This is a genomic window from Kitasatospora sp. NPDC058170 (genome assembly GCF_042883905.1).
Lineage (GTDB): Bacteria > Actinomycetota > Actinomycetes > Streptomycetales > Streptomycetaceae > Kitasatospora.
In genome coordinates this window covers 115,344-230,686 of record NZ_JBHVUV010000007.1, presented here as the reverse complement: position 1 = coordinate 230,686, position 115,343 = coordinate 115,344, and the positions used below count along the sequence as shown (strand labels likewise).

Below are 115,343 nucleotides of genomic sequence, written 5' to 3'. Positions count from 1 at the left end.
CACCGGGGTCGGCGGGGGCGGGTACCGCGACCCGGCCGGCCAGCAGCACGCCGACCAGCGCCGCGACCAGCTCCGGGCCGGTCGGCAGCGCGAGCAGGACCCGGTCGCCGGGCGCCGTGCGGCCGCGGACCTGCCGCGCCACACTGCCGGCCCGGTCGATCAGTTGACGGCGGGTCAGGGTGAGCGGTCCGGCGTCCGGCGACAGGAAGGTGGCCGCAGGCGCGTCCGGTTCCTGCTCGGCCAGGGCGACAGCCCGGTGGAGGAACGTCACGAGAGTCTCCCAAGACAGGTGCGGGTGATCCGGTCGGCGACGGCCGGCACGTCGAGGACGGCCATGTGCCCGCCCGGATGGCGGTGGAAGGTGGTGGCACCGCGGGTGTGGGCGGCCCAGCCGCGCCAGCCGTCCTCGTCGAGCGGGTCGTCCGCTCCCACGAACACGTCGAACGGGATGTCCAGCGGCGGACCGGTCGGCGCCCGCACGCTCGCCGCCAGGGCGAGGTCCCCGCGCAGCGCGGGCAGGAAGAGCGCGAGCGCGTCCGGGTGGTCCAGGATCTCCGGCGGGACGCCGCCCCAGAGCCGGTCGGCGGTCCGGGCCAGCTCCCGGTCCCCCAGCCCCAGCAGCTCGTCGTGGCCGCGCGGGGTGCCGGGCGCCGTCTCCCCCGAGAGGACGAGCGCCCGCGCGGCGCCGGGCACCGCGGCGCACAGCCCGTGCGCCAGCGCGGCCCCCAGGCTGTGCCCCAGCACCACCAGCGGCATCCCGGGCAGCGACCGCAGGGCCCGGGCCAGGGCGTCGACCGCCTCGGCCGCGGAGGCCGGCGCGGGCTCGGCCAGCCGGTTCTCCCGCCCCGGCAGCCTGGCCACCCGCACCTCCACGTCGGCGGGCAGGCCGGCGGCCCAGCGGAACCACGCGGCCGTGCCGCTGCCCGCGTGCGGGAGGATCACCAGCCGCCGGGACGCCCCGGGCCGGGGCGCGGCGGGCAGCCAGAAGTCCGGGTTCATCCGGCCGCTCGGATCGTCCGCCGTCCGTCCAGCGGCCAGCCCGCCCGCGGGTGGCTCGCCTCCAGCACGTCCCGGGCGACCAGCCGCCAGGCCTCGGCGCGCGGCACCCGGGCGATCGCCAGCCGCTCGCGCATCCGCTCGGTCTCGAAGTCCAGGACGTCCTGCGGCAGCGGCACCCCGCCGGGGTCGATGACCCGGACGGCGCCGTTCGTGTCCCGGCCGGTCAGCAGCCGGCCCGCGTTGAACCTGCTCGGCGAGAACGGCACGTCCAGCACCCCGGTGGCGAAGGCCTCCTCGACGCAGCCCCCGACGTCCCCCGGTCGCAGCGCGAGCACCGCCTCCAGCAGGTGCCGCACGGTCCGCTCGATCCGGTGCGCCTCCATCCCGTCGACGGCGCCCGGGTCGGCGGCGGCCAGCTCCAACCCGGCGGCCGCCAGGGCCAGTCCGCGCGCGTTGTCGCGGACGTCCGGGATCCGCAGCGCCTCGGCGGGCGTCTTCACCACCACCCGGTCCGCCCGCGCGAGCGCCGCCGTCCGGGCCGACTCCCGGATCAGCAGCTCGGCCGCGTCCCGGTCGGCCGGGAAGGCCCCCATGAACTGGTGGAAGACGGTGGCGACCCGTACCCGGCCGCCGCGTCCCAGGTACTCCCGCCCGAGCCGTCCCATCACCTCGACGGCCGCCACGTCCTGGGCCCGGCTGCCCTGCTCCGCGTAGGCCAGCGACACCGAGCGCACCCCGGCCCCGACCGCGAGCAGCCCCTCCAGGATGTTGGTGCAGATCGCGAGCGCCGGGGGGATCAGGGTCGCGGTCAGGGTGCCGAAGAACTCCCGGTCGAGCACCACCCCGAGCTCCGCGTACCGGGCGGTGAGCTCGTCCACGTAGCGCCAGCGCGCCAGCGACACCGCGAGCGGCAACTCCGCGTAGTACGGGATGTTGTAGCAGATCGGACCGCCCTCGAAGGCCGTCACGCCGCCCGCGTAGCTGACCTCCGCCAGCAGCCGCGGATCGCGCGCGCTGTGGCGGGTCTGCAACGGCACCGGGCAGGCCGCGCTGATCCTGCGCAGCGTGTCCACCCCGTGGTTGACGACCGGGAACCCGTTGAGCGCGCCGCCGTCCCGGGCGACCTGCGCCACCTCGGCGTACCGCCCGTCCCGGGTCAGCGAGTCGACCTGGAAGGACAGCACCTGCGCGCCCGCCGCGTGCAGGTCCGCGAAGAGCTGCTGCTGGTCGCCGCTGGCGCGCACCCCCGACCGCGGGTGCAGCAGGGTCCGGGCGCCGCCGCCCTGCAGCAGGGCGAGCGAGGGCCGCGCCGCGAGCACCTCGGCGTTGGCCTCGATGTCGCGGGCACCGGCGCCCGTCGGCCACTGGGCGAGGACCTCCGCCCGGCCCGCCGGATCCGGATCCGCACCGCGCCCCGACCGGGGCGGGGGGACCGGGAGGACCGGCGGGCGCACGGTACATCGGGCGCGGCCGGCGAGGTCCTCGGCCAGTGCGGCGACCACCTCGTCGGTGTCGACGAAGCCGCCGTACACCCGCGTGAACCCGCGGGCGAGGAGCTCCGGTGTCCGCCCGGCGACCGCCGGGAGCCCGCCCAGGTACCAGAGACACCCTCCCGGCAGGGCCTCGACCTCGCGCAGGTAGTACTCGGCGTGCCCGTCCATGTTGGAGATCAGCACCGCGTCGCAGCTGTCCGCCATCGCGGCGAAGCGGGCGAAGTCGTTCTGTATACCGAGGCCGACCACCCGGAAGCCGGCCGCCTCCAGTGCGTTCCGGAGCACGAAGAGGCCCACCGAGTGGGAGTCCGCGCCCAACCCGCCGAGCACCAGCGTCGCGCCCTGGGCGGCGCCCTGAAGGGTGCCTTGAAGGCTGCCTTGAAGGGTGCTGCGTACCGCGTCCTGAACCGTGCCTTGAACCGTGTTCTGTCGAGCCACTTCGGACACTCGCCTCTCATCGACAAGACTCGCTGCTGTCCGTGCACGGCGCGCTTCGCACCGTTCTGCTCTGTTCCTGGGATGCGGCGCCGGAATGCGCAGCCGAATTCCCGCGCACCGAAATTCGGAGTCGGGCACGCGGGAACGGCGAATTCGACATCGGCGGACTTACTGCGGACCTGCTGCGGACCTGCGGTGGAAGTGCGGTGGAACTGCGTCGAATCCGCGGCGGAATCACACGAGAACACGTTCCGACCCGGCGGGGAATCCGCCGGCCGCACGGGTGGGAACGTGTTGCGACAGCGCCGCCGTGGCCGTCCGGGCCGGCGGCGGGCCGAGAACGTCGGCGACAGGATGCCCCCGCATCTGTCGGGAAGGGGTGGCTTGGAGAGTCCGAGTCCCCGAGCAGCGGTGCCGGGCGCGCCGGGTGCCGGGCGCTTCCGGTTCCGGCGCATCCGTTCCGGCGCGTCCGGTTCCGGGCCGGCCGAGGAGGGCCCGGGCGCCGGCCGGGGGCGCCTCACCGAGCGGCCGGCGCCGGGTCCGGGTCGCGAGTCGCGGGTCCGGGGCCTGTGCCGGGGCCGGACCCGCGCCCCGGTCAGGCCGCGGCGGCGTCGGCCAGCGAGACCAGGCCTCCCGTCGGCACCTGCACCACGACGGTGCCCCGGCCCAGTTCGAGCGGCCCCTCCCAGAGCACGTGCCCCCGCGCGTTCCGGACGGTCGCCGAAACGTTTCGGCACGGGCCGCCGGAGAGCGTCACCCGGTCGTCGGCGTCGGCGTTGGCCAGCAGGAACTCCGACCAGCCCGCCACCGGCACGTCCACGACCACCGGCGAGTAGCGGGCGACCACCACCGTCCGGCCGTCCCCGGCCCGGACCACCGGGTAGCCGAGTTCGGGGCGGCACGGCACGAACTCGCCCAGCTGGAGGACGTCCGCGTACCTCCGGAAGAAGCCCAGCCAGAAGGAGAGCGCCTCGATCTGCTCCGGCGTCTGCTCCGCCAGGTCGACGGAGACCTGCGGCACCGAGAACAGGATGCTGATCAGCTGCGCGGCGATCTGCTCGGCGCTCTCCTGCGGGTGCCACATGACCATGTCCGCGTGTACGGCGATCGGACCGGCCGTCAGCCGCAGGTCGATGGTGCGCCGGCGGTTCTGGGCCGTGGACAGCGGGCAGTCGACGGCCCGCACCATGGTGGCGTACGGCCAGAAGCCGTGTCCGACGTAGGGCTGGCGGCTTTCCAGCAGCACGGACGGCCGGACGTCGGACGCCTGCGCCACGATCTCCCGGAGCAGTTCGGCCACCGCCTCGCCGACGTCGGCGAAGTCCGCCTCGGGGCCCGCGGGCGGGGCGCCGACGGACGTGAACCGCTCCAGGAAGTCGAACTTGAACCCGTCCATCCCCCACTCGGCGATCGCCCGGACGGTCGTCGCCACCAGGTGGTCGCGGACCAGCGGGTAACGCGGGTCGACCACGATCGCGCGCAAGGGCTCGACCCGCTGCAGCGCGTAGGGCTGGAACTTCTCCCAGACCGCGCTCTCCTGCCCGACCAGCGGCAGGCCGTACCAGAGCAGGTACGCCATGCCCAGCGAGCGGACCCGCGCGACGTGCTCGGCGGTCTCCGGCAGGGACAGCGGCTCCCAGTCACCGCAGTGCCCGAAGGCGCGGGCGCGGTCGGTGGTCATCCACCCGTCGTCGACGATGATGCTGTCGCAGCCGATCCTCTTGGCGAGGGCCGCCTGCCGCTCGATCCGCTCGGGTGAGACGTCCTGCATCAACGCGTACCAGGTCGAGTAGACCGGCATCCGGGCGACGTCCGGTACCCGTCGGTCGCTCCCCGGCCACCAGCCCACCAGGTCCTGGAGGCAGCGGGCGAAGTGCCGGCCGGAGCGGTCGATCCGCAGCCGCAGCACCCTGTCGGACTTGACCCAGAAGCGGAAGTCCCCGGTCGCCTCGACCACTCCGCTGCCGATCACGGCCTCGTCCTGCAGCGCCGCGAACGCGCACAGGGCCCGGTCGTCCTGCCCGATCAGGGCCGCGATCGGCGCACCCCGGACGAAGGACACCGGTGTCGGCGCCGCCCAGGCCGTGGGCAGCCAGTAGGCGTCGTTGTTCGTCGGCGTCCAGTAGGCGGTGGCCCCGGTGCAGGGGATCCGCCACTCGACCCGGACCTCCCCCTCGCCGCGGACCTCCAGTTCGAGCACGCCGTTCCCCAGGTCCGTGGGCCCGGACTCGGTTCCGATGATCCGCAGGTCCAGATCCCCCACCCGGATCTCGTGCGGCACGTCGGCGACAGCTGGGGCGTACGGTTCCCACACCTCGGCCATGCGGCTCCAATCCCTCGTCCCGTGAGCGCTCACGTGAGCTGTCACGGGTCATGCTCGTCGATCACCGCGAGCAAAGTCAAGGCTCTATTTCACGCCGGTAAACCCACCGGTGAGGGCACGGATAAACTGTCCGACGCTGCGGCAATCGCGGCGAAACCGACCTCCCGGAGGAGAGCTCGAATGTCCCCGTCGCCCGCCAAACGACCCACCATCGAGGACGTCGCGCGGGTCGCGGGAGTCTCCCGGCAGACGGTCTCCCGCGCCATCAACGGCAAGGGCGAAATCGACCCCCGGACCAGGGAACGCGTCCTGGAGGCCGCCCGCGCGCTCGACTACCGGCCGAACCGCTTCGCCCGCGGCATGATGCGCCGCGACACGCTCACGCTGGGCATGATCCTTCCCAACCTCACCAACCCGTTCTTCCCCGAGGTCGCCGACGGCGTCATGCACTCGGCCGAGGCGGCGGGCGCGCACGTCGTCATGGTCGCGAGCCGGGCGACCGAGGACGGCGAGCTCGCCGCCCTCGACCTCATCGACCGGCAGACCGACGGCTTCGTCGGCTACCTCCACCACCCCGCCGCCCTCGCCAAGGCCCAGCAGCTGGGCATACCGTTCTCCGTCTTCGGCTGGGAGGCCGAACTGCCCCCGGGGACCGGGCCCTTCAACCGCGTCGACATCGACTTCCGGGACGGCGCCGCGCAGACCCTGGCGCACCTCACCGCCCGCGGACACACCCGGATCGGCATGCTCGACCTGGGCAAGGACAGGCCCCGGAGTCCGCGCGGCCTCCTCTTCGGCGAGCTCGCGGCGCCCCTCGCCCCCGGGGACCGGGCCACCCGGATCGTCGGCGCGGGCAACTCGATCCCGGGCGGGCAGGAGGCCATGGGCCGCCTGCTCGACGCCCACCCCGACACCACCGCCGTCATCACCTACAACGACGTCATGGCCGTCGGCGCGCTCCTCGAACTCGAACGCCGGAACCTGACCGCCCCGCAGGACTGCGCCGTCGTCGGCTGCGACGGCCTCACCATCTCCGAGATCACCAGTCCGCCGCTGACCACGCTCCACATCGACAAGAACCTCCTGGGCGCCCGCTCGGTGGAACAGGTCGTCGCCCAACTCGCCGACCCGGCCCGGCCGGCGGCCCACGCCCTCGTCCGCCCCGAGCTCGTCGTCCGGGCCTCCACCTGACCGACGACACCCCGCCGTCGCACGCCCGCGCCGCGCCCCCGGTCAGCCGTCTCCGGTCCGGGGGCGCGGCACGGGCGGTGCAACGGCGGGCGAGTCCGGCCCGGCACCGGGGAGGTCCGTCCAGCTCCAGCCGTTCCGGGTGGCGAGCCGTCGCAACCGCCCCTCGTTCACCGGAGTGCGGGGCACCAGCCAGGTGCCGTCGGCCCGCTCGCCCATGCGGTTGAGCTCCACGTAGACCGGGGTGGTCAGCTCGTCCGGGGCGGCGGTCCGGACCCGGAGCCATTCGTCCCAGCGCGACACCTCCACGGGCGTGCCGACGCGATCGTCGACCTCGCCCTCGGTGTACAGCACGCCCTCCCGCTCCGCCGCCGGGGAGATGCCGTACTCGTTGGGGACGAGGTGCAGCGGCGTGTCCTCACCCGTGGCGATCCGGTAGCCGCGGCCCCGGACCCCGAGCATCCGCCGCACCTCGTCCAGTTCGGGCTCCAGGGCGCCGACCCGCGCGGGGCAGACCGCGTAGTGGATCACCCTGCACCGGCCCGCCCTCCGACCCGGCCTCACCAGGCCCGCATCGTCCTCGTGCCAGGCGACCCTGGCCGGCACGCGGTGACCGGGCAGGTCCTTGGGCTGCAACGGGATCCACCGGCCCCCGGTGGACATCCTCCACTCGACCGCGGTCAGGCACTCCCTGCACCGCGAGTACGGAGAATAGCCCTCCCCCACCGGCCGGCCGATCGCACCGGCCCAGACCTCCAGGCTCCGCCTACGGTCCTCACCACCGCCATCGCCGCCTGCCATTCCGACGCCCCCTTGTTTTGACGGCTCGTCAAATGTCCGGTATCACGCCAGGCTAAGCACCCCCACTGACAACCGGGCGGCCCTTCCGGAGGCTCGTGAACAGCGGCCGGGCAGCAGGAACCACCGCCCCGAATGTCGGGAGCGCGACCGGCGCCCGGGGGCCGCCGCAGGTGCGCCCCTTTCCGGCCGGTGAGCCGGAAAGGGGCGGCGGACCCCGGCCCCGTCAGCTCCGTCAGGAGACCGCGACGGACTCCGGCCGCTCGATGACCACGAGGTGGCTGAAGACCCAGTGGTCGACGTTGGCACAGGAGTGCACGAAGAACCCCTCGATCGTCTGCACCGTGCGATCGGGCTGCTTCGCACCGCTGTTGACCGCGTAGGTGAGGAGGTTGATGGCCGCCGCCAGGACGTTGGTGGCGAAGTTCACCACCGTCGCGGCCCAGGAGAGGATGTAGTCGCCCCACTTGGGGTTGTCGCGGGCGAGCTTCTGCGCGGCGCCGCAGGAGTCGCCGATCGTGCGGTCGGCCCGTTCCGCCAGTTCTCGCTTCAGGTCACCCATCGACCTCCGCCAGGCGGTCTGGTCGCCGTCCTTGCCGAATTGCCTGGTGGTCTCCTGGGCGTTGTCGGAGGTCTTCCGCTGCAGGACGTTGAGTTGTTCCAGCAGTTCTCCCCAGATCCTCCGCATCCTGTCCGGGGCATCGGGGAACTGGCGGTTCAGGCCGATGACGGGGGCGTTGGAGTTCGGGAGCGGGTAGATCACGGAGTGGTTGACGAACGCGCCGACCGCGGTGGGACCGGTGTCGCTGATGAGGGTGGCGTGGGTCATGAACGCCCTGTGGTGGGCGAGGATGGCGTCCAGGGACGCCGTGAAGGCCGACTCCTGTGCTCTGGCGATATCGGTGGTCATCGGGGATTCCTTCCGGGGGTGGGGGGTTCGACTGGTCGTGTCGGTACGGTCGGGCGCGTCAGCCTGCTTTGGCGAAGCTCTCGGAGTTCTTGCGCAGGATGTCCACGCAGGCCTGGATCTGTGCGGCGGTGGTGCCCTCCCGAGCTGCGTCGATCCACCAGGCGACGAAGGCCGGGCCGGTGTCGTCCGGGTGGTTGCGCCGCCACTTCTGCCACTGCATGCGCACCTCGGCGTAGAGCCCGTACTGGCGCAGGCCCCGGCGGACGACCCGAACGGTCTCGGTGATCCGGGTCGGGTCGGGATCGGCTTGCGGAACCGGCGGGTCGAGCGGGCCGAACACGCCCGCGAGTGCGGTCAGGATGCTGTTGACGCGCCGCTGGGCGTCACGGGTCGCGGCGTAGGTCTGGTTGTACTTGGCCGTGACCACCCGGGAGTACGTCGTCAGCTTGTCGATGTTCGACTGGTAGGCGTCGATGGCCTTCTGGAGGCGTTCGGCGTCCTTCTCCGCACTGGCCCAGCCCAGGCCGATCTCCACTCCGGCGGTGATGAGGAAGCCCACGCCGGCCGCCGCGACACTGGCTCCGGACAGGGCCTCCATCGCTCCTTCGCCGAACGCGGCCGCGACGTCGCCGACGGCCTCCTCGGCGGTGGGTTCGGCCAGCGCGACCCCGAGGTCCTCCAGGGCCGCGGGCAGTTCCTCCAGGGCCTCGGGGGCGAGCCTGCGGGCGAACCCGAGCAGGCCCGCCTTGGTCAGCTGCCCCAGTTTGATCACCAGTTGGCCGAGGATCATGCCCCCGCCGTAGCCGTTGAGCGCCTGGGTGATGTCCAGCGGAAGGGTGCCCTTCGGGCGGCCTTCCGGGTCCGGGTACTCGGCGTTCGCGGCGGCGAGCAGGGTGACGAGGTCCTGGTCGGAGTCGTTGGCGACCTCGGCGATGACGGCGAGCGTGGCGACGGCCGCGGCGAGCGTGCGGTAGTCGGCCCGCTGTGCGCGCAGGGCGTCGACCTGGGTGGCGATCCGGTTGTTCAGCAGCACCGCGGAGGAGTGCAGGGCGACCGCGCGGGCGTGCAACTCGCTGACGTGGTAGACGCCTTCGGCGATCGCCGACTCCACCGTCTGGCGCTTCACCTCGGCGTCGCCGGGGAAGTGGAAGCTGGGCATTCCCGACATGGACTCACCTTCTTTCGCAGGGGGTTCAGGAGCCGGCCGAGCCGAGGACGCGGGCCAGGCAGGCCGTGGTCCACTCGCGCGAGAAGCCCTCGACGGCGGCCCTGGTCTTCCAGTCCTCGATGGCGGCCGTGTCTCCGCGCGGGTGGGTGGTCAGCTCATCGCGGATGCGGACCGGGAGGGCGAGGACGGGCGCCGCGACCATGAGGAGCCCGAGCACCTTCGGGAGGCCCGCCAGGTCCTCGGCCGGCGGGGTGTGGTCGATCGCCTGCGCCAGGGCGGGGAGCATGGCCCTGTGCGGGCCCAGCACCCGGATCATCGCCTCGTGGCAGGCCCGTTGGCGGCGGAGGGCGGCGTCGTCGACCCCGGGCAGCGCAGCCTCCATCGCGGCGAGCAACCGCTCGGCGGTGGCGGCCTGACGATCCATCAGCCCAGAGAGGTCCGGCCACTGCCCCGGGTCGCGGTGCCAACGGCGACGCAGCTCGGGCAGGCCGAGGACTCCCGGGAGCAGCGCGGCGGTCCGGGCCAGTGTCGAGGCGCCGGCCTTGCGCAGACGGGCCTCGATCTCCTCAGGGGCGACCTCCGGACCGAGGTCCGCGGCCCGCAGCGGCACCGGCGGCCCTTCCGCGGTCCAGGACAGCCCTTCCTGCCTGGCGGCGGCGAGCAGGTCGGCGCAGGACTCCTCGCCGCCGAGGAGGTCCTGGGCGATGGCGCCGAACCACCAGGGGGTCGCGGTGTACACCGCGGGCAGGCGCGCGTGCAGGTAGAGCGCGGAGGCCGACGCGGGCAGCGATCCGGGCCGTGGGCCGCCGGCGGCGGCCGCGTAGCGGCCCGAGTGGAGTTTGTCGTGGAAGGACCGGTAGGGCTTCGGTCCGGCGGTCAGTGCCGCTTCGCCGAGGCGGGCCAGCATCTCGACGGCGATCAGGTACCGCAGCGTGTCCAGCGCGCCGATCAGGGGTGCGGCGCGGGCCGCCAGGACCCGTTCGAGGTAGGTCAGCCGGGTGGCGACCTCGTCCGGGCGGACCGTCGGGGCGGGTCGTGCGGGAAGCGGGCTCGTGGTGGTGGTCATCGGCGTTCTCACCCTCTCAGCGGCCGAGGGCGGCGACGGGCTTCTGCGGGTCCGTGGAGTAGGCCCGCTTCGACACCTCGACGAGCAGCTTGGCGTACGCGTCCAGCTTCTCCTGCGTGATCTGGGTCGATGCGCCCTGGAGGTACCAGTCGAGGAACTGCTGCTGGGTGGCCTTGGGATTGCGGAGCATGTAGTTGTGGCGCTTGGCCTTCATGTCACTGAAGATCAGGTAGTGGTTGGTGGTGGCCAGGCCGTAGGCGTACCACTCCGGTTGGTAGCCGTAGCCGACCCGCGGCGGCTGGGGGTAGTCCGGCCTGGTTCCGAAGATCTCCACCATGCCGTTCACGAAATCGCGCAGGCGCTTCTGCTCGACCACGATCTGCCCCTCGGCCTGCGCGATCTTCGTGGTCAGGGTCGTGGTGCCCTGCGTCATCTTGTCGGTGGCCTTCTGGAGGGCGTCGATCTCCTTGTCCAGCTGGTCCCGCTCCGTGGCGCCGGAGATCGCTCCGCAGATGACGTCGATGCCCACCGCGACGGCGAGGCCGATACCGATGCCGACCCACTCGCTGATGCTGGCCCGGCCCATGGCCTCGACGGCGGCCTTGCCCTCGACCTCGCGGCCGACCGAGGCCTCGGTGATCTCCGCGGTCTCCTCGCCGATCGGCGGCGCGCTCTCGCCCTCGGGAAGCCTGGTGGTGCCGCCCGGGCTCTCCGGGTCGATGCGGGTGCCGGAGTCCTCGGAGGTCGAGACGCCCGAGCGGCCCGCGGCATCGAGCATGGTCGCCTCCGGCTTGACGATCCCCTTCGCCACCCGGGCGATCCCCTTGCGGACTCCCGGGGGAAGCGCCTCGACGAAGGCCGTCCCGGCCCGGCCCATCGCCTTGAGTGCGTAGTTCCCGATACCGAGCTCGGCGAGGTAGGAGATGATCTCGGCGGGCAGTGCCCCGTTGGCCGGCTCCTCCAGCGCCTTGACGGTCTCGCGGTACTTCAGGTAGTCCTCCTCGTTCAGGTGCGCCTCGGTGATGGTCATCATCAGCAGCAGGTTGACGGACACCATCCGCTTGTAGTTCGTGACCCGGACGTCGGCGGTGATGCCGTCCTTCAGGATCGTCTCCTGCGCGTCGAGTGCCGCCCGGTGCAGCCGGTTGACCTCGTCGCGGCGGTGGGGGAGGTGGTAGATCCAGTCACCCCAGGGAATCGCGCCCATGCGGCCCACTCCTTCGTCATTCGTATGCGGATCTGTTGTCCACCGCCAGTCATCGGCAGGCCTCGGCGGCGACTTGAGCCGTCCTCCGCGCCCTGTCCCTGCACTCTGTCCTGCACGCTGTCCTGCACTCTGTCCCTGTCCCCGCGCCTTGTCCCGCGTCCTGTCCCCGCGCGCCGGGCCGACACACCTCGCCGACCGGCGGATCCCGGCCCCGGGAACCACCCCGTCCTTGACCGAGAAGCATGCTCTGGCCAGGGGCGATGGGTCGGTATCATGCGCCCGGGGGTTTTTGCGGGCGGAGGGGGACGGCCGGTGGGTGGGTTGCGGTTCGCGGTACTGGGACCGGTACGGGGGTGGCGGGACGGCGGCGAGCTCGCGCTCGGGTCACCGCAGCAGCGGAGCCTTCTGGTCTCGCTGCTGCTGCGCGCCAACCACCCCGTGTCGGCCGGTCAACTCGTCGACGACCTGTGGGGCGAGGAACCGCCCGCCAAGGCCACGGCCGCGATCCGGACGTACGTCCACCGCCTGCGCCGCGTCCTCGGGCCCGCCGCGCTGGCCTCGGTCGGCGGGGGCTACCTGCTCACCGTGGATCCCGGGGGGCTGGACATCCACCGCTGCGAGGAGCTCGTCGGTACGGCGAAGGAGCTCCGCGGCGGCGGGGACAGCGCCGGCGCCGCCGCCGCCCTCCGCTCGGCGCTGGCCCTCTGGCAGGGCGAGCCGGTGGCCGGGCTCTCCGGCCCCTACGTGGAGCGGCAGCGCGGCGAGTGGACCGAACGCCGGGTGACCGTCCTGGAGTCGTGCCTGGAGGCCGAGGTCGAGGCCGGGCCGTCCGGCGAGGCCGTCGCCGAACTGACCGCGGTCACCGCCGAACACCCGCACCGGGAACGGTTCTCCGAGCTGCTGATGCTCGCCCTCTACCGGACCGGCCGGCAGGCCGAGGCCCTCAGCGTGTACCGCGCGACCGACCGGCGGCTGCGGGCCCAGCTCGGCGTCGCCGCCGGGCCGGGTCTGCGCGAGCTGCAGCGCCGGATCCTGGTGGCCGACGCCGCCCTCGTGGCGACCGCACCGCCCCGGCCCGCCACCGCCGCGGCCCGCCTGCCGCACCAGGCACCGGTGCGGCCGACCCAGGTCCCGGCCGACCTCGCCGACTTCACCGGCCGCGAGGCACAGACCGAGGCGCTGCGGACCGTCCTGCTCGCCCCCGACGCCGTGCCCGTGGCGACCGTGTCGGGCCTGGGCGGCGTGGGCAAGACGGCCCTGGTCGTCCATGTCGCGCACGGGCTGGCCGCCGACTTCCCCGACGGCCAGCTCTACGCCGACCTGCACGGCGCCGACGGCCGCCCGACCCTGCCCGAGGAGGTGCTGAGCGCCTTCCTCCGCGCCCTCGGCGTGCCGGCGGACGCGCTGCCCGCCGGGCTCGCCGAACGCTCCGCCCAGTTCCGCTCGCTGCTCTCCGGCCGACGCGTGCTGGTGGTCCTCGACAACGCCCGGGACGCCGAACAGATCAGGCCGCTGCTGCCCGGCCGGCCCGGCTGCGCCGTGCTCGTCACCAGCCGGGCCACCCTCGGTTCGCTTCCCAACGCGCACGTCGTCGTGCTGCCGGCCTTCGCCCCGGAGGAGGCCCTCGGCCTGCTCGGCCAGGTGGTCGGCGGGCAGCGGCTGCGGGCCGAGGAGGACGCGGCCGGGGAGCTCGTCCGGCTGTGCGGCCACCTCCCGCTGGCCGTGCGCATCCTCGCCGCCCGCCTGGCCTGCCGGCCGGGGTGGACGATGGCCCGGCTGCTCGACAAGCTGTCCGAGAATCGTCGCCGACTGGACGTGCTGCGCACCGGGGACCTCGCCGTCGAGTCGGCGTTCCGCTTCGGCTACGACCAGCTGACGCCCGACCAGGCCCGGGCCTTCCGCCTGTTGGCGGTGCCGGACGTGCCGGACCTGTCGCCGGGTGCGGTCGCGGCGGTGCTGGCCCTGCCCGAGCACGAGGCCGAGGAACTGGCCGAGTCGCTGGTCGACTGCTCGATGCTGGAGACCGCGCCACCGGACGGCTACCGGTACCACGACCTGCTGCGTGCCTTCGCCCAACGACTCACCCCGGACTCGGACTCGGACTCGGGCACGGGCCCGAGCACGGAAACCGAGGCAGGCACCGAGGCGGGCACCGAGGCAGGCACGAACACCGAGGCCGAGGCGGACCACCCGGCCGCCGTCCTCACCCGCCTGCTGGTCCTGCGACACGCCGAGACCGTCGCGGCCCTCGGCCCGTCCGCCACCCGCGCGGCCCTGCCCGGCGCCGGTGCGCCGCACGCTCCCGACTCCCGCACGGTGGCCCGCGGCCGCGGCGAGTACCAGGGCACCGGCGCCCTGGTCGGCCAGTACGCCGGGCTCCCCACGCCGACCCGGCTCGACCTGGCGGCCGAACTGCTGCTCGGGTGCAGCCTGTTGTGCGAGACCGGCCAGGCCACCCGGCCGCTGGGGCACGCCGCCAAGGTCCTGCTCCAGGCCGCCGTCCGGCAGGACGACCGCACGGCCGAGGCCCGGGCCCGGCTGGTGCTCGGACGGCTGCTGACCGAGGTCGGCTCCGAACCCGCGGCCCTCGGCGAGCTGCTCAGGGCCCGCGACCTGTGCACCGCCCACGACCTGCCGGGGCCGCTGCTCGCCCTGGCCCACGCCTCGCTGGCCGCCCTGTTCCGCCAGGTCGGCCGGCCGGGCGACGCGGTCGACGGCTTCACGGCGGCGATCTCGGTCTGGGAACGGCTCGGCGACCGGCGCTCGGTGGCAGGCGAACTGCTCAACCTGGCCGGCGCGTTGATCGAGCTCGACCGGTTCGAGGCGGCGGTCCGCGTCGTCGACCAGTCCCTGCTGATCTGCCACCAGCTCGCCGACCACGAGCTCCAGGCGCTCGCCCTCGACTCCTTGGGGACGATCGCCCACGACCGCGGCGAGTTCGAGCAGGCCCTGCGCCACCACCGCGGCGCCCTCGCCCTGCTGCGGCCGGACGACCGGCGCCGGACGGGCCGGACGCTCCTGCGGCTCACCGAGTCGCTGCGCGCCCTCGGCCGCGGCGAGGAGGCGGTGGAGGCGGCCGACCGGGCGGTCGAGGTGCTGACGCTCGACGGCGACCGCCGGGGACGGGGACTGGCCCTGGCGGCGCTCGGTGACGCGCTCGCCGACCGCGACGCCACCCAGGACGCGGCCCGGGCCTGCCGGTCGGAGGCCTACGACATCCTGGCGTCCATCGGCTCCCCCGAAGCCGACCGGCTGCCCGCCCTGATCGGCCTCGGCCGGCCCGCCGACCGGCCCCGCCGCCAGTGGCCGTCCTGGCTGCCGGGGTGAGCCGGACAGCCGGGGTGACCGGCGTGACCCGGGCAGCCGGGGTGACCGGGGCAGCCGGCCCGACGGCTCAGGACACCGTCCACACCTGGTTCTCCGCGGTCGAGCAGGCCGACACCCTGGCCCACCGGGCGATTCCGTCGGACGTCAGGCACTCCCTGGTGTAGGAGTTGACGATCTGGTAGCCGCCCGGGACCGGCACGAAGGACCAGACCTGGTTCTCGACGACCGGCGGGTTCGTCCAGATCTGCACGCTCCCGCTGCGCCAGTCCAGATCCAGCACCTTGGTGAAGTTGCTGGAGCCGTTGCGCAGGTAGTACTTCCCCTCGGCGACCTTGTCCAGCCGCCACGTCTGCGCCAGCGTGCCGTTGATGAGGTAGGTGCCGACCAGGTTGCCGTCCTTGTCGGTGGAGTTGGAGTTGTCCAGCGCGCCTCCGGTGCCGATGATCTGCACCATGGCGGGCAGCTGCGGCTTCGGCTGCTGCGTGGGCTGCGGCGGCGTCGCGGACGCCGTCGGCGGCACCGGTTCACGGGTGGTGGGCTGGGTCGGGGCGGTGGAGGTCGGCGCGGGCGCGGCGGGGTTCTGGCCGCCGGCGGTCGCGATGGACGAAGGATCGGCCGGACCCGGCCCGACCGGCGGGGCCGGGGTCGGCCCGGGTCCGGCGGGGTTCTGACCGCCGGTGGGCACGACGGAGACCGGATCGGCCGCAGCCGGGGTCGACGCGGACGCGGCGGGGTTCTGACCTCCGGGGGTCGCGACGGAGGAGGCATCGGCCGCACCCGGCCGGACGGTCGCGGCGGAGGTCAGGTCGGCGACCGGCTCGGGCCCGGCACCGGCTGCGGGACTCTCGCCCGCTCCCGGTCCGGCCGGCGGCGCCGGAACCGCCGCCTGGGCGGGCTGCTCTCCGGCGAGCGGGCGGTCGGCTGCCACCGGCACGGGAGCGCCCGGCCCCGCGAGGTCGGCCGTCGGCGGCCCCGCGGCGACGACGACGCCGTCCGGCGTGCCGCCCTGGTCGGAGGGGATCACCGTCGCTCCGGCGGCCCCGCCCACGCAGAGCAGCGACAGCACCGTCACCCCGACCAGCCCGCGCAGGCGGAACCCGGCCCGCGCTGCGCGTCCGGCGGCCCGCGGTGCGCGTCCGGCGGTCGGCCGGGGCCGGACCGGAGCCGGCGGCGCCTCCTCCCCCACCTGCACGAGGGCCTCCCGCACCGCCGCGGCCATCGCCGCCGCGTCGGACCAGCGCCCGCCGGGTTCCTTGGCCATCGCCCGCTCGACCAGCGCCCACACCGGTGCGGGCACGCCCTCGGGAAGCGGCGGCACGGGCTCCGTCAGGTGCTTGAGGATCACCTCCAGGGCGGTCTCCCCGTCGAAGGGCAGCCGCCCGGCGAGGCATTCGTAGAGGACGACGCCGAGTGCGTAGAGGTCCGCCGAGGCGGTGACGGTCCCGGTGGAGGCCTGTTCCGGCGCCTGGTAGGCGGCGGTGCCGAGCACCATCCCCGGGACGGTCAGCCGGGCGTCGCACCCGGGCCGGGCGATGCCGAAGTCCGCGATCACCGTCCGGTCGGCGCGGACCATCAGGTTGGCCGGCTTGATGTCCCGGTGGACCACCCCCGACGCGTGCGCGGCCTCCAACGCCTCCAGCACCTGGAGCGCCGTCCGGAGGGTCTCCGCCACCGGCAGGGCGCCGCGGCGTTCCAGCACCGCGCTCAGCGGCTCCCCGTCGATCAGCTCCATCACCAGGTAGCCGACCGAGCGCCGCCCGTCCGCGGGGCTGTGCCCGTAGTCGTAGACGCCGACGATGCCCGGGTGCCGCAGCTGCGCCATGACGCGGGCCTCGGCGTGGAAGCGCTCGGCGAAGCCGGCCTCGTCCAGCAGGGCCGGCTTCACCACCTTGACCGCCACCCGGCGGCCCAGGACCTCGTCCTCGGCGAGCCACACGTCGCCCATCGACCCGCCGCCCAGCCAGTCGACCAGCCGGTAGCGGTCGGCGAGCACGGTGCCACGCATTGTTCTCCCTGAATCAAGCCCGAGGACCGGAGCGAATCCGCGGACCGGCCCGGTTTCCTGGGCACGCCCTGGTCCGGGGCGCGCTCCGAAGATCATGGCACCGACAAATAACTACTGACTTGCCATCATATGAATCGCGCCAGAACCGGGCCATTCCCGCCCCTCACACGGCTCCCTCGGCTCCCACGGCTCCCACGGCTCCTCCCGGTTCCGGAAAAGGGCCGGGTGGTCCGACGAGTACGTCGGACCACCCGGCCCTGGGTCGTGCGGTCACTCCTCGGGGAGGTGGCCTCCCGAGGGGATCAGGTCCTGTCCACCGGTCAGGACCTCAGGTGCAGTGGATCTTCTGGCAGTTCGGCGTCGGGGTCCGGTGCTGGACTCCCTGCTGCCACTGGAGCCGCGGGATGGAATTGATCAGGGCCAGGACGAAGTCGAGCGTGGCCTGCGCGAGGTTGACCGGTATGCCGGCCGCCGCCAGGGTACTGTCGTCGACCCACCAGATCGTCAGGGTGCCGGACTGGTTGACCTCCAGCCAGGCTCCGGTGCGGCCCAGGGTGCCGGTGGCCCAGCAGACCCTGTTGCCGTCGCCGTAGACGACGAAGTTGCCGTCGGTCTGCATGGTGGCCCGCCGTCCGCACCCGGTGCTGTTCGGTGCCGTCCACTCCACGACCGAACTCGTCTGGCCGGTCCAGTCGCTGGCCCAGCTGTAGACCAGTTCCAGCGTGCCGTCGTCCTTCATCCGCAGGGTGGTCGACTGGTCGGCGCTGCCGCTGGTGATCGCGTTGCCGCGGCAGAGGTTCCAGCCCTTCCACATCCAGCCGCCCCGCTGCTCGGCGCCCGGTGGCTGGCTCCCGCAGGTGTCCGGCTGCGGGCCGCCGCCACCACCGGTGTTGCCACCGCCGGAGCCGGAGCCGGAGCCGGAGCCGGCGCCCGGGGTCGGGCCGGCCTGGACGTTGTCCAGCCGCCAGCGCTGCTTGTCGGAGCCGTCGCAGCGCCAGACACCGAGCTGCTCACCGGCGTTGTTCGCGGTCAGGCAGCCGCCGTCGGTGTCGCTGACCAGCCGGTACCAGCCGTTCCCGGCGTCGTTGAACGTCCACCGCTGGTTGGCGTTGCCCCCCTGGTTCTGGATCAGGTGGGTGCGGTGACTGCCGGGGTCGTGGTCCATGACCATGCCCTGGCCCGGGGCGGCCTTGCCGTCCGTGAGCAGGGTCTCGACGATCCAGTGACCGTTGCCGGCGTCCCAGAACGCCCACCGCTGGGCGGGGTTGCCGTTGCCGCCCAGCGCCTTGATCGAGGTGCCCGAGGCGGTGCTGCCGGTGTCGAGGTCGGCGACCAGGCCGTTGTTGTTCGACCGCAGGGTCGCGACCTGGCTGTTGCCGACGTTCGGCCGGACGATCGGGCCGGTGGTCGTGCCCGGCTGGGGTTGCGGCTGGGGCTGGGGTTGGGGCTGCTGCGGTGCGGTCGGGCCGTTCGCGACGTTGCCCAGCCGCCACTTCTGCCGGTTGCTGCCGTCGCAGGGGCTGACGGCGAGGGCTTCACCGGGGTTGTTGGCGGTCAGGCAGTTGTTGTCGGTGTCGCTGGTGATCCAGAACCAGCCGCCTCCCGCGTCCCGGAACGCCCAGTGCTGGTTGGCGTTGCCGTCCATGGTGCGGATCAGATGGGTGCGGTGGTTGCCCGGGTCGTGGTCCATGACCATGCCCTGACCGGCCGCCGCCTTCCCGTCGGTCAACAGCGTCTCCAGGATCCACCGGCCGTTCGCGGTGCTCCAGAAAGCCCACCGCTGGGCGTCACTGCCGTTCGGACCGAGGGCCTTGATCGACGTGCCGGAGTTCGCCACCCCGCCGTCGAGGTCCGCGACCATCCCGTTGTTCGCGGACAGCAGGGTGGCGACGCGGTTGTCCGCGACCCCGGGGTTGAGCACCGCTCCCGTGGCCGGGTTGGGCGGGTTCGGGCCCTGGGCGAGCCCGTCGAGCCGCCACCGCTGCCGGTCGCTGCCGTCGCACGGGCCCACCGCGAGCGCCTCGCCCGGGTTGGTGGCGGTGAGGCAGTTGTTGTCGGTGTCGCTGGTGATCCAGAACCAGCCGTTGCTCGCGTCGTGGAACGCCCAGTGCTGGTTGGCGTTGCCGTCCATGGTGCGGATCAGATGGGTGCGGTGGTTGCCCGGGTCGTGGTCCATGACCATGCCCTGACCGGCCGCCGTCCTCCCGTCGGTCAACAGCGTCTCCAGGATCCACCGGCCGTTGCCCGCGTCCCAGAAGGCCCAGCGCTGGGCGTCGCTGCCGTTCGGAGCGAGCGCCTTGATCGACGTGCCCGAGCCGGTGTTCGAGCGGTCCAGGTCCGCCACCATCCCGTTGTTCGCCGAACGGAGCGTCGCCACCTGGTTGTTGCGGACTCCTGGGTTGACGACGGGCGCGGCGCCCGGGTTCGGCCGGTCGGGCTGACCCGGCTGGCCGGGCGGGTTGGGACCGTCGGAGACGTCACCGAGGCGCCACTTCTGGCGGTCGGAGCCGTCGCAGGGGCTGACGGCGAGGGCTTCACCGGGGTTGGTGGCGGTCAGGCAGTTGTTGTCGGTGTCGCTGGTGATCCAGAACCAGCCGCCTCCCGCGTCCCGGAACGCCCAGTGCTGGTTGGCGTTGCCGTCCATGGTGCGGATCAGATGGGTGCGGTGGTTGCCCGGGTCGTGGTCCATGACCATGCCCTGACCGGCCGCCGCCTTCCCGTCGGTCAACAGCGTCTCCAGGATCCACCGGCCGTTCGCGGTGCTCCAGAAGGCCCAGCGCTGGGCGTCACTGCCGTTCGGGCCGAGCGCCTTGACCGACGTGCCCGAGCCGGTGTTCGCGCCGTCCAGGTCCACCACCATCCCGTTGTTCCCGGAGACGAGGGTGGAGACCTGCCCGGTGCCGATCCCGGGGTTGACCACCGTTCCGGTGCCCGGCTTCGTCACCGGCGGCTGCGGCGGCACCGCGCGGGCCGGGACCGCGCCCAGGCCCCAGCGCTGCGAGTCGCTGGCGTTGCAGTCCCAGATCTGCAGGGCGGTGCCGTTCACGGCGTTGCCGCCGGTCACGTCCAGGCACTTGCCCGAGGCCGGGTTGACCAGCGAACTGTCCTTGCCCTGCTGCCAGTTCTGCGCGGCGGTGCCGTTGCAGTCGTACAGGCCCACCCGGGTACCGCGCCCGGTGGCGCCCCCGGCCACGTCCAGGCACTTGCCGAACGTCTTCAGGACGAACACGCCGCTGCTCGCGGACGGGGTCCACTGCTGGGCGGCGGTGCCGTTGCAGTCGTACAGCTGGACCGGGGTGCTGTTGGCGGTGTTCCCGCCGGTGACGTCCAGGCACTTGCCGGGGAACGCCGAGTGGACGGGAACCGCGCCCTTGTCACCGCCACCACCGCCACCGTCACTGCCGCTACCGGTCGGGCCGGTGAGCCGCCACTTCTGGCGGTCGGAGCCGTCACAGGTGCCGACGGTCAGCGGCTGCCCCTCGGCCGCGGAGGTCAGGCAGCCGCCGCCGTCGCCGTTGACGACGGTCGACCAGCCGTTGTCGGCGTCGGCGAACTTCCACTGGAGGCCCGGCCGGCCGGACGCCGCGGTCTGGAGCGCGGTCCGGTGGGTGCCGGCGTCGTGCCCGAGAACCATCCGCTCCTCCGGACGGCTGCCGCCGTAGGTGAGCCTGGTCTCGATCAGCCAGTTCCCGTTGCCGCGGTCCCAGAACGCCCACCGCTGGGCGTCGGTCCCGTTGGGCTGCCACGCCTGCACGGGCGTGCCCACGGCGGGCACGCTGCCGCGCACGTCGGGCACCAGCTGGGCGTCGGCCGCCGAGGCGATGCCGATGCCCGCCGCAGGATCCGGCCGCGGCCCGCTGCCCGGACCTGAGCCCGGGCCTGAGCCCGGGCCGCTACCCGGACCGGTGCCCCACACCGGCAGGGCGGGGAACCAGGGGAAGCTCGGCAGCCCGATGCCGGGAAGCGAGGGGACGGGGCCGCCGGGGGTCCCGGTGCTGGGGTCGGGGTTGCCACCGGTGCTGGGATCGGGGGTGTTGGGGTCGGGGGTGGTCCCGCCGGGGTCGGGGTCGGGCGTACCGGTACCGGGGTCAACCGGGTTGTCGCACCGCCCGGGTGCCGGATCCTGCGGGATCGGCTTGGTCGGCAGGTTGGGGAAGCCCGAGACCGCGGGCCACGGCGTGGACGGCAGGCCGGGGAGGGCCGGCCACGGCACACCGGGGAAGCCCGGGACGGACGGCCAGGTCCAGGACGGGAAGCCGGGCAGCGACGGCCAACTGCCCGCCGGCAGGTTCGGCGCACCCGGCCAGGAGATGGCGGGCATGTCCGGGTGACCCGGCCACGGGACGTCCGGAGAGCCGGGCACCGCAGGCCACTTCACGTCCGGGTACCCGGGAACGGTCGGCCACTTCAGCTCGGGATGACCGGCGACACCCGGTGTGGCGGGCCGGTGCCCCCCGGGGACGACCACGTCGCTTCCGGTGTCGGCTCCCGGAGCGGACGGCGAGGGCAGGATCGGCCAGGGCACGTCCTTGGTGCCGGGCATCACCGGCCAGGGCAGGTTCGGGAAGCCGTGGACGGCCGGCCACTCGCCGCCTCCCGGCCGCTCCGGCCAGGGCGACGGGGGCAGCTTGGGTGCTCCCGGCCAGGCCACCGCCGGCAGATCGGGCCGCCCCGGCATCGGCACGTCCGGGTAGCCCGGCACCGACGGCCACGGGATTCCCGGCGCACCGGGAAGCGCGGGCCAGGTCAGCTCGGGGTGGCCCTTGACGGTCGGCCACGGCAGTCCCTGGTAACCGGGCACGGTGCGAGCCGCGCCCGGAACGACCGGGTCCGCGGGGACGCAGGGCACCGACAGCTTCCAGGTCTGCGCGCTGCCGCCGTCGCACGGCCTGACGCCCAGTCCGGCGGACTCCTGCCCCGCCGTGGTCAGGCACTGCTGGTCGGCCGCACTGACGAGGCTGAACGCGCCGTCGCCGGCCGCCTTGAACGTCCACTGCTGGTCGGCGCTGCCGTTCGGCCTGCCCGCGGCGTCGTTCTGCACGGACGACACCGAGGTGTTGTGGCTGGAGGGGTCCTGCCGCAGGACGAGGCCCTGGGCGAGCGCGCTCTCCAGCACGAACCGATCGGTCGACACCTCGCGCAGCCGCCAGTTCTGCGAGGCGGTGCAGTTGCGCGGGTAGGCCTGGACCGCCGTGCCGTTCGACGCCACGCCGCCGCGCACGTCCAGGTCGAAGACCGGGCTGTAGGCCGAGGCCGAGGCGGTCAGCCGGTACGTCGCGCCGTCCAACGGCCGCGGGCCGCCGCCGGGGGTGCCGGGCGCGGCGCCGGGAGCCGTGCCGTCACCGGGCACCGGTTCCGCCGAGGCCGTCCGCGGCGCCGTGCCGGTGGCACCGGCCAGCGCGAGCGACCGCAGGCCGGCCGGCACGACCGCCGCCGCCGTGGTGGTGGTGGGATTCACCGGACAGCGCGGTTCCTCGGTCGGGGGCCTTCTGAGGCACGCCTCCCGGTCCGCCGCCTGGGGTGCGATGACCACGACCCCCGCCTGCGGGCCCCAGCCGTACTGCAGCAGGTCCGGCATGGAGTCCCGGGGCGGATCGGCCGCGTTCCTGTTCGGAACGGTCTCCAGCAGCCGCATCTCCCCAGATGCCTCCATACCGTTGGCCGCACGAACGAACTTCTGGGTCACCTTCGTCGCGGACACGATGAAACTGCCCGGTATCCGTCCGACCGCGGCCCATTCGAACTCCCCCACAGCATTCTGGGGAAGGTTCTGGTACTGCGAGGAAATGTCGAAGAAGCGCTTGTCAGGGCGTATGACGTAGACCCAGCCCGTCTTCTCCGCCACGCCGGGCCCCTCGTCGGTGCCGACCCGGGAGAATCCGCTGTGCACGGCGGCGAAACGCCTCGCCACCCTCATGTCGGACGTCGTGCTCACATAGCCGGACTTGGCGGTGCTGTGCCCGGTTGCCGCGTCGCCGCCGATGTGGCGGGGCACCGAGAAGTCCGGCGCGCCCTCCGCCGCCACGCCCTTCGCGGTGAACCCGTCACGGAACACCGTCTCCGGGTCGACCCCTTCGGCCGGCCAGCCTTCGTCAGGACCGTCACCCCTGTCGCTCCGCAGGTTCAGCCCCACCCCGCGGTAGACGAACTGGGGCAGCTTCGTGCTCGTGTCGAAGCACGGATGCAGGAACGGCGGCGCCTGGGTCGCCGCCTGCGCGGCCGGTGCGACGGCGCCCAGCAGAGGGAGCGTCATCACCCCCGCGATCGTCACGGCCACCAGGGACCGGAGTCTGGAACCGAAGAAATCCCGGCGCATGGGCGTCGGAAACCTCACCTTCACATCAACGTTCTGACCAGCCCGGGGCCGAGACGGCCGCGGGCTCGCACGAACGTAGGCAGAGGTGATCAACAACGCGTATACGCCCTGTCAACAGGGCCGGCGCCGCACCCCGGTCCAGCCCGGGCGCCGGGCCGCCACATCAGGACGCCAGGGCACGGAGCAGGGCCAGGCCCTCCGCGGACCCGGGGTCGGGGGCGGCCTGGTACACCACCAGCTGCTGCTCCGGGGCGCTGTTGACGGTGAACGTCTCGTAGCGCAGATCGAGGTCGCCGATCTGCGGGTGGCGGAACTTCTTCGAACCACCCGACTTGCCGTGCACCTCGTGCCGGGCCCACAGCACTCTGAACTCGGGGCTCCTGAGGGAGAGTTCGCCGACGAGTTCGGTCAGCCCCCGGTCCTCGCGGTCCCGGCCCGCGGCACTGCGCAGAGCGGCGACCGAGGCGCGGGCCGCCTCGTCCCAGTCGCGGTGGAACGACCGTGCGGCCGGGTCGAGGAACGTCATCCGCAGCAGGTTGTCCGTCCGTGTGAACGCCGCGTAGAGGGCATCGGCCAACGGGTTGAGCGCCAGGACGTCCAGCGAGCGGCCGAGCACCAGGCCGGGCGTGGCCAGGGCTCCCAGCAGCTCCCGAACCGCGGGCGGGACCCGCTCCGGGCCCTTCCTGCGACGGCGGGGACCGGGCGGAGCAGTCAGGTGGACCAGGTGCACCACCGCCTCCTCGTCCAGCTGGAGCGCGCGGGCGACGGCGTGCACCATCTGCCGGGAGGGATTGCGCTCGCGCCCCTGCTCCAGGCGCGTGTAGTAGTCGGTGCTCACCCCGGCGAGCAGGGCGACCTCCTCCCGGCGAAGACCGGGGACCCTCCGGTAGCCGGCGGCGGTGACACCCGCGAGCTCGGGTGGCAGCTGTTCACGGCGGGCACGCAGGTACTCCCCGAGGGGATTGCCACGCGACAGGGACTCGTCAGTGCGCATGCTCCTGAGCCTAGGGTCCGTGAGCCGCCGGACCGTAGCCCTGATCCACGGTGCAACACACCCAGGAACAGCGCGGCCTGGAACCCTCCCCGGGCAGGTGCCAGGTTGGGTCGTCATGAGCAGCGATCAGTTCCACCCGTACGTCGGACAGTCCGCCACGCACGCCGTCCACCGCCCCACCGACACCGCACGCCGCCCCCTCCTGGAGCAGCTGCTCCGAACCGCCGGCGACCCTGGGCGCCGCATCCTGTTCACCGGCGCCACCGTCCTCACCATGGACCCCGCCCTGGGCACCCTCGACGTCGGCGACCTGCTCGTGACCGGCAGCACCGTCACCGCCGTCGGCCCCGACCTCCGCGCCCACGGGGCCGCGACGGACGCGATCGTGGTCGACGCCGCCGGGACCATCCTCACCCCCGGCTTCGTGGACACCCACCGGCACGCCTGGCAGGCCCAGTTGCGCCGGACCATGCCCGACGTGAACGACCTGGCCGGCTACGTCTCCACCACGCTCGCCGAGTACGCCCCGGCCTACCGGCCCCGCGACATGTACATCGGCACCAGGCTGGCCGCACTGGCGGCCGTCGACGCAGGCATCACCACGATGCTGGACTTCTCCCACAACTCACGCAGCGCCGAACACTCCGATGCCGCCGTCCGGGCGCTGGTCGACAGCGGCATCCGAGGTGTCCACGCCGCGATGGGCCCGCACTTCGGCGCCTGGGACGGGCAGTGGCCCGCCGACCTGACCCGCCTGCACGCGCAGTACACCGACCGCCTGACGACCGTGCGCCTCGCCGCCCTCGCCACCGACCGGATAGCGGGACCGGCCCTCGCCTACGGGCCTGAACTCGCCCGCACCGCACAGGAGCTGGGCATCGGCGTGAGCGTGGACGCGGTCTTCGGCGAAGCGTCCTCGGCGGCGATCCTCGACTGGGAACGGCAGGGGCTGCTCGGCGAGCACCTGACCCTGATCCACGCCACCGCGCTGAGCCCCGACGCGTGGCGCGCCATCGCGGGCAGCGGCACCACGGTATCCCTCGCACCCACCTCGGACGCCCAGATCGGGCTGGAGAGCGCCGTACCCGCCATCGACGAGGCACTGGCGGTCGGTGTGCGTCCGGGCCTGGGCATCGACGTCGAAGTCGCCCTGGCCGGAGACATGTTCACCCAGATGCGGGCCCTGCACACCGTCCAGCGGATGCGGGCGGTCAACGGGGCCTACGGCACCGACCGCGAGCCGGCCCGGATCGACACCCACGACGTCCTGGGCTTCGCCACCCTGCACGGCGCGCAGGCCTGCGGCCTGGCCGGGGTCACCGGATCACTGGCGCCGGGCAAGCAGGCCGACCTGCTGGTGATCACCACCGACGAGATCAACAACCTGCCGCTCAACGACGCCACCGGCACCGTCGTCCTGGGCAGCGACGCCCGCAACATCGACACCGTCCTCATCGGCGGTCAGGTCCGCAAATGGGCGGGCCGCGTTCTCGACGTCGACCTGCCCACGCTGCGCGCCGAGGCCGCCGCCTCCCGCGACCGCATCCTCCGCGCGGCCCGGCGCCCGGCGGCACGCCACCCCCGCACCGGCTGACGCCGAACGGCCCCGGCCCCAGCGCCGCGGGCGGGACGCGCACCGCGCGTGTCCTGCACCGCGCGTGTCCTGCGCGCGGTGTCAGCCCAGGACGTATCAGTCCAGGAGCGTGTCAGCCCAGGACGTATCAGCCCAGGAACCCCACGACAGTCGACACGAACCCGTCGGCGTCGTCCAGCCAGGGGTAGTGGCCCGCGCCCGGTTGGACGACGAACTCGGCACGCGGGAACAGCGCGGCCAAGCGGGCCACCACCTGCGGGGGCGAGGCCAGGTCGAACTCCCCGGCGAGCACCAGGACGGGCGTGTCGAGCACGGCGAGCGCCGCCCGGGTGGCGCCCGGATCGAAGGCTCCCTCCGATCCGAAGACCTCCGCCGCCGCCGCGTTCCACTGGGCCTCCTCGGCCGCCCGGTGGGACTGCGCCGTCCCGTCCCAACGGCCGTAGAGGAACGGCGCGATGGTCACCCAGTCGGCGTCCGCGGCCTCGCCGGCGTCGATCGCGTCGAATGCGGCCGACGCCGCCGGGAACCAGGGCTCTCCCCTGCGGAGCCCCGCGACCTCGCGGCGGTCGTCGCCGTCGATCTCCAGGCCGACCGCGCCGGTGCCGGGCGTGACGAGGACGAGCCGGCCGACGCGGTGCGGGTACTGCTCCGCGTACCGCACGGCGAGGTTGGCGGCGGCGGAGTGCGCGAGCAGGTCCATCCGGTCGAGGCCGAGGTGTTCGCGCAGCGCCTCGACATCCCCGAGCAGGCGGTCGCAGCGGTAGGAGCCGGGGTCCTCCGGTGTCGCGGACAGCCCGGCGCCCCGCTGGTCGGCCACGATCAGCCGCCGGTGCGCGGGGAGGCCCCCGAGGTCGCCGAGGTAGGCGGAGTCCCGCATCGGCCCGCCCGGCAGGCAGACCAGGGGGGCGCCGGCGCCGTCCCCGAGGACCCGGTAGGCGAGCTCGGTGCCGTCGGGCGCAGTGAGAGTAGGCATGGTGATCCCAGCAGGTGAGCGGTGTCATCGTGGAGTTGGAGCAGTGTCGAGCACGCCGGGGAGGCCGCCGGAGGCGGGCGTTCGCCGGTGGGACGACGACGCCTGCCGGCGGCGACGGCGTCAACCGCGCAGGGCGGCGGCCTCGGATTCGGGGGCCAGCCCCAGGACCGGGCGGTCGGGACGCTGCGGCGAGACTCCGCCCAGCCCCTTCAGCCACTCCCACGTGTCGGCGACGGTCTCGGCGACCGGCCGGCAGCGCAGCCCGTCCGCGAACGCCTTGGAAGTCTCGGCGCCGTACAGGAACTCGTGCAGCTCGCCCGGCGGTGCCCAGATCGGCAGCTCCGTCCACGGTGCGATCCCGGCGGCGGCGATCCGCTCGGGGTCGGTCCAGCGCAGCTCCGCATCCGATCCGGTCGCGGCCACGCACGACTCCAGGAGCTCCCCCATGGTGGCGTGACCGGGCCTGCTCACCAGGTTGTACGGGCCCGACAGCCCGCGCACGGCGGCGTCCAGGGCCCAGACGGCGAGGTCGCGCGTGTCGACGTACTGGAGCGGCAGGTCGCGCGGGCCGGGGGCGAGCACCGGTCCGCCACGGGCGATCCGGTCCAGCCACCAGGTCAGCCGCCCGACGTCCTCGCCCGGACCGAGGATGAGGCCGGCGCGCAGCAGCAGCGACCGGTCCTCGCCGAACGCACCGGTGACGGCGAGCTCCCCGCCGCGCTTGGCCTGCGGATAGGGGACGTCGCCGTCGTCGGGCGAACCGTCCAGCAGGACGCCGTTCTCGGCGGCACTGTGGTCGACCGGGTCGGCGTACACGGAGCCGCTGGAGACGTACACGTACCGACCGGCGCGCTTCGCGAGCGCGTCCGCCGCGTCCCGGACCGCCGAGGGCCGCGCGGACCAGGTGTCCACGACCAGGTCCCACTCCCCGGCCCCGAGCGCGGCCAGCCCGTCGGGCGCGGTCCGGTCGCCCCGGAGGACGGCGGCTCCCGCCGGCGGCCGACGGTTGCCGCGGTGGAGCAGGGTCACATCCCAGTCGCGGGACAGGGCCTCGTTGACAATGGCGCGTCCGACGAAACCGGAACCGCCGAGCATGAGAAGTCGCATGCCACCCACTGTCCGCACCGGGCCACCGATCGGTCCACCCCCATCCGCCATCAGCAGAATCGCCGTCAGCTGAATCCGAACCGGCAGTGTCCGGCGGACCGTTCTCCACCCCCGGGTTCGGGTCGTTCCGCAGCAGCAGATCCCGGCTCACGCCGTCGGCCAACGGACTCGGCCCCTGCCAGAGGTACGTCATCCGCGCCATCGAGGGCCTCACACCGCAGCCCGCGGTCGTCAAGGCAACTCCCACTCGGCCGGTGGCCGAAGGAGAACTGCCGCCCGACAAGGCACTGGGGCCCTGGGTGGCGCTAAAACCATTCGACCACGCTCAGTCAGCGCCACTACCGTCTGTGTGAGTTGGCGGCGGATCGAGAGTCCGCGCCGGAGAGGGATTTCCCGTGACTGAGGTACTTGCGGCGATGGGCCTTGCGGAGAACGCCGTGTCGGGGGCCATGGCCCGCGTCCTGCCGCGCGAGCTGTCCGAGCGAGACCCCCTCGTCCGACCCTCCGAGCACGCCGACTTCCAGTCGAACGTCGCCCTGTTCCTGGCGAAGTCGGCCGGGAGGCCGCCTCGGGAGCTGGCCGAGGACCTTCAGCGGGAGCTGGCGGGCGGCGTGGTGTCCTCGACGCTCTCGGGGCCGGGCTTCCTCAACCTGTCGGTGGACGACGCACAGCTGTGGCGGCAGGTGGAGGCCCGGCTGGCCGATCACCGGCTCGGGGTGGGCGAGCCGCTGGCAGGTACCCGTGCGGTGATCGACTACTCGGGCCCGAACATCGCCAAGGAGATGCACGTCGGGCATCTGCGCACCACGGTGATCGGGGACTCCCTGGTGCGGGTGCTGTCCTTCCTGGGCGGTGACGTCGTACGGCAGAACCATCTGGGCGACTGGGGCACGCAGTTCGGGATGCTGATCCAGTACATCGACGAGCACCCCGAGGTGCGGTGGCAGGGCGCCGACGCGGGCGAGCAGGTCTCCGTGTTGGACGGGCTGTACCGGGCGGCGCGGCAGGTGTTCGAGGCCGATCCCGCGTTCGTCGAGCGGGCCCGGCGCCGGGTGGTGGCCCTGCAGGCGGGCGACGAGGCGACACTGTCGGTGTGGCGTGAGCTGGTCGCGGTATCCACCCGGGCGTTCCAACAGCTGTACGACCGGCTGTGTGTGCTGCTCACGGAGGAGGACTCCGCGGGCGAGTCGATGTACAACCCGTACCTGGAGGAGGTCGTACAGGAGCTGGTCGACGCCGGCATCGCAGTGGACAGCGACGGGGCGCTGTGCGTGTTCTTCGACGACGTCACCGGCCCTGACGGAGGGCCTGCGCCGCTGATCGTCCGGAAGAAGGACGGCGGGTACGGGTACGCCGCCACCGACCTGGCCACCATCCGGCACCGGATCCGGACGCTGGAGGCGGACCGGGTCCTGTACGTGGTCGACGCCCGGCAGGCGCTGCACTTCCAGATGGTATTCGCCACCGCCCGCCGGGCCGGCTGGCTGACCGACGCGGTCGAGGCGGTCCACGTCCCCTTCGGCACCGTGATGGGCCCGGGCGGCACCCCGTTCAAGACCCGCTCCGGCGGCACGGTGAGGCTCTCGGAGCTGCTGGACGCGGCAGTTGAGGGGGCGCGCCACGCGATGGCCGACAAGCCGCACGACCTGGGCGGCGAGGCTCTGGAGCAGGTGATCCAGGCGGCCGGGATCGGCGCGGTGAAGTACGCCGACCTCTCCACCTCACGCGCGAAGAACTACGTCTTCGACATCGCCCAGATGGTCGCGCTCCAGGGCAACACCGGCGTCTACATGCAGTACGCGCACGCCCGGGTCCGGACGATCCTGAGCAAGGCCCCGAGGGAGGCACTGAAGGTGCCGCTGGACACCTCGCTGGCGCTGCACCCGGCCGAACGGGCCCTGGTCCTGGCACTCGACGGCTTCGACGCGACACTGCGCGAGGTGGCCCGGGAGCTGGAGCCGCACCGGCTGTGCGGCTTTCTCTTCTCGTTGGCGAAGGCGTTGACCGACTTCTACGGGGCGTGCCCGGTTCTGAAGGCCGAGACGCCTGGGATCCGGGCGAACCGGCTCGCGCTGTGCCGCCTGACGGCTCTGACACTGGCCCGGGGCCTGGACCTCCTGGGTCTGCAGGCCCCGGACCGGATGTAACCGCCGCTCTGACGGTGGATGCGGCTACCCGCCCACCGCGGGCGACACCAGTTCCCGCAGCAATGCCCGCCTGCGGTCGGCGTACTGGCGGATCAGCACGCCGTCGCAGGTGCTGATGACGCCTTCGCGCTCCAGCGCTCCCAGGGCGCGCTGGAGCGCAGAAAAGAGGGCCGGTGCCCGACCGGCTCGCTCGGTATGGCCGAGGAAGTCCTCGCCGTGCGGCCCGGCGGGGTCGCCCCGCAGGACGGCCACGGCGTCGCCGACGGTGGTCTCCTCCCGGTCGCCCAGCAGGGCGAGTGCGAGGAGGGCAGTGGCGCGTTCGGCCCGGGTGCGGTGGTGCTCGTAGAGGGCCACGTCGCCGCCGAGGAAGACGTGCGGGACAGTCAGGGCGTTGAGGATGAGCCGGAGCTTGAACGCCGGGGATTCGAGGAACCAGGGCTCGGCGACCACCGGCTCCACGGCGATGTCGCCGTCCGCGGTGAGGGTGAAGCCTCTGAGCCAGGTCGCCTGGTCAACCTGGCCGGTGGTGGCATGGAGCTTGCTGTCGTAGGACACCTCCCTGTCGAGGCCGAGACCGTGGCGGCGGTGGAGGCTGATCACGTCGTCGGCCAGGGTGCGCATCCGCTCCGGGAGCAGCGGTTCGGTGCCGACCAGGAGCAGGTCCAGGTCGGAGGTGGGTCCAGCGCTGCCGTCAGTGTGCGAGCCGTAGGCCACCCCGTACCCACCGGTGCCGAGGTGGGCGGCGCGCAGGGCGACGGCTTCGGCCAGAACCTCGCACGACGCGACACTTCGCGGGCGCGACACCCAGCCGTCGCCGCTCATAGGGCGTCCGCGGTTCGCAGAGGCGGGAGGTGGCGGTCGGTCGACCCGGCCCAGAAGTCGATCAGGTAGGCGCCGGTCGGGATGAACACCGTTCCGCCGGGCCGGGTGTGGCGATCGACGAAGGCGTCGACTTCGTCGTGCACCTTCGGGTCGTCCACGAGGGCGGGCAGGGACTTCATATGCACGGTGGCGAACCAGGCCCTGGCGGCGGCCTGGTCCGGCGCGACGGCGATGCCACCGTGCCGCGAGACGTTCAGGCGCCCCTGCCCCTGAGCCTCGGCGTACTGGAGTTCGGCGAGGAGAATCTCACGGCTGTAGCCGCGACCGGTGCCGGGGAACGGGGCGACCTTCCCCCAGGCTCGGGTCACCAACTGCTGCTCGGGGGTCTCGGAGTCGAAGAACAGGGCCAGGAAGTGGCCGCCTGGTGCCAGCAGGCGCAGGATGTCGCGCACCAGGCTGCCGGCTTCGGCCCGTGCGTGGGCGCGATCGGCCCGGGGAACGATGCCGGCGGCGCCCAGTTCCTCGAAGAAGTCCGTCAGCGGATAGCTGAGCGACCAGAACGCTCCGACGATGTCGAAGGATCCGGCCATGCCGTCGTCCAGCATCCGGCGGACCGACACTGTGGTCTCCTGCTGCAGCGCCTCGGCCTCCGGGTAGCGGGCCCGGAAGGTGTCGATCATGGTGCTGCTGTAGTCGGTGGCGCGCAGGTACCGGGCGTACGGAGCGAGGCAGGCGCTCACGCGGCCGGTGCCGCAGCCCAGCTCCGCAACCCGCAGCGCCGGATCGCCGTCGGGCAGTCCGTAGTGGCGTTCCATCACCCGGCGGACGAGGTCGGTGTCCCCGGCCCCGTCGAAGTAGTGCGGCAGGAGCAGCCGGTCGTAGAGGCCGGCAGCCTGGTAGATCTCTCGGAAGTCCTCGGGCGTCGCGGGCATGCTGCTTCCCTTCGTGGCGGTGGAGGGGGTGCGCGCCGCTGTGCGGCGCGCAGGTGGTGGCGACTCGGGCTATTCGAACTCGCGGCCCAGGGCGGTGACGTAGTCGAGTAGGCCGGTCAGGTGGTGGTCCTCGATCCGCAGGTTCTGGCCCATGAACCGGAGCGGGTGCAGGATGGCTCCGGCCCGGAAGGTCCCGTCGTCCGGGAGGGTGAACTGGTGCAGGTGCCAGGTGCCCTCGTCGAGCATCCGCCGGTGAATCGCCTTGTTGACGGCGTTGATCCGCTCGACGTCGGGTGCAGCCTGGTCCGTGCCGGTGGGGATGTACATGAACGCCACCGCGGTCAGGTCCGGCTCGTTCAGACGCACAAGCCGCGGCGAGGCGTCGACCAGCTCGGTGAAGCGCCGGGTGGTGGCCAGCCTCCGGTCGATCATGGCGGCCAGCCCGGCGCGGCCGTACGCCTTGATCATCATCCAGAGCTTCAGTGACATCCACGCCTTCGAACCGATGAAAGGAGTGGTCTGCCCGATCGCGAAGTCCTCCTGCATGATCAGATCGGAGTAGCTGGCGACCATCCGCATGTGCTGCGGATCACGGACCAGCAGAGCACTCATGGCGTAGGGGATGCCCATGACCTTGTGCGGGTCGACCGTGATGCTGTCGTAGCCGCCGATCCCGGCGATCTTGTGCGCAAGTGTGCCGGTCAGTGCGCAGGCCAGCCCCCAGCAGGCGTCGGCGTGCAGCCAGATGCTGTCGTCGACCGAGCGCACGAGGTCGTGGACCCCGCGCAGGTCCTCGACCGTGTGGGTGCGGCTGTCACCGGCGTAGGCGATGACAGCCATGACCGTGCCGGCCTTCTCCCGCAACGCTCGCTCCAGCGCGCGCAGGTCGTACCGGAAGCCGACGGTGTCGACCTCGACGAGGTACGAGCCGCAGCCGATCCACGCCATGGCGCTCTTGACGCTGTAGTGGCCGATGCCGCGCGGCACCACGATCGACAGACGGGAGGGGTCGGTGATGCCCCGATCCATCGTCCCGGGTGTGCGGTGCTCCCGGGCGAGCATCATTGCGACGGTGTTGCTCAGCGTGCCGCCATGGGTGACGCAACCACCGACGTCCCAGACCGACTCGGTCCGGTCGGTCGGCGGGATGCGGTAGCCGAGGAGTTCACGCAGCCAGCGAAGCACTGCTATCTCGACGAAGGTGGCGGTCGGGGAGTCGAAGCTCTGGTTGATCAGGTTCTGCTGGGTGAGGAGCGCGAGCAGGCCGCCACAGATGGCCGCCACGTCGTCTCCCGTGTCGCCGAAGCCCAGGAAGTACGGGCTGTTCTCGTTCTTGCACTCGGGCAGGACGTCACGAACGAACTCGTCGAGGACCGTCTTGATCGGGCTGCCGTCCTCGGGCAGCGCGGTGAGCAGCCGGTCCCGCAGCTGGGTCGGCGGGCGCCGGGCGCCGAATACCCGGTCCTGCAGCTTGAAGTCCAGTCCAACGTCGAGAACCTGGGTGAACAGGGCGAGCAGCTGCTCGCGGTGCTCGGCGGTCAGGTGGCGTGGAGCGTGGTCCAGGTCAGGCATTGCAGTCATCGGTGCCTCCGAAGTGGAGCCGGGGTCGGCAGCCGAGAGGCTGCGCGCTGTGCCGTGGCACGAGGGCGCTGGGGCCGGGACGAGCGGTCCTCAGCGGAAGTCGCCGCGTCGGGCGATCCGTCGTGTGGCGGGAGGACCAGGAAAGCGCTGAACGCTCACCGGGAGGAGGTTCACGAGGGGGGTTCATTGGACCCGAAGGAGGTTCACCAGCAGTGGAGTTGGGGTCTACGCTGGCGTCTCGCACCTCGCGGATCGTGATCCGGGGTGAACGCCAGGCAGGAGAGTGCCTTGGAAGCAACGCGGCAGCACGAAGAGAACGCCGATCTTGCCCGGCTCTTCGAGGCGTCCGGGTACAGCCGTAAGGCGTTGGCCCACCGGGTCAACCAGCTCGCGCACGGGGCGGGGCTGACACGGCGGTACACCCATACGAGTGTCCTTCGCTGGCTCCGGGGGCTTCCTCCGAAGCAGCCGATTCCCGCTCTCGTGGCCACTGCGCTGGCCGAACGTCTCGGTCGGCCGGTCAGCGAGGCCGACATCGGCATGGACGGGGTGCACGATCCGCTGGCGACGATGGGGTTGGATTTCCCGAGGGATCCGACCACCGCCGTGCGCGGCGCTGTCACCTACTGGAGAAACGTGCAACGTCGTCAGTTCCTCAGCGGTGCCGGCTTCGCCGCCTCCGCCTACACCACCCCGGTCACGCGGTGGCTGGCCGTTCCGGCCACCAGCCCGGCAGCACACCGCGGCGGCCGGCTCGTCGGGCAGCGCGACGTCGAGGAGCTGTGGGCTGCGGCCGACGACGCCCGACTCCACGACAGCAAGTTCGGTGGTGGCCACTGGAAGTCCTCCTCCGTCAGTCAGTGCCTCACCCATCAGGCCGCGCCGCTGTTGAACGGCACCTACTCGGAGGCGATCGGCAAGGAGCTGTTCTCCGCCACCGCCGAGCTGTCCAGGGTGGTCGGATGGAGCGCGTTCGACATCGGGCAGCACGATGCCGCCCAGCGCTACTTCCTCCAGGCTCTGGCCCTCGCCCGAGCCGGCGGCGACATCCAGGCCGGGTCGTACATCTTGGCGACCATGGCCCTCCAGACCTTTCTGGCAGGCAATCCCGACCAGGCCGTCGACATGGCCCAGGGGGCCTATGAACGCGGCAAGGGAGTGGCGGCTCCCCGGGTGCTGGCCTTCGCGAAACTTGCGGAGGCCCGCGCGTACGCCAGGCTCGGCGACGCCGCAGGGGCGTCCTCGGCTCTCCGGCAGTCGGAGGAGCTGGTGGAGAGCATCCACCCCGGAAGCAACGACCCGGACTGGCTCTCCTACTTCTCCCACGAACGGATCTCGGCCGACGCCACTGAGATCTTCCGCGACCTGCGCAACCCCCGGGCCGCCTTCTCCTGGAACCAGCTCGCCGACGCCATGCCGGCCGGCCGCTACACCCGTGCCGTCGGCATCAGGTTCGCCGTGCTCGGCACCACCCACCTCCAGCAGCGCGACCTCGATCAGGGCCTCGCCATGGGCCACGAGGCCGTCGCGGTACTCGGCCGAGTACGGTCCGCCCGCGCCCGTGGCTACGTCCTCGACCTGGTCAGCGCCCTGGACCAGTGGAAGCGAGAGCCCCGCGTGATCGACTTCATCCGTCACACCCGCACTGAGCTCGCCGCCTCCTGACACTGGCTCACCGGAGTCCGTCGGCGCGTCGAACACCCTGTCACCGGTACCCGGCCGCGTCACCGGTACCAGGCCGCCAGGACTGGCAGCAGCTGCCGTGCGGCAGTGGCCTGGTGCTACGCCGACCGGACGAGAGCCGGGCCTGCCTTGATCACGGCTGGTCCGCGGGCGGCGCGAGGCCTGCGGTGCGCGCGGCGAGGCGCGCCTGGACGGTGAAGAGGCGGTCGGCCGCCTCCTGGCCGAGGGCGGCGAAGTGGCCGTACGCCTCGAGGGCGACGAAGCCGTGCACGGTGGCCCAGGCCAGCATCATCGCCTCCTCGGCGTCGGGTACCAGCGGGCTGCCGAGCCGGCCGCGCTCGGCCGTGTCCGCGACGAGCTCGACCATGTGCTCCATCGCCCGCCGACCGGCCACCACGGTCGGGCCCTCCGGTGGGGCCGCGTACCCGGGCACCGGGGATCCGAAGATGAGGGCGAACCGCTCCGGATTCCGTTGCGCCCAGGTGCGGTAGCCCGTGCAGGTGGCCAGGAAGCGACCGTCCAGATCGTCCGGCGACACGGTGTCCCGGGTCGCCGTCAGCGCGTCCGACAGGCTGTCGTACGAGTCGGCGACCAGGGCGGTCAGCAGTTCGTCCCGGTCGGCGAAGTAGCGGTACATCGCGGGCGGGGTCATCCCCATGCTCCGGGCGATGTCGGTGAAGCGGAGGTTCGCGCTGCCGTGCTCGACGATCAGGCCCAGCGCCGCGTGCTTGATCTCCTCCACGGTGCCGGCCCGCACCCGCTCACGGCGGCTCCGCCCTCCGCTCACCTCGGTCGACCCACCCGTCATCGCATCTCCATCGGCTCCGTGCAGCAGTCACAGCGTTGGCAAACGTACCCATCGACGGAAACGTTACGCTCCATAAGAATCGTTATGAAGCGTAACGCTTCACCGGGGCGGAGGCCCCCCCACGACGTACGGAGGACCCCATGCCCCAGGGACCGCGCGGCGATCGGCGGACGGCCGCCGGTGACACCGGGTCGCACAGACCCGGCCCGCACAAACCCGGCCCGCACAAACCCGGCCCGCTCGGCCGAATAGCCGGCTGGAGCTTCCGGAACCGGGGCCGCACGGTGCTGCTGTGGCTGCTCGCCGCCGGGGTGGCCGTCGGACTCTCTGCCGGCCTCGGCGCGAAGTACAGCGCGGACTACTCCGCCCCCGGCTCGGACTCCAAGCAGGCCCAGCAACTGCTGGCGCGGGACTTCCCCGGGCTGGGCGGCGAGGCGATCAGCCTGGTGCTGTCCTCCGACGGCGGCGTGACCGACGCCGCGACCCGCGCCCGGGTCCAGGACCTGCTCGCCCGGATGGCCGGCGTGCCGCACGTCAGCGGCATCGACGACCCGTACGGTCCGCGCGGCAAGGTGTCGGCCGACGGCCGCACCGCCCTGGGGCAGATCCACCTCGACGTCGCCAATGCTCCCGACATGCCCAAGGCGGACACCCACCGGCTGCTCGACCTCGCCCGACCGGCCGACGGCGGACCGGCCGACGGCGGGCTGCACGTCCACCTCGGGGGCATGACGGTCCAGCAGGCCGAGCAGGGCGCGATCGGCTCGGAGGCCATCGGCGTGGCGGCCGCCACCCTGATCCTGGTCGCCACCTTCGGATCGGTCGTGGCCGCCGGCCTGCCGCTGCTCACCGCGCTCGGGGGGCTCGCGGTGAGCAGCACCCTGCTGCCGGTCCTCGCGGCGGTCATGCCGGTACCGGACTGGTCGACCTCGCTCGCCGCGATGCTCGGCATCGGCGTCGGCATCGACTACGCGCTGCTCCTGGTCACCCGGTTCCGCGAGTGGCGCGCCGAGGGGCTGGCACCCGAGGCCGCCACGGTCGCCGCGCTGGACACCGCCGGCCGCGCGGTCGTGGTCGCCGGGATGACCGTGGTGGTCAGCATGCTCGGACTGTTCGCGATGGGCCTGTCGTTCATGCGCGGCGCCGCGGTCGCGGCCATCCTCTCCGTGCTGGTCGTGATCGCCGCGTCCGCCACCCTCTTCCCCGCCCTGCTCGGTTACCTCGGGCGGCACATCGAGCGCCTGCGGCTGCCCCTGCCCCGGCGCCGCGCCACCCAGGGCGGGAGCTCGGTGAGCGCCGGCTGGCTGCGCTGGAGCAGGCTGGTCGAGCGTCACCGCGTCCTCGGCGCCGTCACCGGGGTCGTCGTGCTGCTGGCGCTCGCGGCGCCGTTCCTCGGCGTGCGATTCGGCTTCCCCGACGCGGGCAACGACCCCGCCGGGCGCTCCAACCGGCTGGCGTACGACACGGTGGCCGCCGGCTTCGGTCCGGGCAGCAACGGGCCGCTGGTCCTGGTCGCCGAGTTGGCGCCCGGTGCCCCCGCCGACGCGGCGGCCGCGCTGCCGACCGCACTGCGGGCGGCGCCCGGCGTCGCGGCCGTCACCCCTCCGGTGCCCGGCGCGGACGGCCGTTCGCTGCTGCTGACCGTCGTTCCGGACAGCGGTCCGCAGAGCACCGCGACCAAGGCCCTGGTCAGGGACCTTCGCGAGCACGTCATCCCCGCCGCCGCCGGGCCCGGGGTCCGGGTGCACGTCGGCGGGGCGACCGCCAGCGCGATCGACAGCACCGACAACATCGCCCGCCGCATCCCGCTGCTCGTCGGCGGCGTGGTCACGGTGTCGATGCTCCTGCTGCTCGTGGCCTTCCGCAGCGTGGCCGTCGCCCTCAAGGCCGCCGCGATGAACCTGCTCTCCGTCGGGGCCGCGTACGGCGTGGTCGCCCTCGTCCTGCGGGGCGGCACCGCCGGCCGACTGATCGGCATCGACAACCCCACCCCGCTGCCCGCCTTCGTCCCCGTGCTGACCTTCGCCGTCCTGTTCGGCCTCTCGATGGACTACGAGGTGTTCCTGGTCAGCCGGATGCGTGAGGCCTGGCTGCGCTCGGGCGACAACGCGGAGTCCATCGTCAGCGGGCTGGCGGGAACCGCGCGGGTGATCACCGCGGCGGCGGCCATCATGGTCGCCGTGTTCGCGGCCTTCGTCCCGTCCCCCGACCTGCCGATCAAGGTCATCGGCGTCGGCATGGGGTCGGCCATCCTGATCGACGCCACACTGGTCCGGCTGCTGCTGGTACCCGCCGTGATGCACCTGCTCGGGCAGGGTAACTGGTGGCTGCCGAGCTGGCTGGACCGCCGTCTGCCCCAACTCCACGTCGAGGGGCACAGCGAGGCCTACCAGCCGGCCGGCGCCAGCCCGGCGCCCCGCTCCCCGGCGGTGGTCGGCTAGGTCCTGTCCCTGGGCGTGGCAGTGCCCCGACCCTGCGGGACGCCGACGGTACGGTCTGCCAACGCGGTGACCCGGATCGGATGCGCGCGACTCGCGGCGGTCGGGGCAATCACGGGGCCGCACCGGCCACCACGCCGGTGCGGCCCCCTGTCAGACGGGGTAGGGGTAGGGGTAGGTGATCGAGCCCAGCGGCGGGCAGGGGACGAGCGCGGTACCGACACCGGGGCGTTCGACGAAGGCCCGGGCCTGGGCGGCCTGCCGGCGCCGCGTTTCCAGCTCGTCGGCGTGCCATGCGTCGAGCCTGGCGCGGGGGTGGTCCCACGAGCCGTCGATGAGATCGAGGCTGGTGTTGCCGGCGCTGCGCTGGAACTCCGCCTTTATGGCGGCCTGTTGGAGAGCGGTCTGGACCGCGGCGAGCTCGATGCGGGTGATCAGGACGCCGCGGGTGTTCGGTTCGCGAGTCGGCATGGGGGCCTGCGCGAGCAGCGACACCCCGGTGTCGAGGCGGCCGATGTTGTCGACGCTCGCGTCCTGGGACTCCCTCACCATGATGTACATCTCCCGGTGCAGCCAGAGGTACTCGTCGAGGTCGGCCTGGGTGATACGCATCCGCTCGTACAGGGCCCGGAAGCGGGGGTCGCGGTGCAGCGGGAGCGCGGAGGTCACGTGGAGCGCCACGCAGTCGTTGAAGCCCCCTGCCACCGCGGCCTCGAAGTGGAGCACGGCCAGTTCCGCCTCCCCCTGCTCGCACGCCAGCCCACCGAGGCTCGCACGACCCGCAGCGGCGAGCCACGCGCCGTCGGGGCCGAGCGCCGTGGCGCGCGCAACGACATCGTGGAGGCCCCTGGTCCCCGCCCTGGCGGGTCCCTTGGCCAGGAGCTCCACCAGCACTTCGTGAAGGCGGGTGGCCAGTGAGCTGACGGTGTCGACCATGGATCTCCTCGGGCCTCGGTGGTGCAGAGCTGTCGGGGTGTCAACTCTGTGGCAACACCCCCTGGAGATGACGGGCGGACAGCGGGACCGGTTCCTGCTCGTTCCCGGCCGTGCTCCACGGGCGGCATCGGCACCGGATACCGGGTCCGCCCGGGCGCCAAGTCCGCACCCCCACAGGGGGATGACAGCGGGCGGCGCCACCCCTATGGTCCAGACCTATGGCGACGAGACCACGACTGACCGGCCTGCTCAGAACTGTCGGCGCCGCGCTCGCGCTGGCCCTCGCCGGGGCGACCGCCGGCGCCGGCGCAGCCGAAGCGGCGCCGGAGCAGCGGCCCCGACGCCTGGTGTGGACGGACTGCCCGGCCGACCCGTCCGGGGCCCCGGTGGACCCGCGGCTGCGCTGCACCACGCTGAAGGTGCCGCTGGACTACCGGGCGCCGCACGGACGAACCATCGAGATCGCGGTGTCCAGGCTCCCCACCGCCAAGCCGGGCCTGCGACGCGGGATCCTGGTGCACAACGGCGGCGGCCCGGGGATCGCCAGCCTGCACCTGCCCAGCGCCCAGGAGGCCGGCTACCCGCAGGACGTGCTGGACCGGTACGACCTGGTGAGCTTCGACCCGCGCGGGGTCGGCCGCAGCACGCCGGTCACCTGCGGTCGGACGGCCGCCGAGGTGCCCTACGAGCTGGTCTTCCCGTTCCCGGCGCCGGACGGCTCGATCGCCCCCAACGTACGTTTCGCCCGCGACCTGGCGCGCGACTGCCTGGCCCTGGGCGGCGAGCAGATCCGGCACCTCACCACCGCCAACACCGCGCGCGACCTGGACCGCATCCGGGCCGCGCTAGGCGAGCCGAGGATCTCCTACCGCGCCGCGTCCTACGGCACCTACCTGGGCGTCGTCTACGCCGAGCTGTTCCCGGAGCGGACGGACCGCTTCGTGCTGGACGGCAACGTCAGCCCCAACGTCACCTGGCAGGACCGGCTCGCGACCTGGGACCACGCGAGCGAGCTGCGCTTCGAGGACTTCGCCCGCTGGGCGGCCGAGCGCGACGCCACCCTCCGGTTCGGCGCCACCCCGGCGGCCGTACGCGCCAACTACCTCGCCCTGGCCGCGAAGCTGGACCGGACACCGGTGAACCACCCGGTGGCCGGGCCGGTCAACGGCAACCTGTGGCGCACGCTCTACCGGCTGGACTCGTACCACACCGCGCTGTTCCAGGAGATCGCCGACTGGTGGCGCTTCCTCGCGGACGACGGCGCCGGTCCGGTCCCGTACTGGTGGCTGACGAAGGGCACCCCGGGCATCCCGGACGACAACGACGTGGCCGCGCTGACGGCGGTGCTCTGCGGCGACACCCCGGCGCCGCGCGACCTCGGCCGCTACCAGCGGAACGTCGCCGAGAGCCGGCAGCAGAACCCGATCGTGGCCGGCATGGGAGCCAACGTCTGGCCCTGCGCGTTCTGGCCGGCCCCGGTGGAACCCGCGGTCCGGATCACCGACCGGGGCCCCGCGAACATCCTGCTGCTGCAGACCGAACGGGACCCGGCCACGCCGCTGGTCGGCGCGCTGGACATGCGGGCGGCGCTCGGCAAGCGGGCCCGGATGGCCACGGTGGACGGCGGCAACCACGGCGCCTACGACCGGTCGGTACCGTCCTGCGCGGTGACCGCCGCCGACCGCTTCCTGAGCACCGGCACACTGCCGAGCCAGGACCTCTCCTGCAGCCCGGACCCGGCCACCCCACCGTCCGGCGCGTGAGCGTCAGTCACTGCGGCTGCAACTGCGACTGCGGTGTCGTGTAGCGAGGCCTCGGCCGCGAGGCCTCGCTACACCGTAAGCAGGATGCGCAGAAGGCGAGTCGGTGAGGTGGGCCGAGCGCGCCGGTCAGCCGAGGCCGCGGGCGTCCTGCTTCAGTGCGGTGTCCACGGTCAGCGCGGTCGCCACGACGAGGCTGAGCAGCGGGTCGGCGAGCGGGCGGTGAATCTGGAGCACGTAGTTGTCGGCCGTGGTGAACATCGTCTTCGCCAGGCCTTCCCAGGTCTTGGTGATCCGGGCGATCTCGGTGTCCGTCTCGTCGACGATGGAGAAGTTCCAGGCCCGCCAGTTCTCGGCCTTGACGGCGCCGACCTTCTGCCCGCCGACCTCCATCGCGAAGTTGATCTTCCCGATGGCGTTCTGCTGGACGATCTGGCCGACCTCCTGGCCGTCCGGACGCTGCACGATCACCCGCGACTTGATGAACTTCGCCGGTCGGGTCAGCAGCAGCACCGGGGTGCCCTGCGCGTCGCGGATCTCCAGCTTGTGGGTCAGGTACTGGTCGAGGGAGGTGAGCAGCCGTATCGCCTTGCGCAGGGCGCCCTGGCCGACCTGGACCACCGAGCCCAGCGCGGCGCCCTGCTGGTCGAAGACCGCGTACTCGTTGGTCAGCTCGATCAGCTTGGCCTTCTGGTTCACCACCAGGACCGGCTCGGAGAAGAGGGTGCCGCCGCCACCGGAGACCGGTCCGACGCCCGCCTGCTGCTGTACCTGGCGCTGCACCTTGGCGGAGTCGCCGACCGGAGCGGTCGACTGCCCGGGGAAGCCGGGGGTGTTCGTGTTCTGGGACATGGCGGGCAGGCTAAGGTCAATCCTCCACGGGTAGCCAGATCGTTTCGGACGGTCCCCGCGCGTCCGGCACTCCGACTGTGGCTCCGACCTGCGGATTCGGTTGCTCCGGGCGCCAGTTGGCCGACATCCGACGGCGGGGGATGTGACCGATGTCACGCAGGAAGCCCCGGGGCGTCACGACCACAGCTGGTCGCCCAGGGACGTACCCTCCGGGGCGCCGGGGAGGACGTAGGCGACGGCGGAGGCGGTGTGTTCGACGAAGGGGTTGAGGGCGTCGCGGGCGGCGAGGCGGTCCTGGACGCGGGTGAACTGGCCCTGGTCGCGCATGAACGCGCAGAAGAGCAGGCCGCGGTCGCCGGGGGCGTCGTCGTAGCTGTAGCCCCGGCGGAGCATGCGGGCACCGCCGTCCAGGCGGGGGCCGGTGAGGCGGACGTGGGCGGCGACCGGGATGACGTAGGAGCCGTCAGGGTGCTTGGCGTAGAGGTCGGGTTCGTCGTGTTCGGCGGTGCCGGTCAGCGGGGCGCCGTCGCCGGCCCGGCGACCCATCGCGAGGTTCTGCTTCTCCTCGGGGAGCGCGGCGAAGGCGGCGGTGTCCATCCGGATCCGCCGGTAGACCAGGACGGTGGCGTTCTCGTGGGGCCCCGGCGGGCCCCAGACCCACTGCCGGGCGGCCTCCTCGTCCGGGTTGGCGGTGCCGTCCTTGAAGCCGAACAGGTTGCGGGGAGTGGCGCCCGGCTCCGTCCCGGGCAGGAAGCCGGACTGCGACCAGCGGGGTGTGGCGCCGGTCGCTTGGGCGGCCGTGGTGGCGAGTTCGGTGACGACGGCGAGCGTCCAGTGGTCGGCGGCGCAGAGCTGGAGCAGCAGGTCGCCGCCGCTGCGCGCCGGGTCGAGGCGGTCACCGGGGAACGGCGGCAGCTCGGCCAGTGCGGCGGGGACGGCGAGGCCCAACCGGGCGGCGAGGGCGGGGCCGAGGCCGACCAGCGAGGTGATCCGGGTGGCACCGCCGGCTCGCAGGCGCGGGTCGGACGAGGGGCCGGACCCGGCCGTCGCCGTGGCGAGGGTGCGGGTCCAGGCGGCGAGGAGGGTGCGCAGGGCCTCCCGGTCCGCGGCGGCGGAGGTCGGCGGGAGGTCGAAGGCGACGATTTTCGTCGCCGGTAACTGAGGGACCGTCAGACCGGACTGCCGGGCACCGTGGAAGGGGGTCGGCGCCTCGGGCGGCGGGCCGCCCGTCGCGGCGGCGCGACCCGGTGAGCGGTCGCCGTCCGCCAGTTCGCCGTCCGCCAGTTCGCCGACCGCCGCGCCGACACCGGCGGCGAGCACCGCACCGGCCGCCAGCAGCGCCCGTCGCCTCCCGAGACCGGGCGCGGCGGGCGGGCTCGACGGCGGCTCGTTTTCCGGTTCGGTGGGCATGCGCCCTATTGGAGACGATAGAACACATGCCATGCAAATCATCCGGCCTGATCGTCCGTCAGCCTCCAGGGTCCGTCGCCGCCGAGCAGGCGGGAGTTCGAAGACGGACCCCAGGTCAGTAGCGGCCGCGACTGCTCTGGCCGTCGTCGCCGCCCTGGCCGCGGGGTGCTCCTCCGCGGGGCCGGCCTCCGACGACGCCAGGCACCCGGCCGGGAGCGTGGTCCGCGTGCCGGAGGACTTCCCCACCGTCCAGCGGGCCGTGGACGTCGCACGCGAGGGCGACACGGTGCTGATCGGCCCCGGCACCTACCGCGAGAGCGTGCACGTCACCGGGCGCAACATCGTGGTGCGCGGGACGGACCGCTCCACCGTGGTGTTCGACGGCGGGCTGAAACTGGCCAACGGCATCACCGTCACCGGCCCCGGCTCGGTGGTGGAGAACCTCACCGTCCACGGCTACCTGGCCAACGGCGTCCTGTTCACCGGCGTCACCGACGCGAAACTCCAGCAGCGCGGCGCGGGCGGTTCCGCGTACGACCCGCTGGACACCGCCCGCTTCCCGCCCGTGGAGGGCTTCCGCGCGACGCGGGTGACGGCGTACAACAACGGCTTGTACGGCATCTACGCCTTCGACGCGCGCGCCGGCGTGATCGAGGACTCCTACGCCTCCGGACACGCCGACTCCGGCATCTACGTCGGCCAGTGCAAGCCCTGCGACACGTTGGTGCGCGGCAACACCGTGGAGCGCAACGCGGTCGGCGTCGAACTGACCAACGCCTCGGACGGCCTGTCGATCCTGGGCAACCGCGTGGCGGGCAACCGGGTCGGCGTCACGGTCAACTCCAACGACCTGGAGGCGCTGGCGCCGCAGCACGGCGCGGTGATCGCGGGCAACGTGGTCGTCGACAACAACGCCGCCGACACTCCCGAGCAGGCGGACGGGGGCTTCGGTATCGGCATCGGGATCGGCGGCGGCACCGCGAACCGGGTGGAGCGCAACCTCGTCCGGGGCAACCGCGCGGCCGGAGTGATCGTCACCGACCCGCCGGGGCACCCGGCGAGCGGCAACCGGGTCGAGGGCAACACGGTGGACGGCAACGGCGCCGACCTGGTGCTCGCCTCTACCGACCCCGGCAACTGCTTCGGCGGCAACCGGCCCACCACGCAGAGCCCGGACGGCCTGGAGGCCGCGGCGGGGTGCGGCGGCCAGGGGCGCGGGCCGCTGCCCGCGGGCCGCACGGCTCCGGTGCAGGCCCCGCCCGGTGTCCCGTTCAGCCGGGTGCCGGCGCCGCCCGCGCAGCCGTCACTGCCCGACCCGGCGGTACCCGGCCGCCCGGCGACCGGCCTGCCGGGGGCGGTGGACCCGGGGGCGTACCCGCTCCCGACGGACGCCGACGTGCTCCCGGCGCGGCCGGCGGGGTGAGCGGTGGCGGTACGCGGCAGCCGGCGGGGTGAGCGGCGCCGGGGTGCGGCAGCCGACGGGGTGCGGGGCGGCGGTGAGCGGCGCCCGACGGGGCGAAGGCCGCCGGCCCGGGGTCAGCCGGTGAGCCAGGGCGCCTCGGGCAGCCTGGCGCCCGCGTCCTGCCCGGCGAACTCCACCGTGGTCGGGGTGCCCAGGCCCGGCATCCGCATCGTCATCCGCCGTAGCGTGCCGTCGCCGTCGACCCAGTAGGTCAGCGGCGACCGCCCCCCGTCGGGCGCCGCGCCCTGGGCGCGCGGGCCGGCGAACCGGTCGTAGGTCCGGCCGTCCAGGCGGTCGCTGCCGAGCCAACGGGCCCCGGACTGGGCGAGCAGCAGCGGGTTGTCCGGACGGTCGGCGCCGAGCTCGACCAGCAGCTGGAGTCCGGCGTCCAGTGGGTCCGCCGTGTAGGTGCGCGGGGACCAGCCCTGCCGGGGGATGCGCTCGGCCTGCTGCCAGGCCGGGCCGTCGGCACCGGCCGGTTCGGGGGCGAGCCCGAGGCCGCCGGCGTCCCAGACGACCAGGCCGTGGTCGAGCGGGCCGCTGGCCCCGGTGACCCGGTAGCGGCCCACGCCCCGGTGGTTTCGGTAGTCCACGACGCCCTCGACCCGGACCTCGACGCCCGCGCCCTCGGCGGCGGTGAGTGCCACCGTGACCGGGCTGGCCTGGAACAGGTTCAGCCGCGACAGGGCCAGCCGGGAGGCCTCGTCGACGGTCACCGCCCGCTCCCCGGTGCCGTCGGCGACGGTCCGGTAGGCGACGACGCCACCCGCGGCGACGACGCACGCCACGAGCGCGACCAGGGCCCTGAGCCGGACGGCCCGGCGACGCGGCCCTCGGGTGCCGGCCACCACCCCGCTCCGGGGCTCCGGCTTACGGGGCTCCGGCTTGCGGGGCTCCGGCTTGCGGGGCTCCGGCTTGCGGGCTCCCGGCTTACGGGGCTCTGGCTTACGGGCTCCCGCCTTCCCGGGCTCCGCCTTGCGGGCCATGCGCTTGCCTTCTCTCCTCGGTCGGTCACGACAGTCGGGCGGGTCCGGGGACCGGAGTCCGCGGACCCGCCCGATCGGTGCCGGTCCCTCAGGACCGCCACGGGGGGTGTGCTACTGCTGCCGGGCCCTGCGCCGGCGGGCCAGCAGTACCAGCGCCGTACCCAGCGCGGTCAGCGTGCCCGCACCGGCCAGCATCACCGGGATCCCCTCACTCGCACCGGTGCTGGGCAGGTGCGATCCGGGAGCGGGGGCCGGCGGGGCGGGCGGCGGCGCCGCCGGACCCGGCAGCGTCGGAGCCTGCGTCGTCGGCGTCACCTCGGTGGGTACCGGGGTCGGCGTCGGCGTCGCGGTCGGCGTCGGGGTGGGCGTCGGGGTCGGGGTGGGGATCAGCCGGTTGACGGCCGTCACCTCGACCCCGGTGGCGAGGTTCTCGGCGTTCAGCACCAGCGGCCCGAACACCGCCACCTCCGGCGGGGTGTAGCCCTCCGGCGGCGCCAGCTCCTGCCAGTAGTACGTCCCCGGCACGCCGCTGCCCTTGCAGAGGCCGTCGGCCCCGGTCGTGCAGGGGTCGCCGACCGCCGTGTCGGGCTTCGAGCCGTTGCTCTGCAGCCCGTCGGTGCCGTTGGTCTCCTTCCACAGCCGGAACTTCGCACCCGCCAGCGGCTTGCCGTCCTGGTCGTGCTTGACCAGGCGCAGCGCGCCCTCCTGCTGTCGGAACCCGAAGTCGAAGGTGTGGTCGTTCTCCCCCGGTCCGCCCGTGGTGAGCGCCCGTTCGGCGTACTGCCCGCCCGCCGGGACGACGCCCTTGGAGTCGACGAACCGGTTCTCGCCGACGTCCGCGTCGGTCGGCACCCACTGGTACAGCGGGCCGCCCTTGGCGTAGTCGGCCGGGTTGTCGAGCCTGACGGTGTACTTCGTGCGGGGCTTGAGGCCGCCGGTGACGTTGGAGTCGTCGAAGTAGTACTCGCCGCGGGCCGTGGTCTTCGTGGTGCCGACGAGCTTCCCCGACTCGTCGTAGAGGTTGACGGTCGCCCCGGGCACGGGCCGCTGGCCCGGGCGCTGGACGCCGCTGCGCTCGGGGTCATACCAGACCCGGTTGCCGATCTGGAGCGGGGCCTGGTCGCAGAGGACCTCCAGGTCGCCCATCGAGGCGCCCTTGCCGAACGGCGCCGCCTGCCCCGCCGGGTTGAGCCGCAGGCCGAACTTCGGGTCCTGCTTGCCGTCGCGCTGGAGGAACGACGTGCCGTAACCGAGGGCGGTGTGGTTGGGGTCGAAGGCGGAGGTCGCGATGGTGTTCTCGACCTTGGAGAAGGCCATGCCGGCGAACGCCGTGTTGCGGTGGCCGCCCCAGGTGGTGTCGAAGAAGCGGACGCCCCTGGGGGACAACCCGCAACCGCTGTTGGTGTCCATCACGTACGTGCCGTTCGCAGGGCAGGCCTTGTTCAGGTCACCGCCCGACATGACGACGGCAACGGAACCCGGTGTGGGACCGGCCGGCGCGCGGTCGCCGAAGCGGTCGCGGAAGGACAGCAGCATCGAGCCGTCGGTCTCGAAGCCGATCTCGCCCAACTCCGGTTCGGGGTTGGCGATGGTGGAGGCACCGCACGGCCTGCCGTTCTGCGAGGTCGGGTAGGTGTTGGTCCACGGGAACCAGCCCGCCCCGTCGCAGGGACCGCCGCCGACCGTGGACTCGCGCGGGTAGTCGAGCGGCTGGTTCAGCACCGCCGCCGCGAAGGCCCCGGTGGCCAGGTCGAACGGCAGCACCACCGCGCGCAGGTCGGACACCTTGCCGGTCGACTCGCCCGAGCAGACGCCGCCGAGGTAGCCGGTGCCGTCCTGCAGTCCGAGGCCGAACGGCCGCCAGTCCCCGGCCGCGGGGCAGCCCGGGTCGGGGATCGGGTAGGCGGCCTTCGGCGCGGCCGCCGTCGGCCCGGTGGCGTCGTAGCGGTAGAGCTTGCGGTCGTTGAGGTTGACGACGAAGAGGTCCTTGCCGTCGTCGGTGACCTTGATGCCGCCGAGGCTCTCCTTGCCCGGCACCGCCAGGAACGCGTCGTCGGTGCCGGCGCCGTGGACGGTCGAACCGGCGTCCGGGACGTTCGCGAACAGCGTGGTCCGCTGCTGCGCGAGGTCGGTCACGTAGAGCGCGCCCGCGCCGCCGGGGCCGTAGTCCGTGGTGCGCTTGGCGACGGCCGAGGAGAACACCCGCCGGTCCACCCGGTTCCAGGCGATGCCGTACAGCGCGCCGGTCTCCGCGTTGGTGGCGATGTCGGTGACGTTCACGTCCACGCCGTCCTGCCCGCGCGCGCTGTACGGGAAGGACACCAGCGTGCGCTGCGTCCCGCCCTCGCGCGTGGTCGGCTGACAGGTCGTCACCAGCGGCGCGTTCTTCTGGCAGTAGTCACCGGGGCTCCACAGCCCGGTGGTGTACGCCGCGTTCTTGCCGCCGGAGAGGTCGACGAACTCCTCGTTGCTGCTCAGCTGGGTGGGGGCACCGGTCAGGCCCTGCCGCGAGGCGAAGGCCGGGAAGAGCTTGCCCGGCTTCGGATTCACCACCTGCACACGGTACTTGCCGCCCGCGAGCTTGGCCGCGGCCGGCGCCAGCGTCACCGTGCCGTCCGCCGCCGTGGTGCCCTCGATGCCGGCGCCCGCGTCGTCCGTGAGGGTCACCTTCACCCCGGCCAGGCCGGGCTCCAGCGCGGGCGTCCACACCCCGCTGGCGTCCACGGCCCGGACCACGCGGACCGTCACCGTCCCGTCGCCCGTCTGCGGGAAGGCCGCCGGGGCCGCCACCAGCGAGCCCGCGCCGATTCCCACGACCAACGCCGCGGTCCCGCCCACGGTACGGCGGCCGAACACACCCGGCCGCCGCCGCTCCGGGCCGCGCGCGGCACCGGACCTCTGTTCACGTGTCGTTGTCATCCCTGCTCTCACTGTGCAGTCGGGCCTGCCGCCCCTACCTCGCAAGGGAGTTCACGTATTGGCGGCAAGCCGCTCATTCTTAATGAGAGCTTAAAGTGGATTCACACAAGTTCGCAGGAGAACCAGGAACTTTGACGCTTCGTCAGGCGTTCTGACAGAGTCAACCGGAACCAGCGCCTCACCCTGCGCGGCGAGCCCCCGCCGGCCGTCCGCGGATCGAACGGACCGGGGGGAGGGCGTTCGAGTAGCCCATGACGTCGTAGGCATCGGCCAGGTTGCCGCAGGAGGCCAGGGTCTCGGGGTGGTCGCTTCCGAGGATTCGCTCGTGAGTGGCGAGGACACGGCGGAAGAGACGTATGGCGACAGTGGGTCCCGCATGGCCCGGCCAGAAGGCGGCGGTGCGGTTGAGGACGCAGGTGGTGGTCAGAGTGTCGTGACCGGGGCCGTGGTTGCCTGTGAGGGCGTCCACGTGGGGAGAGAGTTCCCGGTAGCGGGGCCAGCCGACCGACAGTTCGACGTTCTCGGGGAGGGCTTCCGAGAGGAGGCGGCCGGCCCGGCCGTGGGCGGTCCCGCCTGTGGTGCCGCTCCCCGGGCGACGACCGGATGTGGTGAAGTCGTGCCGCCGTACGGGTGAACGGGGCCGGTACGGCCGCGACTCGGTCCGTTCGTGCACGCTACAGATGGGGGCGTTCGTCAACGGAGCCCGGCCCTGGCCGGTGGGTGGAGAAGGTGGTCGGCATGCGCAAGGCTTGGCTCGCGACAGTAATGGCGCTGGGGTTGTCGCTCGTTCCGTCGACGGCCGTGCCCGCCGGGGCGTCCCCGGCACCCGCGCCGGTGCCGACCGAGGCGGCGTACGAGGGGGTGCTGCTCGTGAACCGCGCCAGCGGGAAGTGCCTGGAGATCGCCGACAGCAGCCACGCCAACGGGGCACGCGCCCAGCAGTGGTCGTGCGACGGCGTCGCGAACACGATGCGGTGGCGCATCGAGCGGCACGGGGGCGGCGACACCTTCCGGATCGTCAACGTCAACAGCGGCAAGTGCCTGGAGATCGAGAACGGCAGTTACGAGGACGGCGCCCGGGCGCAGCAGTGGGCGTGCGAGAACCTGCCGGTGATGCGCTGGTACGTGAAGCTGAGCGGCGACGCGCTGGTGGTCTACAACGAGGAGACGCTGCGCTGCCTGGAGATCGCGGACTCCAGCCTCGCGGACGGTGCCCGTGCGCAGCAGTGGGCGTGCGCCTACTGGGCCACCCAGCTGTGGGACGCCATCGTGTGACGGGGGTCCCGGGTGGTCGGACGGCAGGCCGGCCGCGGATCACATGGGCGGCGGCCCGCCGGGTCGGCGCGGCGGGTCGGCGCGGCGGGTCGGCGCGGCGGCGAGGGCGAACAGGCGGGGGTGCACGAGCGACCCCGCGTCCCAAGTGTGCTACCTGGCAGCCTAGTTGACGTGCCAACGAGGGCACCTACTTTGAGAATCGCTCCCGATGGGCGGCAATCAGGTCCCGGTACCAGGCGTAGGAGGCCCTCGGCGTACGCCGCTGCGTCGCGAAGTCGACGTGGACGAGGCCGAAGCGCTGGCTGAACAGCCCCTCGGCCCATTCGAAGTTGTCGATCAGGGACCAGGTGTAGTAGCCGCGGACGTCGGCGCCCTCGGCGATGGCTCGGGCGAGGGCGTCGAGGTGGCCGGCGAGGTAGTCGATGCGGGGCTGATCCGGAACGGTCTCCTCGGCCACGGAGCAGCCGTTCTCGGTGATGGTGACGGGCGGGAGGGCCGTGCCGTAGGTGTCGCGGAGGCCCAGGAGGAGCCGGCGCAGGCCGTCGGGGACGACGGGCCAGCCGAAGGCGGTGCGGGGGACGTCGGGGATGTCGACCAGGTCGAAGGGCAGGCCGGGGTCGGTGGGGGCGGCGACGCGGGTGGGGTTGTAGTAGTTGACGCCGAGACCGTCGAGGCCGGGGGCGTGGATGAGGTCGAGGTCGCCGGGGTGGACGGCACCGAAGACATCGTCGGGGACGCCGAGGGCGGAGAGGTCGGGGTAGCGGCCGAGCAGGACGGGGTCGGTGAACAGCCGGTTGTGGAGGGTGTCGTAGGCCGCGGCCGCTGCGGCGTCGGCCGGCGAGGGGGTCGCCGGTTCGACGGGGGTGAGGTTGTTCGAGAGCAGCACCTCCAGTCCGCGCTCGTGGAGGGCGGCGGCGGCCAGGCCGTGGCCGAGGAGCTGGTGGTGGGCGGCCGGGAGGGCGTCGAACATCAGGGCGCGACCGGGGGCGTGGATGCCCATCGCGTAGCCGTAGACGGTGTGCACGAAGGGCTCGTTGAGGGTGATCCAGGCGGGGATGCGGTCGCCCAGGCGGTCGGCGACGAGCGCGGCGTACTCGGCGAAGCGGTACGCGGTGTCGCGGTTCAGCCAGCCGCCGGCGTCCTCCAGGGCCTGCGGGAGGTCCCAGTGGAAGAGGGTGGGCAGCGGGGTGATGCCGGCGGCGAGCAGGGCGTCGGTCAGGCGGTCGTAGAAGGCGAGTCCGGCGGGGTTCACCGGGCCCGCGCCGGTGGGCTGCACGCGGGGCCAGGCGATGGAGAAGCGGTAGCCGTCCAGCCCGAGGCCCTTCATCAGGGCGATGTCCTCGGGATGGCGGTGGTAGTGGTCGCAGGCCACCTCCCCGCTGTGGCCGTCGCGGACGGCGCCGGGGCGGGCGCAGAAGACATCCCAGACGGACGGGCCGCGGCCGTCCTCGTCCACCGCACCCTCGATCTGGTAGGCGGCGGTGGAAACACCCCAGCGGAACCCCGCCGGCAGGTCGAGACGATCCGGCATGGCAGCCTCCCGGCAAGGAACATGAGGAATGCTCATGTTACTGACCTCGCACGGAAACACCAGAGGAAGCCCACCGCCCGGAGCTCGCGGATCCCGATGACCCCGGGCCCACTTGACCCCCGGCGGTCCCACCCGAGCCTCGCGCAGCCGAGCACGCCTACCGAACCCCCGACGGCGGTCTGCGCCCCCGTCTCACCGGAGCAGCCACCGCCCGGTCAGCTCCAGCACGTCGGCGCGGCTGCGCCCGTCGTGGTCGGCTGCGATCAGCCGGTTGCCGATCCGCAGCGAGAACGCGAGCAGACAGCGCACCTCGACCTCGTCCGGGTCCGCGCAGATCGCGCCGAAGAGCGAACGCAGGTACGCCATCCGCCGGTTGTCGACCCGCCTGAGCCGTTCCGCCACCGCTTCGTCCGTCCGCGCCCAGTCGCGGACCGCCAGCTCGGCCTCGGTGCCACCGACCGGGCCGGACGCCGCCGAGGCGATGGCGAAGAGCCGGACCAGCCGGGACCTGGCGTCACCGCCGCCGCCCTCCACCTCCTCGATCACCGCCTCGGCGACATGGTGCTCCCAGGTGTCGAGCATCTCCGCGAGCAGCGCCTCCCGGTTGGCGAAGTACCCGTAGAAGCCGCCCTTGGTGACGCCGAGCGCCTGCGCCAGCACCTCGACCCGGACCGCCGCCGGGCCGCCGCGGGCCAGTGCCCGCATCCCCTCCTCGACCCAACTGCCGCGCGGCGTACGGATCGCGCCCATCGCATGTCTCCCGTCACGTCCCACGAGTCGTCTATACGGTGCCGTACAGACGGGTCTATGCTCGATCTGTACGGCATCGTATAGAACCCGGGGGTCCACCATGAGCACAAGACTGCCCAGCACCGCCTACACCGCCCAACCCTGGCGACTCCACCGGATCGCCCCCGACTTCCAGGTCGAGGATGTCTGGGAGCTGTCCACCCCGGGCGGCCCGGACGACCTGGCCCGCCTGGTGGAACAGTTCGCGAACGGCTCCGGCGAGGCGCTCTCCGCACCCGTGCCGCGCTTCCTCTTCGCCGTCCGCTGGAAGCTCGGCAAACTGCTCGGCTGGGACGGCTCCGGCGCCCAGGGCCCGCTGCCCACCCTGCGGGACCGGCTCCCGGCCGACCTGTCGGAGGGGCCGCGCGGGCCCGACCTGCGGGCTGTCCCGCTCACCTCCGTCTACCTGACCCACGACGAGTGGGTGACCGAGCTGGCCAACCGCACCGTCCAGGCCGCGATGCACATCGGCTGGGTGCCCGACGGCTCCGGCGGGTACGGCGCCCGGATGACCGTGCTGGTGAAGCCGAACGGCCGGTTCGGGGTCCTCTACATGGCCGCCATCAGGCCCTTCCGCTACCTCGGGGTCTACCCCGCGATGCTCCGGGCCATCGGACGCAGCTGGCAGACGGCGAACTGAGCAAGGCGGGGGCCCCACCGAAGGGGGTCCCGGCGTCACCGCACGGGGACGAGCTTCCAGCGCTGCTGGGCCTTGCCGTTGGCCCGGTCCTGGAACACCTTGGCGCCGTTGGTCTTCGAGCCACCGCTGTCGGCGAGCTGCCCGTCCCAGCGGCTCTCCAGGATGTAGCCGCCGGCGTCGGACGGGGCCACCAGCCACTGCTGGGCGGTACTGCCGTCGCCGGTCCGGAGGTTGAGCCGGGCGCCGGGCACGACCGAGTTGTCGGTGATGGCCAGCACCTTCCCGCTGCCGACACCGGTGGCGGTGTAGTAGCCGTCCCCGGCGGACTTCAGGCGCCACTGCTGGTTGGAGCCGCCGTTGGCACCCCACTGGATGACGGGGGTGCCGTCGGCCGTGCCGAGGCCGGAGGCGTCGAGGAGCTTGCCGCTGTCGGCGTTCACCAGGGTGTACGTGCCGTCCAGGGCGGGCCTGGACCCCGGCTTGACGGCGAGGTTGGCGAACTGCACACCGTAGTAGCCGGCCGCGCCGAGTCCGATCTGGCCGGCGCCGTAGTCGCCGTTCTGGGCGGTTCCGACGACCGCGCCGTCGATCCTGGCGGTGATCGTCCTGCCCTCGAAGGCCAGCGCGAGGCCGTGCCAGGTGCCGGTCCCGGGCGCCGGGATCCTGCCCTCGGCGAGCGTCGTGAAGGCCCAGTTGCTGTCGGACCTGGTCAGCGACCACGCGCCGGTGTCGGACAGGCGCAGGTGGTAGGCGTTCAGCCCCTTGTTGTTGCGGCGCTGGGTGCCGGCCCGGCCGAGGAGCTCCATCGTCCCCGGCTGCTCCAGCAGGGCGTCCGCACTGACCGTGTAGTCGGACCAGTCGAGCCCGCCCATCAGGGTGTACGGGTGGTTGGAGGCCTCGTCGGTCCAGCGGATCGGGGAGCTCGGAGCCTGCTGGCGCAGGCAGTTGCCGGACCGCCCTCCGGCGCAGGGCGCGGTCTCGAAGGCGCCGTTCATGGTGGAGAAGTACCGCACCTCCTGACCGGGGCCGGTGCCGGCCAGGGTGTCGGCGTAGGGCAGCGCGAGCAGCGAGCGGGCCGGGCCGGTCGCGGTGGCCGCGCCCTGGCCGCCGGTGGTGGTGACGGTGTAGAGGTGGCCGGGCTGGAGGGTCAGCGTGTACGTCCCGGCGTTCGCGGTCAGGTCGGCGCCGCGGACCATCCGGCCGGCGGCGGCCGGCCCGGACAGGTCGGTGGACCACACGTGCAGCGCCCCGCCCGGAAGCCCGCCGGCGACCTTGAGGGTCACGGTCTGCGCGGCGGTGGCGTCCATGGTCTCCAGGACGGTGGACCAGGCCGACCTGTCGGGCGAGCGGTAGCTGACGTGGCTGCCGTTCGCGCGGTTCCCGCCGAGGTAGCCGGAGGCGGTGTCGAGGTACTGCCAGCCCGGCTGGGTGAACTGGGTGGTCTGGGCGGTGGCCCAGGTGCTCCGCCCGACGGTGTACGCCCCGGACCACGGCTGGTCGGCGACGATCAGGCCCATGGTGTTGAACTGGAGGTTCTGGTAGATCGAGGCGACCAGCGGCCAGTTGAGGAAGCCGGTCATCCTGGCGTCCAGGTAGCCCCGGTTGACGCCGCGGGCGATCGCGGGCGCGCCGGCGTTGGCGTCGTCCGAGCCGTTCTCGGCGGCCCACAGCTGCTTGCCGGTGGCGCGCGCGTCGGCGCTGCTGGCGCAGGTGGTCATTGGCGAGCGGTACTGGCAGGGGTAGTGGGCGCCGACGATGTCCACGGCGTCGGCGAGGGCGCCGTCCTTGCGCATCGCGGTGGCGATGTCCCAGTTGTCGTCGGCGCCGACCACCTTGACGGCGGTGTACCCCTTGGCGTTGAGGGTGGCGCGCAGGTTCTTGTACCAGGCCGCGTCGTACGAGCGCTCGTTCCAGCCGCCGAGGTAGTCGATGGTCAGGTTGTGCCGGCGGGTGCAGCCGAGCCAGTCCATCAGGTAGTCGATCATGTCCTGGGACCAGAAGTTGCCGTTGCCGATCCAGCCCGGCGCGCCCCAGGCCAGGCCGTACAGTTTGATCGCCGGGTTGCGCTGCTTGGCCTGTTCCATCACCCACCACTCGTATCCCGACTGGCAGTTGACCGCCCCGCGGGTGTGTTCGTGGCTGCTCTCGGCGCCGTCGGTGGAGTTGGTGTCGCCGCCGATCTCCACCTTGAGCAGTTGCAGGGCGGCGCCCTGGCCGGGTGCGAAGAGGTAGTCGAGGATCTGGGCGCGCTGCGGCTCGGGGTAGTCGAGGAGCAGCCGGGTGTTGCCTCCGCCGCCGCTGATCGCGCCGACGCCGTCGAAGGTGCGGCCGGCGCTCCCGCCGTCGACGGTAATCGCGGTGGAGACGGCGGTGGTGGCGGCGGGTGCCGCGGCGGCCGGCGGTGGGGCGCTCCAGGCGAGGAGCAGTTCGAAGCAGAGCGCCAGGACGGCGAGGGCGGGGGCCCAGCGGGCCTTGTGCCGTGCCTTTGGTGCGGTGTGCATGGCGGATCTCCAACCTGACGGGGGTGGGGTGGAGCCGGGCAGCGTCGTCACGCGGGCCGGGTGGTGCTGTCTGGGTGCGCGGAGCAGTGGGAGCCGCGCCGACGGCGAGGCAACTGGCCTACCGGGAACGGGCCGTGGGGGATGTCCAGCGAGCGAGGGTGCCCGCCAGGACCATAGGTCGGTCATCTGATCCGGTCAATGCAATCGGACCAATTCCCTATTGGATGACCATTCTCAGGTCATTCAATCAAGTCGGTCTTGACTCCGATCCGCAGGGATCCCCAAGATGGCTGCAACCGAACGACGGGCCGTCAGCAGCCCGGGCTGCCGCATCGATCACACGGCGCTTCTCCGGTCACCGCGGCCCACACGGCACGCACGGCCTGCGCGGCCCGCACGGCCTGCGCGGCTCACGCGACTCACACAGCCCGCACAGCTTGCGCGGCTCACACGGCCTACGCGGCCGGCACGGTCTGCCGGCACGGCCGCCCGCACCTGCGCGGCCATCACAGCGAGAGGAACCATGAACCTCCCTCAGAACCCGGCCTCCGCTCACATCGAGGACTTCTCCCCCGGCACGGGATCGCACCCGCCCCGGGCCTGGTACCCGGAGTCCGACGCACCCCGGCTCGCCCTGGACGGCAGGTGGCGCTTCCGCCTCTCCCCCACGGCCGACACGCACGACGAGTCCTTCGCACAGCTCGACCACGACGCCTCCGGCTGGGACGAGCTCACGGTGCCGGGCCACTGGGTGCTGCAGGGACACGGCGCCCCCGCGTACACCAACACGCTGTATCCGTTCCCGGTGGACCCGCCCCGGGTGCCGACCGAGAACCCGACCGGCGACCACCTGCGGTACTTCGACCTGCCCGCGGACTGGCCGACCGGCGGCGACGCGGTGCTGCGCTTCGAGGGCGTCGAGTCCTGCGCCCGGGTGTGGCTCAACGGGGAACAGCTCGGGGAGTTCAAGGGCAGCCGGCTGCCGCACGAGCTCCCGGTGGGCGGCCTGCTGCGCCGGGCCGGGAACGTGCTGGCCGTCCGCGTCCACCAGTGGTCGTCCGGAAGCTACCTGGAGGACCAGGACCAGTGGTGGCTGCCGGGGATCTTCCGCGAGGTGACGCTGCTGCACCAGCCCGCGGGAGCGGCCGGTGACTTCTTCGTCCACGCCTCCTACGACCACCGGACGGGTACCGGCACCCTGTGCGTCGACAGCGAGGTGCCGGGCCGGGTCACCGTGCCCGGGCTCGGCCTCGACCTCGCGACCGGCGAGAGCGCCACCGTCCCCGTCGAGTCGTGGACCGCCGAGACCCCGCGGCTGTACACCGCCGAGCTGGCCACGCCGGGCGAGCGGATCCCGCTGCGGATCGGCTTCCGCACGGTCGCCGTCGAGGACGGGGTCCTGAAGGTCAACGGCCGGCGGATCCTGTTCCGGGGAGTCAACCGCCACGAGTTCCACCCCGACACCGGGCGCACGGTGGACCGGGACACCATGCGCACGGACCTGCTGCTGATGAAGCAGCACAACATCAACGCCGTCCGCACCAGCCACTACCCGCCGCACCCCGCCTTCCTCGACCTCTGCGACGAGCTCGGGTTCTGGGTGATGGACGAGTGCGACCTGGAGACCCACGGCTTCGAGCCGCTCGGCTGGCACGACAACCCCTCCGACGACGACCGCTGGACCCCGGCGCTGCTCGACCGCGCCGCCCGCACGGTCGAGCGCGACAAGAACCACCCCTGCGTCGTCCTCTGGTCCCTCGGCAACGAGGCCGGCACCGGCCGGGGCCTCACCGCCATGGCCCGGTGGATCCGCGACCGCGACCCGTCCCGGCCCCTGCACTACGAGGGCGATCCCTCCTGCCGGGACACCGACGTCTACTCCCGGATGTACGCCGACCACGCCGAGGTCGAGCGCATCGGCCGGCGGGAGGACGGCGGTCCCGAACGACGGCGCCGGCTCCCCTTCCTGCTCTGCGAGTACGCCCACGCGATGGGCAACGGTCCGGGCGGGCTGGCCGAGTACCAGCGGCTGTTCGAGACGTACCAGCGCTGCCAGGGCGGCTTCGTCTGGGAGTGGATCGACCACGGCCTGGCCCACCCCGAGCACGGCTACGGCTACGGCGGCGACTTCGGCGAGGAACTGCACGAGGGCAACTTCGTCTGCGACGGCCTGGTCTTCCCCGACCGCACCCCCTCCCCCGGTCTGGCCGAGTACAAGAAGGTGGTCGAGCCGGTCCGCATCGAGCCCGGCGGCGCCCCCGGCACCGTGCGGGTGACCAACCTCCACGACTTCGCCGACCTGTCGCGGCTCGCCCTCACCTGCTCCTACGAGATCGACGGCGCACCCGTCGGGGAGTGGCGCCTCGACGTGCCCGTCCTCGACCCGGGCGAGTCCGCCGAGGTGAAGCTGCCGGTGCCGCCGGGCCCGGCCGGGGACGGCGAGACGGGCTGGACCGTCCGCGCGGTGCTCGCCGAGGACGCCCCCTGGGCGCCGGGGGGCCACACCGTCGCCTGGGGCCGGATCCCCCTCGGCCGACGGCCCGCCCTCCCGCGGGCCGTCGGCCGGGCTCCCCGCGCCGAGGACGGCCGGATCGTGCTCGGCCCGGCCGTGTTCGACGCGCGCAGCGGCGCGCTGACCCGGATCGGGCCGGTGCCCGTGACCGGGCCGCGGCTGGACGTGTGGCGCGCGCCGACCGACAACGACCAGGGGCCCCAGTGGCGGCCCGAGGAGCAGCTCGACCGGCAGTGGCGCCGGCTCGGCCTGCACCGGCTGCGCCACCGGCTGGACGGGGTCGAATCGACGGACGACACCCTGACGGTGCGGACCAGGGTCGCCCCGGCCGCCACCTCGCTCGGTCTGCTCACCGTCCACCGCTGGACCGCCGACGCGGACCGGCTGCGCCTCGTCGTCACCGTGACGCCGGAGGGCGAGTGGCGGGTGCCGCTGCCCCGGCTGGGCATCCGGCTGGGCCTGCCGAGCGGCTTCGGCCGGGCACGCTGGTACGGCGGCGGGCCGGGCGAGGCCTATCCGGACAGCCGCTCGGCCGCGCTGCCGGGCCGGTACGCGATGACCGTCGACGCGATGCAGACGCCGTACGTGCGCCCGCAGGAGAACGGCGCCCGGGCGGACGTCCGCTGGGCGGAGCTGACCGACGGCGGCACGACGGTGCGAATCGAGGGCGAGCCGCTCTTCTGGTTCACCGCCCGCCGCTGGACCACCGAGCAGCTGGACGCGGCCCGCCACCTGCCGGACCTCGTCGCGGGCGACACCGTCTGGGTCCACCTGGACCACGCACAGCACGGCCTCGGCTCGACATCCTGCGGGCCCGGCGTCCTGCCCCCGCACCGGCTGGCCGCCGCGCCCGCGGAGTTCTCGTTCACCTTCTCGGCGGTCGACGGCTGAGGCGTCCACGCGCCGGTGCGGCGATGGGTCCGGCGCGTCGGCGCGCCGGACCCATCGCCGTGTCCAGGGACTTCAAGAGACTTCAGAGGAGTTCAGGGGAGTTCAGGGGATCCGAAGAGCCGCGCGAGCCCCCGCCACCACACCCCCACCGCACCCCCACCGCGCCGCCCCCCGAGGAGTGATTCAGGCCAGACCCTGGCCAAACTTTCGTATATCGAATACCTTCACCCCAATGCCGACGCCAGGCCCGCCGCAGAAGGCCCCGCGGGCACGGCATCCCCCCACTCCTCCACCCGAGGTGGCCCCCATGCTCCGCAACGCGCTCGAACCCTGGCACCTCCTGATCGTCATAGCAGCGATCGCCCTGCTGTTCGGCTCCACGAAACTGCCCGAACTCGCCCGCGGCCTCGGCCGTTCGATGCGCATCCTGAAGGCCGAGACCCAGGCCATGCGCGAGGACGACCTCCGGCCGGACGACCCGGCCGGTCCGGTGTCGGCCCCGGCCGTCGAGCCGGGGCCGATCCCTGCGGTCGAACCAACCGGCGTCACCGGCGTCACCGGCGCCGCCTCGCCGTCGAACTCGCCGTCGAACTCGCCGTCGAGGCGGACCGGCTCGGCCTGATCCCCCGTCGACCAGCGCGTTCCACGGGGCCGTCGGCCTCGTGGAACGCCTGCGTGCCCGGGGTCCACGGGTCGGTCACTTGCCGGCGCCCATGGTGAGCCCCTCGGTGAGACGGCTGCCCAGCCAGGCGTAGAGCCCGATCATCGGCAGGATCGAGATAGACACCCCGGCGAACAGCGCGCCGAAGTCCGCACCGGTGAACTGCTGTTGCTGGAAGTAGTTCAGCAGGGCCAGCGGCAGGGTGAACTTGTCGTTGGTCTGGATGAACATCAGCGCCAGCAGGGTCTCGTTCCAGATCGCCATCGCGTTGAGCAGGGTCGCCGTCGCCAGGCCGCCCCGGGCGAGCGGCAGCATGATCCGCCAGAAGGTCATCGCCGCGGACACCCCGTCCAGGGCCGCCGCCTCCTCCAGTTCGGCCGGCAGCGAGGCGAAGAACGAGGTCAGCAGGAAGACCGTGAACGGCAGCGAGGTCACGACGTAGAGCACGAACAGGCCGAAGAGGCTGTCGATCAGTCCCAGCCGGTTCATCAGCGCGTACAACGGGAGCACCATCACCTGGACGGGGATCCCGAGGCCGAGGACGAAGTACAGGCTGAGGCCGTTCGACACCCGGCCCGGCCGCCTGCCCAGCACGTAGGCGGCCGGGCCGGCGACGATCACGGTCACCGCCGAGGCGGTGGCCACCAGGAGCGCCGAGTTGGCGAACGCGGGTCCGAAGCCGCCGTCGTTCCACGCCGTCGACCAGTTCTCGAAGTGCAGGGCGGTGGGCAGGGACCAGGGGTGTTCCAGGACGTCCCGGCTGCTCTTGAGCGAGCTGATCAGCAGGTAGGCGAAGGCGAACAGGCAGAAACCGGTGAACAGCCAGACGGCGACGGTCCCGGGCAGCCGTGCCAGCACGGCGGCCGCCCGCCTCCTGCGGGCGGCCAGAGCCGGGGCCGGGGCCCGGACCGGGGTCCGGGCCTCGTCCGCCTCGGTCGTGACGGTGGTCATCGCGGCACCTTTCGTGGAGGGTTCGGAGCTGCAGAGCTTCGGACTGCAGGGCGTCGGAACGGCGGGCTTCGGAACGGCGGGCTTCGGAACGGCGGGCTTCGGAACGGCGGGCTTCGGAACGGCGGGCTTCGGAACGGCGGGGTTCAGAACTGCAGGGCGTCACGGCGCATCAGCCACCGCAGCGCGACCACCAGTACGCCGACGAACGCCAGCGTGGTCACGGCGGAGGCCGCGGCGTAGCCGAACTGGTTGAGCGGGGTGATGCCGCCGACGGTCTCGCCGTAGACGAACAGGGCGTTGTTCCACTGGTAGGTGGGCGGCAGCGCGCCCTGGTTCCCGCCGAAGGCCAGGATGAACTCGAAGATCTTGACCGACGTGATGGTCCACAGCACCGCGGCGGCGGCGGTCACGTCCCAGGACAGCGGCAGCGTGACGTGGCGGAAGCGCTGCCAGGCGTTGGCGCCGTCGAGCCGGGCCGCCTCGTAGAAGGAGTCGGGGATCCGGTCGACGCCGGCCATCAGGATGGTCACGTAGTAGCCGGTGTTGATCCAGATCAGGGCGAGCAGGACGGCGTTCATCGTCCAACCGGGCCGCAGCCACTGGACGGCGTCCATCCCCAGACCGCCGAGCGCCTGGTTGACCAGGCCGTCGAGGCTGAGCAGCGAGCCCCAGAAGATCGCCAGGACGACGGAGGAGACGATGTGCGGCAGGAAGATCACCGCGCGGACCAGCTTCCGGCCCCGCATCTCGCGCAGCATCAGCATGAAGCCGAAGCTCAGCACGAAGACCACCGCGCCGACCCCGAAGAGGATCTTCAGGGTGTTGCCGAAGGCGGAGCTGAACGCGGGGTCGTGGAGCAGCTGCGTGTAGTTCCGAAAGCCCGCCCAGCGCGGCGAGTTGATGCCGTCCCAGTCGGTGAGGCCGGTGTACACCGCGTACAGGGTCGGCCCGATGAACAGCGCGGTGTAGAGGGCCGCGGCCGGCGCCACGAACGGTCCGAAGATCCGCCCCCGGCGCCGCTCCAGCGGGGAGTGGGTGACCGCGCTCACGGGTTGGCCTTCCAGAAGTCGACGGAGGCCTGCCGGGTCTGGGCGACGAACTCGTCCGCCGTGGTGACCCCTTGGATGAAGCGGACCACGTTCGGGGTGTAGGCCTTGGTGGCCCAGGCGGCGAAGTCCACGAACAGCCGGGCCTGGTCGGCGTAGACGTCGTTGCCCTCGATGGCCTTCGCGACCGCGGCGAGCTCCTCGGGCGCCGGTATGTCGGCGCGCGGGGTGATGTTCAGGGCCTGGGTCGCGATGCCCGCGAGGCGGTCCCTGTTCATGAAGTACGCGATGAACTTCTGCGCCTCGGCGCCGTGTTTGGCGCTCCTGGGCACCGCGAAGCCGAAGAAGTTGACGCCGACGGCGGTGTTGCCGCCGTCGATCGCGGGCAGCTGGAAGTTGCCGAAGGTGAAGCCGGCCGGGACGTTGGGCCGGCTCTCGCCGGGGACCCAGGTGCCGTTGAGGTACAGCGCGGCCTTGCCCTGGGCCCAGCTGGTCTGCGACTGGGTGCCCTGGGTGGACTCGTAGCCCTTGATGAAGTAGTTCTTGCGCAGCTGCTCGACCTTGCCGACGGCGGCACGGACCTTCGGGTCGTCCCACGCGGCGCCGCTGTGGTCGGCGGCGAGCGCGCGGACGCCGTCGGTGCCGAGCTGGCGTTGCAGGGTGAGCAGGGTCCAGTAGGGGTCGTTGCTGGGCAGGGCGATCGGGGAGACGCCGGTCGCCTTGATGGCGTCGAGCTTCCCGACCAGGTCGTCCCAGGTCTTCGGCGGGCTGGCGGCGAGCTCCGGGTACGCGGCGGAGTTGAACCAGACGCCCTCGGTGGCGACCGAGTACGGCACCATGAACGGCTTGCCGTTCCGGTCGTTGAGGTAGGCCTTGTACTTGTCCGGGATCACCTCGCCGACCGTCTTGGCCTCGCCGGGGATCTGCGCGGCGTAGACCGGGCTCAGATCGGCGTGCTGGTCGGCGGTGACCACGGCGCCCAGCGCGTTGACCGAGTTGTCGATCAGATCGGCCGCGGCGCCGCTCTTCAGGGTCGGGGTGATCTTCTGGATGACCTGGCGGCCCTGCCACTGGATGGTCACCTTGATACCGGTGTCCTTGGTGAACTTCTCCGCCGCCGCCTGGATGACCTTGGCCTGCGGCTCGCTCTGGTTCCACATCGACCAGTAGGTGAAGGAGGCGCCGCTGTCGGCGCCGCCGCCGCAGCCGCTCAAGGTGCCCGCGGCGAGGGCGGCCGCGGCGGCGGCGAGGAGGAGGCGTCTGGCGTGGGAGTACGTGGTCATGTACGAGGTCCCGTTCGGTGGTTGGGGGCGCTTGGTGGGTGGGTGCGCGGTGGTGGTGGGTGCGCGGTGGTGGTGGGTGCGCGGTGGTGGGTGGGGAGGGCAGCCTCAGGCCCGGTGCGGGGCCGCGGGCAGGCCCCAGCGGAAGGCGGTCGGAGCGCGGACGGGTTCGACCGTGAGGTCCGGTGTGTCCCCGGCGGCGGCCACCAGGCATTCGGCGCCGGCGGGCAGGGCGATCTCCAGCAGGCCGTCGGGGCGCAGCGTCCAGCCGGCCGGGCCGGGCCGGTCGCCCAGCGGCCGGACGTCCGCCGGCCCGGTCAGCCGGCCCGGCGCGACCAGGCACGGCTCCCCCGCCGTGCTGCGGATGCGGATCCAGCGGGTGGCACCGTCGCGGCGGCAGGCGCTGATCCTGAAGCCGCCCTCGGCGGCCAGGTCGTGCACCACGGCGTCGGCCCAGCCGTCCGGGACGGCGGGAAAGATCCGCAGGACGCCGCCCCAGCTCTGCAGCAGCATGTCGTGCAGGCTCTGCGCCCCGGACAGCGGTGTCTCGACGACGGGACCGGTCTCGGCGTACATGGTGTTCGGCCGGACGTAGACGTCCAGGAGTTCGTCGAGTCGGCGCCGGGCCGCCTCGCCCTCGCCGAGGAGGGCGTGCATCGAGGCGGCGCCGGTGGAGCTGTAGCCCTGGAGCTCGCCGGTGAGGCCGAGCCAGTGGTCCATGCTGCGGCGCAGCAGGGCCCGGTGGGCGGGGGCGGTGAGGTCGAGCTGGTGGAGCGGGTGGAACCAGAGCAGGTGCGAGTAGTGCCGGTGGGAGCTGGTGAGCCGGAGGTCCCGGCCGATCCACAGGCCCTCGTCCGCGTCCTGCGGCGGCGGCGCGGTGAGGCGGTCGAGCACGTGCGTCCAGGTGGCGGCGAGCGGGTCGGCGGCCCCGAGCCGGGCGGTCGCGTCCAGCAGGGTCCGGCAGCCCCAGTGCAGCAGGGCGAGGTCGTAGTTGCAGTCGGCGGTGGTCCCGTACTCCGGGGAGTAGGTCGGCGGCAGGTGCAGCACGCCGTCGTCGTCCGCGGTGAGGAAGTGGAGGTAGTAGTTGACGGCCTTGCGCAGGAGCGGGACGAGGGTGTCCCGCAGGTAGGTCTCGTCCATGGTGTGCCGGTAGGCGAGCCACCCGGAGTGCAGGGCCCAGGTGAGGTTGCCGACCTCCGGGAGGGGCCAGGTGTGTCCCGGGGTTCCGGCCGGCTCGCTGTACAGGTCGTCCTGGCTGGAGCGGCCGATCACCAGGGAGTCGGCGCGGTGGGCCTCGGGGGTGGAGGCCAGCAGACCGGGCGTGCCGTTCTCCAGCGCCGTGCGCAGCGAGTCGAGTTCCGGGTGCCCGGAGGCGTTGATCGGCCAGTACTCCAGCTGGACGTTGAGGTTCCACCAGGCGGCGGGCCAGGGGGTGGGCTCCAGCCAGGGGCCGTGGGTGGCAAGCACCGGGCGGTCGGCGCGGGTGGCGCAGGCCAGTTTGTACAGCTGGATCCAGTAGAAGCTCTGCACGCGCGCGTCGGGGACGGAGACGAAGCTCTTCGGGTAGTAGGCGTGCCACCAGGCGCGGTGGGTCTCGACGAGCCGCACGGTGCCGGTCCGGTCGGCGCGGTCCGCGGTGTCGGCGGCGATGAGCTGGGCGGAGCGGTCGGTCGGGCTGTGCGCGACCGTGCAGAGCAGGGTGGTGGTGCCGTCCGGTTCGGTGCGGGTGCGCCAGCGGGTCTCGGTGCGGCCGCCGCAGGCGAGGTCCTGGACGCAGCCGCCGCCGGGGCCGCCCTCGCCGTCCGAACCCTCTGAGCCCTCGGCGCTGTCGGAGCCATCGGCGCTGTCGGAGCCGTAAGTGGTGAGGACGGGCGGCGGGTTGTCCTTGAGGCCGGCCGGGCGCTGCTCGGGGTAGAACGCCTCCCGGGGTGGAACGGCCGGTGCGGGGGTGAAGGTCCAGGCCGGCTGCTCGGTGCCGTCCAGCGGGCGGCAGCGGACGACGAGCAGGTCGCGTTCGGCGTGGACGAAGGCCGTGAGGGCGAGCGTTCCGCGGGTGGTGGTGACGGTGCCGGTGAGTTCGGCGTCCCAGAGCGAGAGCCGTAGGTCCGTGCCGGTCACCTCTCCCGCGGTGCACAGGGTGAGGTGACCGATCGGCAGGCGGGTGCCGCCCCACAGCGGGCCGCCGACGTCCTGGTGGTCACGGACCCGGCTGTCGCCGAGGACGAAGCGCAGCCGGGTCTCGCCCTCGGGGCGGCGGACGGAGGCGGCCAGGCCGCCGTTGCCGAGGAACGGGCCGTCGTAGAAGGATCCGGGGACGGCCTGCCAGAGCGGGTCGAGCCCGCCCAGGAAGTCCCGCCAGCCGGTGCCGGCGGCGAGCCGGTCCTCCAGCTCCGGGTGGTCCGGTGGGCGTGTGCCGGCCATGGCTTCTCCGCTCGGTTCGGGGTGGTGCGCGGCGGCGCCGCGGTGGGTTCCGGAGGGGGTCATCGGCCCAGCCATCCGCCGTCGACGGGCAGCAGGGTGCCGTGGACGTAGTCGGCGGCGGGCGAGGCCAGGAAGACCGCCGCTCCGGCGATGTCCTCGGGCGCGGCCCAGCGGCCCGCCGGGATGCGGTCGAGGATGGCGGCGCTGCGGACCGGGTCGGCGCGCAGGGCCCGGGTGTTGTCGGTGGCGACGTAGCCGGGCACGATCGCGTTGACGTTGACGCCCCGGCCGGCCCATTCGTTGGCCAGCGCGCGGGTGAGGCCGGCGATGCCGGACTTGGCGGCGGCGTAGCCGGGCACGGTGATCCCGCCCTGGTAGCTGAGCAGCGAGGCGGTGAACACGATCTTCCCGGAGCCGCGTTCCAGCATCCGCCGGCCGACCTCGCGGGTGAGGACGAACTGGCTGCTCAGGTCGACGGCCAGGACGTGGTCCCAGTCTTCGTCGCTGTGCTCGGCGGCCGGGGCCCGGGCGATGGTGCCGGCGTTGTTGACCAGGATGTCCACCGGCCTTTGCAGACCGGAGAGTTCGGCGCCGAGGGCGGTCACGGCGGCCCGGTCGGCGAAGTCCGCGCGCAGGGTGCGGCACTGCCGGCCCAGGGCGGTGACGCGCTCGGCGACCTCGCTGCCGGAGGTCTCCAGGTTCGCGCTGACGGCGACGATGTCCGCACCGGCGGCGGCCAGCGCCTCGGCGATGGCCAGGCCGAGGCCGCGGCGGGCTCCGGTGACGACGGCCAGCCGGCCGGTCAGGTCGAAGAGCTTTCGGTGTCCGGCGGTGGTCATGCCGACTCCGTCCCGTCGGTGGGCCGGCAGTCGACCAGGACCTTCATCACGCCGGCGCCGGAGTCCAGGGCGCCGGAGTCCAGGGCGCCGGAGTCCAGGGCGGCGAAGGCGGCGTCCGCCCGGGCGAGCGGTTCGATCCGGGAGACGAGGCCGTCGACGGGGATCTCCCCGGCGGCGAGCAGTCGGACGGCCTCCTCGAAGTCCTCCCGGTGGTAGAGCCGGGCACCCAGCAGGGTGAGCTCGCGCTGGAAGAAGCGGTGCAGGTCGACCTCGCGGGGCGTCGGATGGATGGCCACCAGGACCAGTCGGCCGCGGGCCCGCAGGCAGGCGACGGCACTCGCCGCACCGGCGGCCGCGCCGGAGACCTCGAAGGCGACCGCGGCGCCGGCGCCGCCGGTCCGCGACTCGACCGCGGCGACCACGTCGGTGACGGACGGGTCGATGCAGGCGAGGCCGAGCTTCTCGGCGGTGGAGCGCCGGTGGGCGTCGGGCTCGACGACCAGGACGTCCGCGCCGACGCGGCGGGCGACCAGGGCGATCAGCACGCCGACCGGGCCCGCGCCGACGACGACCGCCTGCTCGTCTGCCGCCAGTGCGCAGCGGCGCACGTCGTGGACGGCGACGGCGGTGGGTTCGACGAGCGCGGCGCGGTCCAGCCGCAGCCCCTCCGGGAGCCGGACCAGCAGCTCGGCCGGGACGGTCCAGCTGTTCTGCATGGCCCCGGCGGAGTCGATGCCGAGGAAGTCGAGGCGGTGGCAGAGGTGGGTGTGGCCGGCCCCGCAGGCGGGGCAGTCGCCGCAGGAGGCGGTGGGCATCACGGTGACCGGGTCGCCGCGCTGCCAGCCGGTGACGCCGGCGCCGACCTCGGCGATCCTGCCGGACATCTCGTGGCCGAGGACGGTGGGCGGGCTGACGCGGGCGTCCATGGCGCCGTGCAGGATGTGCAGGTCCGTCCCGCAGATGCCGGTGAAGGCGACGTCGATGCGGACCTGTCCGGCGGCGGGTGGTACGGCTGCGCAGGGCCGGACGAGGACCGTCCGGTCGCCGGTGTAGGTGGCCTGGTGCACCAGGGTTCTCCCGGGGTTGGGTGGGTGGTGGCGGGGTGGCGGGCTCTCAGGCCGTCCGGCCCGTGAGCCCGTAGACGCGCAGTGCGTTGCCGCCGAGGACGGCCTGGGCGTCGGATGCCGGGAGCGCGGAGAGCTCCGCGCGGACGAGGTCGAGCCAGTCCCGGTAGCGGCCGGCGAGTGTCATCACCGGCCAGTCGCTGCCGTAGAGGCAGCGGTCGGGGCCGAAGAGGTCGAGTGCCGTGTGCAGGTAGGGGCGCAGCAGCTCGGGGGTGGCCCGGCCGGGGAGCGCCTCGGTGGCGAGTCCGGAGAGTTTGCAGACCACGTTGGGCCGGGCGGCGAGGCGGCGCAGCGCCCGGCGCCAGCCTCCGTCGTCGGGCGCTCCCGGCCGGGGTTTGCCCAGGTGGTCCAGGACGAGGACGGTCTGCGGGCAGGCGGCGGCGAGCTCGTCGAGTTCGGCGAGCTGGTGCTCGCGCACGCAGGCGTCGAACGGCAGTCCCGAGTCGCCGAGCAGGGCCACACCGGCGCGCAGGCCGGTGCCGGCGGTGAAGCCGGCGGGTTCGTCCTGGAGGAGGCGGCGGACACCGACCACGAAGGGGTCGGCGGCCAGCCGGCGGATCCGCTCGGGCAGGTCCTCGGCCTGTTCCGGGGACTCGGGCTGTTCCAGGGAGAGGTGGGCGACCATGCCGAGCAGCTCCGGGCGGTGGGCGGCGCGGGCGCGCACCCAGTCGAGTTCGGCCCCGGCCTGCTCGGGCCGGCGGCCGGCCTCCACCACGACGACTCCGATCGGCTCGCCGGCGGCGGCCGCCAGTTCGTCCGGTCCGACGGCTCGGCGCAGCGCGGGCTCGGTGAGCCACGGGTAGTCGAAGCGGCCCGGGTCCCACAGGTGCACGTGCGCGTCGACGACCGCGGGCGTCACGACCGCACCTGCGCGGGGCGGCCGGCGGTCCGCCCACTGGTCCAGCCCTGGTCGCGGACCGGTGCGAGGCAGGCCTCGACCCGGGCGAGCAGTTCCTCGTCGATCGCCTCGGCGAGCCGGCCGACGTTGCGGCGAACCTCCTCGGCGCTGCCGGTGCCGACCACGGTGGTGGCGGCGCCCGGGGCGCGGACGGAGAACTGCAGGGCGAGCGTGGCGAGGTCGCTGCCCGCGGCTTCGCAGAGGTCGGCGGCCGCCGCGCAGCGGGCGAGCAGTTCGGCGGAGCCGGGGTGCCAGCCGGGTGCGCCCCGGCGGGTGAGCGCGCCCATCGCCAGCGGCGCCGCGTTGACGACCCCCGTGCCGCAGGCCGCGAAGTGGTCCGTCCAGGCGGCCAGGCGCCGGTCGTGCAGCGTGTACTGGCAGTAGGAGAGCACGGTGTCCACCCGGGTGCGCTGGGCGACGTGGCCGAGGAGGGGCAGCGGGTACCCGGTGATGCCGACGTGGCGGACGAGTCCTTCGTCCTGCAGCCCGCGCAGTGCGGGGAGGGTCTCCTCGACGATCCGGTCGGGTGAGCCGAACTCGATGTCGTGGCACTGGACCAGGTCGAGGTGGTCGGTCCCCAGGCGGGTCAGGCTCTCGGTGACGCTGCGCCTGACCCGTCGGGCGCTGAAATCGAAGTCGGCGGCGCCGTACCGGCCGACCTTGGTGGCCAGCAGGTAGCTGTCGCGGGCGACGCCGTGCAGGGCCCGTCCGAGCCGGGCTTCGGCGGTGGTGGCGCCGTAGTAGGGGGCGACGTCGAAGAGGTTGATGCCCGCATCGAGTGCGGTGCGGACGGCGTCGATGGCGTCCTGCTCGTCGACGGCGCCGAAGACCGATCCCAACGGCGAGGCACCGAAGGCGAGTTCGGAGACGATCAGGTCGGTGTTTCCCAGTCGGCGGTAGCGCATTCTTCCTCCGGGGCGGGGCGACGGAGCGGGCGGGTTCCGGCCCGGGCCGGTCAGACGGCGGACGGCTGCCGGGCCCAGGCCGGGCCGTCGGGGTAGAGGTGGTCGGCCGCCGACGCGGGGTGCAGCTGGGCGCCGAGGCCGGGCACGGTGGGGGCGACGTAGTGCCCCCGCACGATGCGGACCGGCGCCGTGAAGTGCTCGTGGAGGTGGTCGACGTACTCGATCACCCGGTTCTCGGTGCTGCCGCTGACGGCCACGTAGTCGAACATCGCCAGGTGCTGGACCATCTCGCACAGGCCGACGCCGCCGGCGTGCGGGCAGACCGGGATCCCGAACTTCGCGGCGAGCAGCAGGATCGCGACGTTCTCGGTGACCCCGGCGACGCGGCTGGCGTCGAGTTGGAGGATGTCGATCGCACCGGCCTGGAGGAGCTGCTTGAACATGACCTGGTTGTGGCAGTGCTCCCCGGTGGCCACCTTGACCGGTGCGACGGCGGCGCGGATCCGGGCGTGGCCGAGGATGTCGTCCGGTGAGGTCGGCTCCTCGATCCAGTAGGGGGCGAACTCCTTGAGCCCCTCCATCAGGTCGATGGCCTGCCCCACTCCCCAGGCCTGGTTGGCGTCGATCGCGATCCGGACGTCCGGCCCGACGGCCTGCCGGGCCAACCGCAGCCGGCGCACGTCCTGTGCCGGGTCGGCCCCCACCTTGAGCTTGAGCTGGGTGAAGCCGTCCGCGACGGCCTCCTCGCACAGCCGGACCAGCTTCTCGTCGTCGTAGCCGAGCCAGCCGGGCGTGGTGGTGTAGGCCGGGTAGCCGTGGTCCAGCAGGTGGCGCCGACGCTCGGCGCGGCCGGGCTCGGCCCGGCGCAGGATCTCCAGGGCCTCCTCCGGGGTCAGCGCGTCGCGCAGGTAGCGGAAGTCGACGAGGGCGACGAGCTCCTCCGGGCTCATCTCGGAGAGCAGGAGCCAGACGGGCTTTCCGGTGCGCCGGCCGTAGAGGTCCCACATGGCGTTGACGATCGCGGCGGCGGCCATGTGGATGGCGCCCTTCTCCGGTCCCAGCCAGCGCAGTTGGCCGTCACCGGTGAGGCGGCGGGAGAAGGACCCGAGGTCGGCGAGGGTCTCCTCGACCGGGAGTCCGGTCACGAGCGGGGCGAGTGCGCGGACGGCGGCGACCTGGACGTCGTTGCCCCGGCCCACGGTGAACGCCAGGCCGTGGCCCTCCTCGCCGGTGCTCGTGCGGACGATCACGTAGGCGGCCGAGTAGTCCGGTTCGGGGTTGAGCGCGTCAGAGCCGTCGAGCTCGCGGGAGGTGGGGAAGCGCACGTCCAGCGCTTCGATCCCGATGATGCGGTTCATGAGCGGAGGCCCTTCGAGGCGTGTGCGGCGGCAGTGCGGCGGCATGCCGCCGGCAGCGGTCAATCGGCGACATCACGCAGCCGAGACATGGGATGACTGTCGGGGAGTCAGCCCCCTCCTGTCCAGACCCGTGCACGAGAAATCACGAACCATGCAGGTGGAAGCCCGATAATTCTTCAATCGACACTGTCGCCGACGACTTGCCGCTCCAAGTCATGGGATGTCCGGCTAGGCTGGGCCGCACCTGCCCCGGGGTGACCGGACGGCGACGGACGGCGCGCCCGCCCTGGGCTCCGGCGCGCGCCCTGTGCTCTGATAACCGACGACGACCGGTCGCACCGGCCGACCCGCCCCGCACTGCCCCGCCCCGCCAGCCCCACCCCCGCCCGCAGCACACCGACCGCCGAGGAACCACGGATGTCACTGACCGACATGGCCATCGCCCGAATCCGCGAGCTCGTCCGGGCGGGTGAGCTGCCGCCCGGCACCAAACTGCCCGCCGAACAGCAGCTCGCGGCCGACCTGGGCATCTCGCGCAACCTCGTGCGCGAGGCCGTCAAGGCCCTGGTGGTGTCACGGGTCCTCGAAATCCGGCGCGGCGACGGCACCTACGTGACGAGCCTGGCGCCCGCGCTCCTCCTGGAGAGCCTCTCCTCAGCGGTGGAACTGCTCAGCGGGAACACCCTGCTGGAGCTCACCGAGGCACGCCGGCTCCTCGAACCCGCGGCGACCGGCCTGGCGGCGACCAGAGCCGGCGAGGCGGACCTCGCCGAGATCGGGCGCCACCTCGGCGCCATGCGGGCGGCCAGGAACGACCCCGAGCGCCTCAACCTGCACGACGCCGCGTTCCACCGCGCGGTCATCGCCGCGACCGGCAACGAGACCCTGACCACCCTGCTGGACGGCATCTCCAACCGCACGCTCCGCGCCCGGATCTGGCGCGGGCTCGTCGACAGCGACGCCGCGGACCAGGCCATCGCCGAACACGAGGCCATCTTCCAGGCCCTGTCCGCACGGGAGGCGCCGCTCGCCCAGGCCGCCGCCCTGATGCACGTCACCACCACCGAGAACTGGCTGCGCCGGCACATGCCGACCGGGCCCGTCGGCGAGGACTGAGCCGGGATCCCGGCCGGCGCCGCGCACCACACCGTACAGATGCGGCGGCCGGTACGGAACCAGGAGAGCACAAGGGATCGGGAGGGGAAAAGGGATCGGGAGCGGGCAAGCACGGGGGCATCCCTCGCGGCGGTGCCGCCCCGGTCACGCCTTGTCGGCGACCTCGTGGTCGGCCTGTGCGCTGATGTGGGCCTTGGCCGCCCGCGTCGCCGCGTCGGCATCACGGCTGCGCAGGGCGGCGATGATCCCGTCGTGCTCGGCGATGACCTCGGCCCAGTTCGCCGGGTCGGTCGGTGCCGCGATCCGGTGGCGGCGGACGGTGAGGAGCAGCTGGTCCGTGAGATCGGCCAGGATCCGGTAGCCGGCGGCCTCGGCCAGGATCCGGTGGAACTCCGAGTTCAGCTCCGGGAGCTTCTGGAGCGAGCGGGTGCCCAGCCGCCCGCGCATCTGCTGCTGGACCGATTCCAGCTCGGCCAGCTGGGCGTCGGTGATGCGTTCCGCCGCGAGCCCGGCGACCAGCCCCTCGATCGCCTCGCGGGCCAGGAAGACCCCGCGCATCTCGGTCGCGTCCACCTCGGCGACGGTCACACCGGAGTGCACCCGGGACACCACCAGGCCGTCCGCCTCCAGCCGCTTCACGGCCTCGCGGATCGGGATCTTGCTCACGCCCAGGTTGCGGGCGAGCTCGTCCATGTTGATGCGCTCGCCCGGCCTGAGGTCGCCCTCGGCGATGGCAGCACGAAGGCTGTCGTAGACGAGATCAGCCTTGCTCTTCACCACGGGCAGCCGGGCCCAGTTCGCCTGTGTCACCCGTTCATCGTATGCGATATTCCCATGAAAGCGAAGGGCAAGCAGCGGCGCCCCCGCGTCCGGCCGGCCGCTCCGGGAGGCTCCGCCGCGGAACGGCCGGTGAGGGGCCCTCAGGGGGTGCGGACCCAGAACTCGATCGAGAGCGGCGGGACGGTCAGGGCGAGGGTGGGGCCGGTCAGCGTGCTCAGCGTCTGGCTGTGGGTGGTCGGCCCGTAGCGGTGGCCCTGGAAGGAGGCGGCGGTCTGCGTGTCGACGTTGTAGGTGAACGACCGGCTGGAGGAGCGGTTGGTGATCGCGAAGATCTGCTTGCCCTGCGCGGTCTTCCAGGCCATGATCCGGTGGTCCGTGTAGGCGCTGCCATCGTCGTGGACGGGCTCCTCGACGTGGTGGCGCACGGAGTCCCAGGGCATGTAGCGGACGAAGCCGGCGACGGCGTTCCAGTTCTCCGGGTTGAAGTCCCAGTGGCCGGGCTGGATGTTCGGGTAGTGGCTGAAGTCGGTGTCGCTCGGGGGGCGCCAGAAGCCGAGCGAGTAGCCCTTGGACTCGGAGTTGGTGGTGGGCTTCAGGGCGTGCAGCCAGAACCAGGTGGGCGCGTTCTGGAAGGTCATCCAGTTCATGATCGAGTGGGCGGTGTTGATGGTCCGGTTGAACGAGCTGGTCGGGTGGAGGTACTCGAACTCGTTGTTGAAGACCGGTCGGCCGAGCGCGCCCGAGGTGTAGTCGCCGGTGATCTGCTCGTCGGCGTAGGCGCCGACCCGGTGGTAGGTCCACGCGTCGACGTAGCGCAGCGCCTGTGCGTCCGCGATGAGCGCCTGGCCGCGCTCGCCGCTCCAGCCGCCGCGGCTGTCGGCCTGGATCATCACGTTCGGGTACCTGGCGCGGATCTTCGGGGCGACCGCCTTGAAGGCCGCGAGGTACTGGGGGGCGTCGTAGAAGCAGGAGGAGTAACCGGCGTACGAGTCGGGCTCGTTCTGCAGGCCCCACATGCTGATCGGGATCCCGCGGGCCGCGAGGTAGTCGAGGTCGGCGACCATGGCGTCGCCCAGCGCGTCGAGGTCCGCCGGGGCGAAGGAGGCGAGCCCGTACTTGGCCTTCCCGTCCGCGCTCGTACCGACCAGGTTGTTGTTGATCTTCCAGCCGGGGGCCGGGGACCAGTACTCGGCGGCGACCCCCTCGATGCCGGCCTGGCTGATCATCTCGGAGAGCAGGGCGGTCTGGTTCTCGTAGCGGTCGACGAGGCGCTTGCCGTCGGCGGTCACCCCCCGGTGGTAGAGGCCCAGGGCGAGCCGGCAGTAGCGGAAGCCCCGGTCCGAGCGGATCTTCAGCATCTGCTGGTAGAAGCGGGTGCGCTCGGCGGGCGTCAGGTCGTAGGGCACGCCGCTGACCAGGTCGGGCATGCCGTTGTTGCCGGAGCCGATCGAGTCGGACTGGATCTCGAAGCCCAGGCCCTTGATGGTCTGCCGGGCCCCGTTGTCGAACCGGATGGTGTAGCTGCCCGAGTCGAGCCCCGCCGCCCGGGCGGACGCGAGGTTCAGCAGCGGAGCGGCCGCCATGGCCGAGCCGCCGACGGCGGCGGCGCGCAGCAGGGTTCTACGACCGAAACCACTTGATTCGGGCCGGTTCACTGGGTCCTCCTGGGTGGGTGGGGGGGAGGCGGTGCGGGGGTCGCGGTCGGGCCACGGGCGCCGGCGGACAGACCGGGGCGCCGGCGCCCGGCGCCGACCGGACCGGCCCTCGGGGTTCGCCGACGCGGGGGCAAAGGTATGCGATATACGACTTCAGCACCAGAGGAGTCGCCGAACTGTTTCCGACAGACCGCCCGGACCGCTCGACCGACGCCTCCACCGTCCGAAACACCCGGCTCGACCCGGCTTCATGTTCCTAAGCGTTGACATCTGAGTGATTGGCGAGTTTTCTAATGGCGCATCACGTTTGATTTCGTTTGAACGTGCCCGTCTCGGCGGGGCCTTGAGTGTCTGATCTCGGCCCGACCGCCAGCGCTCCCGTCCTTCTCCCATTCGAGGGGTCCCCCATGTCCAGTGCCCGAAGCCGCGCCCGCACGTTCTCCGCCGCGGCAGCCGGACTACTCCTCCCGCTCGCCCTCGCCGCCTGCTCCGACGGCCATCAGTCGACCGGCGGCGGCGAGGTCGCCAAGGTCGACGGCAAGATCTCTCTGACGTACCTTCAGAAGCAGGGCGACCAGGAGTACTTCGTCGGCGAGGCGGCCGGCGCGAAGGCCAAGGCCGCCGAGCTCGGCATCGACCTGAAGGTCGTCAACCTCGGCAACGACGCGAACAAGACCGTCAGCGAGGCGAAGGCCGCGATCGCACAGAAGAGCAACGGCCTGATCGTGGTCGTCCCGGATCCCGCCGTCGGCCCGCAGGTCGTGCAGACCGCCAAGGACGCCGGCGTCGCCCTGCTCACCTCCGACGACCAGATCTGCACCACCGGACCCGACCCGACGGGCTGCACACCGGAGAACCTGGTGCCCCGGATCGGCTTCAGCGGCGAGCAGATGGGCACCGAGGTCGGCAAGCGCGCCGCCGAGGAGTTCGGCAGGTCCGGCTGGAACCCTGCCGAGACCCGCACCATCTCCGCCTGGAAGCAGGACGTCACCGTCTGCACCTCGCGGGTCAAGAGCGCCAAGGCCGCCTTCCTGAGCGCCGGCGGCACCGGGGTGCAGAACATCGACGTCGCCACCGACAACACCCCCACCGGCGCCCAGGACCGGATCGCCGCCGTCGTCACCGCCAACCCGAACGTCAAGCACTGGGTGGTCTGGGGCTGCAACGACGAGAACGTCCAGGGCGGCGTCACCGCGCTGGAGAACGCCGGGTTCAAGGCCGACAACGTCATCGGCGTCGGACTCGGCGCCTACCTCGCCTGCAAGAACTGGGGCTCCGGCAAGCCCTCCGGGATGCGGGCCGCCCTGTTCATCAACGGCAGCGACGTCGGCGCCCTCGCCGTCCAGACGATGTACGACAAGCTCAAGAACGGCAAGGACCTCCCGAAGGAGGCCTTCGCCCCGACCACGATGGTCGACGCCGCCAACTGGAAGGCCTCCGGGGTCACCTGCAGCTGACCCCCACCCGTGAGCCGGTGCGGGTGCGCCGGGTGTCCGCCGGCCCCGCACGCACCCGCACCACCCCTGTCCCGACCCCGGGCCCGGGCGCGCCGTCGTGCCCGGCCCGCGCCCGGAGCCGCATCGGCCCACCCCCGGCACCCGGCCCGCGCCCGGTCCACGCCGCGACCGCTTCCCCGACCACCTGCGAGGTTCCCCGTGAACGCCTCCGACCTCCGCCCACCGGAGCCCCCTCCCCCTGCCCCCGCCACCGCCGCCGCCACCACCACCACCGCGGTCGTGGCCGTCGACCAGGTCACCAAGCGCTTCGGCGCGGTCCAGGCCCTGTCCGGTGTCAGCCTCGACTTCCCCGCCGGCCGGGTCACCGCGCTGATGGGCGAGAACGGCGTCGGCAAGTCCACCCTGCTGAAGATCCTCACCGGCGACCACCGGCCCACCGAGGGAGGGGTGCTGATCGACGGGCAGCCGGTCGTGCTCCACTCCCCGCAGGACGCCCGGATGCTCGGCATCCGGATCATCCCGCAGGAGCCGGAGATCATCCCGCACGTCTCGGTCGCCGAGAACGTCTACGCCGGCGCCCTTCCCCGCACCGCCGGCCGCCGTCTGGACCGGGCCGAACTCGACCGCCGGATCACCGCGGACCTGGCGCGCCTGGGCTTCGACCAGGTGCTCCCCCCGCACCTGCTGGGATCGGAACTCACCCCCGCCCAGCGCCAACTCGTCGAGATCATGCGGGCGCTCACCGGCGAGGCCAAGGCCATCGCCTTCGACGAGCCGACCTCCTCCCTCTCCGACAGCGAGGTCGAGGCCCTCTTCACCCTGATCGGCCGACTCCGCGCCCAGGGCGTCGCCGTCATCTACGTCTCCCACCGGATGAAGGAGATCTTCCGGCTCGCCGACCGCATCGCCGTCCTGCGCGACGGCGCCGTGGCCGGGGTCCTGGACGCCGCGCGGACGGACGAGGGCGAGGTGGTGCGCCTGATGGTGGGCCGCGACCTGTCCACCCTGTTCACCCGCCAGGAGGTCGCCACCGACCGCGTCGTGCTCGACGTCCGGGGGCTGACCACCGACCACGTCCACGACATCGACCTCCGGGTCCGGGCCGGTGAGGTCGTCGCCCTCGCCGGACTCATCGGCGCCGGACGCTCGGAGCTCGCCCTCGCCCTGGCCGGCGACCACCCCGTGCGCAGCGGCACCGTCACGCTGGACGGCCGGCCCCTGCGCACCGGCCGCCCCCGGTCGGCGATCGCCGCCGGCATCGGCCTCGCCCCCGAGGAGCGCAAGGCCCAGGCCCTGTTCCTGCACCGCTCGATCCGCGACAACACCTCGCTGGTCGTCCTCGGCCGACTGCGGCGCCTGCGGTTCGTCCACCGGCGCCGGGAGCGCGCGCTGGCCCAGGAGTTCACCGACCTGCTGCGGGTGCGCACGCCGTCCATCGAGCACGAGGTCCGCAAGCTCTCCGGCGGCAACCAGCAGAAGGTCGTCCTCGCACGGTGGCTCGCCCGCAAGCCCAAGCTGCTCATCCTCGACGAGCCCACCCGCGGCATCGACATCGGTGCCAAGTCCGAGATCTACCGGATCATCGCCGACCTCGCCCGGGAGGGCGTCGCCCTGTTGGTGATCTCCTCCGAGCTCCCCGAAGTCCTCGGCCTGGCCGACCGCGTGGTCGTCCTGCAGAACGGCCGCATCACCGGCGAACTCACCCGCGCCGAGGCGACCGAGGAGGCCGTCCTCCAGCTCGCCATGGCCGACGACCTAGCCCCGACCGGACCAACCGGACCAACCGGACCGACCGCCGCCGCAGCACCCACCACCGCCGCAGCACCCGCCACCGCCCACCTCCCCGTCGACACAGCCCCCGGAGGCCGTTCATGACCACCGCGACGGCCCGCCGGGAAGCCCCCAGGCGCTTCCCGTTCCCCTCCCCCGGCGGCCAGAACCTGAGCCTCGCCGGAGCCCTCGTCGCCGTCCTCGCCCTGTTCGGCATCCTGAACGAGAACTTCCTCAGCCTGTCCAACCTCCAGGTCATCGCCGAGGCCACCACCATCACCGGCCTGCTCGCCATCGTGCAGACCGTGGTCATCATCTGCGGCGGACTCGACATCTCGGTCGGCTCCCAGGCCGGCGTCGCCTCCGTCGTCAGCGCGATGGCGTTCACCTCCGCCGGGTCCAACGCCCTCGTCGGGATCGCCGCCGCCGCCGGGGTCGGCGTCCTGGTCGGCATGCTCAACGGCCTGGTCATCGTCTACGGCCGGGTCAACCCCACCATCGCCACCCTGGCCGGGCTCGCCGCCTACAAGGGCCTCGCCCAACTCCTGTCCGACGGCCGCGCGCAGGGGTACGTCCTCAACGACGACGTCTTCGTCTTCCTCGGCCGCGGCAGCGTCGCCGGCCTGCCCGTCATGGTGTGGATCCTGATCCTCACCGCCCTCGCCGTGCACGTCCTGCTCACCTACACCGACATCGGCCGCAACCTGTACGCCATCGGCGGCAACGACACCGCCGCCCGCCTGGCCGGTATCGGCATCAACAAGTACCTCGTCTCCGTCTACGCGCTGATCGGCGTCGTCGCCGCGCTCGCGGGCGTCCTGCTCACCGCCCGTACCGGCTCCGGGCAGCCCGTCTCCGGCAGCGAAGGGCTCGAACTCAAGGCCATCACGGCCGCCGCCCTCGGCGGCGCCGCACTCAAGGGCGGCAAGGGCGGCATCGGCGGCACCCTGCTGGCCGTCGCGCTCCTGGGCGCCCTGGAGAACGGCCTCACCGTCCAGGGCATCAACTCCTTCTGGCAGAACGTCGCCCAGGGCGCCCTCCTGGTCGTCGCCGTCGTCATCCAGCAGCGCCGCAGCGGCGAACGCCCCATCGGCCTCCCCGCCTGACGGAGCCCCACCGACCGCCTGACGGACCATCACGGACGTCGGCCCGGCGGCGGGTGCACGAGCCCGCACCCGCCGCCGGGCCGGCCCACCCAGGCCGCTCACCCGGGAATCCCGGTGCGGCCTGCGTCCCGCACACAGCCCCCGCCCCGCAGCCGGCCACGGCACCCACCCAGGCCCGCCACCCCGGGCCGCCGACCGCCTGCGGGGGAACCAGAGAAAGGGACCCCCATGAACCGCACCCCCCGACGCGACCTGGCAGCCGCGGCCACGTTGGCCCTCACCACCGCCCTGACCACCGTCGTCGGCACGACCACCGCCGGCGCGGCCCCGGCCGCCGAACCGGTCGGCTGGACCTCGGTCCAGCCCGGTGCGACACCGACGGGCTGCGACGGTGTCCGCGCCACCGTCGCCCTGGACACCGACGGCAGGCCCACCCTCGGCGCCACCTGGAACTGCAGGCCGGCCCTGCTGCCCGCCCCGATCGGACTGGTCACCGGCACCGCCGACCTCAGCACCGGGCTCGCCTTCGTCAGCCGCTCCGACCGGAAGGTCGACTACACCTACGAGACCACGACCGGCAACACCCGGACCCGTACGCGCACCGCCACCGAGACCCGGCTGGTCTTCGCCAAGGGCGCCGAACGGATCACCGTGCACGTCCGCACGTCCCCGGACGGCGTGGCGCTGCGCTACGAACTCCCGGGCGGGGCGACCGTGTTGCGCGAGGCCACCTCCTTCGAGCTCCCGACCGACGCGCAGCTCAGCCACGAGGGCTCCTCGGCCGCCCACGAGCAGCTCTACTCCACCTCGGCGGTGTCCGAGGTGGCGAGCGGCGAGTACGGGATGAGCCTGTTCGGCCGGCTGGCCAACGGCGCGAGCGTCCTGCTCTCGGAGTCCGGGGTGGACGGCGGCTACTCCGGCGGGCACTTCACCCACACCCAGGGCGGCGGCCGCTTCACCGTGCAGCTGGCGGACGCCCAGGTCGTGCGGACGGCCGCGTTCAGCACCCCGTGGCGGGTGGCCGCGATCGGCAGCACGGCGGCCGTCGTGGAGTCGACCCTGGAGGACGACGTGGCACCGGCGTCCAGGGTCGCCGACATTTCGTGGATCAAGCCGGGCATCGCCGCCTGGCCGTGGTTCGACGGCACCAGGGCCACCCAGAAGGACCTCGGCAAGCTCAAGGCCTGGGCCGACTACGCCTCCTCGCAGGGCTGGCCCTACCTGCTGGTCGACGACGGCTGGAAGGGCGTCACCTGGATGCCCCAGCTGGTCGCGTACGCCCAGGCCCGCGGTGTGCGGATCATGCTCTGGTACCGCTGGACGGACCTCGAAACCGCGGCCCAGCGCGACGCCGAGTTCACCAGGCTCAACCAGTGGGGCGTCGTCGGCGTCAAGATGGACTTCATGGGCTCCGAGGCCCAGGTGCGCCAGCAGTGGTACGACGAGGCCCTGGCCGACGCCGCCGACCACCGGCTGATGGTCGACCTGCACGGCGCCCGGCTGCCGGTCGGCGTCCACCGCACCTGGCCGCACGTGCTGACCTCGGAGGCCGTCCGCGGCGAGGAGTACAGCACCGGCCGCACCATCGGCCACGTCACCGCGATCCCCTACACCCGGGGCGCACTCGGCGCGGCCGACTACTCGCCGATGAGCTTCCAGCGCTCCAACCCCGACAGCGACGCGGCGGAACTCGCCCTCGGCGTCCTCTACGAGAGCGCCCTGATGCTGCCCGGCGGGAAGGTCTCCGACTACCGGGCCCGACCCGAGGCCCAGCGCTGGATGCGGCAGCTGCCGACGGTGTGGGACGAGTCCAGGTTCGTCCAGGGCGACCCGGTCAGCGGCGCGGTCATCGCCCGCCGCAACGGCGACCGCTGGTTCGTGGGCGCGATCACCGGCGGCGGGGCCGGGACCGTCGCGTACCCGACCTCCTTCCTCGGCGGCGGCAGCTGGCACGCCGAGATCACCACCGACGGCCCGGACGGCCTCGTCCGCACCAGCCGGGTGATCCGGGCCGGGGACACCCTGAGCGTCCCGACCGTCGCCCACGGCGGCCACGCCGTCAAGCTGACCCGGGTCGCCGCCCTGCCCGCCGGCTACCGCAGCGTCACGGTCGCGGGCACCGCCGACGCGGTCGCCGTCGAGGGCGCCGCCACCGGCTGCAACGTGCCGGTGGTCCGGGCCGCGGGCGACGGCAGCGCCGGCCGGACCTTCGAGCTGCGGCCGCTGGGCGACGGGTACGTGCGCATCGTCAACCGCGGCAGCGGCGAGGACCTCGTCGTGCTGGGCGCCTCGCGCGATGCCGGCGCCAGGATCGTCCAGTGCGGGTACGCGGCCGGGGAGAAGACCAACGACGAGTGGCTGGTGGAGGACGCCGGCAGCGGCCGGGTCCGCTTCGCCAACCGCTACAGCGGCCTCTACCTGACCGCCGCCGCGGCGCAGGGCGGACAGTTCGAGCAGCGGCCCCTCGACGGCTCCGCACAGCAGCTGTTCACCGCGTCCTGACCCCTGGCGGCCGGAGGCGGGCCCAGCAGGCCCGCCCTCCAGCACGCCTGCTCCGCAGGGCGGGGCTAGGTTGGACCCCGAGGTGCACCGGTCCCCCTCCGGTGCGCGCGTACCGGAGCGGGGTGGTGTCGGCCATGGCGGTCGGGCGAAGCGGTCAGCACGCCTCGGGCACCCCCCGGCTGCCCGCGTTCGTCGGCCGGGAGCGCGAGCTGGCCGTCCTGCTGAGCGCCGCCCGGTCCCGGCCGTCGGTGGTCCTGGTCGAGGGGCCCGCCGGGATCGGCAAGTCACGGCTGGTCGCCGAGGCGTCCGCCGTCCTGGCCGCCGAGGGTGTGCACGTGCTGACCGGCGCCTGCCACCCGCTGCGCGAGCCGCTGGCCTACGGGCCGGTGATCGAGGCGCTGCGCAGCGCCGACGCGTGGCTGCCCCCCTCGGGCGGGAGCCTGGGCCCGGCCGCCGGCTGGCTGGCGCCGCTGCTGCCCGAGCTGGCCGACCGGCTGCCGGCGCCGCCCCACCCGCCGACCGGGCCGGTGCCGCCCCGCCACCAGGTGGCCCAGGCCGTGCGCACCGTGCTGGAGGCGGTCTCCCCGGTGCTCCTGGTGATCGAGGACGTGCACTGGGCGGACGAGGCCACCCGCGAGCTGCTCCTGCTGCTGGGTCGCGACCTGCCCGGTGACGCCGCCCTGCTGCTCGCCTACCGCGCCCAGGACCTGCCCGGACGCGGCCCGCTGCTCGGTGCCGCGTTCCGCCGCCCGCCGAACACCAGCGGGGCCGAGCTGGTGCTCGGGCCGCTGACCGCGCCGGACGTGGCGGAGATGGCCCGGTCGGTGCTGGGCCCGGCGGCCACCCCCGCGCTGGTGCGGGCGCTGTACAGCCGCAGCGAGGGGCTCGCGCTGGTGGCGGAGGAGGACCTGCTGGCCCTGCGCGACCACCCGGACGGGGAGCCGGGCGGGGTGCCGCGCAGCCTGCGGGAGGTGTTCGCGGAGCGCGTGGACCGGCTTCCGCCGGAGGCCGTGGCCCTGGTCGACACCGCGGCCGTGCTGGAGGTGCCGGCCACGGAGCGGCTGCTCGCCGACACCACCGCGCTCGATCCCGCGGCGGCGGCGCGGGCGCTGACGGCCGCGCTGACGGCCGGAGTGCTGCGGGAGCTCGGCCCGGACAGCTACGGCTTCGCGCATGCGCTGGCCCGGCGCGCGCACTACGAGAACATCCCGGGCCCCGAGCGCACCCGGCTGCACCGGCAGGCGCTCGCCGCGCTCTGGCGGCTGCCGAACCCGCCCCTGGTGCAGATCGCCCACCACACCCGCCTGGTCGGCGACACCCGGGCCTGGCTGGACCACGCGCTGGCCGCCGCCGACCAGGCGGTGGCCGTCGGCGACCAGGGCACCGCGGCCACCCTGCTGCACGAGATCCTGGAGGAGCCCCGGCTGCCGCCCGGGCTGCACGCGCGAGCGGCGCTCGCCCTGGCCCGGATCGCCTGGGACGCCACCGAGTACACCCGGACGATCGCCACCCTGCGCCGGATCGTCGCCGGCCCGGGGCTGCCGGAGGCCGCGCGCGGCGAGATCCGGCTCGACCTCGGGCTGATGCTGCTCAACCAGGCCGCCGATCCCTCGGGAGAGGCCGAGATCGAGCGGGCCGTGGAGGAGCTGGAGGCCCACCGGCCGGAGCTCGCCGCACGGGCCATGTCGGTGCTCGCGATGTGGGAGACCAGCCGGTTCTCCGCGGCCGAGCAGCGCGCCTGGATCGAGCGCGCGCAGGCCGCGCTGTCCGGCAGCGGGGACCGGGCGGCGCAGGCCTCGGTGGCGGCGAACCGGATCACGCTGACGGCCGCGATGGGGATGCCCGGGGCGACCGCCGAACTGGCCGCGCTGCCCCGCGAGGACCCGGACCCGGAGGTCGTGCGGCACACCGCGCGGGCGCTGGCCAACGCCGCCGAGGTGGGGATCTGCCTGGGCCAGGACGAGCGCGCGGCCCGCTACACCGAGGAGTCGCTGGCGCTCGCGGAGCGCCATCACGCCCACGCCCTGGTCGTCCACTGCCGCTCGTACCGGCTGCTGCTGTCCTGGACCGCCGGCGAGTGGTCCGACTGGGAGGAGCGGTACGCGGCCTTCCGGGCCGACTACCTCGACGAGCCGCTCGCGGTGGACGACCTGCTGGCGACCGCGCAGGGCGTCACGGCGGCGGCCCGGGGCCGCACCGCGCGGGCGGTGGAGCGCTTCGGGCGGGTGCTGGCCCGGGATCCCGCGCACAAGAACGTCAACGCCCTGGGCGCGGCCGCCGGCCTGGCCCGCGTCCAGCTGGCGCGCGGCGACACGGAGGCGGCGTGGCGGACCGTCGCGGACTACCTGCCGCTGCTGCCCCGCAAGGAGCAGTGGGTGTACGCGTGGGACCTGGTGCCGGCGGCGGTGGAGATCGCGCTCGACCGCGGCGACCGGGCCGCCGCCGAGGACCTCGCGGTGCGGCACCTGGCCGGGATCGAGGGCGCCGACGCCCCCGGGGCACAGGCCGAGGCGCTGGTCTGCCGGGGCCTGGTGCTGCGCGCGGCGGACCCGGCCGGCGCGGCGGCCGAGTTCGACCGGGCGCGGCTGATGTGGACCGCCGTCGGCCGCCCCTACCGCGCCGCGCTGGCCGGCGAGCTGGCCGCCCGCGCGCTCGTCGGGCGGAACGACGGCGAGGCCGCCGCCCTGCTGACCGGGCTCGCCGAGGCCCACGAGCGGATGGGCGCCACCACCGACGCCGCGCGCTGCCTGCACCTGCTGCGCGACCTCGGGCAGGACCGGCCCCGGCTGCGCGGCCGGACCGGCTACGGCGACCGCCTCTCCCCGCGGGAGGAACAGGTGGGCCGTCTGCTGGCGGACGGCGCGGCCAACAAGGACATCGCCGCCGCCCTGTTCCTCTCCCCCCGGACCGTCGAGCAGCACGTCGCCAACGTCCTGCGCAAGCTCGGGTGCACCCGGGACGAGGTGCGCGGCCGCACCTTCTGAGGCGCGGCCGTCCCGGGCGCGAGGGGCCCCGCCCCCGGGAGACCCTCCGGGCAAGTACGTGGTCACCCGCATTGCATACGTAGTACCCGCCCGGCTCTGCTGGATGTGTCGTGATCTTCCCGGCACGGGGCCGACGGCTCGGCACGCCGGTACGACGCACCCGGCGGGGTGCGGCGCACCGGCGTCCGCGGCCGGAGGGGCCCGATGGCCAACGAGCGGTCTCGTCAACAACACGAAACGGCAACACACCCTGGCGCTCATTTCGTATATCGCATACGTTACGCCTCAGGTCGGTAAGTGACAGCGGCGTTTCGCCGCCAGAGACGCCGTATCGGCCCGCAGTCCCTGCCCCTGCACACCCCGGGGCGGCCGACCCAGCCGCAGCCCGCCGCACAAGGAGACCCACCCATGGCACCACTCCGCCGCAGACTCGCCGTCCTCTCCCTGGCGTCCGCCTTCGCGCTCGCCGCCTCGGCCTGCTCCTCCGGCAGCGGGTCCTCGGAATCGGCCGGTCCGACCACCGTCAAGTTCTGGTCGATGCCCTACTGGATCGGCCAGGACACCAAGGTCAAGGCACTGGTCGACGAGTTCAACGCCTCCCAGAGCAAGGTGAAGGTCGAACTCACGCTGCTGGAGTGGAAGGACGGCCGCGACAAGATCAAGCAGGCCATCGCCGCCGGCAAGGGGCCCGATGTCTGGCTGATGAACAACGGCCTGGAGCTCGACTACCTCAAGTCCGGCGCACTGGCCCCGCTCGACAAGCTCGGCTACACCTCCGCCGACACCGACAAGTTCCTGCCGCTCGCCAAGGTCGACGAGTACGACGGCAAGGCGTACGGCGCCCCGCTCTACTTCGACGTCGACGTGATGCTGTACCGCACCGACATCCTCCAGCAGTACGGGTTCAGCGCCCCGCCCAAGACCTGGGACGAGCTCAAGTCGACCGCCGCCACCATCAGCACCAAGTCCGCCGAGGCGGGCAAGAAGGTCAGCGGCTGGCAGTTCAAGGGCATGGACGACCACCTCAACGCGATCAACTCCACCTGGGAGAGCTTCCTCTGCCAGGCCGGCGGCAGCCTCACCACGCCGGACTTCAAGACCTCGACCCAGAACACCGAGGCCGGGCGCACCGCGATGGACTACATGAAGTCCTTCTACACCGACAAGGTGTCCCCCACCGGCACCAGCGCCCTCAACGGCTTCATCAGCGGCGACGTCGCGATGTTCCCGTTCTTCCAGTCCGTCATCGCCAACGTCCAGGCCGGAGGCGACAAGGTCGCGGGCAAGTGGGCCGTCGCCCCGATGCCGGCCGGCCCGAAGAGCGGCTGCTCGATGGTCGGCGGGCACAGCCTGGTCGCCAGCTCCGCGAGCAAGAACCTGAACGGCGCCGGGACGTTCATGCGCTGGCTGGCCTCGCCCGAGCGCAGCGCCCAGTACATGGACTTCCACGCGATCTTCCCGTACGACCTCGCCAAGGTCGACCCGGCCGTGAAGGCCACCGTGGACGGCAAGGTCAAGGCCGACCCCAACTGGAACGCCATCTTCGAGCAGCTCTCCCGCAACACCCCCGACCTGCTGCTCCAGGACCGCCACGCCTTCCAGGCCCGCTGGGACGCGCAGAAGGCGAACATCGTCGCCGGCGTCAACGGCCAGGCCCCCGTCGACAAGGCGCTGAAGAGCATCGACGACCTGGTCGGCCAGGCGCTCGGCAAGGAGTGACGGAAAGCCGATGACGACCATGACCGAACTCCCCGCCAAGCACCCCCCCGGCGGCCCCGCCGCCGGGGGCGGCCCGAGCCGGACCGCGAGGACCCCGCGGCCCCGGCGACGGCGCTCCAAGGGCGCCCTGGCCGGCTGGCTGTCGGTGGCGCCCGCCCTGGTGGTGATCCTGGGCTTCACCTTCTACCCGATGGTCCAGTCGATGCTGCTCAGCACCGACCACTGGAACCTGCTGGGCCCCCGCACCTTCGTCGGCACCGAGAACTACCAGAACGTCCTCGGCGCCGGCACCTTCCGGACCAGCCTGCTCAACACCCTGGTGTTCACCGCGATCACCATCGCCGGCACCTACGTGCTGGCCCTGGCGACCGCGCTGGCCGCCAACCGGGAGCTCGCCTCCGCCCGCTTCGTCCGCACCGTCACCGTGCTCCCGGCCGTCATCCCGATGGTGGTCGCCGGCCTCGTCTGGAAGTGGCTGTACGAGCCCGACCACGGCCTGGTCAACACGCTGATCGGCCTGTTCGGCGCGGACGGCGCCCGCTGGCTCTTCGACAACGACCTGGCCCTGCCGGCCGTCGCCGTGGTGAGCATCTGGAAGGAGTTCGGGATCTACGCGCTGATCCTCCTCGGCGGCCTCCAGCGCATCCCCGACGAGATCTACGAGGCCGCCACCATCGACCGCGCCGGCCCCTGGCGGCAGTTCCGCTCGATCACCCTGCCGATGCTGAGGCCGGCCACCGCCGCGGTCTTCCTGCTCCTGCTGTTCAACTCCTTCAAGGTGTTCGACCAGGTGTGGGTCATGACCGAGGGCGGCCCGGGCACCGCGACCCTGACCGTGGTCACCTTCATCTACACCCGCCTGCTCAGCGACGTCGGCGTCGCCTCCGCGGCCTCGGTGGTGCTGTTCGTGATCCTCCTCGCGATCACCCTCGTCCGGCTGAAGCTGACCTCCCGGGAGGAGTCGTGAGCAAGTCCCCGATCCGCTTCGCCCCGGCGGTCTGGCTCACCGCCGTCACCGTCTTCGCCGGACTCCCGGTGGTCTGGATGGTGCTGACCTCCTTCCAGCCGATGGAGGACCTGGTCGGCAACGGCCGGCACCTGCTGCCCGAACACCTCACCGCCGGCGCCTACCAGGAGGTCGTCTCCGCGTTCCCGTACGGCCGGTGGTTCCTGAACTCCCTCCTGGTCGCCGTCGCCGTCGTCGCGGGCAACCTGGTGTTCGACACCCTGGCCGCCTACGGCCTCTCCCGGATCCGGTTCCGCGGGCGGCAGGCCGTGCTCACCCTGATCCTCGCGACGCTGATGATCCCCACCCAGGTGATCCTCGTCCCGCTCTACCTGGTGATGCGCGACCTCGACTGGATCGACACCTACTGGGCGCTGATCGTGCCGTTCCTCGCCAGCCCCACCGGCATCTTCCTGCTGCGCCAGCACTTCATCACGCTGCCCGTCCAGCTGGACGAGGCCGCCGCGATCGACGGCGCCGGCCGGCTGCGCACCCTGGTCAGCATCCTGCTGCCCAACTCCTGGGCCGCGCTGGGGACGGTCGCGGTACTGAAGTTCATGTGGACCTGGGGCGAGTTCGCCTGGCCCTCACTGGTCACCAACGACGAGCTGCTGCGCACCCTGCCGGTCGGACTGGCCCAGTTCCAGAACCAGTTCGCCCCGCGCTGGGACCTGCTGATGGCCGGCTCCGTGCTGGCCGCGATCCCGGTCGTGCTCGGCTTCGTCCTCCTCCAGAAGACCTTCGTCAGCGGCCTGACCGGCGGCGCGGTGAAGGAGTAGAGCCCCTGGTCCTCGTCGGGCGGACCAGTGGATGAACCGAGCCCGGTCGGATGCGAGAGGGAAGCATCCGGCCGGGCTCGGTGTCGTTGTCGACAGTCCCGAAGGGGGCGCCGGAGAGCCGGCGCCCCCTTCGGCGTGCCCGGCGGCGCCGACCTATACCTGCCTGCACCTGGCACCCTCGCCAGGTCCGGGTTCGGTCCTCAAGGGCGGCCCGGTGGGCCAGGTCGTAGTACTCGCCCGGAGCCGCCCCGGACGACGGGAGCCCCGCACCCGGTGCGCGGTGCACGCGGAGGGCGGGGCGGGACAGTGGCAGCGGCAGCGGCAGCGGCAGCGGCAGCGGCCCGGGCAAACGGAAAGACCCGGGCTGTGGAACGGCTGACGGTGCCGTTCCACAGCCCGGGCGTATCGGGGCGGAATGCCGGGGCGGGGGTGCCCGGGCAGGAGTCCGTGGGGGACGTACGGGACGTGCGGGGACGTGCGGAGCGCCGGCGGACCGGCGAAGGTTCCCCGCCGCCCGACGGGGCGGGCGGCGGGGAACCGCAGGGCGGTGGCGGGCCGGGTCAGGGCATTGACGGCCCGCCACCGCCGTCTCGGGACCGGCGCGGCCTCACGAGGGCGCCGGAGGGGTGGGGCGGAAGGGGTCAGAAGTGCGCGACGGTGTACCGGTCGACCGCGTCGTCGTCGAGCTCGAACCCGAGCCCGGGACCGGTGGGCACCACCAGGGCGCCGTCGGTGAACTTCGGCGGGTTGAGCAGGATGTTCTCGCGGATCGGGTTGGGGAGCCGGTTGTACTCGTAGGTGCGCAGGTTGGGGGTGGCCGCGCACAGCTGGAGCGCCGCGCAGAGGCTGACACCGGAGCCGACGCCGTGCGGGGCGATGTCGACGTGGAAGGCGGAGGCGAGCGCGGACAGGCGCATGGCCTCGGTGATGCCGCCGCAGCGGGCGACGTTCGGCATGAAGACGTCGATGGCCCGGTGGAGCAGGGAGTCCCGCAGGTCGAAGCGGGTGAAGTGGGTCTCGCCGTTGACGACGGTCAGGCCCGTGCGGCGGCGCAGCTCGGCGAGGTTGGCGAGGTCGTCGACCTGGAGCGGCTCCTCGTACCAGGAGATGCCGAGGTCCGCCAGGACGGCCCCGACCCGGGTGGCCTGGTCCAGGTCGTAGGCGCAGTTGACGTCGGTGAGGATCTCGATGTCCTCGCCGACCGCCTCGCGCACGGCGGTGAGGTGGGCGCGGTCGGTGCGCTCGCCCCGGCCGATCTTGACCTTGAGGGCCTTGAAGCCGTCGTCGACGAAGCCGAGGGCCTGGCGGGCGGAGTCCTCGGGGTCGGCGTGCAGGGCGACGGGGCTGGCGTAGCAGTCGACGGTCTCCCGGATCGGGCCGCCGAGCAGGCGGTGCACGGGGGCACCGGCGAGCTTGCCCCGGAGGTCCCACAGCGCGAGGTCGACGCCGGCCATCGCTTCGAGGTAGAAGCCGCGGTTGTGGCCGCCGGCGGCCTGGCCCTTGAAGAGGCGGTCCCAGATCGCGGTGGTGGCCAGGGCGTCCTGGCCGATCAGCAGCGGGGCGAGGACGGTGGCGACCACGGTCGCGGTGACCTGGGGGCTGGGCAGGCCGTACGCCTCGCCGATGCCGACCGAGCCGTCCTCGGTGTGGACCTTGACCAGCGTGGCGTACTGGCCCCGCCGGGGCAGGACGAGGTGGCTGGAGGCCGGGTAGCGCAGCCAGTCCGGCACGTCCTCGGGAGAGTCGTACAGGTCGTCGAAGCTGGCCGACAGGGCCAGCGCCTCGACCTTGGTGATGCGAAGTGGCTGGGTGCTCACGGGGGCTGCTCCTGGGGAGTGCTGGGCCCTCCCCCCGTGCGGGGGAGGGAGTCATGGGGTCAGATGCCGCCGGTGATCTCGCCGTGGGCGGTCTCCCGACCGCTGAGGACGGCGAACGCGGTGACCGCGCAGGCGGCGGCGATGTAGAGGACGACCGGGGTGGTGGATCCGCCGGCGGCCGCGACCAGCGCGGTGCCGACGAAGGGGGCGGTGCCGCCGAAGAGGGCGCCGCCGAGCTCCCGGCCGACACTGACGCCGCTGAAGCGCACGCGGGCGTCGAACTGCTCGGCGACCAGGGCCGCCTGGGGCCCGAAGGCCATGTCCTTGCACACCGGGACGGCGATGACCAGGGCGAGCAGGATGACGGGGGCGGAGCGGGTCTCCAGCAGCAGGAAGAAGGGGTAGGCGTAGGCGGCCGTGCAGAGGAGTCCGGCGAGGACGACCCGGCGCCGGCCGAGGCTGTCGGAGAGCCGGCCCCAGAAGGGGACGGCCGGGATCTCCAGGGCCGAGGCGAGGGCGATCGCCCACAGCATGGTGGACCGGGGGATGCCGAGGTCCTTGGTGGCGTAGGAGAGGGCGAAGGCCTGGATCAGGTAGCCCCAGACGAAGCCCGAGGCGGTGATCCCGACGACCCTCAGCAGCGCTCCGGGCCGGGTGCGCAGGATCACCGTCAGCGGGGAGCGGACGGTGGCGCCGCGCTGCTCCAGGGCGGTGAAGGCCGGGGTCTCGTCGATGCCGCGGCGCAGCCACAGGCCGAAGGCGACCAGGCCGATGCTGATCAGGAACGGGATGCGCCAGCCCCAGGTGAGGAAGGCGTCGTCGGGCAGCAGCGACACCGTACCGAACACGGCACTGGCCAGGACGAAGCCGGCGCCGGTGCCCATCGCGGGGACCGCTCCGTGCAGACCGCGGCGGCCGGCCGGGGCGTTCTCGACGGTCAGCAGGGTGGCGCCGGCGAACTCCCCGCCCACGGCGATGCCCTGGGCGACCCGCAGGACGATCAGCAGGACGGGTGCCCAGACCCCGGCGGCGGCGTACGTGGGCAGGACTCCGACCAGGGTGGTGGCGGCGCCCATCGCGAGCAGGGTGATCAGCAGGACGCGTTTGCGGCCGATGCGGTCGCCCAGGTGGCCGAAGAGCACGCCTCCCACCGGCCGGGCGGCGAAGCCGACCCCGAAGGTGGCGAACGAGGCCAGCGTGCCGCCCAGGCCGGAGGATCCGAAGAAGAGCGGGCCGAAGACGAGGGCCGAGGCGAGGCCGTAGAGGTTGAAGTCGTACCACTCCATGACGGTGCCGACCGTGCCGGCGACCATCGTCCGGCGTCGGCCCGCCGCGGGGGTGCTGCTCATGGTGCCGCCTCTGGTCCGTGCTCCGGTGCCGGTGGATCGGGTGGTGCTCATGGGGACTCCGGGTCTGGCTCGGCGGAGCGAACACCTCCAACGTATGCGATATACGAACTAATCGCCAGAGTCCGGCTACGGACTTCTCGCCGACCGGGACGCCGCCGCGGCCCGGCCCTCCCCGCTCACGGGAACTCCGGGCGGAAGGCCGCCACGGGCGGGGCGGTCACCGGGGACGGCCGGCCGAGGACGGCGCCCGCCGACGGGCCCGGATCGGCCAGGCGGTGCAGGGCGGTGGTGACGTGCATCCGGCCGCCGCCGAAGGCCACGCTGCTGACGTGCGGCGTCGGCACCGGAACCACGGCACCGAGCCGGCCCTGCGGGTCGTAGCCGTGCACCCGCCCGGCGCCCCAGAGGGCGACCCAGAGGTGGCCGCGGTCGTCGACGGTCATGCCGTCCGGCCGCCCCTCGCCCGGGCCGAGCCGGACGAACGGCCTGGCGGGGCCGAGCAGCCCGGAGTCCGGGTCGACGTCGTGCGAGACGATCAGACCGCGGGCGCTGTCGGCCAGGTGGAGCGTGGTGCCGGACGGGTCGAAGGCCGGCCCGTTGGGGACGGTGAGACCGGTCAGCACCCGGTGCGCGGAGCCGTCCCGGTCGATGCGGTAGAGCGACCCGCGGCCGGGCGCCGCGTCCGCGGCCATGCTGGTGGCCCAGAACCGGCCCTGCGGATCGCAGGCCGCGTCGTTCATCCGCATCGGGCGCGGCGCGCCCTCCTCCGGCCGGGCCACCCAGCGCGGCTCCGCGCCCGGGCGCAGCAGGGCCACGCCCGGGCCGGCGGCGGCGATCCACTGCCCCGGTCGCCCGGCGACCGGCGCGACCGCGCCGAGCGGCACGTCCAGCTCGGCCTCGCACCGCGGGCGGCGCGGGTCGTCCCCGGGCCCCCAGCTGTACAGGGTGCCCCGGAGCAGGTCGACGAAGTACAGCCGGCCCTCGTGCCAGCGCGCGCCCTCGCCCAGCTGGTAGCGCCCGGGGAAGCAGGGCTGCCAGTCGTCCGCCTCCATCGCCGCCGCCTCCTCTCGTGCGGGCGCCGTCACCGCAGCGCGGTGCCGGGCGCGGCGTGCAGCAGGGTCAGCTCGTCACGGAAGGGCAGGCCCTCCCAGTCTCCCGCCGCGGCGACCGCGAAAGCCCCGGTGGTCACCGCCCGGTCGAGCCGCTCCTCCACCGGCAGGCCGTCGAGCAGCCCGGAGAGGTAGCCCGCGACGAAGGCGTCCCCGGCGCCGATGGTGTCCCGGACCGGGACGGGGACGGCGGGCCTGGCGACCGACCCGTGCTCGGTGAAGACCTCCGCACCGGCGGCGCCCCGCTTGACGACCACCTCGCCGACGCCCTGGGCGAGCAGGGCCTCGACGCACTCGGCCTCGTGCTCGGCGCCGGGCGGGGCGACCAGGGCGAGTTCGTCGTCGGAGGCCACCAGGACGTCCACCAGCGGGACCAGCGGTCGCAGCGCGGCCCCGGCCTCCTGGGGCGACCAGAGCTTGGCCCGGTAGTTGACGTCCAGGCAGACGGCGCCCCGCGCGGCGTGGGCGGCGGCCTCGACGGCGGCCCGGGGGCCGGGGCCGAGGGCGGCGGTGACACCGGTCAGGTGGACGATCCGGGCGCCCTCGGCGAGGGCGGTGGCCAGACAGGCGGGCGTGAGCCGGGACCCGGCCGAGCCGGTGCGGTAGTAGGAGACCCGCACCAGGTCGGCCACCCGCGGCTCGAAGACCACCAGGCCGGTCGGCGCGGTGGCGTCGACGGACGCGCAGGACACGTCCACGCCCTCGGCCCGCAGGGTGCGCAGGACCAGCCGGCCGAACTCGTCGTCGCCGTTGACGCCGACCCAGCGCGCCGCGTGCCCCAGCCTGGCGAGGCCGATCGCGACATTGGCCTCGGCGCCGGCCGTCGAGAGGGCGAGGGTGCCGCCTAGGTGCAGGGGGCGGTCGGCGCGCAGGGCCGCCATGGCCTCGCCGAGGGTCAGGACGTCGAGCACGGGTACTCCTCGGCGAGCGCGCGGAAGGCGGCGATGCGGGCGGGCAGCCCGGCGCGGTCGCCGCCGGCGGCGGCCGCGGTGCCGAGCAGCGGGCCGCCGACCCCGACCGCGAGGGCGCCGGCGGCCAGGAAGCCCCGGGCCGCCTCGGCGTCCACGCCGCCGACGGGCACGAAGTGCACCGCGGGGAAGGGGTCGCGCAGGGCCCGCAGGTAGCCCGGTCCGCCGAGGCTGCCCGGGAACAGCTTGACCGCCGTCACACCCTCCGTGTAGGCGAGCGCCACCTCGGTCGGGGTGACCGCGCCGGCCAGGACCGGCATGCCCAGGGACTGCGCCTCGCCGACGGCCTCGGTCATCCCCGGGGTCACCGCGAACGCGGCGCCGGCCCGGGCCGCGGCACGGGCGTCCGCGGCGGTGAGCAGGGTGCCGGCGCCGAGTGCCGCGTACGGGCCCAGGGCCTCGCGGGCGCGCTCCAGGACGCCGAGCGCACCGGCGGTGGTGAGTGACACCTCCACCAGGTCGATGCCGGACGCGAACAGGGTGAGGACCGCATCCAGAGCGGCGTCGGGGTCGTTCCCCCTGACGATGGCCAGGATCCTGCGGTCGCGCAGAGCGGAGAGAAGGTCGTCAGGTTGCACGGGTGCCTCCGAAGCCCAGGTTGTGTCTTTAGGATATCGTATACTTTCCGGTTGTGGGCTCCACACTCGCACCCCGCATCCCCCACCCGACGAAAGGCGCCCCTCGATGACCCGTACCGCCCTGATCACCGGCGCGGCCGGCGGCATCGGCCGCGCCGTCGCCGCCCGCCTGGTGGCCGACGGCCTGCGCGTGGCCGGCCTCGATCTCACCGATCCGCAGCTGCCCGGCGTCGCCTACCACCGGGCGGACGTCACCGACCCGGAGCAGGTCCGCGACGCGGTGCGCGCGGCGGTCGACGGCCTGGGCGGGATCGACGTCCTGGTCACCTGCGCCGGCATCACCGAGGGCAGCCCGCTGCACCTGACCACCGACGACGACTGGCAGCGCGTGCTGTCGGCCAACCTCGGGTCGGTGTTCCTGTGCGTGCGCGAGGTGCTGCCCGTGATGATGGCGGCCGGCTCGGGCTCGGTGGTCACCATCGGCTCGGTCCTGCACCGCACCGCCGCGCCCGGCCTGCCCGCGTACGCCGCGGCCAAGGGCGCGATCGCCGCGCTCACCCGCCAGCTCGCCGTGGACTACGGCCGGTACGGCATCGGCTTCGTCACCCTCGCCCCCGGCTGGGTGCGCACCCCGGCGACCGAGTCCCGCCTGGCGCCCGGCGGGGAGGACCTGGCGCGGCTGCGGGAGAGCAACCCGATGCGCGCGCTGATCGACGCCCGGGACATCGCCGAGGCGGTCGCCTTCGTCTCCTCCCCCGCGGCCGGCATGCTCTCCGGCTCCGAGCTGGTGCTGGACGCGGGCGCGTCGGTGGTCAGCCCGGCCAGCCTGCTGCGCGACACCCACCGGGAGCGGATGGGGCTGCCCCCGCTCGACGCCCGCTGACCCGCCGCACCGGCACCCGCCCGGTGAACGCGGCGGCGGCGGCGCGCGATCGCCTCGCGCGCCGCCGCCGCGGCGGTCCCGACCCCGTCCGCCGGGGGCCGGGGGTCGGGGGTCGGGGTCACTGCCCCTTCTCCACCTCGTACGCCGCCTGGGAGCCGATGTGCGCACGCGCCGCGTCGGCCGCCGCCCCCGGATCACGCCGGTGCAGCGCCGCCATGATGGCGTCGTGCTCGTCGACCACCGAGCGCCAGTTGCGCTCACCGAGCGGCGCCGCGATGCGGTAGCGGCGGATGGTGAGCAGCAGCTGCTCGGTCAGGTCCCTGAGGATCCGGTAGCCGGCCGCCCCCGCGAGGAGCCGGTGGAAGCGGGAGTTCAGCTCGGCCATCTCGCCGATACCGCCCCGCTCCAGCGCGCCGCGCAGCTCCGCCTGGACGTGGTCCAGCTCGGCGAGCTGCCGGTCGTCGACCCGCTGCGCGGCGAGTCCGGCGATCAACGCCTCGATCGACTCGCGGGCGAGGAAGACGCCGCGCATCTCGGTGACGTCGATCCCGGCCACCGTGACGCCCGCATGCACGCGGGAGACCAGCAGCCCGTCCGACTCCAGCCGCTTCACGGCCTCGCGGATCGGGATCTTGCTGACGCCGAAGCTCCGGGCCAGTTCGTCCATGTTGATGCGGTCGCCGGGCTTGAGGTTCCCCTGGGCGATGGCGCTTCGCAGGCTCTCGTAGGCAAGGTCGGCCTTGCTCTTCACGGCGGGGATGCGCTCCGCCCAGTCGCTTCGGTCCATTCGTTTATCGTATGCGATATCTAATAAGTCCGTACACCCATATCACCCACCCCATGCGATGGCCATGAACAGGCAATTTGCCCGTTTTCTCCACAGTGCGTTGCCTTGGAGGATTTCGTATACTATTGTCATCCTCGTTGGCCGACCTGCCCTCGCGGCCGACGCGGGGCGCCACCCACCGGGCGCGCCGCCACCCCCAGGCCGAGGAGTCCCCATGCCTCGCATTCTCACCCCGCCCCGCACCTGCGCCGACCGGTCGGGGACGCCTCCGCACCCCTCGCCGAGGCACCACCAGTGCGACCTCGCCGCCGACGAACTGGCCCCGAGCAGGCTGCGCGCCTGGATCGGCGCCCTCCTCGCCGACTGGCAGCTCCCCCAGCTGGTCGACGATCTCGCGCTGATCGCGACCGAGCTCGCCACCAATGCCGTGCGGCACGGCGGCACCCCGGCCCGCGCCACCCTCGCGATGTCCGCGCCGGACGCCGGGCCCCGCGTGGTCCGCCTGGAGATCCAGGACTCCGGCCCCGGGTTCGACCCGCGCACATGCGCACCGACCGCCGAGTCCAGCGCCACCGCCGAGAGCTGCAGCGGACGCGGCCTGCTGCTGGTCGCCGCGCTCAGCAGCGCCTGGGGCGCGCTGCACACGGGGGCGGGCCAGCTGGTCTGGGCCGAGCTGACCGCCCGCTGAGGCCGCCGGCCAGGCACCCCGGGAGCCCCGGCCGCGAAACGATCCGATCACACCCCTGGAACATCTTTCGTATATCGAATACTCTGCGCCATCATCCGACTCCGCCACCCGAGGAGTTCCCGCCCCATGGCGTCCCTGCCCCACAGACTCATCGCCACCGCCCTGGCCGCCGCGTCGGCGCTCGCCACCAGCGCCTGCTCGGCCGAGCAGGCCTCCAAGCCCGCGGAGCGCACCACCATCACCTTCTGGACGATGCCGTTCTGGATCGGCCGGCCGAACAACCTCAAGCACCTGGTCGAGGACTTCAACGCCTCCCAGAGCAAGGTCGAGGTCCAACTCACCGTGCTCGACTGGCAGACCGGGCGGGAGACCATCAAGAAGGCCGTCATGAACGGCCGGGGTCCGGACGTCTGGCTGGCCAACAACGGCCTCGAACTCGACCTCCTGACCGCCGCCAGACTGGCCCCGCTGGACGCCCTCGGCTACACCGCCGAGGACCTCGGCCGGTTCCGCCCGCTGGTCAAGGTCAACGAGTACCAGGGGCGCCTCTACGGCGCCCCGCTGTACTTCGACGTCAACGTCCTGCTCTACCGCAAGGACATCCTGCAGAAGTACGGCTTCAACGAACCGCCCCGCACCTGGGAGGAGTTGAGGTCGACGGCCGCCGCGATCACCAGCCGGTCCACCGCGGCCGGCAAGAAGGTGGCGGGCTGGCAGTTCAAGGGCATGGACGACCACCTCAACGCCATCAACTCCACCTGGGAGAGCTTCCTCTGCCAGGCCGGCGGCGCCCTCACCTCACCCGACTTCAGGACCTCCACCCAGAACTCCGAGGCCGGGCGCACCGCGATGAACTACATGAAGTCCTTCTACACCGACAAGGTCTCGACCACCGGCACCAGCGCGCTCAACGGCTTCATCGAGGGCGACGTCGCCATGTTCTCCTTCTACCAGAGCGTCATCTCCGACATCGCCGCCGGGAACGAGAAGACCAACGGCAAGTGGGCGGCCGCCCCGATGCCGGTCGGCCCGAAGAGCGGCTGCTCGGCCGTCGGCGGCCACAGCCTGGTCGCCCGCTCCGGCCTCCCCGACCCCGGCGCCGCCGGAACGTTCATGCGCTGGCTGGCGTCGCCGTCGGTCAGCACCCAGTTCATGGAGTTCCACGGCATCTTCCCGTACGACACGGCCAAGGTCCCGCGCGAGACCAAGGTCGTGGTCGACTCCTTCTACAACACCGACCCCAGCTGGGCGGCGATCATGACCCAGTTCGACCGCAGCACCCCGGACCTGCTGCTCCAGGACCGCCACGGCTTCGCCGCCCGGTGGGACGCCCAGAAGTCCGAGGTGGTGGCCGGTGTCGACGGACGGACACCCGTCGACCAGGCGCTGCGCAGCATCGACGGCAAGGTCGGCACGGACCTGAACGGCGGCTGATCAGACCGCCGTCCGGGATCCCGCCGTCGCGCCGCACGACTCGCGGACCGTCAGCTTCGGCAGGAGCAGCACATGGTGGACCGGCGTCGACCCCGCGGCCGCGAGCCTGCGCAGCAGCAGCGCCACCGCTTCGGCGCCCACGGCGTGCTTCGGCGGGGCGACCGCCGTCAGCGACGGCGCGCCGAGCGCGGCGAACACGTCGTCGTAGCTGACCACGGCCAGCTGCTCGGGCACCTGGACTCCGCGGGCCCGCAGCAGCGGCAGCAGCTGGATCGCGTCCTGGTCGTTGTGGACGAGGACCGCCCGGACGCCCCGGGCGCAGGCCTCGGCCAGGTCGGCGGCCACCGCCTCGGTGTCCGCCACCGGGTTCACGATGTCGATCACCGGCTCGGCCGGCAGGCCCAGCAGCGCGCAGCCGTCGGTGTAGCCGCGGCGGATCTCGTGCGCCGTCCAGGTGTCCCGGCGGGCGACCAGCGCGACCGCGCCGTGCCCGAGGCCGACCAGGTGCCGCAGGGCGAGGAGCACGCCGTGGCGGTGGTCGGAGGCGACCGAGTCGAGCTCCTGCGCCGCGCTCCCCGGCGCGGGGCGGCGCTCGACCAGGACGGCGGGCACCGGGAGGTCCTCGACCCAGTCCTGGCCGCCGGGCTGGTCGGCCGGCGTCCAGTTGGGGGCGAGCAGCAGCCCGTCGGCGCCCGACTTCAGCAGCTGCTCCACCTGGACGCGGTCGGCGCTGGCGTCGTAGGAGGAGATGCCGAGCATCAGCTGGGCGCCCGCACGGGCCGCGGCCGCCCGGGCGCCCGCGATGACCTCGTCGAAGTACTGGCCGACGGCGGGCACGAGCAGGCCGACGGACGGCCCCCGGCCGGACGCCCCCTGCGCCGGACCGTCCTGGCGCTCGGCGACGGTCGACACCGAGCCGTGCGAGCGGCGGACGAGACCGGCCTCGGCGAGTACCGCGATGTCCCGGCGCACGGTGACGGCGGGGATGCCCAGCGCCTCCGCGAGCTCCGCCACCCGGACCGAACCGCGGCTCTCCAGGGCTTCGAGGATCCGGGTGCGGCGTTCGTCGGCCGAGATCGACATGTCATTCCCCCTGCGCCGTGGTCGCTCCGGGCGCGGCGGCCTGCCCGGAGGGACAGGAATCTACCATTCGGTCGGGAGATGATCCGTCGACGAGCGGACGGCCGGCCCGCCCTGCGGCGGGCTCACCCCTGGGGTGCGTCCTCGCTGCTGGTCGGGCCGAGGTCGGGACGGTCCAGGAGCTCGATCCGGTCGCCCGGGCGGTGGAGTTCGAGGACGGTGACCTCGTTGGCGCCGGGACGCCACAGGGGCGCGGGGGCGTAGAGGGTGCGCTGCGGGCCGCGGTCCCAGTAGCGGCCCAGCGCGAAGCCGTTGAGCCAGACCATGCCCTTGGTGAAGCCGGGCAGGGCGAGGAATCCGTCGGCCGGTGCGTCGACCGTGATCCGGGCGCGGTGGAAGGCCGGGCCGTCCGCCGTGCTCGGCTCCCCGAAGCGCAGCGACATCAGGTCGTCGAGGGGCAGCGGGCGGACCTCCCAGCCGAACTGGTACTGGTTGTCGATCCGGACCCCGTCCGTGATGCCCTTGCGGTCGTGCAGCAGCGGCCCGTAGTTGACCCGCCCCTGGTTCTCGACGAGCAGGTCGAGCACCGCGCCGCCGGCCGGGACGGTGACGGCCAGGGCCTCGTCCGGGCGGTCCCGTTCGAGGACGCCGATCGGTGCGCCGTCGAGGAAGGCCTGGGCGCGGTCGGCGAGGCCGTCGATGCGCAGGTCGCCGTGGGCGAGGGGGCCGCGCAGGCGGGTGCGGTAGTGGATGAGGCCGGTGTTCTGGCCGAAGGCCTCCATCGGCTCGGGTTCGGGGCGGTGGTGGGTGACGGCGAGGCCGTCGAGCGAGGCGGACAGGCTTGCGCTCCCGGTGACGGGCGCGCTCTGCGGGGCGAGCCGGTCGGGCAGCGGCGGCAGCGGGTGCCCGTTGGGGCCGAGGTGGCGTTCGATGACGCGGCGGAACGCGTGGAACTTCTCGGTGAGCTCGCCGGCCTCGCCGACCGGGGCGTCGTAGTCGTAGCTGGTCGTGTCGGGCCGGAACGTCGTGCCGTCGTGGTTGGCGCCGTTCCACCAGCCGAAGTTGGTGCCGCCGTGGCCCATGTAGATGTTGACGGAGGCGCCGGCGGACAGCAGCCGGTCGAGGACGTCGGCGGCCTCCTGCGGGTCGCGCAGGTGGTGCGGGGCGCCCCAGTGGTCGAACCAGCCGGTCCAGTACTCCATGCAGACCAGGGGGCCCACGGGCTGGTGGCGGCGCAGGCAGGCCAGCGACTCGTCGGGGCGGGAGCCGAAGGTGCCGGTGGTGAGCAGCCCGGGCAGCCGGCCGCCGAGCTGGAAGCCGTCCTCGGCGCCGTCGGCGGTGACCAGCAGGCCGTCGACACCGCGCCGGACGAGTCCGGCCCGCAGGTGCTCCAGGTAGGCGGTGTCGTTGCCGTAGCTGCCGTACTCGTTCTCCACCGCGACCGCGACGACCGGTCCGCCGTGGGAGGCGAGCAGGGGCAGCAGGACGGGCACCAGCTCGTCGAACCAGGCGTCGACGGCGGCGAGGTAGGGGGCGTTGACCCGGCGGAGCCGGACGGCCGGGTCGGCGAGCAGCCAGGCCGGGAGGCCGCCGAACTCCCACTCGGCGCAGATGTACGGGCCGGGCCGGACCATCACGTCGAGGCCGAGGTCCCCGGCCGTGCGGACGAACGCGGCGAGGTCGCGGTCGCCGGTGAAGTCGGCCGCGTCGGGCGTGGGTTGGTGGAAGTTCCAGGCGACGTAGGTCTCGACGGTGTTGACGCCCATGGCGCGCAGGCGGGTGAGCCGGTCGGCCCACAGTTCGGGGCGGATACGGAAGTAGTGGACGGCGGCGGAGACGATCAGGTGCGGGCGTCCCACACGCAGGAAGCCGTCGCCGTCGGTGGTCAGGGGCAGGGGGGCGGCCGGGTCGGCCATGGGTGCCTCCACAGGTGGGCGGGCGGGGAGGAGGGGGTGTCCGGCGCCGGCGGGGCGTCGTGCCGCGTCGGGTGCGAGCGGGTGCGGCCGGCCGGCGATCACCGCCTCGTACCCTAGGAGCCCGCCGATCAGACAGTCAATCGATCGAGGAAAACTGCATCGATTGATCAGAATTCGATCGAACGATACTCTTCAGCCACAGAAATCGATGCCGGATCAGCCGGATCAGGGGAAGCAGCGGAGGGCAGATGGCCATGTCTGGAGAGGAACGCCGCCGGCTGATCGTGACGGCGGTCGGCGACCTCGGCGGCCGGGTGCGTCTGACGGAGCTGGCGGACCGGCTCGGCATTCCCGCCGTCACGGTCCGCCGGGACGTCGCCACGCTGACCGGGGCCGGGCGGCTCAGCCGCTCGCACGGCTTCGTCTCGCTGGACCTCCCGGACCCCGGGCGCGGCCCGGGGTCCGGCGCCGCCCCGGGGGCCGGGCGCTCCGTCGGCCTGCTGGTGCCCTCCGTCGGGTCCTACTTCGACGAGGTGATCGCCGGCGCCCGCGAGGCCGCCGACGCGGCGGGAGCCCGGCTGGTCCTCGGCATCGCGCCGTACGCTGCGGGCGAGGACCGCGTCCAGGTCGCGCGGCTGCTGGAGTCCGGCGCCGAGGGCCTGCTGCTCGCGCCGGGGCTGCTGCCCGGGCAGGACCCGGAGAGCTGCGCCTGGCTCGACGACCTGCCCGTTCCCGCCGTGCTGGTCGAGCGCCGCTCCGCCACCGCGGACGGCCCCGGGGCGCGGCTGGACGCCATCGGCTCGGACCACCGCCACGGCGTCCTGAGCGCCCTGCGGCACTTCGCGCGGCTCGGCCACGAGAGCGTCCTGCTGGCCGCGCGGGGCGACTCCTGGACGGCCCAGGAGGTCCGGGCCGGCTACCGGGAGGGCGCCAGGCTGCTCGGCCTGCGGACACCGCCGGTCCTCGACTCGCTGTCCCCCTCGGGCCTGCCGACCGACCCCGAGCTGCTGGCCGACCGGATCGCCGCGGCCGTCGGGGAGGGCACCCGGGCGGTGCTGGTCCACAACGACCAGGACGCCATCCGGCTCCCGCCGCTGTTGCGCGCGCGGGGGCTGCGGGTACCCGAGCACGTGGCCCTGATCGCCTACGACGACGTGTTCGCCGCGCTCGCCGCGCCCCCGCTGACGGCGGTCGCCCCGCCGAAGCGCGCCGTCGGCGCCGCCGCCTTCGACCTGCTGCTCCGGCGCCTCGCCACCGACCCCGAGATGCCGGTCCACCGCACCGCGCTGCTGCCCGTGCTGCGGGTGCGCACCTCCTGCGGAGGCCGGCGCGACGCGCAGACCCGCCGGTGACGGACAGTGCCGCGATCACCCGCCACGGTGACCGACGGTGAGGATGGGTAGGGACCCGTATTGAATACCCATCGATGGGGAGGGTGTGCTGGAGGCACGGCACAGGGCGGGCACGGAGGCCGGCTCCCACCAGCGATCTGCGGCAGGTAATCCTCATGGACAGCACCGTCGGCCACACCCCGGCCACCCACGTGACAGCGCACGTCGCGATCTACCTGCGCTGCTACCCGTTCGACGTGACGGCGATGGACTGCCACCGGCGGGCCCTGGAGGCCCTCGCCGCGGAGCTCGAGCTGCCGGATCCGCTGCTGCACCTGGACAACGGTCTGCGCAAGCCGGACGGCCTTCCCGCGCTGGTCGGGCTGCTGCAGGGGGTCGCGGCGGGCTGGATCACCACCGTCCTGATCCCCGGGCCGTTCGTGTTCTCCATGGACGGGGCCGAGGCGCGGGCCGTGGTCGAGCTGCTGGAGCGGCACGGCTGCCGGGTGGTCGAGCTGCCGCCCCGCGGCGAGCGCGCCCGCGCCCGCACCGTCCGGAGCCTTCCGCCCCTGCGGGTCGCCGGCTCCCCCGAGCCGGTCGGCGCGGTGGCCTGCTGACGTCGCCGCCTGCTGCCGTCCGGCCCGCCGACCTCGCCGACCTCGCCGACGACGTCCACGTGGTGAACGACCTGCCCACCAGGGCCGGTGCGGGTGCCCTGGCACCCGCACCGGCCCTGGACCCGTTCGCCGCGGCGGCTCGGGCACGCCGCGCCCGGTCGGCCGTCCTCAGCCGGCGCGGAGCTCCGCCAGGTGCCGGGCCCCGGCCCGCAGCAGGGGTTCCAGCGGGGCGGCCCGCGGGTGCCAGGGGGCCTCGTACTCCCAGGCGATCCAGCAGTCCCGGGGCAGCAGCCGCAGGCAGTCGGCGAGCGGCAGCACCCCCGCGCCGAGCGCCAGCGGGGTCAGGTCCCCGGCCGAGGCGACGTCCTTGACCTGCACGTAGCCCAGGCCCGGGCCGAGGGCCCGGTAGGACTCGGCGGGGCTCTCCCCCGCCAGCCAGGTGTGCAGCAGGTCCCACAGCGCCCCGGCCGCCGGGTGGCCGACCCGGTCGAGGAGGCCGGCCAGGGCGCCCGCCGAGCGGTGCGAGTCGTGGGTCTCGACCAGGACGCGCACCCCGAGCAGCGCGGCCCGCCCGGCCACCTCGCCGAGCCGGCGGGCGGCCCTGGCCTCCGCCACGGCGGCGGGGCCGGGGCCGCCGTGCGGGAAGACCCTCAGGTACCGGCAGCCGAGGTCGGCGGCGAGCCGCAGGTGGGCGAGCAGGTCCGCCACCACGGGCGCGTCCGGTCCCGGCGCCGCGATGCCGAGGTAGGAGGCGAGGGTGAGCGGGACGACCCCGGTCCGGACGAACAGCCGCGCGGCGGCCCTCCGTTCGGCGGCGCCGAGCTGGAGGCGGACCGGCTGGTCGGAGGCGCAGCGCAGTTCGAGACCGTGCCAACCGTGGTCGGCGGCGAGACCGGCCACCCGGTCGAGCGGGACGCCGGGGAGTCCGAGCGTGGCGAGGGCCAGTGGCATGGCGCGCGCTCAGTCGCCCGGGCCGGCGGGCGCCGGGTCCAGGGGCGCCGGGCCGACGGAGACGGTGCCGGCGCCGATGCGCACGTGCCGGACCTCGCCGTCCGGCCAGGACACCCGCAGGTCCCAGGTGCTCCCGGGCCCGGCCGTGCGGCCCGCGGTGAGACCGGCCGTGCGGCCCGCGGTGGGGGCCGGGGTGCGGACCGCCGTGAGGCCGACCTCGTCCAGCGGTGGCAGGCCGGTGGCACCGGCGAGCCTGACCGCGCAGGCCAGCAGGGCGGGCCCCGCCGGGAGGCTGCCGCTCAGGACGGGCAGCACCGCCTCGGCGCCGAACGCGGTACCGCCCGGCACGGTCCGCGCCTGCGTCCGGCCGAACCCGTACAGGGAGCGGAGTTCGCTGGTGAGGCCCCCGTCGGCGCGGGCGATCGTGCCGAGCCCGGTGCCGACGGCCGCGGACCCGGTGCGCTCGCCCGCGACGGCCCAGCCGCCGTGGTGGACGGCGGTGCCGGCCGCGGCGCCGGCCACCAGGTGGACCCGGACCTCGTCCGGGCCGTGCACGAGGGTGACCGAGGTGACGGTGACGCCGGGCAGCTCGTCGCCGCCGGCCCGCGGGTGGGAGAGCGAGGCGGCCCAGTCGGCGCCGGTGCCGAGCGGGTGGATCCGGCCGCGCTGGGTGGGCTCGCCGTCGACCACCAGGGCGAGGTGGTTGTCGGCGGGGCCGTCGTACGTGGGGCCGGTGACGGTGGAGTGGGCGAGGCGGGCGTAGTGCGGGTTGTCGGGCTGGACCTGGTCGGCGGGCTGGTCGTCGCTGCCGTGGTTGTGCAGCCGGACCACGCCGTCGGCGGCGGTCGACTGCACCAGCCAGCCCGGCCGGGGCAGGACGGTCACCCGGTCGCGGACCTCGCAGGGGGCCGGCTGCTCGGGCTCCGTCCAGACCGGGTGGCCGGGCGGCAGCAGCAGGCCGAGGAACCCGCTGCCCGCCCAGTAGGGGGAGGCGGGACCGGTGTACGGCTGGACCAGCCGGAGCTCGGGGCCGTGCCAGCCGAGGGTCAGCAGGCCGCGGCCGTCGACGGCGCCGCGGTCGAGGAAGTGGCGCAGGGCGCCCGAGGCCAGGCGGCGGGTGGCGCCGGGGCCGAGCGGGGTGCGGCCGGCCAGGGCCCCGGCCCACAGGGGGGCGGTGGCGGCGAAACGGTAGGTGAGGGAGCGGCCCTGGTGGACGGGGGCGCCGTCGGCGCCGAAGGTGTGGACGTAGCCGGTGAGGTGGGCGGCCAGCCGGTCGCCGTACTCGGCGAGCAGGGCCCGGTCGTCGGCGAGGTGGGCGTGCAGGACGGGGTACAGGTGCAGCGCCCAGCCGTTGTAGTGGTCGAAGGCGCGGGGGCGGCCGTCGGTGTACCAGCCGTCGCCGAGGTAGAAGCGGTCGATCCGCTCCAGGCCGCGCCGCACGGCCGCCCGGGCGTCCTCCTCCTCGACGCCGGCCTCGGCGAGGAAGCCGCCGACGGCCAGCGGGAAGATCCACCAGTTGTTGTCGTTGGGAGCGCGGTGCAGGGCGTCGGCCAGCCAGCGGCCGACCCGGTCGCGGACGGCGCCGTCGAGCCGGTCCCAGAGCCAGGGCCGGGTGAGGCGCAGCGCGAAGGCGATGGAGGCGGCCTCGACCATCGCCTGGCCCCGGTCGGTGATCAGCGGCCAGGACTCGTGGTCGCCGTCGGCGAGGTCGCGTTCGGCGGTGGGGGTGCGGGTGCCGGCGTCGAGCCCGGCGGCGTACTGCTCCAGCAGGCCGCCGGGGTCGGCGCCACCCGCGCCGGCGATGCGCAGGGCGGCGGGCAGGAAGGTGCGGGCGAAGCCCTCCAGCGCGTCGGAGCGCCGGCCCGACCAGCTGGGGCGGGCGCCGGGGAGGTCGATGAGCGCCCGGCCGGGGCTCGCGTACGGGCGGACGGCGGTGAGGAGGTCGTCGGCCACCGCCTCCCAGTGGGCTCTGGTCCAGCCGGTACGGGGGCTGAGCTCCCGGTCCTCCGGAGGCAGTGGCATGGGCGTGTCCTTCCTCGGCGGGGTCCATGAACGGACGGGTCCCTGGCGGAATCTAGGAATCGACCGATCATCCGTCAAGGCCTTCGGATCAAATGCGCCTCTTGATCAAATCGTGATGCTGCGCCCCGGAGCCTCCCCCTACGGCAATATCTGCAGGTCGATGGCCGTCCAGGCGACCAATCGGGACACACCTCGGACTGATCAGATCGGATCATTCGATCCAGATTCCTTGACTCCGATCCATGTGTTGCCCAGGATGACGGCAGTCGCCCCCACCCCTCACGTGTCCGTGCCAGGACCGACATCCCCGGGACCGTGACCTCTCCCCTAGGAGCCGTGCCCATGCGCTCACTCGCGTCCACCTCCCGCAGAGCCCTGCGTGCCACCGCCGCCACCACGGCCGCCGCACTGTGCGTGACCCTCCTCGCCGCCTGCGGCAGCGACGGCGGCGCCACCGCGGCCGGCGGCGACGACGGCAAGCCCGTCACGCTCACCTTCTGGGGCTGGGCCAAGGGAACGAAGGAGGTCGTGGCCGCCTTCAACGCGAGCCACCCGAACATCCAGATCACCTTCGAGGAGATCCCCGCGGGCAACGCCGGCGGCTACGCGAAGCTCTCCAACGCCGTCAAGGCCGGCAACGCCCCCGACGTGTTCAACGTCGAGTACCCCCAGCTGCCCGACTTCGTCAGCCAGGGCGCCGTCCAGGACATCAGCAAGCTCGTCGGCGGCGACCTCAAGGCCAAGTACCTGCCGCAGGCCACCGAGCTCACCACGCTCGGCGGCCGGACGTGGGCGCTGCCGCTGGACGCCGCGCCGCAGACGTTCTACTACCGCAAGGACCTCTTCGAGAAGGCCGGCATCACCCCGCCGAAGACCTGGGACGAGTTCCGCACCGCGGCCCAGAAGCTCAAGGCCGCCCAGCCCGACACCCGCATCGCCACCTTCTTCCCCGACGACCCGTCCACCGTGGAGGCGATGGCCTGGCAGAACGGGGCACGCTGGTTCAGCACCGCCGACGAGGCGTGGAAGGCCGACCTGACCGGGGACGCGACGAGGAAGGTCTCCGCGTACTGGCAGCAGCTGATCGACGAGGACCTCGTCCGCATCCAGCCCTCCTTCAGCCAGCAGTGGACCGCCTCCCTCCAGAAGGGCGAGACCGCCGGCTACCTCGGCGCCTCGTGGGGCGGCGGCGTCCTGAAGTCCAACCTCGGCACCACCCCCGAGATCAACGGCAAGTGGGCGGTGGCCCCGATGCCCAGCTGGGACGGCAACCCCGCCAGCGGCATGCTCGGCGGCACCACCTTCGCCGTCTCCAAGGACAGCAAGAAGGGCAAGGCCGCCGTCGAGTTCGCCGCCTGGGCCACCACCACCCCCGACGGATTCAAGGCCCGGATAGCCTCCGGCACCTCCTCCTCCTACCCCGCCGCCACCGAGCTCGTCCCCGTCGCCAAGCAGGCCTTCAACACCGACTTCTACGGCGGCCAGGACCTCTACACGGTGTTCTCCGACGCCGCGAAGTCGATCAGGCCCGGCTGGACCTGGGGCCCCGTCATGGGCGTCACCAACGGCTCGCTGAAGGACGCCTTCGGCAAGGTCGCCGGCAAGAGCGGCACCATCGACGACGCGCTGTCCGGGGCCCAGCAGGCCACCCTCGCCGAGTTCAAGAACCGCGGGCTGAAGGTCGCCCAGTGACGATCCGCGCCACCCGCACCAAGGCCCCCCGCGCCGCCGTCACCAGGCGGCGCGGGCGGTACGGGGCACCCGCCGTCCTGCTCGCCCCGTTCTTCGTCCTGTTCACGGCCTGCACCCTCGTCCCGATCGGTTACGCGATCAGGCTCAGCCTGTTCACCGAACGCAGCTCCGGCCTCGGCTTCGGCGGCAGCGAGACCGTCTTCACCGGGCTCGGCAACTACACCCGGGCCCTGGGGGACGAGGCCTTCCGCGAGGGCTTTCTCACCATCGCCCAGTACTGCCTGCTCTACATCCCGCTGATGACCGGCTTCGCCCTGGTCCTGTCCCTCCTGCTGGACTCGGCCCTGACCCGGGCCAAACGGTTCTTCCAGCTCGCCCTGTTCATCCCGCACGCCGTGCCCGGCATCATCGCCGCACTGATCTGGATGTACCTCTACACCCCCGGCATCAGCCCGGTGCTCGACGTCCTGGAGACCCTCGGCACCCAGCCCGACCCGCTCGGCCACCCGATCCCCGCCGTGGTCAACATGGCGCTCTGGCAGTGGACCGGCTACAACATGGTCATCTTCTACGCCGCGCTCCAGGCCATCCCGCGCGAGGTCCTGGAAGCCGCCGTCGTGGACGGCGCAGGCCCCCTGCGCACCGCCCTGAGCATCAAGATCCCGCTCATCAGGCCCTCGCTCGCCATGGTCGGCCTGTTCACCGTGATCGGATCGCTCCAGCTGTTCACCGAGCCGATGATCCTCCACAACACAGCCCCCGGCGTGGTCTCCACCTGGACCCCCAACATGTACGCCTACACCGCCGCCTTCGAGCGGGGCGACTCCGGCCTCGCCGCCGCCTCCTCCGTGCTGCTCGCCCTCGCCGCCGCCGGACTCTCCTTCGTCGTCACCCGGGTGAGCCGGTCCCGGTCCGAGCGCGCTCGGGAGGCCCGCCCGTGAACAACCCCCGCCCCCGCTCCTGGACCCTCTCCAAGGCCGCCGTCAACGGCGCCCTCGTCCTGGCCACCGCCTACACCCTGCTGCCGCTCGGCTGGCTGCTCACCGCGGCCGCCAAGAACACCGCCGACCTGCTCGGCGGGAACGCCCTGACCGCCGCCAACTTCGACCTCGCCAAGAACCTGGGCGACCTCGCCGACGCCGGCGACGGCATCTACTTCCGCTGGTACCTCAACTCCCTGCTCTACGCCGGGATCGGCTCGCTGCTCTGCGCCCTGGTCTGCGTGGCCGCCGGCTACGCCTTCCACGTCTACTCCTTCCCCGGCAAGGAGAAGCTGTTCGGCCTGGTCCTGCTCGGCGTCCTGGTGCCCACCACCGCGCTCGCCCTGCCGATGTACCTGCTCGCCTCCGAGGTCGGCGTCGTCAACACGTTCTGGGCCGTGTTCGTGCCCTCCCTGGTCAACCCCTTCGGGGTCTACCTCGCCCGTGTGTTCTGCGCCGGCTACGTCCCCGGCGAGGTCCTGGAGGCCGCCCGGATGGACGGCGCGGGAGAGCTCCGCATCTTCCGGTCGATCGGGCTGCGGATGGTCATGCCCGGCTTCGTCACCATCCTGCTGTTCCAGTTCACCGCCATCTGGAACAACTTCTTCCTGCCCCTGGTGATGCTCTCCGACAACCGGCTCTTCCCGGTCAGCCTCGGCCTCTTCACCTGGAACGCCCAGACCAAGGCCTTCCCCGAGTACTACCCGCTGGTCGTCACCGGCGCGCTCCTCGCCGTCGTCCCGCTCGTCCTGGCCTTCGTCCTGCTCCAGCGGCACTGGAAGGCCGGTCTCACCGCGGGGAGCGTCAAGTGAGCAGCACCCGCCCCGCCACCTCCAGGGAGCCCTTCATGCCCGACCCCCGACCGTCGGACCCGGCGCACGGTCCCCGCCGTCCGCGCGCCGTCCTCGCCATGCACCGGGACCTCACCGCCCGGCTGTTCGACGGCCCCACCATGGCCCGGCTGACCGACCTGGCCGACCTCGACCCCGCGCTGGTCCTCGACGAGTTCACCACCCGCGAGGCCGTCACCGCCCTCGCCGAGGCCGAGGTCATCGTCTCCAGCTGGGGCTGCCCGCCGATCGACGAGGCCGTCCTGGCCGCCGCGCCCCGGCTGCGCGCCGTCATCCACGCGGCCGGATCGGTCAAGCACCACATCACCGACGTCTGCTGGCAGCGCGGCATCCAGGTCACCTCCGCCGCCTGGGCCAACGCCCTGCCGGTCGCCGAGTACACCGTCGCCGCCGTCCTGCTCGCCAACAAGCAGCTCCTGCGGATCCGCGAGGACTACCGGGACCGCCGCGCCCCGCACGACTGGCAGCGCGGCTACCCCGACGCCGGCAACTACCGGCGCACCGTCGGCATCGTCGGCGCCTCCCTCATCGGCCGCCGGGTCCTCGAACTGCTGCGCCCCCACGACCTCGACCTGCTGCTCCACGACCCGTACGTGGACGCGGCCGAGGCCGCCCGGCTCGGCGCCCGGCCGGTGGACCTCGACGAGCTGTGCGCCGCGAGCGACGTGGTCAGCGTCCACGCCCCCGAGCTCCCGGACACCCACCACCTGATCGACGGCCGCCGACTCGCCCTGATGCGTGACGGCGCCACCCTGGTCAACACCTCCCGCGGCTCACTCGTCGACCAGGACGCCCTGGTCCGCGAGCTGACCTCGGGGCGGCTCGACGCCGTCCTGGACGTCACCGTCCCCGAGGTGCTGCCCGCCGACTCCCCGCTGTACGACCTGCCCAACGTGGTGCTCACCCCGCACATCGCCGGCTCGCTCGGCCGGGAGCTGCACCGCATGGCCGCGGCCGCCGCCGACGAGCTGGCGCACTACACCGCCGGTCGGCCGTTCGCCCACCCCGTCCTCGCCGAGGCCGTCCACCGCTCCGCGTGAGACCCGCGCCCCCGACCCGTACCCCCGACCCGTACCCCCGTGACCCGCAGGGCGTCGCGGGGGTACGGGTGCGGACGGGCCGGCCCGGCACGGGTGGGGGAATCCCGTGCCGGGCCGGAGTTCACCGGGTGCCGGTGGCGGATGGGTCGGACCCGGCCGACCGGGTGTCAGGAGATCGAACAGGTCATGTAGTACGGGTACTTGGTGCAGGTGACGGTCGCCGAGGCGCTGCCGGTGCCGCCCTTGTCGTCGGTGACCGTCAGCTTCGCCGTGTAGGTGCCGGAGGCGGTGTAGGGGAAGGTGTGGTCGACGCTCTGACCGGTGCCGGTGGTGCCGTCACCGAAGTTCCAGCTGTAGGCGGCCAGGCTGCCGTCGGGGTCGTAGGAGCCGTCACCGTTGAGCAGGCAGTTGCCGTTGATGGTGCAGAAGCCGCCGACGTGCACGACGGGCTTGTCGTTGTGGTTCGGCTCGAGGAGGCGGAAGGTGGTCTGGTTGCCGCTGGTACGGCCGGAGTTGTCGGTCACGGTGAGCTTGACGGTGTAGGTCCCGTACCCGGCGTAGGTGTGGCCGGGCTTGACGCCGGTGCCGGTGGTGCCGTCACCGAAGTCCCAGCTGTAGCCGAGACCGGATCCCGAGGACAGGCCCGCGTCGAAGGTGCAGAGGCGGGTGGCGCGGTCGCAGTCCGGTACGAAGGTGGCGTCCGGTCCGGCGGTGCCGCCGGCCGGGAAGACCGCGGTGTTGCCGAGGTCCAGGAGGGGTTCCTTGACGCCGTCACCGGAGGTGTCGGACCAGTTGGTGTTCCCGGCGTTGACGATCCGGTCGCGGACGGCGATGACCCCGGCCCGGTTCGCGGGCTTGTTGGCACCACGGCTCAACCAGGCCGCGGCGCCCGCGACGTGGGGGGCCGCCTGCGAGGTACCGCTGTAGTTGGAGTAGCCGCCGTCCTTGTAGGCCGAGCGGATGCAGTCGCCGGGGGCCGCGATGTCCACGCCCCGGCCGAAGTTGCTGTAGTCCGACAGCGAGTCGTCGGTGTTCCGGTTGTTCTTGTTGCACCAGGCGAAGGTGCCCAGGCCGCCGGGCTTGCCGTCGGCGTCGCTCAGCGAGGAGACCGTGATGGCGTCCGGCACGTTCGCCGGGCTCTGGTTCGCCACGTCCCGGTGGTCGTTGCCCGCCGAGACCACCACCACGATGCCCTTGGAGATCGCCCGGTTCACCGCGTCGTTGACCGACTGGACGGTGCCGTCGAAGCCGAGGCTGAGGTTGAGGACCTCGATCTCGGCGGCGTGCGCCGTCACCCAGTCGATCCCGTTGACGATCTCCTCGGTGGAGCCGCTGCCCTTGCTGTTCAGCGACTTGACCGACCAGAGCCGCGCGCCCGGCGCCACGCCGACGAAGCCGACGCCGTTGTCCAGGCCGCCGATGATGCCGGCCACGTTGCTGCCGTGCCCGTTGTCGTCCATACCGGCGTTCTCCACGCAGGCGGTGAGGCCCACGCAGTTGACCCGTCGGACCACGTTCAGGTCCGGGTGGGTGTAGTCGATGCCGGAGTCGATGACGGCGACGTCCACGTCGACCCGTTGGTCGAGCCCGTCGCCGGTCCTGAGACCGCTGTTGGCGGTGGCGCCGATGCGGACCGCGCCGTTCGGCAGGGCCTGACCGTGTGCGTGGGCGACCGCCGAGGCCTCGACGTACTTGACGGCCGGGTCGGCCCGAAGTGCCGCTACCGCCGCGGGTGTCAGGTCCGCCGAGAACCCGCTGAGCGCCGAGGTGTAGACCGACCCGAGCCGCACACCGGGTGCGGAGCGGGCGACCGTCGTGGGGTCGGTCGTCGCTCCGTCCTTGAGCACCACCACGTAGCGGGCGTTGTCCTGCTCGACGGAGCCGGTGCCCTGCGCCGAGGCGGGGACGGCTCCGACTCCTGCGACCGCTGCCAGCACCAGGCCGGCGAATATCGCGGTGCGCTTCATGCTTCCTCCTTGTGGGGGTAGGGAGTTGCCGAGAAGAGTAGGGCTCGTTTCCGTGATCCGACCCACCGGTTTGCCGTCATTGACGGGAAACCGACAGCACCTCTCCCGCGCCTCGCAGGGCCTACCATGCTCCCGGCGAAGGTCCGCACCCGATCCGGACCGCCGGATGCCGAGGAGGCAGACCGTGCTGAACGCACTCGGAGTCTCGTCCCAGGAGGAGGAGCTCTACCGCTGCCTGTTGCGGCGGCCCGATCCGACCCTGGCCGAACTCGCGGAGACCACCGGGGGTGAGCCGTCCCGCCTCAGACGGCAGCTCAAGGAGTTGGAGGCCAAGGGGCTGGTCACCCGGTCCGCCACCCGGCCCGTCCGGTTCCGCCCCGCTCCCCCGGAACTCGCCTTCGAGGTACTCGCCCTGAGTCTCCATCAGCAGATCGACCGCGCGAGGCTCGCCGCGGTCGAGCTCAACGGCCTCTGGCGCAGCGGCCGTACCGAGCACGAACCACCCGTCCAGATCGTGCAGGGGCGCGAGGCCAACACACAGCACTTCCAACAGGTCCAGCAGTCGACCCGGGAGGAGATACTGATCTTCGACATGCCCCCGTACGTCGAGGAGGGCATGGCCACCCAGACCGACATCCAACTCGACCTGATGGAGCGGGGAGTGGCGTACCGGACGGTCTACGACCGCACCGCGCTGGCGGAGCCCGAACAGCTCGCGCTCGCCCGCCGGCTGACCCAGCGGGGCGAACTGGCCCGGGTCGTCGACGGGTTGCCGATGAAGCTGCTGATCGCCGACCGCAGCACCGCCCTCGTCCCCGTCGTCCTGGGCGGGGAGCGGCAGACGGTCGTCCTGCGCAGCTCCCCGCTGCTGCACGGCCTGATCGCGCTGTTCGAGGCGCTGTGGGAGCGCGGCACCCCACTGTGGGGCAGCGGGCGCCCGTCGGCCGACCTCAGCCCGGAGGACGTCCAGCTCCTGGGCTTCGCGGCCGCCGGGTACACGGACGAGATGATCGCCCGCAAGGTGGGGGTGAACAAGCGGACCATCGAGCGGCGGATGCGCCGGCTGATGGACGCGCTCGGGGCGCGGACCAGGTTCCAGGCCGGACTCCAGGCGGCCCGGCGGGGGCTGCTCGGCTGACGGCCGGTCGGGCGCAGCCTTGCGGTCGGGCATGCGCGCCTGCCCGGGCGGGCGCGGGCCGACCCTCGCGCGCCGCCTCTAGAGTGATGATCACGCAAGTCCACCGATCGGCCCGGAGGTGTCAGGTGTCCCTGCAGATGAAGTTGGTTGCGATCACGCTCGACTGCCCCGATCCGCCGGCCCTGGCGGCGTTCTACCAGCAGGCCACCGGCTTCGCACCGCACCCGAAGTCGGACGCCGACTTCGCGGGGCTCGACCGCGAGGACGGGCTCTTCATCGGCTTCCAACGGGTCGACGACTACCGGGCTCCGCGCTGGCCCGACCAGAGCGTCCCCCAGCAGCTGCACCTCTGCTTCGACGTCCCCGATCTGGACGAGGCCGAGGGCCTGCTGCTGGAGCTGGGCGCGGGCAAGCCGGAGCACCAGCCCCACGACGCCGCCAAGGCGCGGGTTCTCACCGATCCGGCCGGTCACCCCTTCTGCATCTGCCAGGGCTGACCGGCAGGCGCCCCCTTCCCACTGCGGCGAGGGGCGCGAACCATCGGACCCCGCCCGCCCCGGGAAGCCCGTACCGCACCATGCGCAGTTCTCCGTGCCCGGCCTGACGGGGCGACAAACCACGCCCTGTCAGGCCGCGTCGGCATTCCGGGCGGGTGACATGCCCCCTGCCAGCGCAATGTCCGGAACCGGACAACCCCCCCGCCGGCCGACCGCCGGGAACGGCTCGCGATTACACCTGTGACTCCCCGAATCCGTGGCCTCAACATCCATTGTGGCAACGCATGTTCGAAGGTAGAGTCCCGGTTCGCCGAGCGCGGAGCAGTGCTCGCAGGCATTCTTTTGGGGCGGGCATGTCAAACCACGGCACCATCCCACCGGCGTCCGATCTTCTTGACGCGTTCACGGAAATCGCCCGGCGTTTTCCGGAGCGCCCGGCGCTGGTCCACCACGGGCAGGCCATGAGCTATCGCCGGCTGCACGAGCTGGCGAACACGCTGACCAGGCATCTGGGCGCCGATCCCGGCGTGGTCGCGGTCCAGGCCGCGCACACCCCGGAAACCGTCGTCGCACTCCTCGGGGTGCTGTCCGCCGGGGGCGTCTACTGCCCGGTCGATCCGGCATTCCCGCCGGAGCGCAGACAGGCGATGCTCACGGCGGTCGACTGCCGCGCAATGCTGCTGACGGAGGCCGGTCCGGAATCCCGACCAGGCCCGGAATCCCAACCAGGCGCGGAATCAATGCGGTTACGCCATTTATCGGAGCTTTCCGGGAGTCCGCCGCAGCACGAACCGCACAACGGACCGCGTATCGGGGTCGATCCCGACAATCCGGCCTACATTCTGTTCACGTCGGGTTCGACCGGGCAGCCGAAACCCGTCGTGACGCCCCGTCGGGCCGTCTCCGCCGTCGTGCACTCGCTGCGCGAGCTGTTCGACCTCACCCCCGAGGACCGGGTGCTCCAGTTCGCCTCGCTGAACTGGGACACCTGCTTCGAGGAGATCCTGCCGACCCTCACCACCGGCGCCGCGCTCGTCTTCGACGCCGAGGCGCACTCCGGGTCGTTCCCCCGTTTCCTGCGGATGGTCGAGCGGGAGCGGATCACCGTCCTCGACCTCCCCACCGCCTACTGGCACGAGTTGGTGCTCCACCTCGCCGAGGACGGTCGGCCGCTGCCGGACTGCGTCCGACTGCTGGTCATCGGCGGTGAGGCGGCGAACCCGGCCCGGCTGGCGGACTGGGCCGGCCTGGACACCGGGCGGATCCGCCTGCTCAACACCTACGGCTGCACCGAGACCACACTGATCACCCACGCCGTCGACCTGCACGGCCCGGCGGGGCTCTCCCCCGCCCCCGACTGGTCCGGCGGCGCGCCGGCACCGATCGGCCGCGCCCTTCCGCACGTCGACGAACGGATCGACGAGCAGGGCGAGTTGCTGATCGGCGGCCCCTCGGTGGCACTGGGCTACCACGGCCTGCCGGAGGCGACCGAGGCCCGGTTCACCGCCGTCGACGGGGAGCGCTGCTTCCGGACCGGCGACCGGGTGGGCCGCTCGCCGGACGGCCTGCTCACCCACCGCGGCCGGCTGGACCACGAACTCAAGGTCCGCGGCATCCGGGTGGACCCGGCCGAGGTCGAGGCCCATATCGCCGGCCACCCCGAGGTGAACGCGGTGGCGGTGGTCGGCGCGACGGTGGCCGGCCGCGCCGCGCTGGTCGCCTACGTGGTGGCGCGGACCGGTACGGTCCCCGGCGCACTGGACGCCGACGTCCGGTCCTACCTGCGCGAGCGGGTACCGGGCCATCTCGTCCCCAGCCGGATCACCGTCGTCCCGCAGCTCGTGCACACCGCGAGCGGAAAGGTCGACCGGGCGGGCTCGCACCGGCGGCACTCGCCCGACGACCAGGCCGACCAGGTCAAAGGAGACCTTCGATGAGCGTTGACACCACCGCCTCCGCCGCCGGCGGCCCCCTCGCCGCCGAAACCGCCACCGGCCCCGGCGCTGATACGGATACCGGCACCGTCGTCGAGGACGTGGTGGCGGTCTTCGGCCGGGTGCTGGAGTGCCAGGACGTCACGGCCGACTCGGACTTCTTCCTGCTCGGCGGCGACTCCCTGGTCGCCACCCGGGTGCTGAGCGCGGTCGCCCGGCGCCACGGGGTGGAGCTGGCCTTCGAGGACTTCCTGCTCGCGCCGACCCCCCGCGCGCTGGCCGAGCGAATCGCCGCCGCCCGATGACCGGCCGCGATGACTCCCCCGCCCGGCCACCCGTCCCCGCCCACGCGCCGGACGCACCGAAGGCACCGGCCGCACAGAAGACACCAAGCACACCGGCCGCCGTCACCACGGCCGTCGTGGTCGGCGCAGGCCTGGCCGGCCTCACCGCCGCGACCGGACTGGCGGCCCGCGGCATCGAGGTGACCGTCCTGGAGGCCCGTGACCGGGTCGGCGGCCGCACCCGCGGGATCGAGGTCGCACCCGGCCGCCTGATCGACGCGGGCGCCGCCTA

General features: G+C 73.2%; 83 protein-coding genes (2 of these 83 cut by a window edge). 35 read left to right on the top strand and 48 right to left on the bottom strand.

The genetic code is table 11. The features are described 5' to 3' along the window. From ACFVVX_RS10780 to ACFVVX_RS10765, 4 genes are all read right to left on the bottom strand, one after another. Window positions 1-271, bottom strand: the start of a protein-coding gene (locus ACFVVX_RS10780) for an amino acid adenylation domain-containing protein (RefSeq protein ID WP_387943737.1). It extends 8,885 nt beyond the left edge of the window; the window shows 271 of its 9,156 coding nt (coding positions 1-271); the start codon lies at window positions 269-271; the stop codon falls past the left edge of the window. Then, window positions 268-999, bottom strand: a complete 732-nt coding sequence (locus tag ACFVVX_RS10775) for a thioesterase II family protein (RefSeq protein WP_387943735.1) — start codon at window positions 997-999, stop codon at window positions 268-270. Before ACFVVX_RS10775 ends, ACFVVX_RS10780 begins: the two co-directional genes overlap by 4 nt. Then, window positions 996-2,930, bottom strand: coding sequence for a hypothetical protein (locus ACFVVX_RS10770; RefSeq protein WP_387943733.1), 1,935 nt, complete (start codon window positions 2,928-2,930; stop codon window positions 996-998). Before ACFVVX_RS10770 ends, ACFVVX_RS10775 begins: the two co-directional genes overlap by 4 nt. 595 nt (window positions 2,931-3,525) lie before the next feature. Next, on the bottom strand, window positions 3,526-5,253 hold the full coding sequence (locus ACFVVX_RS10765; protein WP_387943731.1) for a glycoside hydrolase family 36 protein: 1,728 nt from the start codon (window positions 5,251-5,253) through the stop codon (window positions 3,526-3,528). A 180-nt stretch (window positions 5,254-5,433) separates the two neighbouring features. Here ACFVVX_RS10765 and ACFVVX_RS10760 point away from each other — a divergent pair, with 180 nt between their 5' ends. Then, entirely contained in the window at window positions 5,434-6,444 is a 1,011-nt protein-coding gene (locus tag ACFVVX_RS10760; protein ID WP_387943729.1) for a LacI family DNA-binding transcriptional regulator, read from the top strand. A gap of 42 nt (window positions 6,445-6,486) precedes the next feature. On the opposite strand, the gene ACFVVX_RS10755 is transcribed toward ACFVVX_RS10760, so the two are convergent. The 5 genes from ACFVVX_RS10755 to ACFVVX_RS10735 all read right to left on the bottom strand — a co-directional run bounded on the left by ACFVVX_RS10755 (window position 6,487) and on the right by ACFVVX_RS10735 (window position 11,590). Further along, a complete protein-coding gene (locus tag ACFVVX_RS10755; protein WP_387943727.1) occupies window positions 6,487-7,242 on the bottom strand; it encodes a DUF6083 domain-containing protein in 756 nt (251 codons plus the stop codon). 232 nt (window positions 7,243-7,474) lie between these two features. Continuing rightward, complete coding sequence (locus ACFVVX_RS10750) at window positions 7,475-8,149, bottom strand: hypothetical protein (RefSeq protein ID WP_387943725.1); 675 nt, start codon at window positions 8,147-8,149, stop codon at window positions 7,475-7,477. Between the two features lie 58 nt (window positions 8,150-8,207). Continuing rightward, entirely contained in the window at window positions 8,208-9,317 is a 1,110-nt protein-coding gene (locus ACFVVX_RS10745) for a hypothetical protein (protein ID WP_387943723.1), read from the bottom strand. Window positions 9,318-9,342: 25 nt separating this feature from the next. Beyond that, window positions 9,343-10,383: a hypothetical protein gene (locus ACFVVX_RS10740; RefSeq protein WP_387943721.1), complete on the bottom strand. Its 1,041-nt coding sequence runs from the start codon at window positions 10,381-10,383 to the stop codon at window positions 9,343-9,345. Between the two features lie 16 nt (window positions 10,384-10,399). After that, a complete protein-coding gene (locus tag ACFVVX_RS10735) occupies window positions 10,400-11,590 on the bottom strand; it encodes a hypothetical protein (RefSeq protein WP_387943719.1) in 1,191 nt (396 codons plus the stop codon). Between the two features lie 312 nt (window positions 11,591-11,902). On the opposite strand from ACFVVX_RS10735, the gene ACFVVX_RS10730 reads away from it, so the two are divergent. Continuing rightward, a complete protein-coding gene (locus tag ACFVVX_RS10730) occupies window positions 11,903-14,917 on the top strand; it encodes a BTAD domain-containing putative transcriptional regulator (RefSeq protein ID WP_387943717.1) in 3,015 nt (1,004 codons plus the stop codon). A 67-nt stretch (window positions 14,918-14,984) separates the two neighbouring features. Here the strand turns inward: ACFVVX_RS10730 and ACFVVX_RS10725 are convergent, their stop codons facing one another. The 3 genes from ACFVVX_RS10725 to ACFVVX_RS10715 form a co-directional block, all read right to left on the bottom strand. Then, the gene (locus ACFVVX_RS10725; protein ID WP_387943715.1) at window positions 14,985-16,922 is read right to left on the bottom strand and encodes a protein kinase; all 1,938 of its coding nucleotides are present in this window, start codon (window positions 16,920-16,922) and stop codon (window positions 14,985-14,987) included. A 328-nt stretch (window positions 16,923-17,250) separates the two neighbouring features. Further along, window positions 17,251-23,175 (bottom strand): RICIN domain-containing protein, encoded by a 5,925-nt coding sequence (locus ACFVVX_RS10720; protein ID WP_387943797.1) that lies wholly within the window; start codon window positions 23,173-23,175, stop codon window positions 17,251-17,253. Window positions 23,176-23,401: 226 nt separating this feature from the next. After that, complete coding sequence (locus ACFVVX_RS10715) at window positions 23,402-24,232, bottom strand: helix-turn-helix domain-containing protein (RefSeq protein WP_387943713.1); 831 nt, start codon at window positions 24,230-24,232, stop codon at window positions 23,402-23,404. Window positions 24,233-24,347: 115 nt separating this feature from the next. Here ACFVVX_RS10715 and ACFVVX_RS10710 point away from each other — a divergent pair, with 115 nt between their 5' ends. Next, window positions 24,348-25,826, top strand: coding sequence for an amidohydrolase family protein (locus tag ACFVVX_RS10710; protein ID WP_387943711.1), 1,479 nt, complete (start codon window positions 24,348-24,350; stop codon window positions 25,824-25,826). Between the two features lie 127 nt (window positions 25,827-25,953). Here the strand turns inward: ACFVVX_RS10710 and ACFVVX_RS10705 are convergent, their stop codons facing one another. Together ACFVVX_RS10705 and ACFVVX_RS10700 are read right to left on the bottom strand one after the other, a co-directional pair. Further along, on the bottom strand, window positions 25,954-26,799 hold the full coding sequence (locus ACFVVX_RS10705) for an alpha/beta fold hydrolase (RefSeq protein WP_387943709.1): 846 nt from the start codon (window positions 26,797-26,799) through the stop codon (window positions 25,954-25,956). Window positions 26,800-26,919: 120 nt separating this feature from the next. Next, window positions 26,920-27,906, bottom strand: a complete 987-nt coding sequence (locus ACFVVX_RS10700; RefSeq protein ID WP_387943707.1) for an NAD-dependent epimerase/dehydratase family protein — start codon at window positions 27,904-27,906, stop codon at window positions 26,920-26,922. A gap of 395 nt (window positions 27,907-28,301) precedes the next feature. Here ACFVVX_RS10700 and argS point away from each other — a divergent pair, with 395 nt between their 5' ends. Then, window positions 28,302-30,053 carry an arginine--tRNA ligase gene (argS, locus tag ACFVVX_RS10695; protein ID WP_387943705.1) on the top strand — a complete coding sequence of 584 codons (1,752 nt, stop codon included), beginning with the start codon at window positions 28,302-28,304 and terminating at the stop codon, window positions 30,051-30,053. Window positions 30,054-30,077: 24 nt separating this feature from the next. Here the strand turns inward: argS and ACFVVX_RS10690 are convergent, their stop codons facing one another. The 3 genes from ACFVVX_RS10690 to ACFVVX_RS10680 form a co-directional block, all read right to left on the bottom strand. Beyond that, entirely contained in the window at window positions 30,078-30,875 is a 798-nt protein-coding gene (locus ACFVVX_RS10690; protein WP_387943703.1) for a hypothetical protein, read from the bottom strand. Continuing rightward, window positions 30,872-31,807, bottom strand: a complete 936-nt coding sequence (locus ACFVVX_RS10685; RefSeq protein ID WP_387943701.1) for a methyltransferase domain-containing protein — start codon at window positions 31,805-31,807, stop codon at window positions 30,872-30,874. The genes ACFVVX_RS10690 and ACFVVX_RS10685 overlap by 4 nt, the downstream gene beginning before the upstream one ends. A gap of 69 nt (window positions 31,808-31,876) precedes the next feature. Beyond that, complete coding sequence (locus ACFVVX_RS10680; RefSeq protein ID WP_387943699.1) at window positions 31,877-33,388, bottom strand: pyridoxal phosphate-dependent decarboxylase family protein; 1,512 nt, start codon at window positions 33,386-33,388, stop codon at window positions 31,877-31,879. 636 nt (window positions 33,389-34,024) lie between these two features. On the opposite strand from ACFVVX_RS10680, the gene ACFVVX_RS10675 reads away from it, so the two are divergent. Further along, the gene (locus tag ACFVVX_RS10675) at window positions 34,025-35,053 is read left to right on the top strand and encodes a sporulation protein (RefSeq protein ID WP_387943697.1); all 1,029 of its coding nucleotides are present in this window, start codon (window positions 34,025-34,027) and stop codon (window positions 35,051-35,053) included. A gap of 151 nt (window positions 35,054-35,204) precedes the next feature. On the opposite strand, the gene ACFVVX_RS10670 is transcribed toward ACFVVX_RS10675, so the two are convergent. Next, on the bottom strand, window positions 35,205-35,879 hold the full coding sequence (locus ACFVVX_RS10670; protein ID WP_387943695.1) for a TetR/AcrR family transcriptional regulator: 675 nt from the start codon (window positions 35,877-35,879) through the stop codon (window positions 35,205-35,207). Between the two features lie 140 nt (window positions 35,880-36,019). Here ACFVVX_RS10670 and ACFVVX_RS10665 point away from each other — a divergent pair, with 140 nt between their 5' ends. Next, on the top strand, window positions 36,020-38,320 hold the full coding sequence (locus tag ACFVVX_RS10665; protein WP_387943693.1) for an MMPL family transporter: 2,301 nt from the start codon (window positions 36,020-36,022) through the stop codon (window positions 38,318-38,320). A 150-nt stretch (window positions 38,321-38,470) separates the two neighbouring features. On the opposite strand, the gene ACFVVX_RS10660 is transcribed toward ACFVVX_RS10665, so the two are convergent. Further along, on the bottom strand, window positions 38,471-39,253 hold the full coding sequence (locus tag ACFVVX_RS10660) for a hypothetical protein (protein WP_387943691.1): 783 nt from the start codon (window positions 39,251-39,253) through the stop codon (window positions 38,471-38,473). A gap of 218 nt (window positions 39,254-39,471) precedes the next feature. Here ACFVVX_RS10660 and ACFVVX_RS10655 point away from each other — a divergent pair, with 218 nt between their 5' ends. Beyond that, a complete protein-coding gene (locus tag ACFVVX_RS10655) occupies window positions 39,472-41,016 on the top strand; it encodes an alpha/beta hydrolase (RefSeq protein ID WP_387943689.1) in 1,545 nt (514 codons plus the stop codon). Window positions 41,017-41,142: 126 nt separating this feature from the next. Here the strand turns inward: ACFVVX_RS10655 and ACFVVX_RS10650 are convergent, their stop codons facing one another. Further along, complete coding sequence (locus tag ACFVVX_RS10650) at window positions 41,143-41,865, bottom strand: phospholipid scramblase-related protein (RefSeq protein WP_387943687.1); 723 nt, start codon at window positions 41,863-41,865, stop codon at window positions 41,143-41,145. Window positions 41,866-42,039: 174 nt separating this feature from the next. Further along, window positions 42,040-43,275 (bottom strand): Dyp-type peroxidase, encoded by a 1,236-nt coding sequence (locus ACFVVX_RS10645; RefSeq protein WP_387943686.1) that lies wholly within the window; start codon window positions 43,273-43,275, stop codon window positions 42,040-42,042. Between the two features lie 226 nt (window positions 43,276-43,501). Here ACFVVX_RS10645 and ACFVVX_RS10640 point away from each other — a divergent pair, with 226 nt between their 5' ends. Continuing rightward, window positions 43,502-44,698: a right-handed parallel beta-helix repeat-containing protein gene (locus tag ACFVVX_RS10640; protein ID WP_387943684.1), complete on the top strand. Its 1,197-nt coding sequence runs from the start codon at window positions 43,502-43,504 to the stop codon at window positions 44,696-44,698. Between the two features lie 113 nt (window positions 44,699-44,811). Here ACFVVX_RS10640 and ACFVVX_RS10635 read toward each other — a convergent pair whose 3' ends face one another. After that, complete coding sequence (locus ACFVVX_RS10635) at window positions 44,812-45,585, bottom strand: hypothetical protein (RefSeq protein WP_387943682.1); 774 nt, start codon at window positions 45,583-45,585, stop codon at window positions 44,812-44,814. 249 nt (window positions 45,586-45,834) lie between these two features. Further along, window positions 45,835-48,537 (bottom strand): SdrD B-like domain-containing protein, encoded by a 2,703-nt coding sequence (locus ACFVVX_RS10630; RefSeq protein WP_387943680.1) that lies wholly within the window; start codon window positions 48,535-48,537, stop codon window positions 45,835-45,837. A gap of 843 nt (window positions 48,538-49,380) precedes the next feature. Between ACFVVX_RS10630 and ACFVVX_RS10625 the strand changes: the two genes are divergently transcribed. Beyond that, window positions 49,381-49,917: an RICIN domain-containing protein gene (locus tag ACFVVX_RS10625; protein ID WP_387943678.1), complete on the top strand. Its 537-nt coding sequence runs from the start codon at window positions 49,381-49,383 to the stop codon at window positions 49,915-49,917. 187 nt (window positions 49,918-50,104) lie between these two features. Here the strand turns inward: ACFVVX_RS10625 and ACFVVX_RS10620 are convergent, their stop codons facing one another. Together ACFVVX_RS10620 and ACFVVX_RS10615 are read right to left on the bottom strand one after the other, a co-directional pair. Continuing rightward, complete coding sequence (locus ACFVVX_RS10620; protein WP_387943676.1) at window positions 50,105-51,448, bottom strand: GH1 family beta-glucosidase; 1,344 nt, start codon at window positions 51,446-51,448, stop codon at window positions 50,105-50,107. Window positions 51,449-51,640: 192 nt separating this feature from the next. Further along, window positions 51,641-52,198, bottom strand: a complete 558-nt coding sequence (locus tag ACFVVX_RS10615; protein WP_387943674.1) for a TetR/AcrR family transcriptional regulator — start codon at window positions 52,196-52,198, stop codon at window positions 51,641-51,643. Window positions 52,199-52,298: 100 nt separating this feature from the next. Between ACFVVX_RS10615 and ACFVVX_RS10610 the strand changes: the two genes are divergently transcribed. Then, entirely contained in the window at window positions 52,299-52,877 is a 579-nt protein-coding gene (locus ACFVVX_RS10610) for a DUF2867 domain-containing protein (protein ID WP_387943672.1), read from the top strand. Window positions 52,878-52,912: 35 nt separating this feature from the next. On the opposite strand, the gene ACFVVX_RS10605 is transcribed toward ACFVVX_RS10610, so the two are convergent. After that, window positions 52,913-55,378, bottom strand: coding sequence for an RICIN domain-containing protein (locus tag ACFVVX_RS10605; protein WP_387943670.1), 2,466 nt, complete (start codon window positions 55,376-55,378; stop codon window positions 52,913-52,915). 523 nt (window positions 55,379-55,901) lie between these two features. On the opposite strand from ACFVVX_RS10605, the gene ACFVVX_RS10600 reads away from it, so the two are divergent. Both ACFVVX_RS10600 and ACFVVX_RS10595 read left to right on the top strand, forming a co-directional pair. Continuing rightward, complete coding sequence (locus tag ACFVVX_RS10600) at window positions 55,902-58,781, top strand: glycoside hydrolase family 2 TIM barrel-domain containing protein (protein ID WP_387943668.1); 2,880 nt, start codon at window positions 55,902-55,904, stop codon at window positions 58,779-58,781. Between the two features lie 307 nt (window positions 58,782-59,088). Beyond that, complete coding sequence (locus ACFVVX_RS10595; protein WP_387943666.1) at window positions 59,089-59,403, top strand: Sec-independent protein translocase subunit TatA; 315 nt, start codon at window positions 59,089-59,091, stop codon at window positions 59,401-59,403. A 75-nt stretch (window positions 59,404-59,478) separates the two neighbouring features. Here the strand turns inward: ACFVVX_RS10595 and ACFVVX_RS10590 are convergent, their stop codons facing one another. The 9 genes from ACFVVX_RS10590 to ACFVVX_RS10550 form a co-directional block, all read right to left on the bottom strand. Continuing rightward, window positions 59,479-60,393, bottom strand: a complete 915-nt coding sequence (locus ACFVVX_RS10590; RefSeq protein WP_387943664.1) for a carbohydrate ABC transporter permease — start codon at window positions 60,391-60,393, stop codon at window positions 59,479-59,481. A gap of 143 nt (window positions 60,394-60,536) precedes the next feature. Beyond that, window positions 60,537-61,442: a carbohydrate ABC transporter permease gene (locus ACFVVX_RS10585; protein WP_387943662.1), complete on the bottom strand. Its 906-nt coding sequence runs from the start codon at window positions 61,440-61,442 to the stop codon at window positions 60,537-60,539. After that, window positions 61,439-62,722: an ABC transporter substrate-binding protein gene (locus ACFVVX_RS10580; RefSeq protein WP_387943660.1), complete on the bottom strand. Its 1,284-nt coding sequence runs from the start codon at window positions 62,720-62,722 to the stop codon at window positions 61,439-61,441. The genes ACFVVX_RS10585 and ACFVVX_RS10580 overlap by 4 nt, the downstream gene beginning before the upstream one ends. Window positions 62,723-62,827: 105 nt before the next feature. After that, a complete protein-coding gene (locus ACFVVX_RS10575) occupies window positions 62,828-65,140 on the bottom strand; it encodes a glycoside hydrolase family 95-like protein (RefSeq protein WP_387943658.1) in 2,313 nt (770 codons plus the stop codon). 59 nt (window positions 65,141-65,199) lie between these two features. After that, window positions 65,200-65,979, bottom strand: coding sequence for an SDR family oxidoreductase (locus tag ACFVVX_RS10570; RefSeq protein WP_387943656.1), 780 nt, complete (start codon window positions 65,977-65,979; stop codon window positions 65,200-65,202). Then, on the bottom strand, window positions 65,976-67,046 hold the full coding sequence (locus ACFVVX_RS10565; protein WP_387943655.1) for a zinc-binding dehydrogenase: 1,071 nt from the start codon (window positions 67,044-67,046) through the stop codon (window positions 65,976-65,978). The genes ACFVVX_RS10570 and ACFVVX_RS10565 overlap by 4 nt, the downstream gene beginning before the upstream one ends. Before the next feature lie 46 nt (window positions 67,047-67,092). Beyond that, window positions 67,093-67,962 carry an amidohydrolase family protein gene (locus ACFVVX_RS10560; protein ID WP_387943653.1) on the bottom strand — a complete coding sequence of 290 codons (870 nt, stop codon included), beginning with the start codon at window positions 67,960-67,962 and terminating at the stop codon, window positions 67,093-67,095. Further along, window positions 67,959-68,906, bottom strand: coding sequence for an aldo/keto reductase (locus ACFVVX_RS10555; RefSeq protein WP_387943651.1), 948 nt, complete (start codon window positions 68,904-68,906; stop codon window positions 67,959-67,961). Before ACFVVX_RS10555 ends, ACFVVX_RS10560 begins: the two co-directional genes overlap by 4 nt. Before the next feature lie 50 nt (window positions 68,907-68,956). Continuing rightward, the gene (locus tag ACFVVX_RS10550) at window positions 68,957-70,264 is read right to left on the bottom strand and encodes an enolase C-terminal domain-like protein (protein WP_387943649.1); all 1,308 of its coding nucleotides are present in this window, start codon (window positions 70,262-70,264) and stop codon (window positions 68,957-68,959) included. 417 nt (window positions 70,265-70,681) lie between these two features. Here ACFVVX_RS10550 and ACFVVX_RS10545 point away from each other — a divergent pair, with 417 nt between their 5' ends. Further along, window positions 70,682-71,380, top strand: coding sequence for a FadR/GntR family transcriptional regulator (locus tag ACFVVX_RS10545; RefSeq protein WP_387943647.1), 699 nt, complete (start codon window positions 70,682-70,684; stop codon window positions 71,378-71,380). 144 nt (window positions 71,381-71,524) lie between these two features. Here ACFVVX_RS10545 and ACFVVX_RS10540 read toward each other — a convergent pair whose 3' ends face one another. Both ACFVVX_RS10540 and ACFVVX_RS10535 read right to left on the bottom strand, forming a co-directional pair. After that, the gene (locus ACFVVX_RS10540) at window positions 71,525-72,190 is read right to left on the bottom strand and encodes a GntR family transcriptional regulator (RefSeq protein ID WP_387943645.1); all 666 of its coding nucleotides are present in this window, start codon (window positions 72,188-72,190) and stop codon (window positions 71,525-71,527) included. Between the two features lie 110 nt (window positions 72,191-72,300). Further along, a complete protein-coding gene (locus ACFVVX_RS10535; protein WP_387943643.1) occupies window positions 72,301-73,815 on the bottom strand; it encodes a hypothetical protein in 1,515 nt (504 codons plus the stop codon). 407 nt (window positions 73,816-74,222) lie between these two features. Between ACFVVX_RS10535 and ACFVVX_RS10530 the strand changes: the two genes are divergently transcribed. From ACFVVX_RS10530 to ACFVVX_RS10495, 8 genes are all read left to right on the top strand, one after another. Continuing rightward, window positions 74,223-75,272 carry a substrate-binding domain-containing protein gene (locus ACFVVX_RS10530; RefSeq protein ID WP_387943641.1) on the top strand — a complete coding sequence of 350 codons (1,050 nt, stop codon included), beginning with the start codon at window positions 74,223-74,225 and terminating at the stop codon, window positions 75,270-75,272. A 198-nt stretch (window positions 75,273-75,470) separates the two neighbouring features. Next, window positions 75,471-77,147: a sugar ABC transporter ATP-binding protein gene (locus ACFVVX_RS10525; protein ID WP_387943639.1), complete on the top strand. Its 1,677-nt coding sequence runs from the start codon at window positions 75,471-75,473 to the stop codon at window positions 77,145-77,147. Next, window positions 77,144-78,148, top strand: a complete 1,005-nt coding sequence (locus ACFVVX_RS10520) for an ABC transporter permease (protein ID WP_387943637.1) — start codon at window positions 77,144-77,146, stop codon at window positions 78,146-78,148. Before ACFVVX_RS10525 ends, ACFVVX_RS10520 begins: the two co-directional genes overlap by 4 nt. A 228-nt stretch (window positions 78,149-78,376) precedes the next feature. Then, window positions 78,377-80,650, top strand: a complete 2,274-nt coding sequence (locus ACFVVX_RS10515; protein WP_387943635.1) for a glycoside hydrolase family 97 catalytic domain-containing protein — start codon at window positions 78,377-78,379, stop codon at window positions 80,648-80,650. Window positions 80,651-80,784: 134 nt separating this feature from the next. After that, window positions 80,785-83,634, top strand: a complete 2,850-nt coding sequence (locus ACFVVX_RS10510; protein WP_387943633.1) for an AAA family ATPase — start codon at window positions 80,785-80,787, stop codon at window positions 83,632-83,634. Window positions 83,635-84,042: 408 nt separating this feature from the next. Continuing rightward, on the top strand, window positions 84,043-85,353 hold the full coding sequence (locus ACFVVX_RS10505; protein ID WP_387943631.1) for an ABC transporter substrate-binding protein: 1,311 nt from the start codon (window positions 84,043-84,045) through the stop codon (window positions 85,351-85,353). 10 nt (window positions 85,354-85,363) lie between these two features. Beyond that, window positions 85,364-86,320, top strand: a complete 957-nt coding sequence (locus ACFVVX_RS10500) for a carbohydrate ABC transporter permease (RefSeq protein ID WP_387943629.1) — start codon at window positions 85,364-85,366, stop codon at window positions 86,318-86,320. Continuing rightward, window positions 86,317-87,138 carry a carbohydrate ABC transporter permease gene (locus ACFVVX_RS10495; protein ID WP_387943627.1) on the top strand — a complete coding sequence of 274 codons (822 nt, stop codon included), beginning with the start codon at window positions 86,317-86,319 and terminating at the stop codon, window positions 87,136-87,138. The genes ACFVVX_RS10500 and ACFVVX_RS10495 overlap by 4 nt, the downstream gene beginning before the upstream one ends. Before the next feature lie 641 nt (window positions 87,139-87,779). Here ACFVVX_RS10495 and ACFVVX_RS10490 read toward each other — a convergent pair. The 5 genes from ACFVVX_RS10490 to ACFVVX_RS10470 all read right to left on the bottom strand — a co-directional run bounded on the left by ACFVVX_RS10490 (window position 87,780) and on the right by ACFVVX_RS10470 (window position 92,959). Then, the gene (locus ACFVVX_RS10490; protein ID WP_387943625.1) at window positions 87,780-88,955 is read right to left on the bottom strand and encodes a mandelate racemase/muconate lactonizing enzyme family protein; all 1,176 of its coding nucleotides are present in this window, start codon (window positions 88,953-88,955) and stop codon (window positions 87,780-87,782) included. Window positions 88,956-89,014: 59 nt separating this feature from the next. Further along, the gene (locus ACFVVX_RS10485) at window positions 89,015-90,304 is read right to left on the bottom strand and encodes an MFS transporter (protein WP_387943623.1); all 1,290 of its coding nucleotides are present in this window, start codon (window positions 90,302-90,304) and stop codon (window positions 89,015-89,017) included. Window positions 90,305-90,480: 176 nt separating this feature from the next. Further along, window positions 90,481-91,356: an SMP-30/gluconolactonase/LRE family protein gene (locus ACFVVX_RS10480; RefSeq protein WP_387943621.1), complete on the bottom strand. Its 876-nt coding sequence runs from the start codon at window positions 91,354-91,356 to the stop codon at window positions 90,481-90,483. Between the two features lie 29 nt (window positions 91,357-91,385). Beyond that, on the bottom strand, window positions 91,386-92,294 hold the full coding sequence (locus ACFVVX_RS10475; protein WP_387943795.1) for a sugar kinase: 909 nt from the start codon (window positions 92,292-92,294) through the stop codon (window positions 91,386-91,388). Between the two features lie 14 nt (window positions 92,295-92,308). Next, a complete protein-coding gene (locus ACFVVX_RS10470; RefSeq protein WP_387943619.1) occupies window positions 92,309-92,959 on the bottom strand; it encodes a bifunctional 4-hydroxy-2-oxoglutarate aldolase/2-dehydro-3-deoxy-phosphogluconate aldolase in 651 nt (216 codons plus the stop codon). 106 nt (window positions 92,960-93,065) lie between these two features. On the opposite strand from ACFVVX_RS10470, the gene ACFVVX_RS10465 reads away from it, so the two are divergent. Continuing rightward, complete coding sequence (locus tag ACFVVX_RS10465; protein ID WP_387943617.1) at window positions 93,066-93,842, top strand: SDR family NAD(P)-dependent oxidoreductase; 777 nt, start codon at window positions 93,066-93,068, stop codon at window positions 93,840-93,842. Between the two features lie 118 nt (window positions 93,843-93,960). On the opposite strand, the gene ACFVVX_RS10460 is transcribed toward ACFVVX_RS10465, so the two are convergent. Continuing rightward, window positions 93,961-94,629, bottom strand: coding sequence for a GntR family transcriptional regulator (locus ACFVVX_RS10460; RefSeq protein ID WP_387943615.1), 669 nt, complete (start codon window positions 94,627-94,629; stop codon window positions 93,961-93,963). Window positions 94,630-94,843: 214 nt separating this feature from the next. On the opposite strand from ACFVVX_RS10460, the gene ACFVVX_RS10455 reads away from it, so the two are divergent. Together ACFVVX_RS10455 and ACFVVX_RS10450 are read left to right on the top strand one after the other, a co-directional pair. Next, window positions 94,844-95,317: an ATP-binding protein gene (locus ACFVVX_RS10455; protein WP_387943613.1), complete on the top strand. Its 474-nt coding sequence runs from the start codon at window positions 94,844-94,846 to the stop codon at window positions 95,315-95,317. Window positions 95,318-95,443: 126 nt separating this feature from the next. Next, window positions 95,444-96,751 carry an extracellular solute-binding protein gene (locus ACFVVX_RS10450; RefSeq protein ID WP_387943611.1) on the top strand — a complete coding sequence of 436 codons (1,308 nt, stop codon included), beginning with the start codon at window positions 95,444-95,446 and terminating at the stop codon, window positions 96,749-96,751. Here ACFVVX_RS10450 and ACFVVX_RS10445 read toward each other — a convergent pair whose 3' ends face one another. Together ACFVVX_RS10445 and ACFVVX_RS10440 are read right to left on the bottom strand one after the other, a co-directional pair. After that, complete coding sequence (locus ACFVVX_RS10445; protein WP_387943609.1) at window positions 96,752-97,834, bottom strand: substrate-binding domain-containing protein; 1,083 nt, start codon at window positions 97,832-97,834, stop codon at window positions 96,752-96,754. It lies immediately after the preceding gene. A 122-nt stretch (window positions 97,835-97,956) separates the two neighbouring features. Next, window positions 97,957-99,747 (bottom strand): beta-galactosidase family protein, encoded by a 1,791-nt coding sequence (locus ACFVVX_RS10440; protein ID WP_387943607.1) that lies wholly within the window; start codon window positions 99,745-99,747, stop codon window positions 97,957-97,959. 248 nt (window positions 99,748-99,995) lie between these two features. On the opposite strand from ACFVVX_RS10440, the gene ACFVVX_RS10435 reads away from it, so the two are divergent. Beyond that, window positions 99,996-101,099 (top strand): substrate-binding domain-containing protein, encoded by a 1,104-nt coding sequence (locus ACFVVX_RS10435; protein ID WP_387943605.1) that lies wholly within the window; start codon window positions 99,996-99,998, stop codon window positions 101,097-101,099. 155 nt (window positions 101,100-101,254) lie between these two features. Further along, window positions 101,255-101,695, top strand: a complete 441-nt coding sequence (locus tag ACFVVX_RS10430) for a hypothetical protein (protein WP_387943603.1) — start codon at window positions 101,255-101,257, stop codon at window positions 101,693-101,695. 168 nt (window positions 101,696-101,863) lie between these two features. On the opposite strand, the gene ACFVVX_RS10425 is transcribed toward ACFVVX_RS10430, so the two are convergent. Further along, window positions 101,864-102,646, bottom strand: a complete 783-nt coding sequence (locus ACFVVX_RS10425) for a sugar phosphate isomerase/epimerase family protein (protein ID WP_387943601.1) — start codon at window positions 102,644-102,646, stop codon at window positions 101,864-101,866. A gap of 9 nt (window positions 102,647-102,655) precedes the next feature. Further along, a complete protein-coding gene (locus tag ACFVVX_RS10420) occupies window positions 102,656-104,668 on the bottom strand; it encodes a DUF2264 domain-containing protein (RefSeq protein ID WP_387943599.1) in 2,013 nt (670 codons plus the stop codon). Window positions 104,669-105,010: 342 nt separating this feature from the next. On the opposite strand from ACFVVX_RS10420, the gene ACFVVX_RS10415 reads away from it, so the two are divergent. The 4 genes from ACFVVX_RS10415 to ACFVVX_RS10400 all read left to right on the top strand — a co-directional run bounded on the left by ACFVVX_RS10415 (window position 105,011) and on the right by ACFVVX_RS10400 (window position 109,231). After that, a complete protein-coding gene (locus ACFVVX_RS10415) occupies window positions 105,011-106,360 on the top strand; it encodes an ABC transporter substrate-binding protein (protein WP_387943597.1) in 1,350 nt (449 codons plus the stop codon). A gap of 2 nt (window positions 106,361-106,362) precedes the next feature. Next, window positions 106,363-107,301, top strand: coding sequence for a carbohydrate ABC transporter permease (locus tag ACFVVX_RS10410; RefSeq protein ID WP_387943793.1), 939 nt, complete (start codon window positions 106,363-106,365; stop codon window positions 107,299-107,301). Next, a complete protein-coding gene (locus ACFVVX_RS10405) occupies window positions 107,298-108,152 on the top strand; it encodes a carbohydrate ABC transporter permease (RefSeq protein WP_387943595.1) in 855 nt (284 codons plus the stop codon). Before ACFVVX_RS10410 ends, ACFVVX_RS10405 begins: the two co-directional genes overlap by 4 nt. Before the next feature lie 98 nt (window positions 108,153-108,250). Then, the gene (locus tag ACFVVX_RS10400; protein ID WP_387943791.1) at window positions 108,251-109,231 is read left to right on the top strand and encodes a hydroxyacid dehydrogenase; all 981 of its coding nucleotides are present in this window, start codon (window positions 108,251-108,253) and stop codon (window positions 109,229-109,231) included. 167 nt (window positions 109,232-109,398) lie between these two features. Here the strand turns inward: ACFVVX_RS10400 and ACFVVX_RS10395 are convergent, their stop codons facing one another. Beyond that, complete coding sequence (locus ACFVVX_RS10395; RefSeq protein ID WP_387943593.1) at window positions 109,399-111,198, bottom strand: S8 family serine peptidase; 1,800 nt, start codon at window positions 111,196-111,198, stop codon at window positions 109,399-109,401. A gap of 184 nt (window positions 111,199-111,382) precedes the next feature. Here ACFVVX_RS10395 and ACFVVX_RS10390 point away from each other — a divergent pair, with 184 nt between their 5' ends. The 5 genes from ACFVVX_RS10390 to ACFVVX_RS10370 all read left to right on the top strand — a co-directional run. Further along, complete coding sequence (locus ACFVVX_RS10390) at window positions 111,383-112,336, top strand: helix-turn-helix domain-containing protein (RefSeq protein ID WP_387943591.1); 954 nt, start codon at window positions 111,383-111,385, stop codon at window positions 112,334-112,336. A gap of 137 nt (window positions 112,337-112,473) precedes the next feature. Further along, window positions 112,474-112,833, top strand: coding sequence for a VOC family protein (locus tag ACFVVX_RS10385; RefSeq protein ID WP_387943589.1), 360 nt, complete (start codon window positions 112,474-112,476; stop codon window positions 112,831-112,833). 284 nt (window positions 112,834-113,117) lie between these two features. Beyond that, the gene (locus ACFVVX_RS10380) at window positions 113,118-114,770 is read left to right on the top strand and encodes an amino acid adenylation domain-containing protein (protein WP_387943587.1); all 1,653 of its coding nucleotides are present in this window, start codon (window positions 113,118-113,120) and stop codon (window positions 114,768-114,770) included. Beyond that, window positions 114,767-115,072: an acyl carrier protein gene (locus ACFVVX_RS10375; protein WP_387943585.1), complete on the top strand. Its 306-nt coding sequence runs from the start codon at window positions 114,767-114,769 to the stop codon at window positions 115,070-115,072. The genes ACFVVX_RS10380 and ACFVVX_RS10375 overlap by 4 nt, the downstream gene beginning before the upstream one ends. Further along, window positions 115,069-115,343, top strand: partial view of a flavin monoamine oxidase family protein gene (locus ACFVVX_RS10370; RefSeq protein WP_387943583.1) — the start only. It continues 1,195 nt past the right edge of the window; 275 of the gene's 1,470 nt are visible here — the first part of the coding sequence; the start codon lies at window positions 115,069-115,071; its stop codon lies off the right edge, out of view. Before ACFVVX_RS10375 ends, ACFVVX_RS10370 begins: the two co-directional genes overlap by 4 nt.

What these genes read in the sequence shown, in the direction of transcription:
- ACFVVX_RS10775 (WP_387943735.1), bottom strand. Translation starts at nt 999, where the DNA reads ATGAACCCGGACTTCTGGCTGCCCGCCGCGCCCCGGCCCGGGGCGTCC.
- ACFVVX_RS10765 (WP_387943731.1), bottom strand. Translation starts at nt 5,253, where the DNA reads ATGGCCGAGGTGTGGGAACCGTACGCCCCAGCTGTCGCCGACGTGCCG.
- ACFVVX_RS10760 (WP_387943729.1), top strand. Translation starts at nt 5,434, where the DNA reads ATGTCCCCGTCGCCCGCCAAACGACCCACCATCGAGGACGTCGCGCGG.
- ACFVVX_RS10755 (WP_387943727.1), bottom strand. Translation starts at nt 7,242, where the DNA reads ATGGCAGGCGGCGATGGCGGTGGTGAGGACCGTAGGCGGAGCCTGGAG.
- ACFVVX_RS10750 (WP_387943725.1), bottom strand. Translation starts at nt 8,149, where the DNA reads ATGACCACCGATATCGCCAGAGCACAGGAGTCGGCCTTCACGGCGTCC.
- ACFVVX_RS10745 (WP_387943723.1), bottom strand. Translation starts at nt 9,317, where the DNA reads ATGTCGGGAATGCCCAGCTTCCACTTCCCCGGCGACGCCGAGGTGAAG.
- ACFVVX_RS10740 (WP_387943721.1), bottom strand. Translation starts at nt 10,383, where the DNA reads ATGACCACCACCACGAGCCCGCTTCCCGCACGACCCGCCCCGACGGTC.
- ACFVVX_RS10735 (WP_387943719.1), bottom strand. Translation starts at nt 11,590, where the DNA reads ATGGGCGCGATTCCCTGGGGTGACTGGATCTACCACCTCCCCCACCGC.
- ACFVVX_RS10725 (WP_387943715.1), bottom strand. Translation starts at nt 16,922, where the DNA reads ATGCGTGGCACCGTGCTCGCCGACCGCTACCGGCTGGTCGACTGGCTG.
- ACFVVX_RS10720 (WP_387943797.1), bottom strand. Translation starts at nt 23,175, where the DNA reads ATGACGCTCCCTCTGCTGGGCGCCGTCGCACCGGCCGCGCAGGCGGCG.
- ACFVVX_RS10715 (WP_387943713.1), bottom strand. Translation starts at nt 24,232, where the DNA reads ATGCGCACTGACGAGTCCCTGTCGCGTGGCAATCCCCTCGGGGAGTAC.
- ACFVVX_RS10710 (WP_387943711.1), top strand. Translation starts at nt 24,348, where the DNA reads ATGAGCAGCGATCAGTTCCACCCGTACGTCGGACAGTCCGCCACGCAC.
- ACFVVX_RS10705 (WP_387943709.1), bottom strand. Translation starts at nt 26,799, where the DNA reads ATGCCTACTCTCACTGCGCCCGACGGCACCGAGCTCGCCTACCGGGTC.
- ACFVVX_RS10700 (WP_387943707.1), bottom strand. Translation starts at nt 27,906, where the DNA reads ATGCGACTTCTCATGCTCGGCGGTTCCGGTTTCGTCGGACGCGCCATT.
- ACFVVX_RS10690 (WP_387943703.1), bottom strand. Translation starts at nt 30,875, where the DNA reads ATGAGCGGCGACGGCTGGGTGTCGCGCCCGCGAAGTGTCGCGTCGTGC.
- ACFVVX_RS10685 (WP_387943701.1), bottom strand. Translation starts at nt 31,807, where the DNA reads ATGCCCGCGACGCCCGAGGACTTCCGAGAGATCTACCAGGCTGCCGGC.
- ACFVVX_RS10680 (WP_387943699.1), bottom strand. Translation starts at nt 33,388, where the DNA reads ATGACTGCAATGCCTGACCTGGACCACGCTCCACGCCACCTGACCGCC.
- ACFVVX_RS10670 (WP_387943695.1), bottom strand. Translation starts at nt 35,879, where the DNA reads ATGACGGGTGGGTCGACCGAGGTGAGCGGAGGGCGGAGCCGCCGTGAG.
- ACFVVX_RS10665 (WP_387943693.1), top strand. Translation starts at nt 36,020, where the DNA reads ATGCCCCAGGGACCGCGCGGCGATCGGCGGACGGCCGCCGGTGACACC.
- ACFVVX_RS10660 (WP_387943691.1), bottom strand. Translation starts at nt 39,253, where the DNA reads ATGGTCGACACCGTCAGCTCACTGGCCACCCGCCTTCACGAAGTGCTG.
- ACFVVX_RS10655 (WP_387943689.1), top strand. Translation starts at nt 39,472, where the DNA reads ATGGCGACGAGACCACGACTGACCGGCCTGCTCAGAACTGTCGGCGCC.
- ACFVVX_RS10650 (WP_387943687.1), bottom strand. Translation starts at nt 41,865, where the DNA reads ATGTCCCAGAACACGAACACCCCCGGCTTCCCCGGGCAGTCGACCGCT.
- ACFVVX_RS10645 (WP_387943686.1), bottom strand. Translation starts at nt 43,275, where the DNA reads ATGCCCACCGAACCGGAAAACGAGCCGCCGTCGAGCCCGCCCGCCGCG.
- ACFVVX_RS10625 (WP_387943678.1), top strand. Translation starts at nt 49,381, where the DNA reads ATGCGCAAGGCTTGGCTCGCGACAGTAATGGCGCTGGGGTTGTCGCTC.
- ACFVVX_RS10620 (WP_387943676.1), bottom strand. Translation starts at nt 51,448, where the DNA reads ATGCCGGATCGTCTCGACCTGCCGGCGGGGTTCCGCTGGGGTGTTTCC.
- ACFVVX_RS10615 (WP_387943674.1), bottom strand. Translation starts at nt 52,198, where the DNA reads ATGGGCGCGATCCGTACGCCGCGCGGCAGTTGGGTCGAGGAGGGGATG.
- ACFVVX_RS10610 (WP_387943672.1), top strand. Translation starts at nt 52,299, where the DNA reads ATGAGCACAAGACTGCCCAGCACCGCCTACACCGCCCAACCCTGGCGA.
- ACFVVX_RS10605 (WP_387943670.1), bottom strand. Translation starts at nt 55,378, where the DNA reads ATGCACACCGCACCAAAGGCACGGCACAAGGCCCGCTGGGCCCCCGCC.
- ACFVVX_RS10600 (WP_387943668.1), top strand. Translation starts at nt 55,902, where the DNA reads ATGAACCTCCCTCAGAACCCGGCCTCCGCTCACATCGAGGACTTCTCC.
- ACFVVX_RS10595 (WP_387943666.1), top strand. Translation starts at nt 59,089, where the DNA reads ATGCTCCGCAACGCGCTCGAACCCTGGCACCTCCTGATCGTCATAGCA.
- ACFVVX_RS10590 (WP_387943664.1), bottom strand. Translation starts at nt 60,393, where the DNA reads ATGACCACCGTCACGACCGAGGCGGACGAGGCCCGGACCCCGGTCCGG.
- ACFVVX_RS10580 (WP_387943660.1), bottom strand. Translation starts at nt 62,722, where the DNA reads ATGACCACGTACTCCCACGCCAGACGCCTCCTCCTCGCCGCCGCCGCG.
- ACFVVX_RS10575 (WP_387943658.1), bottom strand. Translation starts at nt 65,140, where the DNA reads ATGGCCGGCACACGCCCACCGGACCACCCGGAGCTGGAGGACCGGCTC.
- ACFVVX_RS10570 (WP_387943656.1), bottom strand. Translation starts at nt 65,979, where the DNA reads ATGACCACCGCCGGACACCGAAAGCTCTTCGACCTGACCGGCCGGCTG.
- ACFVVX_RS10555 (WP_387943651.1), bottom strand. Translation starts at nt 68,906, where the DNA reads ATGCGCTACCGCCGACTGGGAAACACCGACCTGATCGTCTCCGAACTC.
- ACFVVX_RS10550 (WP_387943649.1), bottom strand. Translation starts at nt 70,264, where the DNA reads ATGAACCGCATCATCGGGATCGAAGCGCTGGACGTGCGCTTCCCCACC.
- ACFVVX_RS10545 (WP_387943647.1), top strand. Translation starts at nt 70,682, where the DNA reads ATGTCACTGACCGACATGGCCATCGCCCGAATCCGCGAGCTCGTCCGG.
- ACFVVX_RS10530 (WP_387943641.1), top strand. Translation starts at nt 74,223, where the DNA reads ATGTCCAGTGCCCGAAGCCGCGCCCGCACGTTCTCCGCCGCGGCAGCC.
- ACFVVX_RS10520 (WP_387943637.1), top strand. Translation starts at nt 77,144, where the DNA reads ATGACCACCGCGACGGCCCGCCGGGAAGCCCCCAGGCGCTTCCCGTTC.
- ACFVVX_RS10515 (WP_387943635.1), top strand. Translation starts at nt 78,377, where the DNA reads ATGAACCGCACCCCCCGACGCGACCTGGCAGCCGCGGCCACGTTGGCC.
- ACFVVX_RS10510 (WP_387943633.1), top strand. Translation starts at nt 80,785, where the DNA reads ATGGCGGTCGGGCGAAGCGGTCAGCACGCCTCGGGCACCCCCCGGCTG.
- ACFVVX_RS10505 (WP_387943631.1), top strand. Translation starts at nt 84,043, where the DNA reads ATGGCACCACTCCGCCGCAGACTCGCCGTCCTCTCCCTGGCGTCCGCC.
- ACFVVX_RS10500 (WP_387943629.1), top strand. Translation starts at nt 85,364, where the DNA reads ATGACGACCATGACCGAACTCCCCGCCAAGCACCCCCCCGGCGGCCCC.
- ACFVVX_RS10485 (WP_387943623.1), bottom strand. Translation starts at nt 90,304, where the DNA reads ATGAGCAGCACCCCCGCGGCGGGCCGACGCCGGACGATGGTCGCCGGC.
- ACFVVX_RS10480 (WP_387943621.1), bottom strand. Translation starts at nt 91,356, where the DNA reads ATGGAGGCGGACGACTGGCAGCCCTGCTTCCCCGGGCGCTACCAGCTG.
- ACFVVX_RS10475 (WP_387943795.1), bottom strand. Translation starts at nt 92,294, where the DNA reads ATGGCGGCCCTGCGCGCCGACCGCCCCCTGCACCTAGGCGGCACCCTC.
- ACFVVX_RS10465 (WP_387943617.1), top strand. Translation starts at nt 93,066, where the DNA reads ATGACCCGTACCGCCCTGATCACCGGCGCGGCCGGCGGCATCGGCCGC.
- ACFVVX_RS10460 (WP_387943615.1), bottom strand. Translation starts at nt 94,629, where the DNA reads ATGGACCGAAGCGACTGGGCGGAGCGCATCCCCGCCGTGAAGAGCAAG.
- ACFVVX_RS10455 (WP_387943613.1), top strand. Translation starts at nt 94,844, where the DNA reads ATGCCTCGCATTCTCACCCCGCCCCGCACCTGCGCCGACCGGTCGGGG.
- ACFVVX_RS10450 (WP_387943611.1), top strand. Translation starts at nt 95,444, where the DNA reads ATGGCGTCCCTGCCCCACAGACTCATCGCCACCGCCCTGGCCGCCGCG.
- ACFVVX_RS10445 (WP_387943609.1), bottom strand. Translation starts at nt 97,834, where the DNA reads ATGTCGATCTCGGCCGACGAACGCCGCACCCGGATCCTCGAAGCCCTG.
- ACFVVX_RS10440 (WP_387943607.1), bottom strand. Translation starts at nt 99,747, where the DNA reads ATGGCCGACCCGGCCGCCCCCCTGCCCCTGACCACCGACGGCGACGGC.
- ACFVVX_RS10435 (WP_387943605.1), top strand. Translation starts at nt 99,996, where the DNA reads ATGGCCATGTCTGGAGAGGAACGCCGCCGGCTGATCGTGACGGCGGTC.
- ACFVVX_RS10430 (WP_387943603.1), top strand. Translation starts at nt 101,255, where the DNA reads ATGGACAGCACCGTCGGCCACACCCCGGCCACCCACGTGACAGCGCAC.
- ACFVVX_RS10425 (WP_387943601.1), bottom strand. Translation starts at nt 102,646, where the DNA reads ATGCCACTGGCCCTCGCCACGCTCGGACTCCCCGGCGTCCCGCTCGAC.
- ACFVVX_RS10420 (WP_387943599.1), bottom strand. Translation starts at nt 104,668, where the DNA reads ATGCCACTGCCTCCGGAGGACCGGGAGCTCAGCCCCCGTACCGGCTGG.
- ACFVVX_RS10415 (WP_387943597.1), top strand. Translation starts at nt 105,011, where the DNA reads ATGCGCTCACTCGCGTCCACCTCCCGCAGAGCCCTGCGTGCCACCGCC.
- ACFVVX_RS10400 (WP_387943791.1), top strand. Translation starts at nt 108,251, where the DNA reads ATGCACCGGGACCTCACCGCCCGGCTGTTCGACGGCCCCACCATGGCC.
- ACFVVX_RS10395 (WP_387943593.1), bottom strand. Translation starts at nt 111,198, where the DNA reads ATGAAGCGCACCGCGATATTCGCCGGCCTGGTGCTGGCAGCGGTCGCA.
- ACFVVX_RS10385 (WP_387943589.1), top strand. Translation starts at nt 112,474, where the DNA reads ATGAAGTTGGTTGCGATCACGCTCGACTGCCCCGATCCGCCGGCCCTG.
- ACFVVX_RS10380 (WP_387943587.1), top strand. Translation starts at nt 113,118, where the DNA reads ATGTTCGAAGGTAGAGTCCCGGTTCGCCGAGCGCGGAGCAGTGCTCGC.
- ACFVVX_RS10375 (WP_387943585.1), top strand. Translation starts at nt 114,767, where the DNA reads ATGAGCGTTGACACCACCGCCTCCGCCGCCGGCGGCCCCCTCGCCGCC.